We start from the raw sequence: 115343 nt of genomic DNA on the forward strand, positions 1-115343 counted from the left end.
TGGATCCCGGCAATCTCAATGTTATTGGCATCGAGGATAAAGGTGGCTGGTTTCTGTATGACCTCTGGCGTGAAGTCTGTACCTTCCTTCGGTTCAACCCTGATTGTAATATAATTTCTTTCTCCTGGAGTAACGAGAGGCCCTGACGTTCTTCCGTTCTTATCCGTTACTTGTATAGATTTGATAATAAATCCCGGTACGGAAAAAGCATCTCCTGAATATCCATTGATATTGTCAACAAACTTTAGGCGAATCGTCTCGACCTTGCCGTCCTGTGAGCTGACCCCGTCCTTGCCGTCCAGCATGACCGCCTCAACCAGCCTGTCAATGTTTGTTACGATCTCCCGGATGTCAATGGCCTTCGGATTCGAGTACACATTGTCATTTACAAATGCTTTTTGAGGCTTGGCCTTGTTCCCGCTCGCATCTTGCAGGGTGACTCCCGTGTTGCTTATTGTAATATTCATAAATGCCTTGATGCTAGTTGTTGCGCCTAAAGTGACCGTCACCGTATTTCCTAAAATGGCAAACTGGTCATCGCTGTGAAAGGAACTAATAGAACCTCCAATCTTGCCCAAAGTAAAGTTATCCGCAAAGCTCCCGTCGTCCGTATTGCCGATCGGAAGTACGACAGCTTCGGAGAACTGGATGACGATCTGGTCTCCGGCATCCGCGCCATTCTCATCCGCATCCTTGAATTCAGCATCCACAATAACGGGCGCCGCCTGATCCTTGACCGCTTCAACATGAATCCCCACAATCTCCGCGTTGTTGACATCGCGAATGATGGAGCCCGGTTTCTGGATGACCTCAGGCGTGAAGTCCGTTCCTGCCTTCGGCGTTACTCGGATCGTAATATACTTCGCTTCACCTTGGGTATAGAGAGGACCCGTGGTTCTTCCGTTTTTGTCCGTTACCTTGATGGATTCGACTACAAACCCGGGTACCGTAAACGCGTCCTCCGGCAATACATCGATATTGTCCACGAACTTCAGGCGAACCGTCTCTACCTGTCCGTCCTGGGAGCTGACCCCGTCCTTGCCGTCCAGCATGACTGCCTCGACCAGCTTGTCGGTGCCCGTTGCGATCTCACGGATATCGATGGCCTTCGGATTCGAATACACGTTGTCATTCACGAACGCTTTTTGAGGCTTGGCCTTGTTCCCGCTCGCATCTTGCAGGGTGACTCCCGTATTGCTTATCGTAATTTGCATGCCTGCTTTGATGCTTGTTGTGGCGCCTAAGGTGACCGTCACGGTACTTCCCGAGACTACAAACGTGTCATTGGCGCTAAAAGTGCCCGAGCTTGCCGTCGTGCTCAGCGTGAAATCGTCCGCCAAGTCGCCTACACCGCTGCCAATCGGAAGTACGACAGCTTCGGAGAACTTGATGACGATCTGGTCTCCGGCATCCGCGCCATTCTGATCCGTATCCTTGAATTCAGCATCCACAATAACGGGCGCTGCCTGATCCTTGACCGCTTCAACATGAATCCCCACAATCTCCGCGTTGTTGACATCGCGAATGATGGAGCCCGGTTTCTGGATGACCTCAGGCGTGAAGTCCGTTCCTGCCTTCGGCGTTACCCGGATGGTAATATACTTCGCTTCACCTTGGGTATAGAGCGGACCCGAGGTTCTTCCGTTTTTGTCCGTTACCTTGATGGATTCGACTACAAACCCGGGTACCGTAAACGCGTCCTCCGGCAATACATCGATATTGTCCACGAACTTCAGGCGAACCGTCTCTACCTGTCCATCCTGGGAGCTGACCCCGTCCTTGCCGTCCAGCATGACTGCCTCGACCAGCTGGCTGGCTGCCACGGTCACCGTTGTTGCTGCGCTGGCTGGTATATCACCGTTCGGCGCAATACGCACTTCATAGCTGCCGGGTGTCAGTCCCGTAATCGACGTCGACGCAGCAGGTACGTTGATCCAATTCGCTTCCGCAGCCAATTTATACTGATAGACTTTAGCGGAATCCAGACCTGTGATTTTCCCATCGGCCGCAGCGGAAAACGTCGGCGCAACGCCATGTACGTCTGCCGGAGCTGACGGGGCCACAGGAGTTACAGGTTCTACGGTCCCGCCGTCGTTGGACGATGAGATCGTGTCCGGGTACTTGGAGCCGTTAACCAGTTCTACATTTCCTTTAATAGCCTCAAAGTTTACGATGACGTCGTAAGGCTTTGTTCCGGCCGGAAGGATCAGATTCCCTATCCTAGTTCCGGTGCCAAGCGTCACTTTGACGTCTTTATTCGTAATTTGCAAGGTGCCTACTCGCGAGGCGCCGGTCGGATCCGACAAGAAAATAACATCTGCATTCTTATTAATATCCACATTGCCTAATTGGAATTTGCTGAATACGACTCTTCCTCGAACCGATCCTTCATCGGCGGCCGCCAAGAAATAAGGCAAGCCTAAAGCACTCGAGGCAAGCTTTTGATAGGCCAGACCGTTTATATTCATGCTCGGCACGGACTCATCGATCGTTGTCTTTCCTTCTACCTTCGTCGACTCCGAGAAGAAAGACTGCTCAACGCCCTTGCCGACATGGAGGTCGCCGTTAATCGTCATGTTTCTCAAGGTTACGTAATCGCCGTTCACCGTAATATCGGCATCGACGGTTGCGCCATTTCCATCCAGTACCACATGATTGGCATACGGGTTAGCCGGATTTGTGCTGACTGATCCCTTCGCCGTCAATTCGATCCGTTCAATCTGCTCAATCCGATTATCTTTGGCGGATAAGGAGATCTTGGCTCCTTGCAATGCCGGAAGATTGCTTGGATTGATCCATTTCTTTTGTTCGTCCGTCAGGGTATAGGTTCCTTTAGAGGTGACCATGGCATCATTCGTAATCGATGAGATGGTTGCTTCTTGGCCGATTTTTTCTTCGCTGCGGAAGACGAGCGCTGCCATTTGCCCGCGCGTTATGCTTTCGTTCGGAGAGAAGGTAGTCGGAGTGGTGCCGGTCGTAATGTCGTTCTCGGTCAAAGCGCCCACGTATTTCGCAAACCAATCGCCCGGCTTTACGTCGGCGAACGGCAGCTGCTGCGGGTCGGACGGTTGAAGGTTATAGGCCAAGGTAATCATCTTCGCCATTTGCGCGCGGGTAAGCGTATCGTTGGGGTTGAATTTATTGCCGTAGCCTTCAACGATTCCTTGATTGGCCAACGCGCTAATATACGCATAATAGAAATTTCCCTTCGGTACGTCCGTGAAGCCCGGATCTGTGACATTGGCTGTATCCAAGCCTAGCGCAGAGACAATGATCTTGGCGGCTTGCGCGCGGGTCAGCTTGTCGTACGGCCGAAATGTCCCATCCGCGTTCCCTTCGATAACATGGCTGGCTTGCAGGCGAGTGACGGCTTCGTAAAAGTAATCGTTCGACGACACATCCTTGAAGCCTGCTTCCGCAGCGCCCGCATTTGGCGCGAGCACCCATAAGGCGCTTGCTGCAACGGTGGCCGTAGCGGTTGCCATTATTTTATTTCGTTTCTTATTTACTTTTGGCAATGATATTACCTCTTATCTAGGGAGTATTTGCATTAATTCCAATTAAAGTCAAATTGACATTTAATAATTGAAATTTACGCTACATAGAATATCGGTTTTATATCCAAAAGGTTTAGCGCGCGGAGCCAATTCGGTGCCGCGGCTTCTTAAGATTGACCCTTTCGAGTCATAGTTCCCCGTACGTGTCGGTGATAGAATGAAAACGATTTAACCGGAAGGAGAGTCGGGATGTCCAATCGCGTGCGCCAGTATTCTTTTCCGATCGTCCTGAGCGTGATCCTGATTGCCTTAGTCGCCTATATCGGCTACAACCGATGGCACCCGGGCAGCGGGCTTCGCGTGGAGGGCAACGCACCAACGTTCGCGCTGCAGGACCTGGACGGTCAGCCATTCAGCTCCGATCGCTTGAACGGAACGGTGCGACTGATGGAATTCATGTACACAAGCTGTCCGGATATCTGTCCTGCGACGAGCTACAACATGGTGCTGATTCAAAACGAACTGAAAAAACAGGGGTTGTTCGGGGACAAGACGAAGATGCTCGCGATTACGTTCGATCCCCAGCGGGATACGGCCGAAGTCATGCGAAACTACGCCGCGAAGATGGATATGGATCTGTCCGGATGGGTGCTGCTGCGGGGAGAGGAAACAGAAACGGCCCATATTGCAGAGCAATTCGGCGTGACGGTTCAAAATCTGGGTGACGGTCAATTCGTCCATAACGCAACCTCCCTGATCCTGATCGACGGCAAGCAGAGAATTCGGCGCGTCTATCGGATGGGCATGGATATGGACAACCAACAAATCGTAAGAGACATCAAGGCGCTCCTCAAAGAAGGCGCCTAATGGCGAGTCATCTGGGGAAGGATAGGCTCCCCTACAGCGGACAGGCCAATAATGACCTCTGCTGGATTGGGGAGCCTTTTGCACGCGAAGAGATCGGGTGGCATTATATCAGCTTTTTAAATAGGACATCCAGCTTCATTGCTCTTTTCAACGTGTTGTAAATCGGGGAATGGGCAAGCGCAACGCGGCAAAATCCCTCAAACGCCTCGTCCTCGAGATCCATGTATATAAAAACGGTCACCGTCATCTTGGAGATAAACGGTTCTTCATCGTACCCTTTTACGCCAATCATAGATAAAGGGTTCTCCAGAGAGAGGTTTAAGACGCCTTCAATTTCTTCAACGATCGATCTCCTTTTTTTCGACTGCTCCAAAAACGCCAATAGGATGCTGCTTAGCACGGATCCCGCGAAGTATTCAAGACTGCTGATCGGCTTGTTTTCCGCGTCAAAACTGATCTGCTTTTCGATCTGAAAACTGTTTCTATTCGTATAGATCTTCACGGAAGAGAGATCGTTCGACGTCCCTCTAAAGTTCATATCGAAAACTTTGGACTCGTATAGAGAGTTTATTTCATCATTTGCCCGCTTCATGATAGGCGCTCCTTAGGATGGAAGCCGTTTCCGTTAAGGAACGTATTTTGCCCGAAATCGTATCAAGTACGTTGACAGGGCTATTGGAGAAGGTCGCAAAGCCGCAGTCGGGATTCAGCCATAAGCGATCCATTGGAAGATAGGTCATCGCCTCCCGCACGCGGGATACGATAGGGTCCGATGTCTCCACTTCATCCGTACGCGGATTGATCACGCCTAAACCAAGCGCCGTATGCGCCGCTATCCTGGGATCGGCCAACAAGGAGTTCAGCTCCCCTGCCCTTGGCGTCGAGAATTCAAGGGTGAGCAGGTCCGGGTCCACCTTGGCGAATAACTCGATCAACGGTGTATAAGGTCCGGTCAATAACGTGCTTTCATTCTTGCTCCAGTTGCCTCGGCACACGTGCAGAGAAGCGACCGTCCGGGTCCGGTCGATATGCGCCATGATTTGTCCAATCAGGGAACCGGCAAATTCGAGCTCCTCTTTCGGATCCTTTCTCTCGGAGAGCGCCGCGCACATGAATGACCTCGGCTTGCCCTCCGTGAATACGACCTCGGTTAATACCGGTTCATCGAACTGAATCACGTCAACCCCTATGCTTACAAGGTTGTCTATCTCTTCCTTCAAGATCCTGATCACATCCTGCCCAAGCTCTTCCTTGCTCCCATATACCTTGCCGGAGAGATTAGGGAGCCACATCGATCGGGTGAGCAGATATGGACCCGGCAATGTGATCTTAACGGGTTTGTCGGTGAACTTCTTCAGGGTCGAGAGCTCATGGGCGACAATATCCCCCTTGTACTGCAGCTTACCCACGCAGATCGCATTTTTAATGCTTACTGCCGGAACGTCAAGTGCGGTCAACATGTCCTCGAATGCCTTTTTATCATCCATATAATCGAGCATGTCGCTCATGCTCATCATTTGAACGCCGCCGATTTTATCGGAAACGAAGGACACGTAATTATCCCGTCCCAACTCGCCGCTTGTGAGGATATCAATCCCCAAGTCCTCCTGCAGCTCCACGACCTTGCGAGTTTCCGCCTCGATCAGCCGATTAAAGTCGTTTGGTTCAATCTTACCTCTTCTCATCATTCTTAAGGCGCTTAGCACTTCTGTCGATCTGGGCATGCTTCCGATTAAGGAAGTGGGGAATAAAGGAAGCTGTCTTTTCGTGCGTATCATCTCCCAAAGAACCCCAGATAGTCATTGGCTTCACGCAGCTGCTGGAATCCCGTGATTCTGCCTTCGACCCATTCCTTCAAGCCTTCCATATCCATCATTTTCTGATGGGCTTCATTGGTATAGTCCATGCGATGCAACACCTTTTGCCACTCCTCGAACCTTTCCGTTGAAAAGTCGGGATGAGCCGTGAAGATGCAGTGGTCGAACAAATCCGTCGTGTCTATGCATACCAACTGATGCTCATCGATCGTGCCATCCTTCTTCCAGGCTTCCCAATTCAAGTCCAGCGTTACAGCGGCGTCAACCGTTCCCGACTTTAACGCTTGGATGGCATCCAGTTCCCCTCCGACATGATCTCCATGGAGGCCGACGCCGATATCGTACCTTCTTTCCGTATAGTCCGCGTCATACGCCAGTCCATGCTTACGCAAGTGGTTAATCGGAATCAATCTGGCTTGAGGAGAATCGATCGCGCCAAAGCCGATCGTCTTGCCCCTCAGCCCATCGAGGTTGGTTATGCCGGTGTCCTTCCGAACAATGAACAGGGTCCTTCTGTCTCTGTCCGTATCTCTCATCGAACCCATTTGGCACTTGCCATCGGTCCTTAGGTACGTATCCAGCCACGCGAGAGGGGAGTTCCAGGCGATGTCGATCTCCCGGCTCATCAGACCGTCAACCTGTCCCTCATAATCCTTGTAGAAGACACAATCGATCTCCATGCCTTCCTCTTTGAAAAAGTCTGCGATGATCCCCCAGATGACGGTAACCCGAGGGTCATAAATAACCGCCCCGACTTTGATTTGATCTTGACTCAATTGCGCTCGCTCCTTTGCTCTTTATGGAATCATCTGACCCGTTAACGCTTTTCCAAGCCACACGGACAGAACGTCCGCGCTCGGAGCCATAATTTGACCCGCGTAGGCGTCTCTCAACAGCCTTTCGAGCGGAAGCGCCTTGTTGTACGCTTTCCCTCCGCCTACTCTCATCGCCAGCCTTCCGCATTCGATGGCGGCTTCCGAGGCGAATATTCTGGCCGACAAAATCTTGGCTAGCGCGTCAGCTTCTCCGCTCGCGCCTGCTCTGGCCGCTTCCATGGTCAATGCTTTTGCGGCTGATGCCTGTTTGTATATTTCGCCAATATGAATTTGGATGGTTTCAATATGGGACAGCGTACTCCCATCCGGATATCTCCTGTTCGCAGCATGGTCGGCGGCTATGGCGAACATATGCAAGGCGATACCGCTGTAGATCGCTCCCAGCCCTGTAATGAAGAAAGGCGCGACGACAGTGAACACCTGCTCCGAGCCCGAGCCCGGCGCTCCGATACGGTGAGAGGAATCCAGCGTTACATGATCGATGCGCACGGGAGAAGACGAATTGCCTCTCATCCCCAACCCGTTCCATTCCGCCAATTCAAAGGACAGGCCCTTGGATTCCAGCGGGAATACCCAGTTGTCGATCTTTCCTTCTTCGGCAGATGGCGCAAGCACGAGATAGTAGGATGCATAGGATGCGGACGTTACCATGCTCTTCTTGCCGTTAAACGTTGTACGGTCACCATTGACCTCAGCAGTCATTTCCGTAATATAGAAGTGGGTGCCTGTACCGAATTCGCTATAGGCCAAAGCCATGAACGTCCCATTGTCTATAATATCCGTGAAGATCCTTTTTTTCAGCTCGTCGCTGCCGTGAGCGACCAAGCACATGACTGCCACGTTATGCATCATATAGCAGAGAGCCGTGGTGGCGCATGTCTCCGCGAATGCCAGGCAAGCCTGGGCATGCTCTTCGATTCCTTTGCCAAGTCCGCCGTATTCTTCGGGTATGAGGAGTTTTAAAAAGCCTTTCTCCCCGAGCTCCTTAAAGGATTCTTCCGGAAATCTCGATTCCTTGTCCGTCAGCTCTGTGTACGGTTCTATGTAGGACTTTGCAAAATCCTTGCCTTCTTGGTAAATAAGATTCATGAATTCCCCTTCTTTCGCCCGGATTTATTGTAACTAAATATATCATAACCGGATTGCCAAATAATAGATTTTCATGTGCCCCATAACCTGATGGAATGGGAAAGATTGACGTTTAGAATAGGGTTCATCGTATCATCTGCTCATTTGCAGCGTCTTTATCGTTGAAGCGATTCCCTCCTGGAACGGCGTTGCAACGACGGGTCCGATGAAACGTTCGTACTTGTCCCGGCTTAGCGTCAACGGTTCTTCAGTCAAGTAAAGCATCTCGACGACTTCCTTCATGACGGGCAAGCCGATGCCAAGCAGGGAGAGACCCAGCTTCTTTAACGGAATGACCGGTTTGGCACTGCCGCTCGCGGCTTTCGCGATCTTTACGATCTCTTGTCCGGCGATTAACCCGGCCCCCGGAATGTTCCAATTCTGCTCGTAGGCAAAGTCCCTGCCCGCCAGCTCGACGATCATGGCCGCCGCGTCCGGCAGATAGATGAACTCGCGAGGCGTATGCATGTTGCCAATGTAAAACGCCATCTTGCCGGCCGCGATTGCATCCAGCGTAGAGCCCAAATAGGAGGCTTCATTCGCTGTCGGTCCGTAATAATCGGGCAGTCGGGCGATGAGAACCTTAGCCCGGTTCCATCGCTTGCCGAACAACATCCGTTCATATTCCAAGCGGACTTTGCCTTTGCGAGTATGCGGCTGCTTGGGATGCTCCTCGGTCACCGGGTCCGCCTGTCTCCTGCCGTAAGGGTAGATACCGTCGATCGCGACGACCCGGACAGCCATGCGCTCGGCCGCCTCCATCACCGACTCGCCCAGCGGAATCAGCTTGCTCGCCATCTCATGGTAAGGCACGTTCGCGCAGTGGAACCATACGTCCGCGCCTCCTGCTTGAGCGGCTAGATCGTCGGGCCGCATCGCGTCTCCTACGGCAAGCGTCAGATGCGCAGGGTTGCCTAGCCTACCTGCGAACCGCTCTAACTTCTGGCGTGAACGCCCGAATGCAATCGTGTCGATCCCTCGTCTCACCAATTCTTCCGTAATCGCGGCTCCCGTACCGCCGGTTGCTCCAATCACCATGGCCTTCGTCATCGTCATCTTCATTTCATCCCTGTCTCCTTTTTATCTTGTAATGGATGGATCAATTAATTGTTCGTAAAAGTGCCTACGTTATAGGTCGGGAAGATGGCCTGACAACCGCGAGGACCGCTATCGCTCCGATAATCGCGAGCGCGGCAGCGCCAAGGAACACCCAGGAAAATCCTCCAGTCAACGCTTGCGCTTCGGCTACGCCGCGGCCCGACAAGCGATCCATTCGAGCGGACGCCACTGTTGTCAGCAGCGCAAGTCCAATGGCTCCGCCGAGCTGTTGGCTCGTATTGAGCAAGCCGCTCGCAAGCCCCGCTTCCCCGTCTGCAACGCCGTGAACCGCCAGCTCCGTTCCGGAGATGAAGGCGCCCCCCAGTCCGATCCCGATCAAGAGGGACGGCCCCAACAAGTGGGCCGCGAACGTAGCGTCGCTAGGCGATGAAGACAACCAGATCAACCCTGCGGCCAGCACGATCAGCGATGCCGCCAGCGTCTTGCGCAGACCGATTGCCTGGACCGCACCGGGAACGACTCCGGCGATTGCAACCAGCGCCCCGGCCAGCGGCAGCTGAGTGAGTCCCGCTTTTAAAGCATCGTAATGAAGCACTTGCTGCATGTAAACCGAGAGCGCGAAGAACAGTCCCGTCGTCGCTCCCCCGATGAGGAACATCGCCAGATTGCCGCCCGTAACCGACTTGTTGCGGAAGATAACCAGCGGCATAAGCGGATTCGATGCGCGCTTCTCGATGAAGAGGAACGACCCGAGCAGCACTACCGCTAAGCCTGCCAGAGTCAGCGTCTGCGGGGATGTCCAGCCCACCCGCTCCGTGCCTGAGAGTGCGGCCACAAGCGCTACGATGCCGGCCGTTACCGCAGCCGAGCCCGTCATATCCAGAGTTACGCGTTCGCCGAGCGCATCCTTGGCGATGAGGAAGGGAACCGCGGCCAGAACCAACGCTGCTACGGGTACATTTACATAGAACACCGCGGACCATCCAAACGAAGCCGTCAGCACGCCTCCCAACAATACGCCAGCCGCGCTGCCCATACCCGCTACCGCGCCCCAGATACCAAGCGCCCTCGCCCGATCCTGCGGACTCGCGAACAGCTTGGTGACGAGAGCCAGCGCGGCCGGGGCAAGCAGAGCCGCCGATGCGCCTTGAATCGCTCTCGCCGCAAGCAGCCAGACTCCCGAGGTTGCCAGTCCGGCCGCGGCCGAAGCAAGCGCAAATCCGGCGACTCCGGTCATGAACAATCTTCGATGTCCGAAGCGATCCGACAGCCTTCCGCCGAGAAGCAGCAGGCCCCCGAAGGGCAACACATAAGCCGTAATGACCCAGCTCAGCGTATTGGTGCCCAGGTGGAGCTCCGAGCCGAGAGAGGGTAGCGCGATATTGACGATGGATGCATCGAGCACGACCAGGAATTGCGCGAACGCCAGCGCGACCAGCGCCCACCACCGATGCGATATAGCACGAGACTGGGCGATTGCCGGTTGAACCATTGAGCTCATAAGAACCTCCTCTTATTATTGATTGATCAATTACGTTATGTTGTTGTAATTGATCAATCACTATCTTGATGAAATGACTATATCATAGTGTTATTGATTGGTCAATCACAACTTTTGAAAATGATGATCTCCTCATCCTTTCATTAATTCAGGCAAATTAATCGCGACGGCAACGTTGCACAACACTCCGCGCGCAAGGAACAGCATCGTCCGCTCTTCGGGCTTCTCGATCCCGGCTTCACGGAACGCCGTCAGCACCATATCTCGGACTTCCTTAAATCCGTTTCGCATCGTGCCCTGAATCGCTTCTTCCCGCATGGTCTGCGCCTGCATCTGCAGAAGCATTTCGTTCTGGTGCATCTCCTGGATATTCTCGTACTCCTGAATAAGCTTGGCCTCCAGCAATTCCGGCGGAGTCGTCTCCATCAACTTGCGGAACGATTCGATCACACGGGACCAAGATACCTCCAGCGCGGATAGCAGCAGATTTTCCTTGGTCGCGAAGAACCGGAATACGTATGGCTGCGATATTTTCGCCCGTTCCGCCACCTGCGCCGTCGTAGCCCGGTAATATCCGACTTCCGCGAACACTTCGATGGCTGCGGAGATAATCTCCGATTTGCGGTTAACGGACGTTGCTTCGGTTTTAGTCATCCTGGACTCCCCCTCTCGATAGTGATTGATCAATAATGAGTCAGTATACAACGACGGTCCGAACAATGCAACAGGCTGCACCTTCGACCGTCTGTCGCCCCACGCTCGTTATTCGCTCATTAGTTGTTTGCCAACATAAAGTGTCTCTCGCTCGCGGCTCGTGCGAGCTTCCTCCCGCAAGACGGCCGTTCAAGCGTTTAAAAATAGAGAGGGGTGCCCCGCAGGCTGAGCCTATAGCTCTGCCTTCCGGGACACCCTTTTCTTCTTTGCAGTCGTACCGTCGCCCTTGCCGTTGCCGTTCCGCGATCTCAGTCAATAATCGCGCGCGGTATCGAACCAGCGTCGAGCCATCTCTTCCGTTATGGGCTGGCCAATCCGGTGATCGGACTGGCTGAGCTGCCATACCGCTTCGCCAAGGTCCTCACGTTCGATGGTCTCGATGCCTTTGAGCGTATTAAAGCGCACGGTAAACGCGGTAATGACTGCCTCGGCCTCGGCAATGCTGCTGGCCTGTGCTAGATTTGCCTTTGCCACGTCGTAAGCTTCGTTAGCCACCTTGGCCAGACGTTTAGGCCAGGACGAGAACGGGCGTCCGAACTCGGTCGACCACCACTCAGGCTCACGCAGCTGGCTCACTGAGGCATGACCGCTCCACGGGCGGGTTTTGGCGCGTGTCTTCACTTCCTGCTTCAGCCGCTTGCCCGCGGACGCCTCCACATTGTAGGCGATAAAGCCGTCAAGCGACGGCCACGCATGCAAGGACGGAAAATCCCCTAGATCCGGCATGTAGCGAAGCTCTAGATTCGTTAATCGGGGGTGTCGAGCCAACAAATCCAGGTCGCAGAAGTTCCCCCATAAACGCAGCGAGACGAGGTTCGGGAACCGGCTCAGACACGCAACCGAGATCGGCTGTCCCAGCGGCGCGTTCTGCAGCGCCAGGCTCGTCACTTGGTGCAGCTCGCCTAGGTCGGGCATCACGAAGGGGAGATCCTCCTTGCGTCTGCCGGTACGCGGCGCTAGTGTCAGCGAAGACGGCAGATCGCCTGCGGCCGAGAAGCGCAACAGATCGCCGGACACGCTCAGTTGATAAAGCCCCTTGGGGAGCTTGAGGTTTAACCGTCCGCCTGCAGGATCCATATGAATATGCAAGCCATTTAATTGGGACCGGCTCGCATCCACCTCCGTGTCCGCAGACAGGACGGGCGTCCACGTCATCTCTTCAAGGGGACGGCTCTGCGCCCAGTCGAAGAAGCCCGCGTCGCTTCCCGTATAGCGCAGATATCGGGGCCAGGGCGAGCCCGCCGGCGTAGCAAAGGCCTCGAATACGGTCCAATCGATGCGCGCATCAGGCGCGACGTGAAGGTCTGCCTGCTTCCCCAGATGCGAGGGCCCAATCGATAGACTGCCTACGCCTTTCTGCGTTACAAGCGTGTGACTGGCCGTACCTGTCAGATCGATGGGGTAACGCCCCTCTTCGCGAATCGAACCAACGGAAGGACGATCCTGGTTATCCTTCGGCAATTCTATCATCCCTTCGAGATAAAGCTGCTTTCTTTATATCCACGCTTTCAAGGATTGGGTGCGCATGCCCGTCTCTTGCAACTTTAATCATCGCGTTTCCAAGCTGCTCAGAGGTGATCACGCTTCTCGCCTTCATGAGCAGCGGGTAAAAAGGTTTCAATAAATCATATATGGCTTGGTACAGCTTTGTTTTGGATTTTACGCCGTGCGTCGGAATGATGACGCCCGGGCGGAACATATAAGCAGCCTTAAACGGCAGGCGGAGTAAGTCGTTCTCTGTTTTCCCCTTTATCCCGGCCCACATGACGCGACCCTTTTCCGTACTGTCCGTCCCGCTTCCCGACACATAAATGAACGTCATTCGGGGATTTAAGCCGACGAGCGTTTTTGCTGCGGATAACGTTATATCATAAGTTACTTTCTTATATTCGGCTTCGTTCATCCCCACTGCAGAAACGCCTAGACAAAAGAAACACGCGTCAAAACCCGTTATCAAAGGTTCGATCGAAGATAAATCGGACACATCTTCAAGCTCAGCCTCTTGCAGCTTGTCATGCTGCTGACCCGTACGTTGTCTGCCAATGGACAAAACGCTGTGAACTTCATCGCTTATTAAACATTCGCGCAATACGCTTCGGCCCACCATACCGGTAGCCCCAAAGATCATGACGTTCATTGGCTTGCTCCAATCTCCCGATTGCATCGTTTTTTTCGCTCGCTTATGAATTCTATGCCTTCCGAACGGCGGGCGAGTAGAATACGTCGCCATGCATATACTGAATTCTTGCCCAGTTGGCGGGATTGGTCGTATCCGGCGTCCGCTGCTCCAGAATGGTTTGATAGAGAGCCGTTTTTTCTTCCAAATGGGCGACGTGCCGCTTGGCCTCTTCGAGCTTAGCGAGCGCGGCATCTTTATGCGCCGACATGAGCGCGCTGCGCTGCGGAATGGTCGAATCCCCTTCGAGACAAAGATCGACGTACGTTTTAATGTCTTCGATCGGCATCCCGGACTGCTTGAGGCATTTGATGCCATGCAGCCAGTTGATCGATTGCTCGTCGAACATGCGAATGTTGTTTTTATCGCGCTGCACGCTCGGCACCAGACCTTTATCCGTATAAAAGCGCACGGCATGCTCGGTGAGTCCCGTTATGAAGGCGGCTTCTTTGACCGTGTGCATGCTTAATATCCTCCTTGAAAAAAAATAGCGGAGACGGCTTGCCTTCGTGTTACACGAAGGTATTAAGATCATTGTAATGCAAATCGGCCGCGAGCGGAATGCCCGCTAAGGGGCCCCCATTGCCGGTCTCCGCGCCGTTTGCCGTATACATTTTAAACTCCGGGAGGAATTACCATGCAAACCGTAACCTTGAACAACGGCGTGAAGATGCCGATTATCGGCTTCGGCGTCTACCAAGTTCCCGATGCCGAACAATGCGAGAATGCGGTATATGAGGCCCTGATGGCCGGTTACCGCCTGATCGACACCGCCGCCGGTTATCTGAACGAGGAAGCGGTCGGACGCGCGATTAAGCGCAGCGGCGTGCCGCGCGAGGAGCTGTTCGTCACGACCAAGCTGTGGGTTCAGGATGCCGGCTACGAGAGCGCCAAGCTGGCATTTGCCAAGTCTCTAAAGAAGCTGCAGCTCCACTATATCGATCTGTACCTCATTCACCAGCCGTTCGGCGATTACTACGGCGCTTGGCGCGCGATGGAGGACCTGTACCGCGAAGGCAAAATCAAGGCGATCGGCGTCAGCAACTTTCTCCCCGACCGTCTGATGGATCTCATCGTGCATAACGACATCATACCCGCCGTCAACCAGGTGGAGACGCACCCGTTTTACCAGCAGATCGAGGCCGCTGCCTTTATGAAGGAACAAGGCGTGCAGCACCAGTCGTGGGCGCCCTTCGCCGAGGGACTTAACAACATGTTCGGCAACGAAGCGCTGGCCTCGATCGCGGAGAAACACAACAAGTCCGTCGCCCAGGTCGTGCTGCGCTGGCTTGTTCAGCGCGATGTCGTGGTCATTCCCAAGTCGGTGAGGAAAGAGCGGATCATCGAAAATATCGACATCTTCGATTTTGAGTTGAGCGCGGAGGATATCGAGCAAATTACCGCCCTCGACACGCGGGAAACGCTGTTCCTGTCGTACCACGACCCGAAATTCGTCCATATGCTAGGCACGCTGAGAGTCGAATTGTAAACCGCAACCGTCCTCAAGCCGGCCTTCGAAGCCATGTAATACCATCAATCCAAATATAAGCAGCCGCGGACGAAAAGAATCGTATCCGCGGCTGCTGCTGTTTTCCGTATCCATAGATTGGCATTCTCGACTATAATAGAACTATTATGGCATTCGCGTCGCTCTCACTAACAGGAGGTTCATCATGCAAATCGGAGTTGTCAAAGAGCTGAAGGAAAACGAATACAGAGTCGCCATCGTCCCTTCGGGCGTGGTTGAACTTATAAGAAACGGTCATGAGGTCTATATCGAACGTGATGCGGGATTAGGCAGCGGATACTCCGATCATGACTACGCTGAGGCGGGAGCAACCATTGTTGCAAAGGCTGAGGATATATGGGGCAACGTAGACCTGCTTTATAAGGTAAAGGAAGTCTTTCCCGAAGAATTTAAGTATCTGCGGGATGACTTGATTGTTTTCGCCTACCTTCATTCCAATGCCTATAAGGAACAAACGGCGGCTTTAATTGCAAGCGGTTGCACTAGCATTGCTTATGAAGACATCTCCAATGATCAAGGCGAATGGCCACTACTCAGTCCGATGAGCGAATTAGCCGGAAAGGGCGGCTTTCTGGCGGCCCTGCATTTTGCGCAAACCATCAACGGCGGTTCTGGAAAGCTATTGGCGAACGTATGCGGCGTACCCGCGCCAACCATAACTATAATCGGTTGCGGCCATTCGGGCAGGGGCGCTTGCGAATTAGCGGCTGCATTCGGCAACAGAGTGAACATGCTGGACATTAATTACGATGCGATGCTTGCGGCAAAAGAAATCATGCCGAAGAATGTGTCATTCGTGTTCTCCAACAGAGCCAACCTGGTTCAGTGTCTCAAGGAATCGGACGTGATTCTCAACTGTATCCTATGGCCGAAGACCAGGAAAGATCATCTCATCTATAGAGAGGATCTTAAGTTAATGAAGCCCGGAGCCATGATCATCGATGTAGCGTGCGATGACGCCGGGGCAGTAGAAACAAGCAGAAGCACATCTCATCAAGACCCGGTGTACTATGAAGAAGGCATCCTACATTACTGCGTAGATAATATCCCTTCGGCCTTTGCGCAGACCGCTTCGATTACATTATCGAACGCCACGCTGCCGTTTGCATTAGCCATTGCGAATAAAGGCGTGAGACAAGCGCTAAAGGACGATAAGCACTTACGAAGAGGCTTAACCACCTATGGCGGCAAGCTGACGCTGTTAGAAACCGCCGTAAAGCTGGGATTGGAATTCACATCCCCCGACGAGCTTGCTTATGAATTTTAAAAGCACCTCGTGATCCCAAACAGGATCCAGCGTTCTCCTATTTAAACCTCACCCTTCTGCCGCCGCCAGAAGGGTTTTTTGCGCTTCAGGGGGGGCAGTGGAGCATCCGGTAGTTAGGCTATAGCGCATGTTTTTATTTTATGTTGACGGCAACATATTCCGGTGTTATCTTAGGTGTAAGAATTATGTTGACGACCACATAATAGGAAGGTGAAGACATCATTGAAGAACGGCGACAACCATGAAGCGATGGAAAAGGAAATCAGGGCGGTCACCCAATTCCCGGTAAGCTTCTCGATCTTCAGCTTGGCTCGTTCCCACCATCGCGCAGCGGGACAACTGCTTCGGGAGGCCGGCTTATATCCCGGGCAGGAACTCATCCTGATGCAGCTCTGGCACCGGGACGGTCAATCCCAGAACAGTCTCTCGAGATCGCTGCGCCTGGATCACTCGACCATCGCGAAGTCCGTCCGTCGGCTGGAGGATGCGGGGCTTGTGAGCTGCAGTCGCTCTGAAGAAGATAAACGCGTAACCCTCGTATCGCTCACCCAAGCAGGACGCGATATTGAATCCAGAGTCAATCAAGCCTGGAGCAAGATGGAAGAGATTACGATCGAAAATCTGAATGATGAAGAAAAAGCGCTGTTCGTCGCGTTGGCCAAAAAAATTACCGCAGTACTAGAAGATTAAAACCCATGAAAGAGGAGAGATAAACATGTCTAACCAGTCCATGCAAGCGATTCGGGTTCATGAATACGGCGGTCCGGACGTCCTAAAGGCAGAAACGGTCGAGCGTCCCCAACCGGGAGCGGATGAAGCGCTCGTTCGCATCGTATATACCGCGGTCATTCCGCTTGATTTTAAAATTCGTAACGGCTGGCTTCAAAAGGTCTTTCCCGTAACCATGCCGTATATCCCCGGTTTTTACGCTTCGGGCGTTATCGAAGAGGTCGGACCAGACGTGACGGCGTTTACGCCCGGCGATCGCGTTTTCGGTATGATCAGAGGCGCATATGCTGAATATGGCGTGGCTAAAGCCCAAGAGCTGACAAAGATGCCGGAGAACCTGACCTTCGAGGATGCCGCAACGATTAAGGCAGGAGCCGAAACCGCCTGGAAAGCGCTGTTCACGGAAGGCGAACTCCAAGCCGGGCAGACCGTTCTCCTGCATGCTGCGGCGGGCGGCGTCGGACAGTTTGCCGTCCAGCTGGCCAAGTGGAAGGGGGCGACCGTGATCGCCACGGCTTCGACCGCTAACCTGGACTTCGTGAAGTCGCTCGGCGCGGACCAAGTCATCGACTATACGACGACCCGTTTCGAAGACGTCTCCAAGGAAGTCGACCTGGTCGTCGATTCGGTCGGCGGGGAGACGGAGGCAAGGTCCTGGTCCGTGCTGAAGAAGGGTGGCATCCTTGTCTCCCTGACGCAGAATCCCTCCCAAGAGAACGCGCAGAAGCATGGCGTCACCGCTAAATTCAATACCCAACTCCCTACCCGCGAGGACTTGCAGCGCTTAACGGAATTGATCGCCGATGGCACGGTCCAAGCGGAGATCGATTCTATATTCCCGTTAAGCCAAGCGGATCAAGCGCTGGCGAAAAGCGAAGCCAGGCATGGACGGGGAAGAATACTGCTGAAAGCGAACTGACGTCGGCCGGTGACTATGCAGTTGCCGTCTCTGGCACGATCACGTCGATATGACGCGGCAATATATCGAGTTCAAGCGGCAGCTGCGGTCCCTGCTCGCCGTCCACATTCGTGCCGATCGGATGAGGAGAGCTTACGGACACGCGCTTGGCCGTGAAGTAGATGACGTCCTTGTGGTCCTGCAGATGGCCCCGCAATAACGATAGGCCTGCCGTCAGCGTGCGGAAGAAGCTCAAATCTCTGATAATGAAGCCATGGATGAGGCCGTCGTCGACTGCGGCGTCCGGCGCGAGCCGCTCGAAGCCGCCGACCGAGTTCGTCAGCGCGGCGATAAAGAGCGGCGACTCTCCCTCCCAGACCGCATCGTCGTAACGAATGACGAGCGGATGCCCGGAGCGGCCCAGCAGATCCTTGGCACCCTCCTTGAAGTAGGCCAGCGCGCCGAGGCGGGATTTATCCTCCGACGTGACGGCCGACAACGTCTCGGCCAGCGGGCCGGCCGCTACGACATTGGCGAACAGCCGCCCGTTCAACCGGCCGACGTCGACCCGCCGCGTTCGGGACGACGCGAGCGCGGCGACCGCCTCCGCCGGATCGAGCGGGATATGCAGCGCCCGCGCGAAGTCGTTCACCGTGCCCAGCGGGACGATGCCGAGCCGTGGCCGGTGCGCCTGCTTCTCGAACCCGTTAATCGTCTCGTGCAGCGTTCCGTCCCCGCCGATGGATACGACCAGTTCGCTGCGTGCCGCGCACGCCTCCGCGCAGAAGCGGGTTGCGTCCAGCTCCGCGGCCGTCTCTTTTACCAGCACCTCGTAGCCCTGCGCGCGCAGCATCCCGGCCGCGCGTTCCACGTAAGCCGGAGCTTCCTCCTTCCCCGACGAAGGATTCATAATAATGGTAGCCTGCTTCATAGGCTCGTTCTCCCCCTCTTCGAATCGCATCCCGTACCACTGTACTTACCCGAAGGCGGGGTGAACCCTTCAACATAAATAACCCCCAAGGGGGTTCGCCTTTTCCAAGGCGCCCACTTGGGGGTCGTAGTCCATCTCTGCTAGACAGATACGGGCTTACCGTCTCCTGAATGCGCCGCCGCGGGCCAACGCGAAGAAGACCAGCAAGGCGATGATGGAGCCGACGATGGCCGGAAGGATATAGAACCCGCCCACGACCGGTCCTCTCGGTCCCAGCAGTTCAGTGCCCAGCCACGAGCCGATGAAGCCTGCAACTATATTTCCCAACAAGCCGCCCGGAACATCCCTGCCAATCAGATTGCCGCTCAGCCAGCCGATTAAACCGCCGACGATCAATATCCAGATCAGGTCCATGGATTTGTCCCCCTTTTCGGTCGTTGATCTAAGGTATGCTTGGATACACGAGAGGTGAACGCATGCTAAATGTTTTTTCTTGCGAAGCAGGAGGATGCGGACCGATGATATAATGGGGAAAAAGGATGTGACTCTATGGAATCTTTCGATACTTTATTGAACGAACTGCTGCAGCAGGAGCAGGAACTGCAATTCGCGGCGTTTACGAACAATACGGCTTATGAGGTAGGCACGCGCATCATAGCGAAGGCGCTGCGGGAGGGCCAATCGATCGTGGTCGACATCCGACGGGGCGCCGAGCGGCTGTACTATGCGAGAATGAACGGCACGGGCGACGGCAACGATCAATGGGTCGCTTGGAAGAACAATACGGCGCTTCACTTCAAGCATAGCTCGTACTATATGCACGTCTATCTGAAGTCGATCGGCTCCAGCATCGAAGCCCAGTCGCTCGACGCCGACGAATACAAGGCCGAAGGCGGCGCATTCCCGCTGATCGTGAAGGGCGAGAGCATCGTCGGCACCATCACGGTGTCCGGCCTGCCCGGCGATCAGGATCATGCGACGATCGTCGAGGCGCTGCGCGAGTATCTGGGCGAGCAACGATAACGATTGCACCCGCAAAAAAGGGAATCCCGAAGGATTCCCTTGTGGCGCTTATAATCATTTCCATCAGAGGATGGTAATTTAAAGCAGCTTAATCAGCGCTTCCAGCTCATCAACCGATCCTTTTGCCGATTCAAAATCAGCGTCTTTTAAAGCCAATTCGATCTTCATTTCAACGGATTTTTTCTTTTGCTCCGTTTCCAGATAGTCTCGATCAAAATGACTCGCATAAATCATCTGTCTAAACTTTCGCATGCTCATTTTTCTGATCGTCTTATCCTCAATGATTAAAACATAATCCATCCCATTTACAACCGAATAGAAATCATGAGAAATCATGAGAATCGCGCCTTTGTAGCCTTCAATGGCTTTCTCCAGCGCGATTTGCGTATAGGTGTCTAGATGGCTGGTCGGTTCATCCAGAAGCAATACGTTGGCTTTACTGGCGGAAACCTTAGCGATTTGAAGCAAATTTTTCTCTCCGCCGGATAAAGACGCTATCTTTTGATCAAGGATTTCTCCTTCAAAGCCATAGCCGGCCAAATACGACCTAATCTCCTCATAGGTCTTAAACCCGGCCTCGATGAATTCTTCCCATATCGTATTCGAATCCTTTAGCACTTCGCCTTGAATCTGGGATAAATAAGCCACTTTAGCATCGGCATGGATTTCAATGGAATCCTGATTGTTTTTAAAGATATCCCGGAGTAAAGTCGTTTTCCCGGTACCGTTCGAACCGATAATGGCTACTTTATCCGTAGATTTGATCTCAAAGTTAACTTGGTCTAACACCAACTCATCGAAGGCGACCCTATAATCGCTGACCTTTATGACCGTGCCGTCTTCCCATGCATGATCCAGATCGAAACGGATCGTCGGCTGCTTCAACTCAACGAAGGGCGCTTTAATTCTGCGCGCTTCCAATCTCTCCTGGAACCTGACTCTCGCTTTTAACGCTCTACCTCTAGAGGCTTCTGAATTATAAGTGGCAATCACTCTTAGGTTATCGATGACTTTCTCGTTTCTCTCGCTCTCTTCTTGCTCAGCGAATGCGATTTCTTGCAGCTCGATTTTAGTCTGAAGCAATGAGAAGTTATAATCCAAATATCGCCCGTCAAACTCTTGGATCTCCGTGTTTTCAAGGTGCAGGATTTTGTTGAAGCAATGGTTCAGTAGATATCGGTTGTGCGTAACAACCAGGAGCGTTCCTTTGTGAGAATTAATCAGATTCTTGAGCGCATTTAGGTTTTCAAAGTCTAAAAATACATCCGGCTCGTCCATAATCATGACGTCAGGACGACGAAGCATTTCCTTCATCACTTGAATAAGCTTGAATTCCCCGCCGCTCAGGTCGGTTATCCTATGATCTTTTAGCCTCGTGAGGTTTGCTAGACTTAGCTTCTTAAAAATATTGCTCTCAAAATCATCCCCGCCGATGGCATCTAATGCGTCGAGAGCGAGTTGATACTTTTCTAATAACGAATCCAGATCCGAGGAGGATTCCATTTCCGTAAAAATCGATGCGATTTCATTTTGTATCTTAATAAATTCTTCGCCTATATATTCAAAAACGGTGGTTTCTTTCGTTTTATCGAGCTGCGAGAATTGACTGACATGTCCGATTTTGCAAGACGGGTCTATTTCTAACCTACCCTCGAACATATACTTTTCTGGATCCATCAGTATGTCTATCAATGTACTTTTCCCGTTGCCGCTTGTTCCTATAAAAGCGCAATGTTGTCCCTCTTCAAGCGTAAACGAAATGTTCTGATAGAGTTCTTTTTGCGGAAAGGAGAAGGATAGTTTATCGACTTTTATCATCGTATGACCTTTCGTTATATGAAATGGGGAGCATGAGTAGATGCGTTGTTAGCGTAACACTGTTTACCGCCAACTTCAATCGGATCTGTATCCCATCCGCTGGGGGGTCCAAGTTCCATGCGAACTTCTCATGACGCCTTAAAAAGCGCCCGCAAGCAAACCGCCTTGCGCGCGCCCTATTTAACGTACGGTTCATGGGATCATGGAAGAGAAGGCTTAAGCGGAAGCATATAGCCACTCCGCTTAGGAATTGCCTAGCTGCTCGCGCCACCTGTGCTTCGGCTTCCAGCCGAGCAGCTTCATGGCCTTCTCGCTGTTCAACAGCGCTTCGTAGCCTTCCAGAGGCGCGCGGAAGTCCGTCACCTCCGGGTAGCGCGCGGCCATCAGTTCGCGGCTGGGCACATCCATGCTTGTCTCGTCCGAGCCTAGATTTAGCGCGACGGAGCCCAAGCCCTCCGCCTCGATCGCCAGACGGCAAGCTTCAGCGGCGTCGCGGGTATCGATGTAGCTCCACAGAATCCGCTCCCGCTCCTCCGGGTTATGCATCCAAGAGGGGAAGCGCTCGTACCATTCCGGCGGAATAACGTTGCCGAGCCGCAGAGAGACGACCTGAATGCCAGAGCGGCGGTGGAACATGTCCGCAGTCAGCTCACCCACTACTTTGGACAAGCCATAGCTGTCCTGCGGAAGCTGCGGATGCTCCTCATCCATCGGCACATACTGCGGGCCGAAAGGATGAACGGCGAAGCAGATGCCGTACGACGATTCGCTGGAGGCGATGACCGCCTTCTTAATGCCGAGGCCTGAAGCCGCTTCCAACACGTTGTAAGTGGACATCACGTTATTGCGGAACGTGGCCTCGGGAGGCACCATGCCCGCTCTCGGAATGGCGGCCAGATGGACGACCGCGTCCGCGCCGGCCAGTGCGCCGTACGTCTGTCCCAAGTCTTCCAAGTTTACGATCAGAGTCGGACAGACCGGTTCGTCGGGCTGTCTCGTATCGACGTTCAGTACCTCATAGCCTTGCTCGGCGAAGTGCTTGACTACCCAACTTCCCAACATTCCGCTGCCGCCGGTAACGACAATCTTTTTTCCTTGATTCGCCATGGATAGGTTCCCTCCGTATCTCTACATGACTAGATTATCAGACTTTGTTTAACCAGTAAACAATTAAGCGGTCGATGAGGCGATCCGCCCGCCCCCTATTCGTGAAATCACTGCCGTATCCTTGGCGGATTGAATGTTAAGGTTATTACAGCCTCACACATACGCTTGCCTCCAAGCGTCGACCAGCCGCTTCTTCTGCAGCAGATGGTGGCGGTAATGCATCTCGATCAGTTGAAACCACTCCAGTGCATTCAAGCCGCCTAATCGCGGGTGAGCGACCGTATTGTGCGCGAGCTCGTATGCCGTGCCCTTGCCGGGCTCCGATAGGTCTTGGGCATCCCTATCAAAAGCGGCCGCCACCACTGGCTCGATCTCTTTCATCCGATTCACCGTTTCGCGCAGCCCGTCTACGATTTGTTCCTTGCTTTCCGGTTGCGGCGGCGTGTACTGCGGCGAAGGGGGAACTTGAACGCGCTCCGGCGGAAAGCTTCCTTCCTTGAACATTTTCTCCCCTTGTTCGGTCTTCCCCGTAGGAGAACCCCCAAGATCGCTATTCGGCGCGAGGCACAGCGCTGCATTCCGCAATTGCATAAACTGCGCGGAGAGGATCAAATGCATGTGCATCTGGCCAAGCGACCATTCATCCTCTGCAGGCTTCCATAGCAGCTGCTCGAGGCTGAAGCCCTCCAATTCCTGAATATATCCGTTCACGGTGTCCTCGAACTTGCGCAGCGTTTCCTTCGTATTCATTGCCAAAGCCACTCCTTTTACTTGAGATGGCTCCAGCATACAACACGGCTCCTGACACAAGTTTGTCAGTACCTTTTTCGCATGTTCTCGATTTCCGCGCGTATGCGGTCCCGCAGCGATTCAGGCTCCAGCACGCGTACCGCTGCACCCCAGCCGAGCGTCCACTGAAGCAGCTCCTCGACCTGCCGCACGCGGAACGTCGCCAGCCAGCCTTCCTCCCCCGGCTCGAACGTTTCCATATAGAAGTTGTCCGATCCCCGAACCAGGTCCGCGATAGCCGGATCGACCAGCATGCGCACGATCACGTTCCGGTTGTCCGCGGGCCGCCTGCTCTGGAGATTAAAGCCGGGAATGACTTCAAAAGATTCGTCAAGTACGACGAGCTCATTCATGCGAGACAGCCGAAAGTGCCGAACATCGTGCCTCAGACCGCAGAACGCGACAAGCACCCACGCACCTTGGGAAAAAACGAGCCCGTAAGGGTCAGCCGTACGCTCGCTGTGGCGGCTTCCATCCGATCCCGGCAGGTTCTTGGAATAACGGAAACGAATCTTGCGCTTCTGCACGATCGCCCGGCGCACCTGCTCGAACGTTTCCTTCTCCTCCCCGCGCGTGCTCGCCGTTCTATCGTTCAGCAGCCGGATTGCCGACCGCAACCTGGTCGTTTCCTCGCGCACACTCTCCGGTAAAATGGCCTCGATCTTCTCCTGCGAGCTGCGGGCGCTCGAGCCGAACTCCGCGTCCAGCCTCAGCTCGACGAAGTCCGCCCCCACGAGCAGCGCCATCGCTTCCTCCGCGGTGAAGCTTACCGGGGGCAGAAAATAGCCCTCCATGAGGGAGTAGCCTACGCCTGGCGCGCCCGCTACCGGAACGCCCATTTCGCTAAGCGCCTGCATGTCGCGGTAAATCGTGCGGACGCTCGTCTCGAACCGGCCGGCCAAGTCCTCGGCCCGCAGCACCCCTTTTCGCTGCAGTTCGATGACGATGGCCAACATTCGCTCGGTTTTATTCATTGCCGTCCACTTCCTTTGCCACGCGTCTGCTTTTGTATAATATATCGCGATCTGTAGAGGCTTGTCTCCAGTAAACAAAGAAGACCCTCGCGCCAAAAAGACGCGAAGGTCGCTGCGAAGCGCGCTGCTCAGCTGCCTATAGTCACATTTTTCTTTAACAAATGCATCGTACCGTCCCCATTTTGAGGGTCAAAAGCCATAAATCGCTCATAGCCCCTTCGTTCATACATAGGCAGCAGCCATGGATGTTTCTCGGCAGTAGCTAAAGTAACTGCCGGAGCACCCAACTTATCGCGAATAATGTGCTGCTCCACCCAATTGAGCAGCTTGTTGCCGAACCCTTTTCCCTGAGAATCAGGATCCACGGCAAACCATCTCAGGAAAGGCAGATCCGTTATTCCTTTTAGCTCATTGCCTTTAGACAGAGTAACCGTAGCTTTTACTTCGCCATCAACCTCTAAAACGTAGCATTCATGTTCAGCTATATTCGTCTGGATCATGGCCAAATCCGCATGAGCCGCAGGCCAATGAAGCTCAAGCTCGCGAATGGTCACATAAGCCTCATAAATAACGTCACGTATTCTTTCTGCATCCGCTTGCGTTGCCAAACGATATATTTCGCTCATCCTGCAAGACTCCCTGCAAAATAAATTTAAATTCAAGTTATTCACTCGGAATAAACTCAAATACACTCTAACATAAACTTATTGCAGAGCGTTAATCGAGTTTTTCTATTCATTGATCGGTTAGAATCTATCGGCGAACGCAAATGGCGGCCCTGCGGCCGCCAAAAGTTTTAAATCACTGGATTGCCTCCATACTCTCCTTTGATGACGAAGAACGAACCTCGAATCGTCCCGGCCAGCTTGGACTTTTGTCTGGCAAACTTGAACTTCTTCTCTTCCAGCGCCTGAGGGACTTCCATCCCCTCGGATAGCTTAAACCCTACCGCCCGCTTTTCCTCCTACTGATCTCTTTTATTTCTCTACGACCGGAATCCACATTTCGCCATATACGAGACCGTCCCGCTGCCCCATCTCGACCGTTGCGTTGGGCCCGCCGACATAGGCGTATTGATCGGCTGCCGGCAAGGCTTGACCAAAGGCAACGCCGGTGAGCATGCTGCTGAGCTCATCGGCCGACTTCCCCTCGCCTTTAACGACGAGGTATGGTCCCTTGGGGAATTGGATCACTCTGTGTTCTTCCGGCACCGATGAATCCGTCATGACGCCGGCATAATACATCATCTTGTGATTGACCGCTTCGTTGACCGCAAAGATGTACTCGTTCGCTGCAATCGCCTTTAACGTCTCGAGCCTTCCATCCTGCTCCACGGACCGCCAGAAGTTTTCCTTTTCCTTATTCATGCCGGCATAATCCGTGTAATCGCTCTTCAGCTCCGTTCCGATACCAAGCACGATAAAGCTGTCTTTTTCCTCAAAGGTATACGTTGCCATGATCCCAGCTCCCTTTTTTGAATGGATGAATGGATGAGTTTGATCCCTTGATAGATCCCTCGATAGATCTATCATAACCATAAACGGTGTCAAAATCTGTTATTGTTTAAATTCACGATTCACGACCCTTTACAGTCTCCGGCTTTTTGGACGCAGCGCCCAAGACGCAATGGCAAGCGCGGCATAGAAAAGCGGGAGAATCACATGGAATCCGCCATCGCCGTAATCATGGGCGAACGCATGAGACAAGGCTGCACCCGTCATGAGGAAAAAGATACCGCTATAAGCCCATTCCTTCAGCCGGGGGAACCCTGGGATGAGGATCGCAAGGATGCCAAGCAGCTTCCAAGTCCCGAGAATGTTCGTGATATATAACGGGAAACCGATATTGGTAACCAAATCGACGTTGCCGCCATATCGCATCAATTGCCCGATCCCGCTTAGTGCGATAGAGAAGGCGAGAATGATAGTGACGGTCCAATAAGCGGCCGTCCTTCCGATCGGGCGTGATCCAACCTTTGCGATCTTTTCATTACTTGTCATCGTGCTCATGTCCATTCCTCCTCTGGTCTCGTTTATTTCTTCACAACCGGAATCCACATCTCCCCGTAGACAACGCCGTCTCGCTGCCCCATCTCGACCGTTGCATTGGGGCCGCCCACATAGGCGAAGGTATCGGCTGCCGGCAACACTTGGCCAAAGGCAATGCCGGTAAGCGTGCCGCTGAGCTCGTCGGCCGTCTTCCCTTCGCCTTGAATGACCAGGTACTGTCCTTTAGGGAATTGGATCACGCTGTGTTCTTCCGGTACCGATGCATCTGTCATGACGCCGGCATAATACATCCTCCGCGTGCGGTTTACCAGCTCGTTGACAGCAAAGACGTAGCCGTTCGCAGCGACAGCCTTTAATGCATCGAGCCTTCCATCCTGCTCCACGGTCCGCCAGAAGTTTTCCTTCTCCTGGTTCATGCCCGCATAGTCGTTGTACTCGCTCTGCAGTTCCGTTCCGATCCCTACAACGATAAAGCCGTCTTTTTCCTCCAGGGTATAAGTTGCCATCATCCCAGCTCCTTTTTCCAGTTGGTTTGTTTTTCTGCTTGATAGGTTTATAATAACGATTAATCATGTCAAAATATGATACTGTTTAGAGGGCCCCGTGAGAAAAGTTGAACGGATTAACGTCATCATGCGGTACATCAACAACCGCGCCCATTTCACCATTTCGGAGATCATGCACGAGTTCGACATCTCCCGTTCGACGGCGATTCGAGATATCAGGGAAATTGAAGCGATGGGAATGCCGCTAGTCGCGGAAGTCGGGAGGGACGGGGGCTACTTTGTGATGAACAACTCCGTCCTGCCCACAGTTCGTTTTACCGATAATGAGATTAAAGCTCTTTTTATCGCCTTCATGGCCACGCGCAATCTGCAGCTTCCTTATCTCAAGAGTCGCCACTCCTTAGCGGAAAAACTGCTCGGCCTGATCTCCCAAAACCAGCAAGACGATCTGGTTTTGTTAAATCAAGTCCTGCTCTTTGAAGGTACCAATCCCCACAATCCGGACCTGCTTGATCTATCCGATCTGCCCCATCCGATGTTAGAGCAGCTCATCCAGATCCTTCTTAAAGACCGCTACTTAGTGGTCACCGTCGAAGAGGGTAGGAAGTTACAGTCTTATCCCATCTATCTCATGCGCCTCTACCGTGAGAAAAGCGCTTGGCAAATTGAAGGCTTCGACCTAGAGGAGGAGAAGCGGCGGATTATTCCCGTCGACAATCTCGCCGACGTCAAACCCTACCCCGAGAAAAAAAGAATCAGCAAGAAGAAAATCGTAGAACAACTACGCAATCAGGAAGAAGCCGTCAACCTCATCCTCGAGCTTGGTCCCAAGGCGATTGCCCAGTTCAAAAAGTACCATCCTTTAAAAATCACCATCTCCTACACGAATCCTTATCAAACTACGGCTATCTTAAAGACGTTTATTCATGTTCATCATCCGGATGAATTGGCTGAGATCACAAGTTGGCTGCTTTTTTTAGGCGAAGATATCAAGGTCAGGGAGATACCGAAGGAGGTTGTGGAAGGATTGCAGGGAAGAGTGGCAATGTTGGGGAACAAGTAATTGACCCGTACGCGAAGCAAGAAAAAAGCATCCTAGGAGGCTTCCGATTCCCCGAGGATGCTTTGTTTTGCGCAACATGTTCAACTGTACCCATTCTCATTCATCTGCCGTAATCGCAAAACCGTATAAATGAGCTGCCCGCCCTTGATCATTGTATAGACGCACCGTATTCTTGCCCGCTTGCATCCAGATCCGGATCTCACGCTGATCCCTAATATCCCAAGTCGGGAAACCCCAGCCTGCCGTGTTGTGCAAATTGGTTCTGTACGTGTGCGCTCCTCCGTTAAGCTCTACGCTCAGGTCTCTGCTTTCCCCTGCACAGTAGTCAAAGCGCATGAGATAGTAACCATCCTTAGGCAGCATAATAGAGTCGAACTTAAGCTCGCCTCCATGACCAAGACCCGTAACCTTTTCCACGCCCGATGCGTCCAATACAAATTCTGCGCCGCCGCTCAGGCTGCCTTTTCCAACCGGAATATACAATTCCTTCGGCGGATTGTTATCAATAATATGGATTCGCTCCAACGCGGGCACAGCTCCAGCGATACGTTCGATGAACAAAGCGCTCTCGCCGCCAGCGAAGGGAAATACCACATCTTTGGTCAGGAATATTTTATTAGAGCCGCTCTGCGGCATCTCTATGACCACTTTGTTGATTCCGTCACTTACGCGCAGCGTCCAAGGCTCTTTCACTGCATAGAACAGCCTTATCGTCTGAGGCGCGTCCGTTGTTTTCACTGAAAATACAATGCCGCCATTCAGCAGTACGGCTTCCTGTTCATTTTCATAAACGACAGGCTCGCTGCCTTGCAGCGTTCGTGCCGCTTGCGCCAAGTACGCTGTTCTTGCTTCGCTCATGTAACCGGAACAAATCCCTTTGGGCAGCTCCGAGATTTCTTTTGCGATATAAATGCCGGCACCGCCGCTTTTCAGAAGCGGAAGTTCTATGACATCAGCGGAAGTCACTTTGCGGCGCTTCACTTTCATCATTTCGCCGCTGGAGTCATCCTCATAAATTTCGGCCTCAAACTCACCTTCGGGCAGGAAGTCCATTTTCAGACGCAAAATCATCGCTTCATTCGTGATGCAGCCAATCAGCCAGTCTTCTTTCGAGCGGCGTAAAATGGCTGCATGATGGCCTGGAAATCCGGACAGCACCTTTACCTCATCGTAAACGGGCCTCATGCGGCGTAAAAAGTCAGTCCCTCTCCACGCTTCCAAATAATAAATGGAGGCTGCAATGTGCGAAGCGCCGGATTCAAAAACAACTGAAAGCGCCATTTGGTGCCCTAACGTTGTATTACGGTTTTGGTTCGAAAATCCAGTCGGCGTATAATCCATCGGACCGATTACATTGCGCGTAAACGGAACCGTACAATTGTGCTTCGCGTCCGGCAGGCCGCTCCACATATAATGTTCAAGTCCCAATATCCCTTCCGCAGTCAGAAAGTTCGGCCATGTACGTCCTTCGCCCATGCATTTGGTTGCCCCATGGAAATTGATCATCAACCGATGCTCGGTCATCACATCGGCGATCATCTCATATTGACCCATCGTGTGCTGGGAATCGTTCTGGAAAAAATCAACCTTGAGTCCGTCTACCCCGCAGCTTGCCCACAACGCAATTTTTTTCCGTGCCGTTTCAGGCGTATCGATATACTGCATGGCGCTCCACAGCCATACGACAATGCCTTTCGAATGGGCATAATCGCACAACTCCTTCAGCCACGTAATATCCCAGTCCGCATCCACGGTGAGTCCTTCGAATCCGATCCCCGCCGCAAAGTCCACATAACGTTTTTGCTCCGTGTATAGCTGCGCGCTGTTCATATATTCCCACCAACCCCATAAGCAACGCCCAGGCTTGATCCAACTTATATCCTCCATCGCGGAAGGCGGATTCAAGTTGTAATTGATCGTCGTATTCACCATTTCGTTCAAATCGTCCGTCGCCACGATGACGCGCCAAGGAGAGGAGAACGGCAGCTTACAGGAGAGCGGCCTTCCCATTTCTTCCGGGGCGAACTCCAAGGACATGCTGCGGCCTCCGGCTCCGCGCAAGTGACATGAGCAATAGCTGCCGTCCGTGTTATATACCTCTGCTTCCGTAATCATGACCCAACCGCCATTGTCGGCGTGGAACAAGCTTGGCATTCCGTAATCTCTGCCTGCTTTGTCTTCCCATCCGGTGTGGTCATAGGTGGCTTCGTAGCTGTGTGTCCAATGCTGCAGCCACAGATCGTCGTAGGCCTCCGCCAAATTGAAATTCGTTGCTTCGCGCTTGACCTTCATAGGTTTTTCTACGTCGGACAGCACTTGATAGCGAAAAGCGGCACCATCCTCATAAGCGCGCGCGCACAGTACGAACGTATACGCGCCGCACGCAAACGCTAACGTCATCTCGTTCGCATGATTCCCATAAACGGCCTTTTTACCGGCCGGCAACGAATAGGTCTCGTCAATAACAGCACGCGCTTCCTTTATAAAACGAAAGCCTTTCGTGAAGTCTTCCAAATCGCTTTCAAATCCAAGCTTGCTTTGCTCGATTACCGCTTTTCCGTTGCGCTCAACGGCGTATTCTAACTCTTTATCGGCATTTTCATGAACCGTAATGCAAACGGCATGATTAGGCGAATACAGTTTCCACATCGTACAATCCCCTATACACTCGTATTTTTAACTTTCCGGCAGCAAGCGCACCATGCAGCTTGCGTAATCATGATTTAACGAAATAGGGAGACCGCTGTTCATCAAAAACGCACCGGAATATTTTTGCTGCAGCTGCCCTTCGATCTCTACCCGATAGCAGGTTTTCGCATCCAATCCTCTTGGACGAACAGAGAATACCGTACGCCAGCGAGAGGGGTGATCTAAGAATGCAAACAATACGCTTTCTTTCCCATTTTCATACTGCACGGCCTGCACACCGTCCACCGGCAACGAAGCCAAGCGGTGCAATTGCCCAAACTGAATCATCGGACGAATTTCTTTATAGAGCGACACGTACTTTTTCAGAAGCTCCATTTCCTCTTCCGTACGCTCATTTAAGTTGAGACCGATCCCGAGCGCGCCGCACATGGAGCCATGCAAACGGAATAACAGCGGCATAGCGCGTTTTCCGTTACTTCCCGAGTCGGTAACCCAGGCGCGCATATACTTGATGGGGTATAGATAGCTGTAGCCTTCTTGAATAGACAAACGATCCAAAGGATCCGTGTTATCGCTTGGCCAGAATTCGTCGAAATAATGCATCGCGCCATAATCCACGCGGCCGCCACCGCTTGCGCAAGCTTCCCATTCTACCTTTGGATGCAACGCCTTCAAGGATTGGATAATATGATAGAACGCTTTCGTATGCCTGTACCATATACTTTTGGATTCGCTGCGATCCAGCAAAGCCGAAGCAACCTCGCTCATTCCCCGGTTCATGTCCCATTTGATATAGGAGATATCGTTCTCCGTAAGTAACCGATCGATTTCACCAATGAGGTATTGTTGTACATCGCGCCTTGTAAGGTCCAGCATATACTGGTAGCGCCCTTCCATCACCGGACGACTGGCGTAATGGTAAATCCAGTCAGGATGGGCGCGATATAAGTCGCTGTCGCGGTTTACCATTTCCGGTTCAATCCACAGACCGAATTGCATGCCGTAGCTCTGCAGCTTTTGGGTCAGCGGCGCCAGTCCGTTTGGAAACTTTGCTGCGTTTACATGCCAATCTCCCAAGCCGGCATGATCGTTATGGCGCTGACCAAACCATCCATCATCCATGACAAACAGCTCCACGCCAATTTGTGCAGCCTTTTCAATCAGCTGAAGCTGCGCTTGTTCATTCACATCAAAATAAGTTGCCTCCCAGGAGTTATATAAGACGGAAAGAGGCTGATCTGCCATAGGCTGCGGCATCACATATCGTCTTGAAAATTCAGCCATCGCATTCGACATTCTGTCGAATCCATCCGGAGAATACCCTAGATAAAGCGCCGGCGTTTCCAGCGTCGCCCCGGCCGTCAACCGCCATTCAAAGTCCGTATCATTGATGCCGGCCAAAATATTTAAATACGCGTACGGCGTTTGCTCCAATACGATTTTGAAGTTCCCCGACCATGCCAGCGCGCCATAATATACTTCTCCGTATGTTTCTCCCGCGTTTTGATACAGGATAAAGCTCGGATTGGCCACATGACCGGTTGCGCCGCGCAGACTTTCCAGCACCGTTTTTCCGCCCATGATCTTTTGCTCGTAAGCATCGAAGTCGGAATTCCACATGCCGTTAAAATTTTTCAGATTCCAACCCGCTCCGGGCAACGAACACTCGCCCGAATGCAGACGCTCCACTGAAACGACTTCGTTGCCGCAGTTTTTTACCGTGCGGCGTTTCTCAATGATATCCACATCTTCATGCACCTTATAATGCAAGTACATCTGGAGCGGAAACGCCGTATCTTCCAAGAGCACGGTGAGCTCGTCGTTTTCGATGGTGTGCTTCACATAACGATAACGAAAATCTCTCGTACCATCTGCATAAGCGACTTTAAAAGAAGTTTCTTTGAAACGCATGGTTCCAAAAGAGGAGCATTCCTCTCTCTTCACGTCATAGATGGAGTGAAAGCCCTGCTCCCATACAAAGGGCTCATTTTTGAAATCTTCAATCGCATCTATGCGCGAGCCCCAATACAGATGCCGCAGCAGCCCTTCCTGATCTACACAAAAGCTATACGAACCATTTTTTGTATTTAACAAAAAGACATTGTTTTCTCCAATGAGAATAGCCATTTCCCGTCTCCTTGAAAATTGATCTCGTGCTCTCGCCATACACGGGGCAGGTACGCCTTGTCGCATGCTGCCCCGTTATGATAGCGATGACCTGTAGGATTGCTAGATGCTTATTTGTTTTCCGCCGCGTTGTACAATTCCATACGAACCTTATAATTATTCGAGTAAATATCCTCAATTTTCGCTGCGCTGTTTGCATCGATTTCGGCAATCATGTTTTTGTACATCCCATCGATTTCATCGTTTGATTTTGCATACACCATAGCGGAAAAGCTCGTGTCCATAATATCTTTGATTTTTTGCTCGCTCAGTGCGTCAGGCGTGCCTCCCTTTGGACCGAGATCATCGTACAGCGCGGTATCCCAAGTGGAGCCTGCCATGGATTTCAATGCATGCTGATTCACGTTATCTCTGTTGTAACGGAAGGTTAAGTCATAAGGCGTACCGTCTTCGCCCAATCCATTACGAATCATCCACGTCCATTTGCGCGCGCCCGTTGTTTTCGAGAAATTCGCCCAATCTTTACTGATGGCGTCCAGCGCTTCCTGCGTCGGCACATGAACGCCATTTTCCATGTTCCAGTTCATTCCTTCTTTGCCCCACATCAGTAGATATTGGCCTTCTTCGCTCGCCAGGAAGTCCAAAAATTTGATCGTTTCTACCGGATGCTTATTCGCTACCGTAATGCCGACTCCGTCCCAACCCAAAGAACTACGAGGCCCGTAGGTTGTTTTTGCCGGATCGACGCCCGGGGCCGTTACTTTAAACGCGTAGAACAGATGATTGGTATCCGTACCGTATTGAGCGCGAAATGCACTGTTGGCTTCGTTTACGATCCCGCCACCCGTCGCAAAAACACGTCCGCTGGCCGTCTTCTGTTCAAAATTTTGGGCTTTATTGATTCCCCACTCACGGTCGAGCAAGCCTTCTGTATAAAGCGTGTTGATGAATTTGATCATTTCCACGTAACGGGGATCTCTTACTATAAATTCAAGACGGCCATCATGCTCATAGTACGTTTTCATCCCATACATCGCCTTGAATGAACCAATGATGGCAGGCATTTGATCGGCGTTCACTGTCATCGGTATGGAAGGTTTCCCATCCACTTCGGGGTATTTCTCCTTAAATTTTCTCAGGAGATCCAAAAACTCATCCTGCGTAAAGGAATCCCCGGCCTTAGCGCGCTCGCCGTATCCGAACTCCTCCAGGACATCCATGCGCATACTGATGGCCCAGTTTGGATCCGGGTCCAATCCGTACCAGTTGTTCAAATAATAATTTTTGCCATCCTCGTACACGCTTTTGGATAGCACGTCGCCATAGCGCTTTTTAATATTCGGAGCATACTTGTCGATTAGATCGTTCAGCGGAATCAAGGCCCCGCCGGCAATGTATTTGTTCAAGGTAGCCACGCGTCTGTCAATCAGGGCAATATCGGGCAAGTCCCCGCTTACTAGCATCAGATTCAGTTTCTCGTCCGGATTACCGGTCGGTTGCTGAATCTCGATAAAGACACCCGTACGTTCCGTGATTTCCTTTGCTACAGGGTTAGTAAACGGATCGCCCACATTTTTGTCGAACAAAGTTAAGGTGATGGGTTTCTTCGGCGTTTCGTTTGATGCCTCGTTCGATGCTTCGTTGGATGCTTTGTTCGATGCTTCGGCTCCGGATAATTTATTGCTCGAATTGTTGTTTCCTGTATTGCACGCGCTCATAAGCATCATGCTTGCAAGTACCCCTGCCACGATGAGCCTTTTTTTCATAGCGATCCCCTCCTTGAATTAAAAGCCATTATTTAAACCACGTTCCGAGCTGACAAAGCTTCGGAAAGATGGAGAAAATACGTTCTATGGTTCGTATCCCTTAGCCTTTTACCGACCCGATAAGCATTCCTTTGAGGAGGTATTTTTGCAGCAATGGATATAAAAGAATGATCGGCAGCGTTGCTACCATGGTCACAGTCATACGGATCGTCTCGCTGGATACCGGCATTTTGCGCTGTTCATTGGCCAGCTGCTGTGCCTCGTTTAACATATCGTTCGTCTGGTACTGATTCAGAATTTTTACCAAGACGGCTGACAATGTTTTCAAGGATGCATCATAGGTGTAAATGTAGGAGTCGTACCATGCGTTCCAATGGCTAATGGCCGAAAACAAAGCGATGGTAGCAATAACCGGCGTACACACGGGCATAATGACTTTCAGAAAAATCTGAATGTCGTTTGCGCCTTCCATTTGCGCCGCCTCTTCCATTTCTTTGGGCAGACCCTCCATGTAGGTGCGAACTAATATCATCCAAAAAACGCTGATCACCCCGGGGAAAATGAACACCCAAAAGCTGTCGATAAGATTTAAGCCTCGCACTACCATATAGGTGGGAATCAATCCGCCGCCGAAATACATCGTAAATATAAAAAACAAGTTGATGCCGCGCCAACCCAAAAGTTCTCTTTTGCTAAGCGCATAGGCCAGCATCGAAATACAAGCCAGCGTAAGAGGTACGCCAATGACCGTTCGACCGACCGTCACGATGATGGAATTCAGAATTTCCGCATCCTTCAGTACGGTTTTGTAACTGTCCAGGCTGAAATCATTCGGCCACAGCATAAATTGTCCATAAGTAGGGTCGGACGCATCGTTCAGGGATAAGACGAAAATATGCCAGAACGGAAAAAACGTAATGATAAACAAGAGCGTTAAAGATCCATAAATGATCGTATTCCCCGTAATGGTGGCTAGCGTGTAACGCTGTAACCGCTTGCCTATAGCGCTTGACTTGTTAAACCGCGCAACCTGGTTTTCCATTCCCGTACTCCTCTCAGCTGCATATAGAGCTTAGAACAGGCGCGTATCGCTCATTTTCTTAGATAATTGATTAACCGTTACCACCAAAACGAACGCGACGACCGATTTGAACATACTTACGGCAGTTGCATACGAGAACATGCCATTCTGAATGCCATAACGGAACGCATAGGTATCCACCACATCGGAATACGACCTGTTCAGAGAATTACCAAGCAAAAAGTATTGATCAAAGCCGGTATTCAGCAAGTTACCAATGTTTAAAATCAGAAGAATAATAATCGTAGGCCGCAGCATCGGCAGCAAAACGTGATAGATTTGCTTCATACGACCGGCACCGTCCACTTTTGCCGCTTCAAACAGTTCCGTCGGAATGGCCGCGATGGCAGCCAAATACATGATGGAGTTATATCCCATTTCCTTCCACGCATTCGACAAGGCCACGATGATCCAGAACAGCTTTCCTTCCTGCATAAACAATACACCTTGTTCTACAACGCCGAATTTAATCAACAATTGATTGACAGGTCCATCAGCCGACAAAAATGTAATGACAATACTTGCAGCGACCACCCATGAAATAAAAAACGGTAAATAGGATGCGGTTTGTACCGTCCGTTTAAACCAAGTGATTCTGGCTTCGTTTAACGCTATGGCAATTAAAATGGGAACAATAAACCCTATGGACAGCGTTAACACGCTCGACACCAACGTATTGCGCATCACTTGCAAAAAATCTTGACCCGAAAAAAAGTATTCGAACCACTGAAATCCCACAAAATCCGCTTTAAAAAGAGATCCCCAGAAATCCCCTAAGGTCGGTTTGTAATCGATAAATGCCATGTACAAACCAGCCATAGGCGCATAAGCAAACAACACGGCCCAAACGACGCCCGGAACCAAAAGCAAAAATAAATATCGCTGCCGCAGCAGTCTTTTTATTGTGGGATATTTCAGCAACGGTACTTTTTCGTTGCTTCCGAGTTCCATTTTCCCGACTCCTCATACTCGAATTTTGATTATGAGTTCATCTTAGGGGATCCCGTTTTCTTTCGCTATCTCTCGATATTCCGATATCTATCCGAAAAACACGAACTTTTGCCATATGCAACGGTTCACGTGCGGCGAGCCTAATCCTTTGTTGCTGAGCTCATTGACAGTACCTACATACAAACTTATACTCTGTGCTATATATGGGAGCCATCAAAAAGGATATTCGCGGAGGGTCTATGTACACGATTATTTTAGTAGATGACGAACGGCTTACCTTAGACACCCTTGCCAATTATACCGATTGGGAACGAATGTCCTGCCGCGTCATCGCCACTGCGAACAACGGACGAGATGCATTAAAAAAGATCGAGGCCATGCAGCCGGATATCCTCATTACCGACGTCAAAATGCCTGTCATGGACGGCATTGAGCTCTGCAAACAAGTACATGCTCGCTTCCCCCATATTCAAATCGTTTTTTTAAGCGGATACAATGAGTTTGAATATGCTTGCGCAGCACTGCAGCATGGCGCCTGCGGCTATTTGCTGAAGCCGATCGACAACGAAGAACTGGCTGCCACCATGAAGATGGTCCGTCAACGTTGCGAAGAGCAGAAAAACCGTCTCCATTCCACCGTGTTAACGGCTGGAGAATATCTGCGCGAACTACTCCAGATCGGCGGCAATCTGCTCTCCGGCTTAGCGGATGAAGTCACCTCGATATACAACCGCTATTTGCATCTTCCTGCCGAGAACAAAACGTTTTATTTTGTATTTATCAGCATGGACGAATATATGCTGTTGGCAGATAAACCGCTTGCGATCGACGCGCCTCCCGGCGACTTTTCCACCGCGGAGAGATTGGAATTTTTCATCGCCGGATTGCCCAGTTTCTTCCCGGGCGTGCTGACCAAGCTGCGCGATGGCCAATGGATCTTCGTCACGCAGCAATCGGACAGTAACGCGTTTACGGAATGGCGGAATCAATCTGCGCATGCTCAACGTTGGATATCCCTATTCCTGACGAACGACCCGCAAACCCTGCTTTCCTTTACAAAAAATTGGCCGCAGATGCTGAAGGTACGCAATCATCTGGTTGCAACTCACGGCACAGGGCTTATTAGCGACAGCTGGGAAAACATGAACTCCACATGGCGCAAGGAACCCTTTCCCCCAACCAAGCGCTTGATTGCCGCCGTACAACAAAACCGCAGAGACCAAGTTGAAGAATGGCTCAATGACTTTTACGACGGCGGCCTGCCCCCCGGGAATATCAGCCAAGTTTTCGTAGATACCATTTCAGCGTTCGATTCTGTGTTGTCCGCCATCGGGGCTAACAACCGCCATTTGCAAGAAATAATCGAAAAGGATTCCAAGTTTTTCGGACGCCTTTCCCTTATGGAAAGCATGCCGTCTATGAAAACGCATATGCGGCAAATCCTGAGCATTATGATGGACGAGCTGGAAGCATCTCCCGCCGACCGGCATATCGAGATCGTCCAGGAATTATGCAGTATCATACAAAAAAATTATGGACAGGTGATTTCGATCGATGCGCTGGCGGAACTTGTCTTTCTTTCACCCAACTATCTCCGCACTATTTTTAAGGATATTACCGGGAAAACATTGCTGGAATATGTAACTCAGGTCCGTATGGATCACGCTTGCATCATGCTTCAGGAAACGAATATTAGGATTCATGAGATTGCAAAACGAGTCGGCTTTGAAAGCCCCTCCTATTTTGGCTCGATCTTTTTCAAACGCACGGGTCTCACGCCTAACCAATACCGTACGCACGCGAAAAAAAGACAACCCACATGAATACGCTGAAAAGGCTTTTCAAAAATTTGTCTTTGTTACAGAAGCTGCTTCTCATGTTTCTTACCGTAACGATTACCCCTCTTTTATTCATTACGGTTTTCTTCTATGATCGCACCGAGCAACGGCTGTTGGAGTTGACCTACGAGAATATGTCCAGCAGCAACCAACAAATCAACAGCAATGTAAATGCGCAATTGGATGGTCTCCGCCAAATTTCGTCTCTGATTTATACGGATGAAACTTTACAAACTTATCTTACGCAAACGTACACAAGCGACTATTCGTTCGTCGAAGCGTACCGATATATCGATGGTCTCTTATACAGCTTGCTGACCGCAAACAACAACATTGCTAGCATCAACCTTTATGTACACAACAAAACACTCCCTGAGGATGGTCTGTTTCTCAAACATATCACCCCTGAAAATCTGCCGATCGAGTATCTCATTCAATTACAACAAACATACGGCAACAATATATTCAGCAACGTGATTCAGGACAAAACCGGGAAAAACGTGATTTACCTGGGGCGTATTCTCAACTTTAACACCCAAAACCAACATTACGGGATGGCTACAATCGGTCTCTATGAAGAACTACTCTACCGGTTAATTGAAAAAGAAGAGCAAAATAAAAGCGTCTATTTGCTCAATGAAAAGAATCAGATTATCTCCGCAGCCGACAAATCGCTTTTAAACCTGCCGTTCAGCGAAGCCATCGGCCCCGACCTGTCTATCAATCAAGAAGTGGTCACCATAAACGGACATCGCCATCTGCTGGTGTATAACACCATGTATCATGGTTGGAAAACAGTCTCTCTCACCCCCATTGACGAAATCATGCGTTCATCTCGTAAGACAGCCATGCAAATCGTTGTCATTGCGCTTTTTAGTCTCGTCCTCTCTCTATTAATGATCATTGTCATGGCCAACTATTTTTCACGCCGTCTGCGTAAGTTAAACCGTCAGGCTTCGAAAGTAGAGCAGGGAAATTTCACCCTCTTGCCCGATGATTCAAGCAGGGATGAAATCGGTCAATTAGGCACGGCTTTCAACAAGATGAGCGCACGCCTCAAAGAGTTGATCGATACGCTGTATGTCAAGGAAATTGCCAAGCGCGATGCGGAACTTTATGCCCTGCAAAGTCAGATCAATCCGCATTTTCTTTATAATACGCTCTCGGGCATTTCCTCTCTGGCCATCCAAAACAGCGATCTGGAAGTAAGCAAACTCGTCAACCATCTCGCAAGATTCTATCAAACCTCGCTGAATATGGGGCATCAATATATTACGTTGGAAAAAGAACTTGCCCTTACAAAGCACTATCTTGCCATCCAGCATATGCGCTTCGAAGATAGCTTTATGGAACACTGGGAAATAGACGAAAGCCTGTTATCCTATGAAACGTTAAAATTGTTGCTGCAACCTTTTGTGGAAAACGCCATTAATCACGCCATAGACGATGACCATCATTGCCTGAAAATTGCCATTCGGGTTTACCCATCCGTGCACGTTGGCGTTCCAGCGCTCGTATTGGAAGTAGAAGACGATGGATGCGGAATGTCTTCCGATCAAGTAGCAGCCCTGTTATCTTCGGAATCGAAAGCAGGGTATGGAATTAAAAACGTTCATGAACGCGTGCAGCTTGCTTATGGGAAGGACTACGGCGTAACCATTCACAGTCAAGTTGGATGCGGCACCAAAATTATGATCATGCTGCCTTTGCAGCAGCAGCTGAACAATCGTTGACTGCCCCACGGGACTCCGGGTCTGCAGGCGAGATCGTTCGTTTCCGATAGGATTCAGAGGATATTAGGATGGATTAACTCTTTCCGTTCCCCCGATAATAGGGGCAGGTGATCGGTCCAGTATCACCGATTAATGGAGGAGGGAAAATCATGTCGTTTAAGAAAGCAGTAAGTTTCGTAATGGTATTCATTATTATGCTTACGTCTGTTCCTTCGGCTTTTGCGATTGATCCCGGAACGCAGTACGCTACATCCTCGCCTAATGGCTCGCTCACGGCGACTATGTACTTGGAAGGCGGCGAATTATTCTACACCATTACCAAAAACGGCGCGACAATCGTCGAGAAATCGCGGATGGGCCTGAAGACCACCGGTACGGATTTCTACTCGGGAATGTCATTCGTATCGACCAGCACAACCTCGTGGAACAATACCTATTCTATACCGGGCGGCAAAAAAAGCGTAAACCAAGATAACGCGGTACAAAGGGAATATGTCGTGTCGAAGGGCTCCGCTCAGCTTAAAATATTCATGACGGTATATAATGATGGATTCGGTTTCAGATACTATCTTCCCGGGATGGGAGAGACCTTTATCGAAAAGGAATATACCGAATACAATTTCCCTAACGGAACGGGCGGATGGGGATACCCGCCGGTTAACACTTACGAGGGAACCTGGCAATATTACGGTTCCACAGCATTAGACACCACCACGGTTACCATGCCTTTTTTAGCCTCGATTAACAACAACGCTTATTGGGCTTTATTTTCTGAAGCGAATGTATATAACGCGGATGGGACTTATTGTCCATCGGTTCTCACCGGGAGCGCGGGACAGAACATGAAGTTTTCCTGCGCCGCTGACCAAGCTCAGTATGGAACGCAGATTCAAGCCGCTTTGCCTTTCCAGACGCCTTACCGGGCCGTGATCGTCACTGACAATCTTAACGATTTGGTTAATTCAACCCTGGTGCAGAACCTGAACCCGCCGTCCAAAATCGCTGACACCAGTTGGATCAAGCCGGGTGTCGCCGCATGGTCCTGGTGGTCCGAGGACTATTACGGCGATCCGGGCGTTCCTGAAGGCTATCGTGAAGTGCCTTATACTTACGCGCGCCAAAAGGATTATGTGGACTTCGCAGCTTCAATGGGGTGGAAATATGTCACCGTTGACGCCGGATGGGTGAAATGGACCGACGGTACCGTCGCGGATCTCGTCCAATACGCCGCCACCAAGAACGTGGGCATATTCATATGGGCAAGTCCGTATGTCCATACCCCATATGGCGCGAGCCGGATGAATTTGCGTAAATGGGCGAGCTGGGGCATTAAAGGAGTAAAGGTGGACATGACGGCAAACGACTCGCAGGTTGGGATGAACTTTCTGGAGTCGGTAGCCGACTATTGCGCCGAGCTTAAGCTTATGGTCTATTTCCACAACTCCACGAAACCGGGCGGAGAAGAGCGTACTTGGCCTAATATTATAGGTTCCGAAGGGGTGCTGGGCTCCGAACGCTATAAACTGTATTGGCCGCCGGCTCCAACCGCCGTTCACAATACGACGCTGCCGTTCACGAGAAACGTGCTGGGCTCCATGGATTACACCTCCGTCGCGCTTAGCAACACGAACAAAAACACGACGCAGGGCCACCAGTTGGCGATGTCCATTGTCTTCGAGTCCAAAATTTCCAACTATGCCGATTCCATAGACATATACGGAAACTGGAAGGGCACCGAGCTTCTGCGGGTTGTGCCGGCCTCATGGGACGAGACGAAGCTCCTGGACGGGTTCCCGGGGAGTCACGTAGTTATGGCAAGGCGAAGCGGTTCGGATTGGTATATCGGGGCGATGACCGACGGCGCGAGGACAGTCACGATTCCCCTTTCAAGCCTGAACCTTGGTTCCGGCAACTACACCGCTTATGTCTATAAGGACGGAGCTACGGCAGAATCCATAAGTAAAGTAACCAGTACGGTGACAGCCTCTTCTACGCTGACGATTCCTCTTTTACAGACCGGAGGCGCCGCGGTTTTGATTTCAAAGACTACCGTACCCAGCATGCCCAATGATCCATATACTTATTATGAAGCGGAAAGCGCTACGCTTGCCGGTGCCGCTTCCGTCATAAGCTGCGTCAACTGCTCTAACGGCAATAAAGTCGGCAACCTGGGCAGTAATTCAGGCACCGTGCAATTCAATGTGACCGTACCGGCCGCGGGTACTTACAAAGTTAAGCTGAATTATCTGGCAGCCGACGAGAGATGGCCCAGCTACAGTCTGAATGGCGGCCCCAATACATTGCTTAAAATAAGGCTGGATTCAGGAAGCTGGAATGTGGTGCGGAGCTATGTTACAACCATGAACTTGAACGCCGGCAGCAATACGATCAAGTTCTCCTATACCAATTGGGGATCTGAAATCGACAAGATCGGAATTCTGGCAACGTAGAAATCTCGAAAATTTTTAGCGCCCATGCTCGACGCACTGCAACAAAGGCTGCCGATTGGCAGCCTTTGTTTGTTTGGGATGTGCGTTTCATTCACTTACTTGCTCTCTTTTAGTGCATCGCATGCGCGACTTCGCGCTTGACGATAACGCGACGAATAAAGAAGCTTACGACCAAGCCGACCAATGCAATGGCCATGGTGAACAAGAATACGTGCTGCGAGCCGGCCGTCATGGCGAGTGCGATTTCACTTGGTTTGGTCGGAGCAGCGGAACTGTGCAGATAGCTTTCTGTACCGCTCGTTAAGAAGCTGATGGCGACGGCAGTCCCGATGGCACCGATGACCTGCTGAAAGGTATTCATGACCGCTGTGCCATGCGGATACAGTTCCGGCGGCAGCTGGTTGAGCCCGTTCGTCTGGGCAGGCATCCAGATCAGGGCAATCCCGACCATGAGCCCGATATGCAGAGCTACGATAAAGGCAACCGAAGAATCGGGAGTTATCGTGCTGAATAGCCAGAGCATCGTGGCAACGATCGCGAGGCCCGGAATAACGATCCATTTCGGTCCGTGCTTATCGAATAATCGCCCGACGCGCGGCGACAGGATACCGTTCAGCGCGCTGCCCGGCAAGAGCATAAGTCCGGCAGTAAACACGGAGAGCCCTGCACCCTTCTGCAAGAACATCGGCAGGATAATCATGCTCGACATAATGATCAACATACATGACAGCACAAGCAGCAGCCCTACGATGTACATCGGATATTTGAAGACACCCAGGTTCAGCATGGGATCGTGCATCAAGTTCTGCCGCAGGATAAACAACGCCAGCGCGATAACCCCCACGACGATGGATGCGATCACGACCGGACTTCCCCAGCCTTCGACGCCTTCGCCTGCCTTGCTAAAGCCGAACACGATGCCGCCGAAGCCGATCGTCGATAATACGACGGACAGCAGGTCGATCCGAGGCTTCTTGACCTCGGTGACATTATCTAGATACTTCAAACCCACCAACATGCCGGCGATCAGAAAGACGAGCGAGAACCAGAAGATATAATGCCAGGATAAATACTCGATTAATAACCCGCCTACGGTGGGTCCTGTCGCAGGCGCGAACATGATGACCAGTCCGACGAACCCCATCGCGGCACCACGCTTCTCAGGGGGGAAAATGACAAGGATGGTATTGAACATAAGGGGCAGCAATAAGCCCATGCCGACCGCCTGCAAGACGCGAGCAACCATCAACATTTCAAAATTGAGCGCAAGCGCGGCAATCAATGTCCCTACGATCAGAAAGATAGTCGACGCCGTGAACATCTGCCTCGTCGTAAACATCTGAAGCAGCAATCCGCTCATCGGCATTAGAATACCTAGCGTAAGCAGAAACCCCGTCGTTAACCACTGTGCGGTAGCGGCCGTAATTTCGAACACATCCATTAAATTCGTCATGGCTATGTTTAATGCGGTCTCGCTAAACATACCGACAAAACCGCAGATGAGCAGCGATGCCAAGATCGCTCGCGTATTGTATACTTTGTTCATCATCATACTCCTTATTCATTCATTCAAGACCATTTGTGCAGCCAGCTACATCTTTAGCAAGCTAAATATGTGATGGAAGAAAACCCTCAACATAAGTTGCTCTCCATTTGCTTTAAAAGACGTCTCAACAACAGGCGCTCTTCCGGCAAGACCGATTCGAGCAGCTTTTCTTGTTGCTGCTTCCATTTCGCAGCGACTGGTTCCTCTAGCGCTTTGCCTTCTTCCGTTAAAAAAATTCGCATAACCCTTGCATCATGCTCGTCACGCATGCGGTAAATAAATTGATTTTGCTCCAGGCATTTCACCATGTTCGTAACCGTTGGCGGCTCGCACTTTAGATGCTCGCAAAGCTGCATCTGCGTGATTCCGTCGCCTGACCATAAACGGGCAAGCAAGTTATCCTGGCCGACATAAAGATTAATCTCCCGAAGCGATTCGCTGTAATCTCGGCGCATGCGGGAGGAAATCCGATCTAACGACTGACGAATGTCGCAATCCACCGAATCTGCCATAAGTATTAATCCCCTTAGCCACCGCTTATATTTAGCCGACTAAATATATCATCCGGAATAGGTTGTGTCAATGTGGTTTATTGGCTGACTTTTCGACTTTGCTTGCGATACGGTTCGGCGTATCCTCTCTGAGGCGAAATTTAAGGGCACCGATTGAGTGCCCTTACTATTTTATTTAGCGGAGCCAATTTGTTGTAGACGCGCCGGCAGCCGATCACAGGGGATCAAGAAGGTTGTCATTCCTCGGATCTCGATTCGACAATCGAGGCAGGAGGCCCGTCGGAAGGATCTCCCGGCAAAGTCGCCCTTCCGGTCGAATCTACGCGCGCCGTTGTCGCTTACTTCCTTACTTGGAAGCTGCAAGCTTCTCTAATTCCTTCACCGTATTTTCGATCGCGTCCATCGATTGGAACTCCTTGGACAAGCGCGTTACGTTCCTCTTGTATTGGGGTTCGTTAAGCACTTGCTTTATTGCATGCAAGATTTTCTCTTTCGTCGGACGGTCGGTCTTTAAATTGATCCCTACGCCCGACCATTCGACTCGCGCGGACACCTCCGGCTTATCCTCGGTTTTACCGGCGGTGACGATCGGAACGCCATAATAGATCGCCTGCTGTACGCCTCCGTAACCTCCGTTCGTCACAATCGTGTCTACATGCGGCAACAATTCATGATGAGGAACGAAGCTCTCCAATCGAACATTATCCGGCAATGGAATATCCATGTCCGATAGAGGCCTCCCCCCCGTCGTAGCCACAACCAGGACGTCTTCTCCGGCTAGGGCTTGTATGGTAGGAATAAGCAACTGACCGAAATCCTGATTCGCGATCGTTCCCTGCGTGACGTGTACTACCTTACGACCCTTCATCTCGTCCCACCATGGGGGAGGGACGAATTCGGTTGGCTTAGCGGGCAAGTACGGACCGACGAACCGAACAATGCCCGGCATATCGCTCCGAGGATATTCGAAGGAAGGACTCGTCCCCTGCAGAACCAGATCAGTTGTCAGTGCGGGGGCTGACAGTGCGAAGTAAGGCAGCTTCGGCACGTTTATTTCGGACAATAATTTGTTCGCATGTTTTTGCACATCCGCGAACATGACTTTTTCAACCAATACGTTCAACAATTTGTTGCGAAGTCGACCGATTGCGCTTGCGTTAGGCTGAATCCCCAGACCGAAGGGAGCCGTATCGCGACTGCTTAAAGTCAAAGGAAAGACCCCATAAGCCGCTATCTTAGGAGCGTTGCCCGTCAGCTTCAACGGCAGCATCCCGGTAAATGCGGCATCTATGACAACTACATCCGCGGGAAACTCCTGTAGTAACTTGGAGATATCCGCGGCATAGGCGGGCATTTCTCCGAAGAAAATATGCTTTAAATCGAATTTCATTTGTTGTACTCCCTGAAACCCGCTTCTTTCGGGAAACCAATCTTCATACCGGCTATCGTCCAAATCTTTAGCCGACCGCACTTTCGCAAATCGCGCGCCTGTCGCTTCGATTTTTACTCTATATTTAGAAGTACTGTACCACATCACCTCATGTCCGGCATCAACCAAGCGCTTCGCGATCGGGAGACCCGGACTGATATGCCCTTGAATAGGCATAACCGCGAATAAAAATTTAGACATTGTTCCACTCCTGACTGCAATTTATTATTTACGATTTTCATAATATCAACTTACCGTTATCGCATTGTAAAACCTGCAGCGGCAAAACCTGGATACCATTGTCGGTTAAAATATCTCTCAGACAAGGCAAGTATTAAAGCTGGCAGTTAAATAAAAGGGCATAAAAAGGCGGCATCCACCAGAAATACGGAGCAGATGTCGCCTTTTTGAACAATATCATTTTTACCACCACTTATGGTGCGGTTCAGCCCCGTTCTATTCGAGGATGTATCTTTCGCCGTCTAAGCTCTTTTAATTAGACCGATACCTACACGCATATTTTCAAAATCATGCCCGGCAAGGAACTCCACATAATAACATTCCCTTACTTATGATACGGTTCCCCCCGATTAATCTTAAACGCCCGATACACCTGCTCCAGCAGCAGCACGCGCATGAGCTGGTGCGGATAGGTCATCCGCCCGAAGCTCAGCTTCTTGTCGGCGCGAGCCAAGACGGCGGGCGAGAGGCCAAGCGAGCCGCCGATGATGAAGGCGACGGCGCCGCCACCGTAGACAGCTTGGCGGTCCAGGTGCGCGGCGAGCTGCTCGCTGGACCAGGCGTCGCCGTCGATCGCGAGCGCGACGACGTGCGCGTCGGGCTTCAGCGCAGCGAGGATGCGCTCGCCTTCGCGGACGCGGACCTGCTCTTCTTCGGCCGGGCTCATGGCGTCCGGCGTCTTCTCGTCCGGCAGCTCGCGGATGTCGAGCCTGGCGTAGGCGCCCAGCCTTTTCGAATATTCGGCCACGCCATCCGACCAATACTTCTCCTTAAGCTTGCCCACGCATACGATCTGAATTTGCATCATGATGATTCAACCGTCCTTCCGACCTCGTTCTGTCACCTGTAGCTTGTCCCAACGGCCGGAACGCCGTACAAACGCACTGCGTCAGCTTACGGGCGCCAATACCGCCGTAGCCACGGCCAGCACATCCCGCGTCATCGCCTCGGACGTACGTTGTCCGGGATGGCGGCTCCACTGCATGGCCGATCCGAATATCCCCCAGCTGATCACTTCCGCTGTCGTCTTGATCATCCCCTCCGCGACAGGCCCCTCTCTATCGCGCAGCCATCGGAGCAGCAGATCCTCGATCTCCTTCTGAATCGCGATCTCGAACATCGGCTCGAACTGGACGTCGCCCGGCGATGTATATTGACGCAGCCGCGCCATGAATTCGAACGTGACATGAATCAACGTCTGCAGGTCGTCCATTCCCGTCAGCGCATAAGCAGGCAGGCGCATCTCCGCCACCTTGCGGAACTTGTCGCTCATCCAGCATGCCAGAAAGGCGTATTTATCTTCGAAGTGGGCGTAAAAAGTGGCGCGATTGACCGTCGCGTGGGCCGCAATGTCTCGTACCGATATGGAGTAAATATTTTTCTTCTGCTCCAGCAGATCCATAAAGGATTGCAGCATCAGCTGACGCGTCCGCTTCACGCGGGGATCGTCCAGGTTAACTGGCATATTCGACTCCGTCCCTTCCGGCGTTCCAAACCGACATATCGACCACCATGTCGGCTACGCAACGTACTCGGCCGAATGCTGGTTGTTCGGGTACCGCGTTACGTTTACCTTTACACTGTACAGTCTAGCATAACGATAAAGAAAGGTGATTCAACATGATTATCGTAACCGGAGCAACCGGCCAACTCGGAAGCATGACGGTGGAAAGACTCCTGGCGCGTATCCCGGCTGAGCAGCTCGGCGTCAGCGTGCGAGATCCGCAGAAGGCGCAGAATCTTCAAGCGAAGGGCGTACGCGTCCGAAAGGGTGACTTTAACGACGCCGGCAGTCTCGCCTATGCGTTTGAAGGCGCGACACAAGTGCTGATCGTCTCCTCGGATCGCTTCGGCGAAGCTAGCGTTCAGCTTCACCGTACGGCGATCGACGCGGCCAAGAAGGCCGGCGCGAGCCGAATTCTGTATACGAGCCACATGGGCTCGTCCCCGTCCTCGCATTTTGCGCCGATGATCGATCACGCCGCTACCGAAGAGGCGCTTCAGGCATCCGGCGTCGCCTACACCTCGCTGCGCAATGGCTTCTACACTGCATCGGCGCTGATGCTGCTCGGCAACGCCCTCTCGACCGGCGAGCTGGCTGCCCCCGAGGATGGCCCGGTCTCCTGGACCGCGCACCCGGATCTCGCCGAGGCAGCAGCCATCGCCTTGACCGAGCAGCGGCTCGACGGCCTGTCGCCGGGCCTTACCGCGACCGAAGCGATCGACCTCGCCGGTATTGCCGCGATCGCTTCAGAATTAACCGGCCGCCCCATTCGGCGCGTGGTCGTATCCGACGATGCGTATCGAGACACGCTCGTTTCGCACGGCGTTCCCGGAGCGCAAGCCCATATGCTGCTCGGCATCTTCCGTGCCAGCAGGGAAGGCGAATTCGCAGGCATCGATCCGACGCTCAGCCAACTGCTTCGCCGTTCGCCGCTTTCCGTGCGCGATGTCCTGAAGGCGTCGATCGACGCCGCGAAGTGATCCGGAGAGATTTGCCGGGTCTATCGGTCAACAAATGGCGGCCTTACGGCCGCCATCTTCGTTGTGCGGGATAAGCAACGGACGCTCTTTTTAGCTGTCAAGCCCAAACCGAATTTGCTTTAGTAGGGTAGATTTTGATTTTCGGTGCTCATAGGATGGAGACGTTCCGATCCTACCTGGGCGGGTCGGTGCCGGAGCGGATCGAAGCGGGGCGTTTCCTTCCGTATACGCCGTATCCTGTCTTCAAGATCCCGGAGAGTACCGAAGGCGGGACGTACGCGCGCAATCGGTTCGTTATGGACACGCGCCTGTACGACCTGGCGCAGGACGAAGCGCAGGATCATCCGATCCGCGACGAGGCGCTCGAGGCTCGGATGATCGGCTTGCTGAAGGACGCGATGCGGCGCGCCGGGGCGCCGCAGGAGCAATATGCTAGGTTAGGATTGAACGCCAAGTAGCAGGTCCGGAAAGAAAAGGAGGCCATCCTTAGCTGGATAGCCGCCTTTTATATTCCGATCCGGCGGCAAATCCGATGTCAAAGGCAAGCCTTGGAGACACCCCGGGAGTCGCAAGACGAAATATGACAAAAAGAGATTTAGAATCAACGATTCTAAATCTCTTTTTTGCCGCCTTTATTCTTTTGTTTCTATTAGTCTTGCAATGATCGTTGCAAACTCCGCTCTGGTAATTTCTTGCGCAGGCTTGAACGTATTGTCCGTGTAGCCTGTGATAATTTGATTGGACGCGAGTGCATCAATGTATCCGTACGACCATGCATTTTCTTTAACATCTGTGAACGACGTTTGTCCAGTGCCCGTTAACTTAAAGGCTCTAGCAATGAGTGCAGCTAACTCACTACGACTCATTTTCTCATCCGGATGGAATGTTCCATCGCTGTATCCTGTCATTAAGCCCGCTTCGGCAGTCGCGCCGATAAACTTATTCGCCCAATGCGTTGAAGATACGTCTGCAAAGCTGCTTTCTTTTCCTTCAAGTCCCATGTAAGTGGCAATGACCTTAATCGCTTCGGCACGAGTCAATCCCGTGTTCGGACGGAATGTTCCATCGGAATAACCCGCTAGTAATCCCTTAGCAATAAGAACGTCAATGCTGGCCCTAGCCCAATGATTCGTTGTATCCGTGAAATGAACGACGACTTCCGGCTGTTCAGGAGGTGTCGTTGTTTCTGGAGGCGTCACAGGCTCTTCTTTAACCGGTGGAGGCGTTGGTCCATTATCGATAATTGGACCCGGATTGCTTGAAACGTATGGAAGTGCCGGTACAAACGATGAGAGCAATCTAGCTTTCGTTTGTTGCTCAAGCGCATAGCCCATGCCCAGAACCTTTGCATCATCCCACGCTCTGCCTACAAGCTGCATAGAGATCGAATATCCGCTATCGTTCGTCCCTACGGGAACCACTACCGTAGGCAGACCGACATTAGACGTTAATACGCCCGTGCCGCGGTCGGAACTTAATTGGGAGGCGGCTGCGTCATTGTTATATACGTCGCTAATAAAACCTGCGTAAACGACGGCGTCGACGCCGTTCGCGTCCATCCAGCCTTTAATCACTTCCTTATAGTCCGTTCGATATTTAATGTAATCTTGTACAGCCTGTTCCGTCATACGGGTAGGTGCCCTATAGTCACTTTTATTATAGATAAGCACCTTATCCGAAGCTAATACGCTTGCGCCATCGATGTAAGGGAACTCCTTATGAAGCTCGATATAACGTGCCCAACCCTCCGTAGATCCGTTAATACCCGAAGGACGGGCAGGGGCTGCCGGTAATGCCGACATCTCAACCATGGTCGCGCCGGCTGCTTGAAGCTGCGAGAACTTATCCATGACGGCTTGCCCGGTATCATCGTCCGCATAGGTAGATACGAAGGATGCTGGAATGTATCCGATTTTCTTTCCTTGCAAGGCATTAACGTCTAGCGATTCCTTCCAGTCCGCTGGACGTTTGTGGTCTGCATCGGCGGTCACCGTGAAAATATCCTTTGGATCCGTGCCCGTCGTCGCATTCAACATAATCGCCAGATCCGTTACCGTTTTAGCTATCGGACCTGCATAATCTTGTCCCCATGTGAGCGGAATCACGCCCGTCGTGCTTGCCATTCCATCCGTACCTCGGAAGCTCTTCAGACTAGCGCCAGTTGTTGGCGCGTAGAGAGATACCCCTGTTTGCGATCCCATTGCCGCCGCTGCAAAATCAGCCGCAACCGATACTGCGGATCCGCCGCTTGAGCCGAAGGAGGTTTTGGACGGATATAGGGCGTTCCATGTTTGCTGCCAGCCGCTCTCGCTAAAGCTGCCGCTATTCGCAAACTCGGAAGTGTTTGCCTTACCGATAATGACGGCTCCGGCTTCTCGCAGCTTATTGACTTGGAAGGCATCGGATTCTGGTTGCCAGCCCTCGAGCGCTTTGCTGCCGCCTGTCGTCGGCATATCCTTCGTATCATAAATATCTTTGATCGCAATTGGAATCCCTAGCAGATCGCCTTTAGCACCTTGTGCGCGAGCAATGTCAGCCGCTTGTGCCTGGTTAAGTGCGGTCTCCGATACATGCAGGAAAGCATGAAATCCTAATTGACCCCTATCGTATGCCTTAATTCGATCCAGATAGGCTTGCGTAATTTGTACGGAAGTGGTTCTGCCATTCATCATATCCTGCTGCATTTCCGCAATCGATTTATTGGTCACATCATAGGGGGATGAAGTTACGAATGGATTGGCTGCAGGCGCACTTGGAATAACTAGCTGATCCCCCGTATCAAGTCCCTCTATGGCGGATATATCCCAGTTGCTAATGGAACGAATTTGCGCGTTGCTTAATCCGGTTACATCCAGCTGACCGTTAAGCCCATCCAGCGTAGCGACCAGATTATTTAATCCTTCTTCACCAGCTTCTCCGACTTGTACATAATTGACGAGAGACTTCGACTCGCCCGGCTCCATATGTAAGGTATGAATGAATCCATAGAAATTCGCTTCGTTTCCGGATTCGGCTAACGGCGTCGTGAATGGATCCTTTTGCTGGTCGCCTAATCCGGTTAATCCATTATCGAATGGATCCGGAGATCCGACTGCAACACCTAGCGGCTTATTGTTTTTAGCGCTGCTGTCTACAACAACCCATGAATCATCCGTCGTGACCTGGAGATCGTGCGAAGAGGTTGCCTTTACGACTGCGGCATTCGTTGTAGTACCGTAGCCTAACGAGCCACCGAAAGAAACATCGACCTTTACGGCCACGTTATTCATATTCGTGAAAGTATCAAAGAATCTCGTTCTGTTATTTTTGGTATCAACGTAAACCTCGCGTGTGATCAATATATTTCCCAGATTTACAGATTGAGTGGAAACAAATTTATTGACGCCGTCATACGACAAGTTAAACCCGCGCATCATCTGACCGTTCATCAGCGAAGCTGAGGGCGACGACACTTTAACAAAGATATTACCGAAGCCTTGTACCTGCGTAGTACCGACCGTACGTAAACTTCCCGTGTCTAAGCTAGGGGCAAAAGCATCGTGAATCTCCCATACCGTGCCGCTCTCCGAGGTAACTCGCGTTAAGGCATCTGCCGATTGAAACGGAAACACGCCCGTTGCGATAACGGATAACGCAATTGAAGCAGCTATAAGTTGCTTTTTACCTTTACGCAGATGTTTCTTTTTGTTCATTATGTAATATTCCCCTCCCTTATATGTAAGGGAATATAACCTTATAATCTTTGATAGTCAATGAAGATTCTTAATATTTGTAACTTTCATCAATATTAAATTAAAAAAACGGATTTTTTTGTTATATTTCATAACATGATATTCGCTTCGGGACGGGCGCCCTTGCCCTTGGCTGCGGTAGGCGCTCGCCCCATTTTCGGTTAAATCGTTTTAATCCTATTTCCATCAATCACATAATCCGCTCCGGTAATCATTGAAGCTCGGCAATCAATGACAGTTTCCGCTGGCCAAAAGGGTGGAGCAAGATCCGCTTGGTCGCTCTTTGCGGGCCGTTTTTCCAGATGGTGCCTATCCTATATGCTGCGCCCCATGTCGTTGGATAACGTTTTCCCCATATGCTATAATTCATTCGTGAACGCGCGTTCACGCACCTTTCAAGACAACTTTTTCAGAAGGAATACGCCCCAGACTACCGAAGACGAGAGGATGACCTAGATATGATAGACGTTCGCGGCAAATGGGCCCTGATTACGGGAGCAAGCCGAGGCGTGGGTTACCAGACCGCGCTCTTTATGGCACAACAGGGCTGCAATCTGATTCTTCACAGCCGTAACCTTGAACACACGAAGAAGGTGGAAGAAGAAGCGAGGGCGCTGGGGGTCGAGACGTACAGCGTTCAAGCGGAGCTCGCCAATCACGCGGAAGTTATCGCTATGCTGGATGCCATCGAGGCCAGAGGCACGCAGGTCGACATCGTATTCAACAACGCAGCCGTCCAGATCGCTTACCGCTCCGACTATTGGAACACACCGGTCGAAGACTTTGACATGAGCTTCCGCATTAACTTCATCGCTGCCGCAACGATCTGCAACCGGCTGATACCGCCTATGATCGAACGCGGCTTCGGTCGCGTCATCAACACGACGAGCGGCATCAAGAACGAGCCAGAGCAGGCCGGCTATGCCGCCAGCAAAGCGGCGCTCGACAAATTCACGAAGGATCTGTCGTCCCGACTGGATGGCACGGACGTTATTCTAAGCTTGACCGACCCGGGTTGGTGCCGCACGGATCTCGGTGGGCCGCAAGCGCCGAGCCCGGTAGAGAGCGTGATTCCCGGCATTGCCGTAGGAGCCTTCGTCAGCGAGAAGAAGAGCGGCCGATTCCTGCACGCCCAGCTATTCGTCGGCATGACGCTTGAGGAAGCGGTGGCCAAAGCGGAGACGATGGAAGCCGCCCCGTACACCATTTAATAGCTGCAAGTCAGACGGCCCGCTTATTGGCGGGCCGTTATTTATATAAGCGGTTCTGTTATCCTAGCTAGCTAATCCCAGCCGACGCGACGGTAGCCAAAAGATCCGATCCCCGCTCGCCGCTCTATTTCTTTCTACCCGGAACCTTGAGATAGAGGAAAATTAGATTCCATAAAATACATCCAAGCAGAATGTGGATTCCACTTTCCTGAACATGTATGCCATTTCCGCTAAGTAACACGCCAGTAAAGAAGCCTAACGCATTGGCTACTACCAGCTCTAATAGCTTCATTATCATCGGACAATCCCCCATCTTAAGGAGTGCGAAAGGAACGTGGGATGAATCAACGACGGGATGGGTTCAAGCAAAGATATGAATCGATCTGGTGCAAGCATGCACGGTCTCTATCTTATTGGTGCGCACCCGCACGTACTTGTTCAATCAACTTCTTGTAAGCTTCGTATTCCTTCTCCCATGCCGCCTTGCGCGATTCCACGGTCCGGCCGTCCAACAGGGCGACGATGACGTCGAGGCACACATGCCAGCCGGCGAGGTCGCGCGGCGTGTGATCCGTGACGCGCGCGATGCGCTCGATCAGCGTGAGCCGGCAGCCCTCCGGCGTCTCGGCGAGCTCGAAGCGGACGCGGTCCTCTGCCCATGTGTACGCGAGCACGGCGAGCGGCTCGAGCGCGAGAATCTCCATCGTCTCCTCCTCGCCGCCGCCCATGTCGAACTTCAAAGCGCCGCCCACGCGCAGGTCGTCTACGCGGAGCTCGGGGAACCATTTCGCAAGCTCTCCATTGTCGGTCAGCATCGCCCAGACGGACGCGACCGAATGGTCCAGCACGCGTTCGAACCGCGCCTCATAGGCACTGCCGTCGTCGATCGATCGGATGACTGCCAGCATCATTAAATACCCCTCTCATGGTTAAAGTAGTGCGCAGATGCATTCCATCAAGCGAGCAAGGGTCGAATCGCAGCGGCTAAGACATCGGCGGCGAGCCGGTGCCCCCGCTTGCCAGGATGGTTCCGCGCGCCTACGGTCTCTTCCGTCTTGTCCGGCAGCAGCACGACCGTCACCTTCGGATCGCCGGCCTGCTCCCGGTATTCGCCCACCGCCCGCTCGATCGCGGGCAGCATCGTCGTACCGAGCATGCCGTACGCCCACACGATGTGCGCCTCCGGATTGCATCGCCGGATCGTCGCCAGGAACGCCCGCGCCGCCCGCTCGAAAGCCGCCACATCCTCCGCGTTCATCGTGCCGTCCGCATTTAACCGCTGCTTGTGCGTCTCGCCCGTCTCCGGGTCCCGCCAAGCCGGCGTGTTGAAGGCTGCACCGTCGTTGGTCCCCAGGTTGACGACCACGACGTCCGGCTGCCAGGCGGCGAAGTCGTTCGCCTCCAATGCGCCGAGCTCCCGGTTCCGCTCGCCCTTGAGCAATCCGCATACCTGCTCGTAATACGCCGGCAGGTTCGCCCGCGGATTGTTGTCCCAGCTCGTCAGCAAGCCCCAGCCGCTCTGCGACAAGATTCGGTGCTCCGCGCCCAGCGCCTCGGCGGTCATCGCGGCGTAGTTGTCGACCGCGCTGGACCACATCGGGAGCCAGTCCTGCTCGATCTTCGACCCGATCGCGCCTTCGCCCGACGTGATGCTGTCGCCGACGAACTCGAGCTTATAAGGCTTGTCCGCCACGGGCTGGAATGTCCCGTCGAACCGGACCGCACGAATCTGCATACGACAGCCCGAATCGCCGCTCATCGCCTGCGTGTCCTTGACGATCCGCACGTTTTTAACGACGTCCGTATTCATGCCTCTGAACACGCATGCCCAGTGCCGTCCTGCGGTGATCATCTGCCTGCTCACCGCCGCGTCGTTGATCAAGACGCTGAGCCAGGTCTCATATGCATTGTAGTCCACCTCGACCTCGATCCACAGCTCGCCGCCCTGCGCATTCCACTCGAGGCCGCTCCCCGTCCAGAACAAGGTCAGCGGATCAAGTCTGCCCGTCGTGCGGCCGTGCACCTTCATATGCGCGATCTCGGACAAAGCGTAATTCCGCAGCTTATCGTTATCGTTTGATGTCATCCCGTTCGTGCCTCCCATATCTACTGCTTCGTTGACTCAGATTTTATCGCTTCCGGCGATCGCCATCAACTTGGAATGCAGACCGAGGAAATTGCGCAAAAATCCAAATAGATCGGCACTAAAAAGATTACCATAAATAAACAAAAACGCCCAACTTTGATTTTGAATAATTCAACGACATAATTAGACAACAAACGCCGTCGAAAAAGGAAAGTGCGATCTGTAGTCTACATCGCCTACTGGAGCTTTACCCCAAACCTTATTCTTCGCAAGAACGCGCACACGCTTCATTTGAGGCTCATTTCCCCCTTTCTGTTTCGGAACAACTACCTTATCCACCCCCCTGCCTGACGCTTGAAATTCCACACCTCTTGCAGTCATTCGTGGCTTTAAGAGCGGTTCGACTTGGCATATCGTTAACCTCGTCATTGCAGCTATTTTCCTCCCTATAACGCATGAATAACGACAGTCAGTCTCACTATATGTAAATTTATGTAATCTAATAAATTCCATAAATGATTAAGTGATCCTTTTACCTCCTCCGTAATTGTCGTCAATCGTTTGGAGTAATACTACGATGACGGTTACCCTCATAGGGGCCTTCGGGAGAGGGAGGAAGCGTCGGCGGCAGGGAAAAAGGAAGGAAAATCACGATGATCGAGCCGATCGGGGTTTATATCGAGCGTGGGAGCCGGGGTGGGCGGTGTCGGAAATTGCGGAAGAGCAGCGTATGGCGGTGTGGTGATGGAGGGGCAAGTCGTATTCGATACCGAGCAAGGGCGGTTTAAACTGAGCCAGGGGGTTAGGCTGTCTATGCCGAAGAACCACGAGCGCAGCGCGTAAAGCTCGTCCAAGGAATCTCATGAGAGGTATGTCGCGTATTTTGATGGCATGGGAGAAGGAGAGAGAGAGAGAGGGTGAAGGATGGCCCCTGCTGATGTCGGAGCGGGTACGCGTCGCGAGGCTGCCGAATTACGAGTATGCGCGCGGCCGCTTCGCTATGCTCATCCAGCACAGCTGCGGCCATCCGCCTACAAGTCCGAGCGATGTCACGCTTCGCTCATGGAGCTGCTGGCGCTGCTGGCAAGGTGTTCAAAAAAATAACCGGCTCCTCCCGTCCGCATACGTGCGGCGCAAAGGGGAACCGGTCGGATAGGCGGAAGAATACTAGGCGCGGTGCCTTGCCAAGAGCCTGAGAACCCGCGACCAAAGGCAGAACCCCTCGATGATCAATCATCGAGGGGCTCTGCTCAGACATCGTATTTAGTTGACCCTTCGCAGGCCCTTATTTTTCGCAGGCTTTACTTTCTCGTTCAACCGAACCGTTTGACCACGTTTTTGACGCGGGGAGTCTTTAGCAGCACTTTTCCTTAATACGGATAATACTTTCATGACTACCGCCACCTTTTATTGGTCTTTAATAGATTCTAGCATAATTTTTAACAATTTGTCCAACGATCCTAGTATGTAGAAGTTAGAAGTCGCAAACTCGAATTCTCTCAACGTTCGCTTGTTCACAACGTCTTCTTTTTCGATAAAAATAATGAACGCAAGATTAAATCTCTCGTCTCTTACAAAAAAATAACTCTTTACGCTGTAGTGCGGATAGCGATGGGGATCGATCGTATCTTGATAATTCTGCAAAGTGTTATCATTTAAAGCTTTTCTGATGATTTGGGTGTCAGGCCCCGACAGATCGGGTACATCGATATCCCTTACCGCGATATATTCGTCGTTATTCATTCCCTGGCTTCCAATCAGCCAATAAGCACGATACGTTCGCTTTTCCAATGAAAAAATGCGAGCGATTCCATTTACGTACTCATCCATCCAACGCTTAACGCGAACCAGCTCGTTCCCCGTAATCCGGGGTCGATCGAATTGGATATGGTTCAGAGCGGAGGCGAGCTCATCATTAGCGATTAACGATGGGTACCTGTCTCTTTCTCTTATCCATCCGATCTTTCCTAGTATGAATTGGATGGCGAATCCACATCCGAAAAGCCATAATCCGATCAATAATAAAGATAGCGTAATGAAAAATAGATACTGGATATCCTCAGGGCTTTTGTCGGATTTAGGGTGCAGAGATGCCCAATAGTGCGCGGGCCCGCCAAAAAACCAGGCCAGATGCTTATAAACGCTTCCATTAATAGCATTCACGAATAGGCTCTCGATTAGAGTGAATACCCATATAACCAGTGGCAGGATCCATATAAAGCGCTTTGCCCTATCTTTACCCACTCTTCAACTCTCCCAGGCTATCCATTATGAACCAATTAATTCTACTTTTAAATAGAAAAAATGACAATCTCTTATAGATTGTCATTTCGCCTTAAACCTTTATTTTTAGCTTTGCCTACGGTACCGTTCCATACCTTTGTTATTTTCAATTTCTCGCCGGAGGGTAATCGGACATCGCGGCGTTCGATTATTTTTGGCAGTTCGGCTGAGCTTTTCTTCTTAAACAATCTCATATCGATGCCTCCTATCTATTAACCAGTATGGGCATCATTCATAGATTCATTCACTATTAAAAGGCGGCCTCCTTGAAAGAGGACCGCCCATCTTCATTTGTGCCGTGTCGTCCTTTATTGCTGGACCGTTCCTGCGCTGCCGCGATCCCCTCTGCCGCCTCGGCCGCCGCCTCCCATGCCGCCGGGGAAGCCCATGCCCCCGCCACCGGTCGTGATGCCGGACTCGTTCACGTAGGTGGTCTTGTCGCCGAGCGCGAACGTCACGACCTTCGTCGTGCCTGCCGTGCCGCCGCCTGTATAGAGACCATCCTTCGGCGTGCCGCCGGACGTGCCCCCCGTCGAGATCGTGTAGCTCTCGCCGGCCTTGAGAGCGGTGGACGAGTAGACGAAGGTCTGGAACGTCTTGGTCGGCGCGAAGGTCGCGATCGCAGCCCCCGTGCTGTCCGTCAGCGTGATTAGCGTGCCCGCTTGGAGCGTGCTCGGGAAGGTCATGAGCACCGATAGCTGCGGCGAGTCCTCGGACGGCGCCTGCGCCATGCCGGCCGCTCCGACTGCGATCAGCGTGCCGCCGGATTGTTCGAACGTGCCGTCGTAGTCGAGCGGTCCGTTGCCGCTGTTGGTCGGGCCGTTGACGATGGCCGTGCCGCCGGTCATGACGGCCGAGCCGTTGGAGTCGAGGCCGTCGCCGCCTGCATCCACGTAGATGTAGCCGCCGGCGATCGTGAGCAGCGCTTCCCCGGTGCCCGCGGATGCGTTGACGCCGTCGTCGCTGGTCGCGACATGCGTCTCGCCGCCCGCGATCGTGATGCTCGCGCTCTCGATGCCTTCATAGCTCTTCTTAATATCGATGGTCCCGCCGGAAATGGTCAACGTCGTGTCGCCATGGATGCCGTCGTCGCCGCTCTGCAGGCTGAACGTGCCGCCCAAGATTCCGACGTTCGCATTGCTGTGGATCGCGTCATCCGCAGCGTCGACTTCGAACGTGCCGCTTTCGATCGCGAGGTCGCCGCCTGCCTTCAGCCCCTTGGCGCTCGTCGATTCCGTCTCCTCAGCCGCCGTCAGCTCATCCGCGTCGTTCCCGCTCGCGTCGTTCGAAGCCACGCCCGTATCGCCGGGAGTCGCCGCCGTGCCGTCGCCCGAAGTCGCTGCGCCTGCGGCCGTCTGACCCTGCGCCGCCGAGTCCGTCGCGCCGCTCGAGCCAGGCCCTTGGCCGTCCGCTGGCGGCGCCGGCGGCTGCGGCCTCTCGCCATCCGCACCCGTCCAACCACCACGTCCGCCGCCAAATCCGCTGCCGCCCGTGCCGCCCGGCCCGTTCTCGGCATGCACGATGGTCGACGCCGCGGCCCCGCCGCCCGTCACGATGTCGAACATGCCGTCCGCCACCAAGAGCGCCGTCTCCGCCTGGATACCGTCATTCGCGGCGGTGATCTTGAACGTGCCGTTCGCGATCGCCACGAACCCCTTGTCCGCCTCCGAGTCGTTGGTGGCCTTAATGCCGTCTCCGCCCGCATCGATAGTGACCGTGCCGGCCTGGACCGCCACGACGTCCTTGCCGATTACGCCGTCGTCCGCCGACTTCACCGCGATCGTGCCACTGACGACCTTCAGATCGTCGTTGGACTTGATGCCGTCGTTGAAGCTGCCGGTCACGGTCAGCTTGCCCGTACCGTTGAATGTCAGATCGTCCTTGCTGTATATAGCGGCGGTCGGCGCCTCCTCGGAGGTGTCCGCGTAGGTCGCGCCGTCAGTCACGCTGTTCTCCGCTCCCTCGGCGAGCGTCACGACCGTCTTGTCGGCGGACTTCACATAGATCGCCGTGCCGTTCTTGTTCGTAATGTCCGCGCCGTTCAGCACCAGCCGCACGACGTCCGCGTCGCCCGCCTCGACGACGATCTGCCCGTCGTCCAGCGTGCCGCTCAGCACGTACGTGCCCGCCGCCGTGATCTTCACCGCACCACCCTGCGCCGTCGCGCCAGATCCGGTCACGGTCGCCGCCCCGACGTCCAGCGCGATCGTCGTCGCGCCTTCGGACGTCCAGGCCGCCGTCGTATCCGCCTCGTCGAACGTCACCTTGTCGTCCAGGTTCACGCTGGCCAGCGTCACCGCCGTGCCCGAAGCTCCAGCCGACGCTGCCGACTGGACAGCGCTGGCCGACGCGGCGCCTGCCGCGTCCCCGGACTTGGCGCTGCAGCCCGCCGCCAGCATGGCGGCGAGGAGCGCGATCGCCGTGGCTTTTGCCTGATGTGAATGTTTCATACGGGTTTCCCTCTTTTCGATGTAGTTGAGCTTGCCGATCCTCGCCTTGTACCAGCCATGTCAGTGGCAATTAGCTGTATAAGTGCAGTTATCTGCCCGTCCTTGATCCAAATCCATGTCGTTACCTGCAGAAATGCAGCTAACTCGACGCAGCATCGCCGGAAATTGCGTGCGGAGGACAATTAAATGTAATTTTGCATCTATCCCCATCGGAAGCGGTAACTTGTACCGGGATAACGGCATATTTGCAGTTATCTCCCTCTCCCTCTCCCTCTCCCTCTCCTTGCCGCCCGCCTGCGCCCCGATCCGATCAATACTCCTGCATCACCGGGTTCATCGTCAGCGTGATGTCCAGATTGCCGTTGCGCGTCCGTACCGCGTCGAGCAGCTCCTTCTGGCTCGTCTGCGGCCCGATATTCACCGCGTACACCAGCTCGTACAGGCTGCCGAGCTCCGTCGTGCGTACCTTCTTCAGCTCATAGCCGACGCCGAACTTTTTGAACACCTCGTCGAACGCTTCTTCATAGCCCAGGTTCTCGGGAATCGTGACTTTCAGCAGCTTGGTCTGCGCCTTGTTCGCGCCGAAGCCCACCGCCTTGAGCACGAACATCAGGAGGCACAGGCACACCGTGAACAGCGCCGCGTACCCATACGCGCCGACGCCGCAGGCCAGGCCCGCCGCCATCGAGAACAGCACGTACGAGATATCCTTGGCGTCGCCCGGCGCGCTGCGAAACCGGATGATCGAGAAGGCGCCCGCCAGGCTGAACGCCCGCGCGATATTGCTGCCGATCAGGAGAATGATGATGGCGACGATCGTCGGCAGGACCATCATGGTGAGGGTGAAGCTCGGAGAGTAAGCGACCTGCGTTTTCATATAAGTAAAGCTGATCACGGCCCCCAGCAGGATGGCGATCCCGAAGGTGAGCAGCGCATGCGTCAAGGTCAGCTCCGTGTCTGCGGCGACCGTCGTGAATATCGACTCGATCATAGAATGATTCTCTCCCTTTCCGTATGCTGCCGTTCGGCCCGCTCTATCGCTGCCTCTTCCGCAGCCGCTATATCCGCATCCGCATCCGCATCCACATCCACATCCACATCCGCATTCGTATTCGTATTCGCATTCGCATCCATATCCGCAGCCGCCGCGCATTCGTACAGCTCCGGCACCCGCCCCGCATAGCGGACCGACTTCTTATACTCGTTGCCGTATTTACTGAAGCTCGTCCGGTACATCGACAGCTCCGACAGCAGCCGCGACAGCCACACCGGCACCGTCTTCTCGGCCTTCACTTCCATCAGCCACTGGCCCTTGTCCATCAGCTGCTCGCCGTAATCGCCGGCCTCGAGCGACAGATCGTACCGCCGCGACCGGATGTTCGTGTCGAACGTGATCCGCAGGTCCCGCCCGTCCTTCGCGAACATCGCGATCCGGTCGTACGCCAGATACGTCATCGGCACGAGCGCGTACCGCGACAGGAAATACTCGATCTCCGCGATCACCTGCTTGTTCATCCCGTCCCGGTACGCCGGCGGCCGGCCCGTCCGGACGAAATCATACGCTTCGCCGAGCCTCAGCGCCGTACGCCGCTTGTTCACGATTCCGAACACCTTCTTTTTCAGCTCCAGATACACCTTCGCGTCCGGCGCCGGCACGCCGTATGCCCGTATGCGCAGCTTTTCCCGATACTTGGGCTTGGAGAGACTGCTGCGGATGAGCGTGTGCTGCTCGGTATCGTAGTAAAGGTTGCTGATCGCGTAGAACTTGTCGTCCTTGTTGTAGGCGTCGAGATTCATGTATGCCGTCAGGCGGTTGTAGATGCCGTAGAAGGCCTTCGTGTCCATCAGGTACTTGTTCTCGTAGCGGTTGAAGACTTCGATCGCCATGTTCAGCGCTCCTTTCCGTCGTCGGCGATGCCTCGCCCTTCTATGACTCCAGCTTAGTGCGGTAACCTTTAACGAATCTTAAATGGTTAACGCAGTGTAAAAAGTTGGGGCGGCGGGCGCCCGGATGGTACGATTAAGGTTGATTAAAGGTTCTCTCCCTACAATAGAGGGCAAGACGTTCGATAAGGGGATCAGACAACCATGCGGATACTCATCGTAGAAGACGAGGTGCATCTGGCGGAGGCGCTCGCGCAGATTCTGCGCAAGCATCATTACTCCGTGGACGCCGTTCACGACGGGCAGTCGGGGCTGGACAACGCGCTGAGCGGCATCTACGACCTGCTGCTGCTCGATATCATGCTGCCGGAGATGGACGGGATCCAGATCCTGCGCCAGCTCCGCGAGCAGGGCGTGCGGACGCCCGTCATCATGCTCACCGCCAAGGGCGACACCGACGACAAGATCGCGGGGCTCGACTACGGCGCGGACGATTATATCGCGAAGCCGTTCGTCACGGGCGAACTGCTGGCGCGGATCCGGGCCGCGCTGCGGCGCAAGGGGGATGCGGTCGTGCCGGAGGACGGACTGCGGTTCGCGGATCTCGAGCTCAACATGTCGACGCTCAAGCTGTCCTGCAAGGGCAAGGAGCTCAAGCTCATCCTCAAGGAGAGCGAGCTGCTGGAGCTCCTGATCTCGCGCCGGCAGGCGGTGACGAGCAAGGAGCAGATCATCGAGAAGCTATGGGGCTTCGACTCGGACGCGGAGCACAACAACGTGGAGGTCTACATCTCCTTTTTGCGGAAAAAACTGACCTTCCTGAACGCGGGGGCGCGCATAAGCACGATACGGGGCGTCGGGTACGTACTGGAGGCGGCGGAGTGATGTTCAACCGGCTGCGCAATCGGTTCCTCCTCATGAACATGGTCATCATCACGATCATCATGCTCGTCGCGTTCGCGTCCATCTACGTTATCACGTACCAGAATACCAAGCGGGACATCGACATGGAGCTGCACCGCGTGGCGGACTTCTACCACAAAGGCGGCGACGGCGCGAACGGCGGCAGACAGCGGCTCGGACTAGACGGCGGCAAGCCCCCACAGCAGATGAACGACGGCGGGCCGGGACCGTTCGCCGAGCGCTCGGTGTCCTTCGCGCTGCGGACGGACGACGAATGGAACCTGGTCTCCACCGATTCGCGCTACGACATGGACGACGAATTCTACGCCGCGGCGCTGAAGAAGGCGAAGACCGACCCCGTCGACAGCGGCCGCTTCACCCAGGACGACACGCGATGGGCGTACAGCGTAGAGCCCGGTCCGACGGGATACACCGTCTCCTATATGGACGTGACCGCCCAGCAGAAGATCCTCACGAACCTCGTGTACACCTTCTCCGCGGTCGCGCTCGTCATGCTGGCGGTCATCTATGCGACGAGCCGCTACTTCGCGGGACGCTCCATCGCGCCCGTCCGCGACGCCTTCGACAAGCAGAAGCGCTTCATAGCGGACGCCTCGCACGAGCTGAAGACGCCGCTCGCCGTCATCAATACCAACGCCGACGTCCTGCTTGCCAACGAGGGCGACACGATCGCGACGCAGGCCAAGTGGCTGCATCATATCAAGTCGGAGACCGAGCGCATGAAGACGCTGACCGACGATCTGTTGTATCTGACCGAGATGGATGACGCGCGGGCGCGGACGATCTACGTTCCGTTCGACGTCAGCAACGCGGTGGAGGGGGTCATCCTCACGATGGAGGCCGTCATCTTCGAGCAGGATCTCGCGCTGGACTACGAGATCGAGCCCGGCCTCTCCGCCGTCGGCAGCGCCGAGCAGATCAAGCAGGTCGTCATGATCCTGCTGGACAACGCGGCCAAGTACAACGAGCCCCGGGGATCCATCTCGCTGACGCTGAAGCGCCAGCATCATCACATCCAGCTCGCGGTCGCCAACACGGGCGCCGGCATTCCCGCCGAACACGTCGACCGCATCTTCGACCGCTTCTACCGCGCCGACGCCTCGCGCTCGCGCCGGCAGGGCGGCTACGGCCTCGGCCTTGCCATCGCCAAGTCGATCGTCGAGCAGCACCGGGGGCGCATCTCCGCGAGGAGCGTGCCGGGCGAGCGGACGACGTTCACCGTGACGCTGCCCTTGGAAGGAAAAAAATAAGCCCGCCGCGAGGAGATCCGGGTGGCTTTGTCGAATTTTGCACGTTATGAAACGAAAATCGCTGACTACAAGCCAATATATCGCCGTCGCCGCGCTGTTCTTCGCCGTTCTCTTCGGCCTCAGATGGTCCTGGACCCACCTGTTCTTCCCGGTCTCGCATCCCGTTATCGAGGACGGCGTGCTCGACCTGCGCGGCGTCGATCTGGAAGCATCGCCGCCGTTCGCGCTGGACGGCGAGTGGCGCTTCTATCCTTCCCGCTTCCTGTCCGAGGAAGAAGCCAGGGCGGAGACCTACGCGTCCCGCCCTATTCAAGTGCCCGGAGACTGGCGCGACGCGCTGGACCCCGGCGGCGGCGCACCGTCCTACGGCTACGGCACCTATCGGCTGCGCATTCTGACCGATCCGCTGGACAAGCCCGTCACCGCCTGGCTGAACCGCATCCAGTCCGCTTCCGTCGTGTCGATGAACGGCTTCTCGGAGGGCACGATCGGGCGCGTCGCCGCGACCGGAGATCGCTACGAGCCTTCGAGTATCTCCTACACGTCCACATACGGCGGAGACGGCGCGACGGAGATCGACCTCCTCGTGCAGGTGTCCAACTTCGACCAGCCGCTCCAGGGCGGCATCACCCGCTCCGTGCAGTTCGGCGCCCAGTCGTCGGTCGACTTCGCCAGGTGGTATTCGATCGGGTTTCAACTGATCGCCTTCGTCGTGCTGCTGCTCCATGGCTTCTACGCCCTCACGCTGTACTTGCTCAACCGGCGCGACCGGACGTTCCTGCTCTTCAGCCTGCTCACGATGGCAGCCGCGCTGACCGTAACCACGGACCACGACAACCTGCTCCTGCTCTGGCTGCCGATCGAGTTTGCCTGGGGACTCAAGCTTAGGCTGCTCTCTTATATGTGGCTGTCCTACTTGATCCTCGTGCTCTACAAACGATTCATACCGACGCCGCCCTGGAAGAAGGGAACTCGCATATACTTCGCCGCGCTGTGCGCCTACTCGGCCTTCGTCGCGATCGCGCCGGCTTCGTGGGTATACGTCTCGCGCCATTATCTCGTATTCAGCGTGTTCTATCTGGTGCCGTTCGTACGGATGGCCTGGCTCGTCGTCCGGATGTATGCCAAGCGGCGCAGCGACGAAGGCTCCGTGTTCCTGCTGCTCGCCGGGTCGGCCGTGCTGTCGAGCGTCGCCGGGGGCGTATTGAACGCGGAGTTCGACATTACGCCCGTGTACTATCCGGTCGACGTCATCGCGGCGATCATCGGCTTCTCGTCCTACTGGTTCCAGGTCTACTTCCGCAATGCCCGGGAGAACGCCCAGCTCAACGAGCGGCTCCGGGCCGCCGACAAGCTGAAGGACGAGTTCCTCGCCAATACGTCGCACGAGCTGCGCACGCCGCTGCACGGCATCATGAACATCGCGGAAAACGTGATGGCCAAGGAGCGCGGCCGTCTCAGCGACGGCGCCCTGAAGGACATGGACCTGCTCGTCGGCGTCAGCCGTCGCATGTCCCATCTGCTGAACGACCTGCTCGACGTCGCCCGGCTGCAGGACGGCGGCATCGCGCTGCGGATCGCGCCCATGCGCATTCAGGCGGTCGTCCCCGGCGTGCTGGACATGCTCGGCTTCCTCGCCGACAACAAGCCCGTGCGACTGCGCTCGGACGTCCCGGACACGCTGCCGCCCGTCCTCGCCGACGAGCAGCGCGTCGTCCAGATCCTGTACAATCTGCTGCACAACGCCATCAAGTACACCGAGGAGGGCGTCATCTCCGTCTCCGCCGAGCTCGCGGACGGGCGGGTGGCCGTCTCGGTGTCCGACACCGGCATCGGCATGGACGAGGAGACGCAGTCCCGGGTATTCCGGCGCTACGAGCATGAGACGGGCGGCGACGGCATCGGTCTCGGCCTCAACATCTCCCATCAGCTGGCCGAGCTGCACGGCGGCACGCTGACGGTGCGCTCCGCGCCGGGCGCCGGTTCGGTCTTCCGGTTCGATCTGCCTTTGGCGGGCGCCGGCGCGGCACCGACGGAGGAGGCGCGGACAGCGGGTGTGTCGGCGGGCGCGTCGGATGATGGCCCGTCGGATGGGCCGGTCGACGGGCGAACTCATGGCGCGTCGGTGGGGCCAGTTGACGTGCTGGCTCATGGTGCGTCGGCCGCCGAAGCGCCGGCTGGCGCGGATGGCGTACCGGCTAGCACGGGGGGCGCACCCGCGAGCACGGATCGCGCGCGGGGGGAGGCCTCGCCTGTTTTACCAGTATCGCCCGTGTCGCCGGGATCGCAGCCGTTCGCCGATGCTCGCCGCGACCCGGATCTCGCTTCCCTCCAATCCAGCGAAGCGGATGCGGAGACCGCCGCGACGCTGTACCTGCCGCCCTCGGGCCGCGCGCGCATCCTCGCCGTCGACGACGACCCGGTGAACCTGAACGTCCTTGCCGGCATCCTCTCGAGCGAGCCGTACGATATCTCGTATGTCCGTTCGGCTCAGGATGCGATCGCCATGCTGGGCGACCGGCGGTGGGACCTGCTCATCGCGGATGTCATGATGCCGCGCATGTCCGGCTACGAGCTGACGCGCCGCGCGAGAGAACGCTACTCCGCCTCGGAGCTGCCGATCCTCCTCTTGACGGCGCGCAGCCAGCCGGCCGATATCTACGCAGGGTTCAAGGCCGGCGCGAGCGACTACGTCGCCAAGCCGGTGGACGCGCCCGAGCTGCGATACCGCATCCGCGCGCTCATCGCGCTCAAGCGATCCGCCAGCGAACGCCTGCGGATGGAGGCCGCGTACCTCCAGGCCCAGATTCAGCCCCATTTCGTCGTCAATACGCTGAACGCCATGATCGCGCTCGGCGAGACCGAACCGGACCGCATGCGGGAGCTCGGGCATGCCTTCGCTTCGTTTCTGCGGCACAGCTTCGACTCGATCAATGCCGAGGAGTTGGTCCTGCTCTCGCACGAGATCGGGCTGACCGAGGCCTACCTGTTCATCGAACGCGCGCGATTCGGCGACAGGCTGCGCGTCGTGTGGGAGACCGACGCCAGCCTTGGCCTCGAACCTCAGGTCCCGCCGCTGTCGATCCAGCCGCTCGTCGAGAATGCGGTCAAGCACGGCGTGCTGCGGCAGAGCGTCGGCGGCACGGTGCGCATCCGCATCCTGCGCGTCGACGGCCGCATACGGATCGAGGTCGGCGACGACGGCGTCGGCATGACCACGGAGCAGGCGCGCCAGGCGCTGACCCAGTCCGCGGGCGCCGCCGGCCGCGGCGTCGGCCTGTACAACACGAACCGCCGGCTCAAGCGCCTGTACGGCCAAGGCCTGCGCATCCAGAGCCAGCCGGGCGAAGGGACGGTCGTCTCCTTCGAGGTGCCCGACCGCGCGGCCCGCGGATAGCGCCGCCCTCCGCACGCCCCGGCTTGCGGTCCATGCTCGCTGCCTAGGGCCAGCATTGCTGCCTGCCGTCCCCGCCATCGCCATCGCCTCATTGCCCCGTCGCCGTCGCCGCATCGACCCCGTCGCCGCAAAAAAATAACTGCAAAAATACATCTATTTCACGCGAATCCTCCACTTTATCCCAAATAAGTGCAAAAGTGCAGTTAATCGCGTCCCGGAAGCCGCCATCGTGCGTTACGGACCGAATTAGCTGCACTTTTACAATTATCGCCTCCTCCACCCCACCCCCCAAAAAATTAACTGTACTTTAGCACTTATCGCATACTTCCAACGGGATTCCATCACACGCAGCGTCCGCCCAACCAACACTCTAATTACTCGCCAACCGCCATGTGCTTCCCACCGAAAGGACTTTCCGCCGCCGCACTCCCGCCTACCGCTATGTGCTTCCCACCGACAGCACTTTCCGCCGCCGTTCTCCCGGCATCCGCTCCCGCCCAAATTAAAAAGCCCGCGCCGTCCGGCACGAGCTTCTCCGATATCCTAAAGCCTTTTAGTCCCTGCTCCGCAGCTTCGCCAGCAGCCGGACGATCTCGAGGTACAGCCACACCAGCGTGACCAGCAGGCCGAACGCGCCGTACCACTCCATGTACTTCGGCGCGCCTTGACGGGCGCCGTTCTCGATGAAGTCGAAGTCCAGCACGAGATTCAGCGCCGCGATGACGACGATGAAGGCGGAGATGGCGATGCCGATCCCGCTGCTGTCATGCAGATAAGGTATCGTCACGCCGAACATGCCCAGCACCCAGCTCAGCAGGTACAGGATCGCGATGCCGGCCGTCGCCGCGAACACGCCGAGCTTGAAGTTCTCGGTCGCCTTGATCAACCGGGTCTTGTAAGCGAGCAGCAGCGCGATGAAGATCCCCATCGTGAGCAGCGCCGCCTGGAGCGTGATACCCGAGTAGTAGGACTCGTAGTTGGCCGAGATCGCGCCGAGGAAGACGCCCTCCGCGACCGCGTAGACCGGCGCGAGATAGGGTGCTGTCTTCGGCGCAAAGCTGATGATGAGCGCGAGCACGAATCCGAGGATGGCCCCGCCGATCGCGAACGGAATGATATTGCCGCCGTCGAAGTAATTGTTCCAGGAGACGAACGCGCCCGCCATCAGCAGGACGAGCATGATGAACGCCTTGTTCACCGTGCCGTCGATCGTCATGCTCTCTCCGCCGTAGGCCTGGCCTTGCCGCTCGAATGCCTTGTCGCTTAAAGTTGGGTTGCCGCTGCGCATCAAGTGCGATCCCTCCGCTTCTATTTGCGAAGATTATAGCATGACCAGCCTTGCTCCACCAATATATTCCATCGTCACAGGCATTCGCGCTGCGCGCATTTGCCAGCCATGTCAGCCTTCGTCAAACTTCGCCCGCTTCGTCAGCCTCGCCCGCGTCAATCCCGGCCACCCGCACGGCATCCCGCCCGTCGCTCTTGGCCGCGTACAGCGCCATGTCCGCCTGCTTCAGCAGCCGCTTCAGCCTCAGGTCCGCAGACTCCGCCTCTGCGCTCGCCGCGACCTCTGCCCATGCGCCTGCCATCGCTTCAGCTTCAGCGTTTGCACTTCTCGACGCTTCAGCCTTCGCACTTCTCGGCGCTTCGACCTCTACACTTCTCGGCGCTTCGACCTCTGCACTTCCCGCCGCCGAATCTGCACTTTTCGCCCCATCCGCTTCCGCCTGCGCGCTTCTCGCCTTCTCCCCGAGCCGCGCCGACGTCGTCGCGATGCCGAAGCTCGCCGTCATCCGCAGCTGGCCGCCCGGCACTTCCAGGGGCTGCGCTGACAGCTCCCTCCGGATGCGATGCGCCGCGGACTCGGCTCTCGCCGGGCTCAGGCCGGGCATCGCGATCGCGAACTCCTCGCCGCCGTAGCGGGCGAACAGGTCGTCCCGCCGCAGCGCGCGGCGGCAGATGTCCGCGATATGGATCAGCGCCTGGTCGCCGACGTCGTGTCCATAGGTATCGTTGATCCGCTTGAAGTGGTCGATGTCGAACAGGACGACCGCCAGCGGCTCTCCGGCTTCGTCCGTCTCCTCCAGCAGCGCAGCGCCCAGGTTCATGAAGCGCGCACGGTTGTAGACGCCGGTCAGGCCGTCGTAGTAGGCCATCTGCCGCAGCTGCTCTTGCAGCTGCACCCGCTGCGTAATATCGATCAGGACGATGAGCCTGCCGGCCACCAGCCCCCCCGGATCGCGCACGACCGACGTACGCACCTGATAATGATACGCGCGGTCCTCCACCGTCCACGGGATTTCCTGAATGTCCGCTCCGTCCGGCGTCTTCGCTTTTCCGTCGTCTTCCCCGTCGCGAGAGAGCGGCCCCGCATTCGTGTGCAGCATCCAGAGACGATCCAGCCGGCTCCCGATCTCGGTGGCGGTCAGCTCGGGGATGATCGTCGCGGCGGCCGCATTGTAGTCGACCAGCCGGTTCTCCGTGTCGAGCACGAGGACGCCGTCGCGCATGCTCTCGAACAGGTTGTCCCGGGCGATCGGCACGACGTGGAACAAGCCCCGCGACGCTAGCGCCCACATGTAGAGCGCGGACGTGACCGTCATGATGACGGGAATCGGATCGATGCCTTCCGGCGTCACGCCGCCCAGATAGAAGAAGTCGCCCACGATGGGAAGGAGCAGTCCGATCAGCAGCGTCACGAGCTGGAACCGGTAAGCCCGCTTGCGCCGCCATTGGACGATCAGCAGCGCTACGCCGCCGATCATGCAGCCGAAGGTATAGGCGCCGGCGATGAGATACCACGGGCCCGCGACGAGATCCGCCTTGGGCGTAAGCGTGTCCGGACGCAGCACGATATCGCGATAATATAAATGATGCACCTCGTTCGTCAGAACGAGCGTCAGGGTGATGACGGGAATCACGAAGAGGCCGGTGCGCAGCGCGCGCTTCAGATACTTTTCCATGCCCAGGAAGTACATGACCATGAGCAGGTTGAGCGGCGGCAGGAACGGCATGCCGAGATACTGAACCTTGATCCAGAGGATGATCTCTTCGAGCGATCCGGCGGACAGCTCAAGCGCGGAACCGAACGTATAGATGGCCGACAGCAGGCTGAAGCCGACGAACGTTTTGACCATCGATACCTTGGAGCGGCCGGACAGCGCATAGATGCCCATGAGCAAATTAATGACGCCTGCCGTGATGATTAGCGTTAAGACGGCTGAATAGGGGGTTCCCATAGATGATTGACTCCGTTAGCTCATGTTCGCCTGCCCTGCTAGGACAATCGCGTTGCGCGTGAATGGCTATATTGATCGTATCATAAATACGTCGAATCTTGCGATGAAGTTCGATACATTGGTGGGCATCGCCCCTCTTTTTTGATACAATAGACCAAACATTCACACGGATAAGGGGATCGAGATGGAATATATCAGCACCCGGGGCCAGGTGGCTCCCCTCGGCTTTATCGATGCGATTCTGATGGGACTGGCGGACGACGGCGGTCTGCTCGTGCCTAAGACGGTACCGCAAGTGGACGCGCAGACGCTGCAGGCCTGGGGCAAGCTCACCTACGCGGAGCTGGCGCTCGAGATCTTCACGCTGTATATCGGCGACGAGATTCCCCGCGACGAGCTGAGCCGGCTGATCGAAGACAGCTACGGCACGTTCCGCGACCCCGACGTGACGCCGCTGCGGCGCCTCAACAACGGTCTTTACGTGCTCGAGCTGTTCCACGGCCCGACCTTCGCCTTCAAGGACATCGCGCTGCAGTTCCTCGGCAATCTGTACGCCTACGTGTCCAAGCAGACGAACTCGATCATCCACATCCTCGGCGCGACCTCCGGCGATACGGGCGCATCGGCGATCGAGGGCGTGCGTGGCAAAGAGGGCATCCGCATCTGCATCCTGCATCCGTCCGGCAAAGTAAGCAAGGTGCAGGAGCTGCAGATGACGACCGTGGACGACGCGAACGTGCTGAACCTGGCCGTGGACGGCACGTTCGACGATTGCCAGCGCATCATCAAGGAGCTGTTCGCGGACGTCGCGTTCAAGCACAAGTACCACCTGCGCGCCATCAACTCGATCAACATCGCGCGCATCCTGGCGCAGACCGTCTATTACTTCTACGCTTACCTCCAACTCGCACAGCAGGGACAGTCCGAGCGCATGAACTTCAGCGTGCCGACGGGCAACTTCGGCGACATCTTCGCAGGCTACCTGGCCAAGCGCATGGGTCTGCCGATCGGCAAGCTCATCCTCGCGACCAACGAGAACAACATTCTCGAGCGCTTCGTGAACGAGGGCATGTACGAGCCGGGCGAATTCCGCGGGACGCACAGCCCGTCCATGGATATTCAGGTGGCGAGCAACTTCGAGCGCTATCTCTACTATCTGTGCGGAGAGGACGCCGGCGAGGTCTCCCGCCTCATGGGGCAGTTCACGACCGAGGGCAGCATCGTCATCCCGTCCGAGCGGATGAATCAGGTGCAGGCGGACTTCGCCGCCTACGGCGTCAAGAACGAGGAGTGCCTGGACACGATCGGCGACTACTTCGCCAAGTACGACTATCTCCTCGATCCTCATACCGCCTGCGGCGTCGCGGCGAGCGACCGCTTGACGGAGGACGGCGAGGTGACGGTCGCCTTGTCTACGGCCCACCCGGCCAAGTTCGACGAGTCGATCCGCCTGCGCGGCATCGAGCAGACCTATCCGGAGCAGATCGGCGCGCTGTTCGGCAAGCCGCAGCATCAGAAGCAGGTCGGCGGCGCCAGAGAAGCGATCAAGGCCGAGCTCGAGCAGTTTTTCTAAAAGTATAAAGACCCATGGGTGGACCCCTGCGGCGCTTCGGCGCGGCGGCGAGGTCCGCCTCTTTTTTTATATTCTCAGGAAGCGCTCAGCGAGGGTTCACGGGAAATTCAGCCAGGCGGGCTAAGATGTGTACATGAACGACAAACTTAAGCCCACTTAGGAGGCAGCATACATGACCCATCCGAAAAAGCACAAGAAGCTCGCCGTCACCTCTCTTGCCCTCGCAATTGCCGTCTTCGGCAGCGCCATCTCCGTAGGCAGCGCGTTCGCCGCCACGACCGGCGCAGCGGCATCGACTGCGACGGCATCGCCGGCCGCGGCCGGCTCGTCGGCAACCCCATCCGCATCGGCCGAGGACAAAGCCGGGGGGCATCACAGAGGCGGCGGCTTCAGAGCCGGCTGGGACAGCGCGGAGCTGGCCAAGCTGCTCGGCTTAACCGAGGATGAGCTGAAGACGCAGCTGAAAGCCGGCAAGACGCTGGCGGATATCGCTTCCGCGCAGGGCGTAGAGGCGCAGAAGGTCCAGGCTCTGATCCAGTCGGCGCTGACCGAGCAACTGGACAGCCGCCTCGCGGACGGCAAGATTACGCAGGCGCAGTACGATGCGCAGAAGGCGACGCTGGCCGATCGAGCCGCGGACGCGATGACAGGCGCCTACTCCGGCAAGGGCGGCGGTAAAGGCGGCCACGGCGGCGGATTCGGGGGAGGCGGACGGGGAGGATTCGGCATCGACCTGAAGGACAACGCCGACATCGCTACCCTGTTCGGCCTGACGACCGACGAGTTGTCCACGCAGCTCCGGGCCGGCAAGTCGCTCTCCGCGCTAGCCGAAGCCAAGGGCGTATCGGTCGATACCGTCACGGCCAAGGTCGTCACGCTGCTCACCGCGGCGCTCGACCAGCGCCTCGCGGACGGCAGGATCACGCAGGCGCAGTACGACGCGCAAAAGGCCAAGCTGGCCGATCAGGCCGATCACATCGTGAGCCGTACATTCACGGGGCACGACGGCGCGCGCGGCAAGGGCGGCAAGGCGAAGGCCGACGAAGGCAACGACGCCGACGCCTCCACCGATTCCTCCGCCTCCGCTTCCGCATCGACAGCCGATTAATTCCGCAGCACCAAGAAGCCGCCCTCCGACCTCGTCGGAGAGCGGCTTCTGTCGCATGGAGCGGTGGCCTTGATAGAGGCTCGCGCTTATGCGATGGGGATCAGTATCGTGAACTCCGGATGCGGATCGTGCGCATCCTGCGCCATCGGATACAGCTCGATATGCTTGAACTCCCCTTCTGCCGCCCGGTAGCCCTGCTTCTCGATCCAGGCATACAGGTTGCTGTACGACAGGCCGATCGACTGCCCCTTCTTGTGCTCGAACTTGGCGCAGGTGAGCGCGGGCACTCGTATCCGAACCATATCGCCAGGCACGACGGCGCCTTCCGGCACCTCCACGGCCGCATAATGCAGGAAGCCCTCCCGCACCACATGAGACGATAGGCCGAGCAGCGTCTCCGGCTGCGTCAGCTTCGGAATCTCGCTTAGCCGCGCCTTCAGCTCGTTCTGCAGATCGCGGATCTCGCCTGCCTGAGCGCCCGCGAACGTACCCTCCCACTTGAGCCCTACGGCTTCGAAGCCGGGCATCTCGTAAATTAAGATATCCCCGGCGGTGGCCTGTGGGCCTGCGGTCGTACCTTGATTCTCCACATTCAGGTTCATATCCATCTGCTCGTGCTGCGCCATGGGATTCAGCTCCTTTGCGTCCAGATCGTTTGTCTAATCCCTTACCTGCAAATCAGGGATTTGAACCCTCCGCAACCCCTGCGTCATGGTCGCCACGCCCTACTTGGCCTCCACGAAGAAGTCGGCCCATTGCGTAGATGAGAGTCCGCTCTCCGGAAACGGAATGTACGCGGGGCTGTTGATCGCAATCCAGTACGAACCCGCATCCTTGAGCGTGATCGTCCCGCTGAAGGCGCCGTCCTTGATTGCCATTTCCTGCTTGCCCGCCGTCTCGTAGACCTGATGCGCGAAGCCCGAGCCTTGCGGCGCGTACTTTTGAATAACGACCGTCAACTTATCGAAGCCGCGGTTATGGGGGTCGCTTACCTTGCCGGCTATGGCTATCGGCGTCCCCGCCTTCGTCTCCACAAAGCCCGCGGCTGGCGCCTCGACCTTCAGGTAAGTCCGCGCTTCCTCCGTGAGGTTGACCGGTACCGCGCTCGGATCGCCGACATGACGGACGACCTTGAACTCCGCGCCGCTCGACCCGACAGGCGCCGCCTGCAGGATGTTGATGCCCGGATGCAGCTTCGCGGTGAACCGGATGCGGTTGTACAGGTTGCCGTCCATCTCAATATCCTTCGCGACGATCTGGCTGCCGTCCGTGCCGCCGGCCCAGGAGCCGGCCCCGAGCGAGGCGAGCAGCTGCGGCGCATACAATTCCTTGCGGTACAGCACGGTGAACGTCGTCTCCGATTCGTTCGTCTCCCAGGATGCCCGCAGCACCTGCCCTACTTTCTCGCTCCACTTCCATACCACTTGGCCGTCCGCCGTAGCCGCCGACAGTCCGAGCCACGTCAACGCCTTGACAGGAACATAGGCGACGCCGTTCGCGAGGAAAGGCTTGGGCGCCGTATAGAAGAGTTCCGGCAGCATATTCCCGTCGGCGTCGTACACCCGCTCCGAGCCGATGCGGAAGTTCAGCTCCGTCAGCCCCGGATTAATCTTGGCGTTCGCCGCGACGCGCACCTGCTTCAGCTTCGGGTCCCAGGCGATCGCCGATACCGCGCCGGACTGACTCAGGGTGCGCAGAGCCACGTAGACTCGCCCTTCCTTCAGGATCGGCTTGGCCGTCGCGATCGTCTTGCCGTCGAGCGTCGCGCCCGAGCCGTCCAGCTTGATCTTCATCTCGTGCCGGATCAGGTCCAGCCTCGCGACGTCAGGCGCGGGATCCGTGATGAGGACCGGCGTGTCGGGGTCCGCGGCCTGACCGCCAGCGGCCGCTGCGGCCGCCGTTGCGGACGGCGAGAGCGCACTAGCGGAGAGCGCCACCAATGCCGCCGCTAACGCGAGCCAGCTTCTCTTTGCGAAAATAGACATGAATATTCCTCCTCCTCTGGTAGTCTTCCTCCTGCACGAGCGCATGTTCCAACGACTGCAGCTCGTTCGGCGCGCCGATCAGCAGCACCAACGCAGCATATTCGACCTGCTATCAACTATTAGGACGCGGCGCTTCGGCCAAAGTTGCAGATGCCGTCCCTGTAATGGAAGGACGCGGCGGCAGCGCATCTGCACCTTCCTCCCTCAAAAAACAGGACCGCCAGCTCCAACTTCAGTGGGCTGTACGGTCCTGCTCTCTGCGACGGCAGGCCACCCGCTAGGGCGGCCTGCTGTTCATTGTTTTAACGGTATTCCGCGTCGCGCTCGACGATCTTACTCTCCATCGCCGATGACCGCTTGCACCCGTCCGACTTGGCCGTCCTGCAGCCGTACCTTGATGCCGTGCGGATGCGTAGCCGAGTTCGTCAGCAGGTCCTTCACGACGCCTCGGGTCAGCTTGCCAGTGCGCTGGTCCTGTTTGAGCACGATATCTACGGTCAATCCTGGTTTTATGTCGCTTCGGTTCCTTCCGTTGCCGGCCATTCGTTTTCATTCCTTCCTGCCTGGCTTGCTTCCTTGCTTCCTTGCTGCCTCGCTGCCTCGCTGCCTTCATCATACCAATACTTCCAGGCGGTTGCACCTTCTCCGACGTGTTCAGACGCTAGCGTGGAGGCTCGATGAGATGATACAATATGTATCTAAAGGAGGCGATCGGGATGATGCTTGCGGCCGGCAACCGCGTTTGGAACCGGTATTTGCTCTTGGTTCTGTCCGTGTTCGATGCGCTGGCGACGGATACGGGCATCCGTCTGCAACTGATCGGGGAGGCGAATCCGATCGCTAGGGCGTTGTATGAGACCAACGTCGTCCTATTCTACGCGTACAAGACGCTCCTCCCGCTGCTTCTTCTCTTTCTGCTCCGTCATGCGCCCGAGCGCCGGATCGTTCACCTGGGGACCTCGCTCGCTACCGCGTTATACGGTGCCGTCGCTCTATACCACGCAGCGTGGATCCTGTATGCCGCCTCGGTCTCATGGCCGTGATCCGCGCACGCTCGCCTCTCTCGCCGCCGCGCCTCTCCGCAGGCTTCCCCCTGCTCCCGCCGGAACGCTCTTGCGGCCCTGACCTCCAAGCGATACATTGTAGAGACGGGAGGCGATATCGCGATGCAGGAGCCATCACTTAAGATATACAATACTGCGGTCGAAGCGACGCTCGAAGTCATCGGCGGCAAGTGGAAGCCGGTCATTTTGTTCTACCTGACCTTCGGCAAGCGGCGCAACGGCGAGTTCATGCGCCTCATCCCGTCCATTACGCAAAAGGTGCTGACGCAGCAGCTATCGGAGCTGGCGGCGGACGGCATCGTCTCTCGGATCGCTTACAACCAAGTCCCGCCGAAGGTCGAGTATGAGCTGACCCCTTACGGCCGGAGCTTGACGGATATCCTCCATCTCATGTGCAAATGGGGCGACATGCATATCGAACGAACGTACGGCGACCGGGGGCGCGTCCTGTTCGAACCGCCGCAGGCCATCGATTGAACGAAAAAGCCGGCCCCGCCATGGTTGACGAGTGCCGGCTTCTTCGCGCGTTCGGGCTTTAAGGGATGACCTTCCGACGTCGCAGGTCCTCGAATATTCCCATAAACATCTCTTCCGTATCGATAAACGCATGGAAGCCGAAACGGCGCGCCTTGGTGCCGTCCGCAAAAAAGTCGTAGTCCCACGAGAAGACGAAGTCCCCAAACTTCCAGGAAGAGACATCCCGGTAGCTGTTCGGCGCAAGGCCGTATTTCTCGACCATCGCGTTCCACAGCGGCTCTTTGTCCGCCATCACGGTATCAAGAGACATCTGCAGCGGTGGCGCGGTCTCAAGCCCGAAGCTCGCCGCGATCTTCGGCCACAGCTCGTTCCAGCGGAAGAGATCGCCGTTCGCGATGTTAAATGCCTGATTGGCGCAGCGCGGATCGGTCGCCGCCCATACCGTCGCGCGGGCCAGCAGCCCGGCGTCGGTCATCTCCAGCAGGCTGTCGTATGCGCCAGGCTTGCCGGGGAAGCGAAGCGGCAGGCCGAGTTCCTTGGACATGGCGGCATAGATCGCGATCACCATCGCCAGATTCATCGGGTTGCCCGTAGCGTACCCGGCCACGACGGAGGGTCGCAGCGCAGACCATGTCCATGTACTTCCGGGCTGCCTGCGCTCAAGAAACCGCTGCTGGTCGATATTGAACTCCGGCGGCATGTGCCCCGCGTCCGTCTCGCGCGCGGGCGTCTTGAACGGACCGAGATGCGCGCCGTACACCTTGTAGCCCTGCATCAGGCTGATGTGCCGGAGGCCTGGCGCGATCGGTTCGACGGCATTAACCGTATTCTCGAGCATGGCCAGATTCGGTCCGACGAGCTCGGCCCACGTCGGCCGGTCCTGGTAGGCTGCATAGAAAATATGCGTAATTCCGGTCAGACTCCCGAGCTTGTCGCGGGCATCCGCCTCATCCAGCAGATCCGCCGCCACGTACCGGATACGTCCGGCATCCTCGCCCCCGCGCCTGGACACGCCTACAATATCCCAATCCGGCAGCGTCGCCAGATAATCGATCAGGTTCCTTCCGATTACGCCGTTGGCGCCGACCACCAGAGCCGTCTTGACGGGTAGCGCTTCGTGTTCGATCAATTTCGTCGCGTTCATGTTCTTCGTCCTCCTCGTCGTGCGGTTAATGCCATTGTGCAGGAAAAGAGGAGGACGGAACAGTACGCACTTTGAGGTCATATAGTTACTTCAAGGTGATGATGGCGTTCCTATGCGTGATTCCTTACTCGGCGGCGCCGACGTCGTGCTGTCCGAGGATGAGCTTCACGGGCTCCAGATAGGCGCGCACCGTGCGCGTCTCGCTGGTCGTATCGATCTCGATATCGACGACTTTGCTGCTGACCTTCCTTGCCTCGCGGCGGTCGTACACCACCTCGAACTCCCGCAGGCCGAGCGGGTACGTGACGACCGACCAGCCGATCGCCAGAGAACCCGCCAGGTCCGCTGCATGAGAGAAGTCCACGCGCGCGATGATTTCCTCGTCCATATCCACGATTGTCACTTGCTGCAGAATCTCAGTCTTCATATCATAGCTGCCCCTTTTGCGTTTATTTGGAAAAAGTATATCATATCTACCTGCGCTGAAAAGAGATAATTGGCGATTCCTTGCGTTTTATGTCGAAAATCGACAACGGCGAGCGCACGCGAAAAAGACCGCCTCGGAGAGAAGCGGTCTTCTGATGCGATTATTTACTTCTTGCGGCCGCCGCGCGACGGGCCGGAAGGACCCTTGGCGCGCCCGGCGCCGCCGCCCGGCCCGCCAAAGCCGCCGCGTCCGCCGGAAGACGGCTTGCCGCCGCCGCTCCGCGAACCGCCGGCTTGCGGCCTGCCGCCGCTGCGGCCTCCCGATGCGCGCTCGCTGCTGCGCGCGTAACCGCCGCCGCCCGTGCCCGCACTCGCGCCGCCAAAGCTGCGCTCGCCGCGCCCTGCAGGCGCGCGGTCGCCGCCGCGCTTCGGCCGTTCGGCCGGCGCGCCTGGCCTGGCGCCGCGCTCGGCCCGGCCGCCCAGCGCGGATGCGCCGGCGTAGCGGCTCTCGCCCGAGGCGCTGCCGCCGCTGCGCGGCCCGCGGCCCGGCGTCGCCTGCGGCCTGCCGGCGCCGGCTTCGCGGCGGCCGTTGCCCGGGCCGCCCGCACCTGGCCTGCGGCGTTGCGCCTGCGGCTCCGCCGCGCGCTCTTCGGGAGCCGGGACGAAGTACTCGCCCTGCTCCCACCACTTGGCGGCGCGCTCCTCGCCTGCGCCGCCGCTGCCGCCTTCGCCGCGTCCTCCGCGCGCCGGCAAGTCCTTGCCGCGACCCGCGCCCGCACTCGCCGCGCTGCCGCGCAAGCCCCGCTCGGCCCCCCGCGCTGCGCCGCCGGCGCTATCGCCCCGCGCGCCGCGCACGACGCCGCCGCGTACCGCGCCGCGGCCTTCGCCCCGCGCGCCGCGCTCGTCGCTGCGGCCCTCGCCGCGCCTGACGCCCGCGGCTCCGCGCGTCGCGCCGCCGCGCGCGCCGGCGCCAGCCGTGCCCGCGCGCTTGCCGAACGCGCCCGGCGTCCGCGTCCGTACCGGCGCCTGACCGCCTTCGGCCGCTACGCTGCCGCCGGATTCGCCGATCTTGCGCCGCTCGATGAACATGCCGATCCCGTCCTCGATCACGCCGAGATCGCCACGATCCTTAGGCGCGACGAAGGTAATCGCCATGCCCGTCTCGCCCGCACGGCCTGTCCGGCCGATGCGGTGGATATAGCCCTCCGCATCCTGCGGCACGTCGTAGTTGTACACGTGCGTCACGCCCTCGACGTCTAGCCCGCGCGCCGCGATGTCCGTCGCCACGAGCAGCTGCAGCTTCGCCTCTCGGAACTTGCGCATGACCTGCTCCCGCTTCGACTGCGACAGGTCGCCGTGCAGCTCGTCGCAGCTGTAGCCCATCGCCTGCAGCGCCTCGTTCAGCGTGCTCGCGCGGCGCTTGGTGCGGCAGAAGATCATGCCGAGATACGGCTGCGTCTCCTCGATCATCGCCACCAGCGCGTCTTGCTTCGCCCGATCCGTCGTCTCGATGACGAGCTGCGCCGTGTCCTTGACCGTCACTTGCTTGGCCTTGACCGTCACTTCCTGCGGATCGCGCAGATAGCGGCCGGCCAGATTGCGGATCTTGTCGGGCATCGTCGCCGAGAACAGCATGGTCTGCCTGTCCTTGGGCGTCTTGGACATGATCTCCTCGACCTCGCCGAGGAAGCCCATGTGCAGCATCTGGTCGGCTTCGTCGAGCACCATCATGCGCACGTTGGACAGCCTGACCGTCTCGCGCCGCATATGATCGAGCAGCCGTCCCGGCGTCGCTACGATCATGTGCATATGCCCTTCCAGCTTGTGCAGCTGCGCCTCGACGTCCTGCCCGCCGTAGACCGCCAGCACGCGCACGCCTTCATAGACCGGCAGCAGCTTCTTGATCTCCGCCGTGATCTGGATCGCGAGCTCGCGCGTCGGCGTCACGATCAGCCCCTGCAGGTACGGCACCTCCGGCTTGATCCGCTCCAGCATCGGCAGCACGAACGCCAGCGTTTTCCCCGTGCCCGTCTGCGCCTGGCTGATGACGTCCTTGCCCGTCAGCGCGATGGGAATCGTCTGCGCCTGCACCGGCGTAGGCTGCTTGATCCCCAAGCTATGCAATAATTCGGATGCGCGCACCGACACACCCAATGGTCCAAACTCTGTCACAAATAGCACCCCGTTTATTCTCGCGGACCTCGCCGCGCATTCGTACTCCTATCCTACCACATTACGTGTCGATTTCCGCATTTCGGCACCGCCTTAATTTTAGTGGCGACTCGTCCTTATTTTACCCATTTGTGCGGTATCCCTTTCGATCAGGATGCGCTTGGCGCGATCAACTTCCAACCGTCCCGCCGGCGCCCATCGCCTTCACTACAAGAGGCGATCCGCCTCCAGCCACCCCGCCAGCGCCCATCGCCTTCACTACAAGAGGCGATCCGCCTCCAGCCATCCCGCGAGCGTCCCTGCCCCTGTCCCTGGTCTTTTCCCCGCGCCCGCCGTCCCGCCGACTCCCCGCACGCAAAAAGAACGGCCGATCCGGGCCCAACGCCCGGACAGCCGTTCTTTTCCAATCCATAAACCTTGATCCACCCCGATTACAGCCAGATCACGAGCGCCAGCACGACGGCCAGCACGATCCGGTAGATGGCGAACGGCACCAGCTTGATCCGGTTGATCAGGTTGAGGAAGAAGCGGATGGCGACCAGCGCGACCAGGAACGCGGCGACGAAGCCCGCGATATAGAAGCCCAGCATGTCGGCCGTGATGTACTGGTAGTTTTTCAGCAGCGTTATGAGGCTCGCGCCGGCCATAATCGGCACGGCCATGATGAACGTGAAGTCGGCTGCCGCGCGGTGGCTGAGCCCGAGCAGCACGCCGCCCGAGATCGTGGAGCCGGACCGCGAGAAGCCTGGCCACAGCGAGAAGCACTGGATCAGTCCGATCAGGAGCGCCTGCTGATAGGTGATCTGGTCCACCGTGTTTGTCTTCGGACGCTTCGGCGCCAGCCGGTCCGCGCCGATCATGAGGATCGCGCCGAGCACGAGGCCCACGAGCACCGTCTCTGTGGAGAAGAGATGCTCCTCGATCGTGTCGTCGAACAGGAAGCCCAGGATGCCCGCCGGGATGAGCCCGACGATGACCTGCATGAGCTTCAGCCGTCCGGTGCCGGAACCGCTCCACTCGCCCGTGCCTTCGTGCTCCGCTTCGATGCGAGCGTCCTTGCCCTTCAATTTCCGCAGACCGAGCAGGTCCATGAACCGCCGCCAGAACAGCACGACGACCGCCAGGATCGAGCCAAGCTGGATGACGACCTTGAACGCGACCGCCGCGTCCGAGCCGAGGAAGTCCTCGGTCTTGAGCCACAGGTCGTCGACGATGATCATATGACCGGTAGAAGAGACGGGCGCGAACTCCGTGATGCCTTCGACGATGCCGATGATGATGCCTTTTAGAATTTCCAGGAATGACATATGTACGCTCTACTCCCTCTCCCGATTTCCGATTTCCTATGGTCTAGTTTATAAGGAACGAAGGGTCCTTGTCTAATGGACTGGGGCCCAGTCTTCCGATCCTATATACCCGTCGGGGGAGGGATTCGAGCGGACGAGCGTTCGATCAGGCAAAAAACGTCTGAGGATACTTCAGCTCTCCGTACTTCTCCTTGCGCGCGGCGGCCAGGCGGTCCAGCTCGCCCTCGGCAAGCTCGAGCACCATGAATACGTCGTCCGGGACGTCGAACTGCATGAGCACGAGTCCGCCCTTCACCGCCGGCTTGAAGCCGAACCGGGGATAGTAGGACGGATGCCCGATGAGGAAAATCAGCTTGTAGCCGAGCTGCTCCGCACGGCGGATGCCCTCCCGGATCAGCGCGCCGCCGATGCCGCGTCCCTGCGCCTCCGGACGCACGCCGATCGGCGCCAGCACGAGCGTCTCCTGCGCATCCTGCCCATCGACGAGCTCCGCCTTGCTGATCAGCATATGGCCCTCGATCCGGCCGTCCGACTCCGCCACGAGCGACAGCTCCGGCACGAAGCCGACGGACTCGCGTATCCGGTCCGCGAGCCGGCTCTCGTCCTCTTTCCCGCCGAAGGCGGCCAGGTGAACCTCCCTGACCGCGTCGATATCGGCTTTCGTTTCCGTCCTGATCTGCACCATCGATTTTCTCTCCTCGCTTTAATTCGCAGCTGCTTGTGCAGGTACGCCGCCGGCCTCGGCCGGAGCGCCGCCCTGGAGCTGGTACATCGCATAGTATTTACCCTTGAGCTGCATCAGACGCTCATGATCGCCGCGCTCGACGATGACGCCGTGGTCCAGCACGAGGATCTGGTCGGCCTGACGGATCGTGGACAGCCGGTGCGCGATGACGAACGTCGTGCGCCCCTTCTTGAGCACGTCCAGCGCCGCCTGGATGATGGCCTCGGTCTCGGTGTCGATGCTCGCCGTCGCCTCGTCGAGGATCAGGATCGCCGGATCATAGGCCAGCGCTCTGGCGAAGGAGATCAGCTGGCGCTGTCCCGCGGACAGCGTCGCGCCCTTCTCGATGACCGGCTCGTCGAGCCCGCCGGGCAGGCTCATGAACATATCGTAGGCGCCGACGTCGCGCAGCGCCTGCTCGACCCGCTCCCGGGTGATCGCCGGGTTGCCCAGGCTCACGTTCGACGCGATCGTCCCCGTGAACAGGAACGGATCCTGCAGCACGATCCCCATATGCGCGCGCAGCTGCTGCTTCGGAATATCCCGGACGTCCATGCCGTCCACGAGGATCGCGCCCTCTTCGATATCGTAGAAGCGGAACAGCAGGTTCAGGATCGAGCTTTTGCCGGAGCCCGTGTGGCCCACGAGCGCGACCGTCTCGCCTTGGCGGGCGTGGAAGTTCACGTCCTTCAGCACGTTCTCGCCCTTCTTGTAGGCGAAGGTCACGTGTTCGAATCGCACGTCGCCGCCGCTCCGCGGCGCCTTGCCGTCCTCGACCGGGATGCCCGGCTGGTCCAGCAGCTCGAACACGCGGGAGGCGGATACGCGCGCCGTCTCCAGGTTGGACAGCTGGTTGACGATGCCGACGATCGGCTGGAACATGCGGTTCATGTAGTCGATGAACGCGTACAGCACCCCGACCGTGACGGCGCCGCTCAGCGAACCGCCCCAGAACAGCCAGAGGACGGCCAGGAAGATCAGGTTGCGCACGACGTTTACGAGGTTGTGCGAGGTGATCGAATTCAGGCTGACCAGCTTGGTCTGATGGTTGAAGTACTCCTCGTTCAGCTCGTCGAACTCCTTGGCCATCTTCTTCTGCCGGCCGAACGCCTGGATGATGGTCATCCCTTGAATCGACTCGTTGATCATGCCGTTGATGTCGCTCAGCTTGGAGCGGATCACGTTGTTCAGCTTGCCGGCGTACTTGCGGTACAGCACGATCCAGACGACCAGCATCGGGATCAGCGGCAGGGCGATGAGCGCCAGGCTGAGATCGAGGAAGAACAGCGCGCCCAGGATCGCGGTCATGTAGACGACGCCGGAGAAAAAGTTCGCCAACACCGCCACGAACAGCTCGCGGACGGCCTCCGTGTCGTTGGTGATGCGCGAGACGACCTTGCCCGCGGGCAGGTTGTCGAAGTACTGCACCGGCAGCCGGTGCGTATGCGCGAATACGTCCTCGCGCATGCGCTGCACGATGCGGTTCGCCGACGTCTGCAGCAGCAGCTTCTGGCCGTAGGTGAACGCCGCCGCGAGCAGCAGCAGCCCGAAGTAGGCGGCCGCCAGCTGCAGCAGCATCGGAATCTCCGGCTTGTAGAAGTCGTACAGCTCGGCCTTGGTTAACTTGGCGGCCGGATATGACGCCATGCGCCCGTCCTTGGCCGTCACGGTCATCGTGCCGTCCGCGACGGCGCGGGCGCCGTCGAACGCGAGATCGCTGCCGACCCAGTAGTAGCTGCGCTGCTCCTGCAGCACGCGCCTCGCCAGCCCCGGATCGCGGCTCGCGCCGGCGGGCAGGTGGTCGTCTCTGACGTACCAGCTGCCCTGATACTGGACCGCGTCGCGTTGCTTAGCGGGTACCTGGTACCACGTCTTCTCGATGCCGAGGATGTTCTGGTCGATCATCCGCTTCGCCAGCATCGGTCCGAGCAGCTCCGCGCAGACGGCCAGCGCGAGCAGCACCAGCGCCCAGATGATCGTCTTTTTATAGATCATGGCGTATTTGAATAATCGCTTGCCTGTCATGGTTTGTCACCTTCGTTTCTTTCTGTTCGTTAAAAAGGACGTTCATGCCGATGCGGCGGATGCGGACGCCGCGGCTACGGCCCCACATAGCCGGCCGTCCCGCGTCAACCCTCGACGATCGCCTCGAGCTGCTGCCGCTCGTACTGCGCCTTGTACCAGCCGCCGCTGGCCAGCAGCTCCTCGTGGGTGCCGCGCTCGACGATATAGCCTTCGTCCAGAACCAGAATGAGGTCCGCGTGCTGGACCGCCGACAGCCGGTGCGTCGCGATCAGCGTCGTCTTGCCGGCCCGCTCCGTGCGGATGCCCTCGACGATCTCGGCCTCCGTCCGCGCGTCGACGGCGGACAGCGCGTCGTCCAGCATGAGGATGTCCGGATCGGCGATCATCGCGCGGGCGATGCTCACGCGCTGCTTCTGGCCGCCGGAGAGCGCCACGCCCTTCTCGCCCACCAGCGTCTCCAGCCCTTCGGGCAGGAAGGCGATGTCCTTGGCGAACGAGGCGCGCACGAGCGCGTGCTGCAGCTGCTCGGGCGTCGCGTCCGCGAGTCCGAACAGGATGTTCTCGCGGATCGTGCGGGAGAACAGGATCGGGTTCTGCGGCACGTAGCCGACCCACGAGAGCAGCTTGTCGATGCCGATGTCCTCGATCGGCACGCCCGAGATCGAGACCTCGCCGCTGCCGGGCGGATACTCGCGCAGCAGCTGCCTCAGCAGCGTCGTCTTGCCGCTGCCCGTGCGCCCGACGATGCCGAGCGTCTGGCCGCGCTTCAGCTCGAAGCTGACGTCGATCAGATTGTCTACCGCGGACGACGGATACCGGAAGGTCAGCGACTTGAACGCCAGCGTATCCGGCGCGATGACCTCCGCGAGCCGCTGCGGGTCCTGTACGTCCGGCGCGTAGCCGAGCGTCTCGTTCACGCGGTCCAGCGAGGCGTTGCCGCGCTGCATGATGTTGATCAGCTCGCCGATGGCAAACATCGGCCAGATCAGCATCCCGAGGAAGATGTTGAAGGAGATCAATTCCCCGAGCGTAATCTCGCTGCGGAAGACCAGATAACCGCCATAGCAGACGCCGATGATATAACTCAGCCCGATCAGCACCTTGTTCGTCGGCTCGAATAGCGCGTCGATCCGGGCGACCGCGATATTGCGCTCCAGCACCTCGTTCGTCTTCGCATGGAACCGCGCCTCGTCCGCCCTCTCCTGCACGTAGGCGCGGACGACGCGGACGCCGGTCACCGACTCGAGCACCTGGTCGTTCAGCTCGCCGAACGAATCCTGCGCCTTCGTGAACCGCTCGTGAATCTTGCCGCCGAAGTGCTTCATCGCCAGCGCGATGAGCGGCAGCGGCAGCATCGCCGCCAGCGTGAGCTTCCAGCTGATCAGCCCCGCCATCATGATCAGGAGCGTCACCATGAAGATGGACGAGTCGATCAGCGTCAGAATCCCGAAGCCCGCCGTGTTCGAGATCGCCCACAGATCGTTGGTGGCGCGCGCCATCAGGTCTCCCGTACGGTTGCGCTCGTAGAACGTCGGCGTCATCCGGAGGAGATGTCGGATCAGCTTGGTCCGCAGCATGCGCTCGAGCAGCATCGAGCCGCCGAACAGCTGATACATCCATACGTAGTTGATGCAGTAACCGAAGATCGTCAGACCCAGCCACAGCGCGATGATGCCGTAGAAGTCTCCCTGCGTCATCGTCCCCTGCTGGATCCCGTCGATCGTGTTGCCGAGCAGCCTCGGCGGCACGATATCGACGATGCCGGCGATGGCGAGCAGGACAACGGCGATCGTGTACCTTTTCCAATGCTGCCTGAAAAACCATTTTAATTTTACGAGTACGCTAAGCATTTTCTTCCCTCTCTTCTTCTCCCGATTGCATCCAAGCATACAAAAAGGCGCACCGCCCGTAAGCGATACGCCTATTCTATGCATCCGGCGCCGTGTCTCGAACATTCGTTCGATTAGGGCCGAATAAGAAAGGGCGCACGATTACGTTAAACGTAACCGTACGCCCTCGAAGTCCGAATCGGATTAATCGGGCACTGACGGATTACGTCCGCTAGCAAAGGCATGAGCGACGGCGGCTGGAACAATCATGAGTGTACGCATGGAACGCAATCCTCCCTTCAAATGTGAAATGTATTTGACACTTTGCCAATGTACCATCGGTGGCTGGAAGCTGTCAATGGGGTATCCGGGAAAATAATGGATGTCCCGCATCGCTTGCGGCGCTTGAAACGGCCCGTCTGCAGGGTATAACTAATGTATATACCCCGCACACGCGGATATGAACAGAACGGAAGGCGGCGCCCTTATGGGGTTTATATTCGTCTACATCCTGATCGTCTTTCTCGTCGTCGAGATCTCCGCGATTCTCATGCGGTCGACCGGACTGGAACACGGCATCGCGCGCTTCCAGGTCATCTCGCTCCTGACGGGCACCGGCTTCACGACCAAGGAGTCCGAGTTGATCCTGGGACACCCGATTCGCAGGCGGATCGGCATCTTTCTGATTTTATTCGGTGCCTTCTCGCTCGCCGTCATGATATCCTGCATCAGCGCGATCCTGGCTCCCGAGTTTCATCTGTACCCGCTCGCGCTCGCTTCCGGCGCGCTGTTTATCATATACGTCGCGCTGCGCATTCCCGCGGTCGGCCGGCTTCTGGAAAAGAGATTGACCGGCGTATTCCGTCAAACCTTCTCGATACACGAGCTAACGATTCAAGAGGTGCTATACTTGGAGAAGGAAGATGCCTTCATCGACATTCCGATCGGCGAAACGTCGGCGGCGATCGGCCGTACGATCAAGGAGATGTCCGAGCGTCTCCCTGACGTGAACATTCTCTTGATCAAGCGCGGGACCGTCGCGATCCGCGATCGCCGCATGGAGACCCCGCTGGAGGCGGGAGACGTTCTGTACGTATACGGGAGCATGAGGCAGATCAAGCGCACGTTCGGCGCCGAGCTTGAAGCGAAGAAGGAAAAGGAAAGCGACGAAAGGCAGGCGGTCTCCCCTTTATGAATAACGAGAGCATGAACGTGGCACATCCATTTAATCGCGGGGATCCGGCGGATCAACGCATCCGAGAGGCCAATTTTCAATTTTTGTTCCCTTTCTCTCTGACGAACGATTGTCACAGCGACGTGAAGCGAACGTTGGAGGCGGAGGGCTTCGTTCCCTTCCGGCTGAACGCGCTGGAACTGGAAGATGCGTTCTACGGACCCAAGCATCGCGTCTCGCACCGGGATATGGAACGCTACTATCTGCCGTTTACCAACCATGTGCTGTTTCCCCCCGAGGACAACGAGGAGAGCTTCCAGCGCATGAGCAAGGCGCTCGGCACGACCGGCGTGCTGCGCACGCGGTACTTCGATGCGCCGTTCGCCCTCCATGCCGTAGACGTCGTTCTCTGCCCGTTCGACACGGGGTTCATCACGCTGCGCGTGCAGCTGCTCAAGGAAGACGCAACGCTGACCGAAGCCGTCGAGTTCGCCGATCGCCTCCGCGCGCTCCAGGATGCCCATAGCGAGGACCGCTCGTCCAGCATTTTCTATGAGGGAGAGACCTATCAGGAAGTTCAGGACTTTATATTCCAAGCGATCGTGCCGCATATGGTCGAGCACCTCGACCGCACGCCCATGGACGGCGCCTACTTCGAGGAGCTGCCCTACCTGATCGACGAGCGTATGTACGTCATGGCGAGCTATGCGTACCCCGAGGAGACCCGGATCTCGCTCCTCGACCGCTACCGCGCCACCCGGCTGGACGGTCTCGACGACAACGGCGACCCTTATATCAGTGCCTACTACATACCCTATATCGAGGAATACTGCCGGGGCACCAGTCTCGAACGCTGGGCGCCTTATGCCTACTATCATACCGACGAGAGCTGCTTCTGTTGTCTGAGCAGCCTTAACGAACACAAAGCCGACGCCATCGTCAACAGGATGTACGGCGAGTATTATTACGGCCTGCTGCTGAATCTTTTCCACCGCATCGTGCTCCTGAAGCTGTCGAACGCATACTCCCGCGTCCGGATGGAACGCGATACCGACAAGACCGAGCTGCTCATTCGCGATATTACGACCTTCTCCGCCAAGTACAATTTTCTCGAGGTCGTTTCTCAGTCCCAGGGGCGGGAGATCTTTCTCCAGATGCGCAGAATGTACGGCAACGAAGAGCTGTTCGAGGACGTCAAGCAGACCCTGACCGACTTGTTCAAGTACCAGGACAACGCCAACTCGCGACGCTCGAGCTATTTGCTGACCGTCCTCACGATCTATACCGTCATCAGCGGTATTTACGGCATGAACCAGGTCATCGACGATCTCGAGAGTCCGATCAAATGGGGCGAAATGCCCGGATACTCCTTTTTCCAATGGATCGCGCTGGCCGTTACCTTCAGCGGCCTGCTCGTCGCGTTCCTCCTGTCCGGCAATATTTTGTGGAAGTGGGGCCGTGATCTGTTGAAGAGATTCAGAAGGTAAGGCGAGGCGAGACGAGGAAAGGCCGCTTCCAGGGAAAAAGAGACCGCGGGCGGCAATCTCCCCTGCGGTCTTCGATGTCGAACGATGGCGTCTTCCGCAGCGCGCAGCGCGCGCCGGCAGACGTCTCAGACGATCAGAAATAGTACGGGCTCGCGGCAAAACTCGCAGCACGCCGGCGGCTCCCACGCGGCGAACTTCGTCTCCTTGAGGTTGACGAGATCGGGCGCGTCCTCGTATTCGTCGACAAAGGTGTCGATCGCGAGCTCCACGTGTTCTTTACAGACGCAATACATGGTAATGTCCTTCCTCTTGCCGAAGATCGGCGCTCATGGGTTAGCCATCGTTCTCGGTCTTCTCGACGAGCTTCACGCGCAGCTCGCCCTTCTTGCCGTCCCGATAGTAGGTAATACTAAGCGTATCCCCAATCTTGGTGTGCGTATACAGATACTTGCGCAAATCGAGGGTGCTGTCGATCGGCTGGCCGTCCAGCGATACGATGATGTCGTTGAACGCGAGACCCGCAGCCTTGGCGGGGCCGACGGCCTCGAGGACCACGACGCCGTCGGTCACGCCGTCGGGCACGACGAGTTCCTCGCCTGCCGGGACATCGTCGTCGTCCCCGTTCGGGCTCGGCGTGGACTCCGCGTCGTCGGACGGCTCCTCGTCTTCGGAGGCCGCGCTATTGTCCAGGTAGATGGCCAGATCCATCGAGTAGACCCCGAGATACGGGCGCATCACCTTGCCGTGCTCCATAAGCTGGTCGACCACGGGCATGGCGTCGTCGATCGGGATCGAAAAGCCGATGCCTTCGACGCTCGTATCCGCGACCTTCATGCTGTTGATGCCGACGACCTGCCCGCTCAGATTGACGAGCGCGCCGCCGCTGTTGCCGGGATTGATCGGGGCGGAGATCTGGATGACCTCCTCCTCCCAATCGTAGATGCCGTCCTGATTGAGCGAGATCGGCACCGTCGTCTTCAGGTTGGATACGATCCCGTTGGACAGCGAGTCGCTGAATCCGAGCGGATTGCCGACCGCGATCACGGTCTCGCCCTTGCGCAGCTTCGCGGAATCCCCGATGTCCGCGACTTGGTTGATGCCCTTGTCGTCGGTCACGAGCACGGCCAGATCGGTGATCGTGTCCTGCCCTACTACGGTCGCGGTCTTCTGGGTGCCATTCGACAGCACGATCTGCAGCTTGACGGTATCCGCGACGACGTGCGCGTTGGTAATCATGTAGGCTTTTCCTTTTTCCTTGAGGAAAATGACGCCCGAGCCCAGGCTGGTCCCCTCGCCCATCGACGCCTCGCTCCCCGCGGCGCCTTCCTTCGTCTGATTGATGACGCTGACGACGACGGGCCCGACCTTGGCGGCCGCCGAGATGATCCGCTCGTTGGTGTCGAGTCCGCCCGATACCCCCGTAGACAGGACCGGCAGACTGGCCGATTGGTGCTTGGGGCGGTCAACGGTCAGGTAGAAAAGGGAAGCGACCAGCACGGAGCTAGCCAGCGACGAGACGAGCGCTATCTTTAAAGCGGAGCCCTGTCGGCCCCAACGGCTGGGCCGCTGCCAGGAACCGGACGGCTCCCGGCTCCCCCGCTTCACTTTGGTAGAGTAAAAATCGTCTTTAAAAAAGCCCATGGGACGCCTCCCTCGCTGACCGATTAAAAGAATAGAAATATGGAATGTACGGCGAGCGATTTGACTAAAATAGTAATAGATTTACAGAACCCTGGCAACCATCCTACGACAAATCCAAATGGTCATGCAAGGAGGACACCCTATGAAGCCCACGTCTCCCCACTGGTCGTTCGTAGACTTCGCGGCGCAGCTCGCCGACCTGAAGGACGACCGCTACCGCCAGCTGCTGGCGCTCACCACCCTGATCGAGGTGCTGGTCGACAAAGGCATCGTCACGGCGGAGGAGCTCCGTCTTAAATCGGAGGAAATGGAAGAAGAGCTCGACCGCCATCTGCTCTGACGCGCACCCTGCGCTACGCCTTCACGAGATCCCAAGGCGTCGGCCGATCCGCGTACGTATCGCACAGGGAGAACTCGTGCTTCTGGTAGAAGACGCCGTTATCCTCTAATACGGTATTCACCGTAAGCTTCGCCAAATCCATCAAATTGTGCTCCTGGCTCAGATGGGCAAGATACACCCGCTTCGTGCGGCCCTCGGATACGAGCCGGCAGAGCGTATCGCCCGCCGCCTCGTTGGACAGATGGCCCATGTCGCCGAGGATACGCCGCTTGATGTTCCAGGGGTACCGGCCCATGCGGAGCATGTTGATATCGTGGTTCGACTCGAGCACGAGCACGTCGGACTCCAGCAGCTGGCTCATGACCTTGTCGCTGACATATCCGAGATCGGTGGCCAGCGTCAGCTTCACGCCGTCGGAGCGGAAGCAGTAGCCTACGGGCTCCTCCGCGTCGTGCGAGATCGCGTACGACTCGATCCGCAGGTCGAACAGCTCCATGACGCCGCCGGTCGGCAGCACCTTGCGCTGTTCGTCGGGCAGTTCCCCGACGTGCTTGTGCATGGCGCCCCAGGTCTTCTCGTTGGCGTAGACGGGCAGGTTGTACTTGCGCGCGAACGCGCCCAAGCCCTTAATATGATCAGAATGCTCGTGCGTCACGAAGATGGCGTCGAGCTCGCTGCCCGACACTTCGCGCTCCTGCATGAGCGATTCGATTTTTTTGCCGCTAAGGCCGGCGTCGATCAATACCGTCGCCGCGCTCGAGGATACGACGGTCGCATTGCCCGTCGATCCGCTGGACAGCACTGTGAAGCGAAGTCCCATAAGCTTTGTTTCCCTTCTCTCTTCTCTCCGGCAAGGCTATATGTCTCTAGGGATTTTATAGTCGCGCTTTATATTTTATTCTAGCAGATTAACGCCCGCTAGCGTTAATTACTTCATATCCGATCCGTATCGGTCAGGGCTCCGCCAGCGGCTCGAGCGAGGATTCCTTGTCCGTCGACACTTCGCCGCTGGCGGCGTTGACGTAGAACGCGCCCCCGTCCTCGAGCAGGACGCGCCAGGAAGGCGCGGCCACCTGCGTATCCGAGTTGAAAATGCCTTGTCCATGATAGCCGAGCTGCACGTCCTTCACCGCCGCGCCTGCCGGCAAGTACTTCTTCACGATCAGGCTCGTGAGCGCCTGCGTCGCGGGCAGCACCTTCTGGTCAGGCCCGCCCTCGGAAGGCAGCGTCTCGATGAGATCCTGGCGATAGCCCTGGATCTTCTGCTCGCTGAAGTATAAGATCAGCTTCGCGTCGAAGAGAGGCAGGCCCTCTACGATGCGGTTGAAGGCGTATTGGTCCTCCAGGCCGCTGCCGTAATAGTCGAATTCGTAGCGCGCCAGTTCCGGAATGACGTCTCCGAGCGCTTGCTGCAGCTCTTTGTTGTTGAACACGATCCGCGTCTCCCGCGGCGGCTCGATCGCGATACGCGCTTCGCCTCCGGTACCGGACGGAACCTGCTGCTTGTACGTAATGTCGCGCAGGCTCGGCGTATCCGTCGGAATCTTGGCCTCGATGCGGATATTTTTCTCCTGCATGAGCTGCCTCGCCTCCGCCGGCAGGGAGGTCCAGTCGACCGTGGAGTCGATTCTCTCCCGCCATTCCAGCCACAGCTGGTAACCGAGCACGATGTTCAGCGCGAAAAAAGCGAAAATGAGCACCGTCTTCGCTCTTCCCCAGTCCACTGGCGCTCCCCCTTCCTTTGGTTATTCGCTGCCGCTTAAAACGCGTCAGCCCGCGAAGCGAATCTCGCCATTCGCCAGGCGTACCGCCCATACCGGCTCGAGGACCAGCTTGTCCCGGTTCAATGTCGTGCGGTAGGCGGGGAAAAGCGATTCGACCTGCAGGCCTTCGGCCGCCAGGCGGATATTGGACAGCAGCTGGTTGCCCGAAATCAGGCTGTAGGGCTGCGCCGTGCCCACCTTGTCCCCGAGTACGAGCAGGGATCGCTCATAGGAGCTGACGACGCCCTGCTGCACCGTGAGCTGCATGTATCCGAACCGGAATTCGCCGGCCGAAACGAGCGGCACGTCGGCGTAATATTGCTGGAACCGGACCGACGGGTCGGCGTCGTCTCCCGCGGCCAGACCCGGCGCCTGCGTCAAGCGGAACTCGCCGTTCCACCCGCCGTGCTGATTGACGAACTGGACGGCCGACGTGATGTTCTCGGCGGGATCGTCCCGTCCCTCGGCCCGCGCGACCGGGTCCTTGTACGACAGCCAGCCGCCGCCTTGCTCGACCTTAAGACCTCGCTTGGTATCGGTATAGATCTGCGCGCCGTCCTGGCTGTCCTGGATCATTTTCGTCGTCGTCGGATCGATGAACAGGTTGCGCTGCATCTGGTCGGCCGTGTACTTGGTGAAGCTCAGCTCGACGCGGCTCAGCGCGAGCGCCTGGTCCGGCACGTAGACGCCGTTGGCCCAGTAGCTGAACGGCTTCCAGTATTGGCCGAAGCCGACGCTCTGTTCGACGTCCTGCGCGGTCAGATCGACCTGGGCGGCCTCGTAGACCTCGGTGCCGTCCGCGTTCAGGAAGAAGCTGCGCACCTCGCCGCTGTCGGGCCGCGCGAAGATCCAGATCCGGTCCGCCGCTCCGGCGGACAGCAGGGGCTCCCCGTCGATGCCCTTGAACGCCCGCTGCAGCATGGAGAAGGGAATGTCGCGTCCGAAGCGGATCTCGATGCCCTCGTCCTGCCGGCGCACCTGTTCCCAGTCGATGACGCTCTCCTCCGCCCGCTGGAAGCCCTTGAACTCGCGGCTGGACAGCTTATCGAGGACCATCCTGTAGAAAGTGTCGTGCGGGTAGAACACGGTGTGCTTGTCCTGCCCCATATGAATGACGAGCGCTTCGGGGAACAGCAGGTTCTCGACCTTCTCCTCCGGGCCGAGCTCCTCGGTCTTGACGTAATCCTGCTCGGTCTTCACCTGCGTCTCCAGGTTCGGCATGCTGTAGGCCAGGAAGTAGCTCTGGACGAGACTGACGGCGACGAGCAGCGCGAGCGCGATGGATTTGACTTTATCGATCACGCGTACTCACTTCCTTCCTGCACCAACGGCAGCGTGACCGTTACGGTCGTGCCCGTCCCCGGCTCGGAATCGAGGAGGATGCCGCCTCCGTTGGCGCGGACGATTTCCCGGGCAATCGACAGGCCTAGGCCAGTTCCGCCCATATTGCGCGAGCGAGCCTTGTCCACCCGATAGAAGCGGTCGAAAATATGCGCCAGATCCTTCTTGGGAATGCCGATGCCCGTGTCGCGCACGGAGATGGAGAGCTGGCCCGACTCGTTCGGCCCCGCGGTCAGGCGTACCGAGCCGCCGTCTAAAGTGTACTTGATCGCGTTGGAAACGATATTATCGAGCACCTGGTCGATGCCGTCGCGGTCAAGCCATACCTTGGCGAGGCTCGGATCGACCTGGACCTTGACCGTGATCGCCTTCTGACGCAGCTGCAGCGAGAAGCGGTCGACGACGTCCTCCATCATCTCGCCGACATCGGTCATCTGGCGCCGCAGCTGCGCCTGCTTGGAATCGAAGCGCGACAGATGCAGAAGGTCGTTGACGAGACGGATCATGCGCTCCGTCTCGCTGCGGATGACGCCGACGAAGCGCTCCGCGAGCGGCGGCTCGGCCAGCGCGCCGTCGTCGAGCGCCTCGGTGTAGCTCTTGATCGTCGTGAGCGGCGTGCGCAGCTCGTGCGAGACGTTCGCGACGAATTCGCGCCGCGAATTGTCGAGCTTCTCGGCCTCGGTGACGTCGTGCAGCACGGCGATCACGCCCACGACGCCCTTGTCCCGGCGGCGGATCGGCGTGAGCGACGCGCGGAAGACGAGCTCCTCCTCGTCCGCGCCCTGCATGCGCGAGATCAGGCGCGTCGACACCTTGCCCTCGAGCGTGCCTGCGATGGCGGCCTTGTCGATGGCCAGACACTCGGACAGGGTCATCCCCTCGACGGTCTCCTGCCCGAGCATCGCCCGGGCGCGGCGGTTGGCGACGATGACCCGCCCGATCTCGTCGGTGGCGAGCACGCCGTCGTTCATGTTCGAGAGGATGGACGAGAGCTTCTCGTTCTCCTCCTCGTTGATGGAGAGCGCCTCGCTGAGCCGCTCGGTCATCTCGTTGAACGCCGCGCTGAGCTGCCCGATCTCGTCGTTGCCCAGGATCGGCACGCGCTCGTCGAAGCGCCCCTCGGCCACGGCCGTCACCTGCAGCGTGAGCGCCTTGATCGGAGACGTGATCGTCCCCGACAGCAGAATGCCGAGCACCGCCGTCAGACCCAGCGCGAGCAGCATGCCCGAGACGAATATCCGGTTGATCCGCTCCACCGTACCGTACAGCTCGGACATGGAAGCGACGACGTAGACGGCGCCGATGACCTTGTCCCCGCTCAAGATGGGCTTGGCGATGACCTTCTTTCGGACGCGATCTTCGTCGATCAGCTCGCCGGTATTGTCGCTGATGCCCTGGAGCGCGCGGCTGACCAGGAGCGATGTATTCTTGCGGCCGATGTAGTTCTGATGCGACTCGTCGGACGTCGAGAGCACGCGCCCGCTGGCATCGAGCACCTGCGTCTCCATGCCGTTCTGGCTGAAAAGGTTGCCGACCAGCTGCTTGAGCGACTCGATCGCTTCTTCGGACCGGTTGCCCTCGCCGTCCTGCTTGGCGAATTCGCCGGATCCGAGCATCACGGTCAGCAGCTGCGCCTGCGAGTTGATGTTGGACGTGAAGTTGTCGATGAGCGACTTCTTCATCGTGCTGATAAAGTAGACGCCGATGAGCTGCACCGCGATGAGGATAAGGAGCAGCACCATCACGATCAGCTTGGCCTGAATCGTGCGCAGCGGCGCGAACAGCTTCATCCCCCGTACCCGCCCGCCATCTTGGGACTGCGCATCAGGTAACCGAGACCCCTCCGGGTCATGATCAGCTCAGGCTTGCTCGGATCGTCCTCAAGCTTCTCCCGCAGCCGGCGGATCGTCACGTCCACCGTCCGCACGTCGCCGAAGTACTCGAAGCCCCACACCGCCTGGAGCAGATGCTCCCGCGTCATGACCTTGCCGCTGTTGCGCGCCAGGTAGTGCACGAGCTCGAACTCGCGATGCGTGAGGTCCAGCGGCTGGCCGTTCTTGTAGACGACGTACATATCCGTATCGATGAACAGATTGAACAGCTTCAGGCCCTGCCGTTCCGGCTCGGCCTCCTGCTCGCCGCCCGACGCACCCGCGCGGGGCTCGTCCAGCTTGCGTTGGCGGCGCAGATGGGCCTTGACCCGCGCGAGCAACTCGCGCGTGCCGAACGGCTTGGTAACGTAGTCATCCGCGCCGAGCTCGAGACCCAGCACCTTGTCCAGCTCGGTATCCTTGGCCGTCAGCATGATGATCGGCGTGGACAGCCGGCTGCGCACCTCGCGGCATACGTCCATTCCGTCCTTGACCGGCAGCATCAGGTCGAGGAGGATGAGGTCCGGATCGTGCTCGAACGCAAGCTCTACGGCCTCTCCGCCGTCGAAGGCGCAGATGACCTCGTAGCCCTCTTTCTCCAGGTTGAACTTCAATATATCGGCGATCGGCCGCTCGTCGTCCACGACCAGAATTTTGCCCGGCATGCGCTGGCCCCCCGTATTCCTGTCCCGCCGCCCCGGATCTCTCCGTTCACGCGGCTCTAGTAGCCTTATTTTAACATACCCGAGGTTGCAGCCCAACAAAGAACACCCTCCGAAACCGCGTTTCAGAGGGTGTAGGCATGGGTAAATGTTTACAAATAATCCGCGGGATTCTTAAGCTTGCCGTTTAAGTAGATCTCGAAATGAAGATGAGTGCCGAAGGAATGGCCGGTGTTGCCCATGACGCCGATGGCTTCGCCCTGCTCGATGACCTGCCCGACCTTCACGTCGATCTTGCTGAGATGGCCGTAGAGCGTCTTGTAGCCGTTGTTATGATTGATGACGATGGCGTTGCCGTAACCGCTCATGCTGTCGTCCGCAAGCTCGACGACGCCGTTGTCCGCGGCCTTGACGCTGCTGCTGCCGACCATGTCGAAGCCCTTGTGCAGGCGGCCCCAGCGCTTGCCGTAGTAGCTGGTGATTCTGTGGCCGGATACCGGCCATATGAATCGGCCCGATCCCTCGCTCGGCGTCACCTTGGTGCCCTTCAGCACGACCGTCGAGAGTGCCGGCGTCACGACCTTCGCGGACACCCGCTCCTCCTCGACGATAAGCCCGTTGCGGCGGAGCAGCTTGTAGGTGACGATCCGCTTGCCGTCGGCGCCGGGTCTGACGATCTTGGACTTGCCCGCCTTGAGCTCGTCCGTCTTGCGGATCTCGAGCGTCGCTTCGATCGTCTCCGTCTGCGTCACCGTCTCCTCGGAGCGGACGTTCAGGAGCGGCTCCTGGACGGTCAGGTTCAACTGATCGCCGATCTTGATCTTATCGTCCTTGATCCAGGGATTGTTCTGGTAAATAACGTCCTCGGACACCTGCTGCGCGTCCGCGATGCAGCCGATGCAGTCGCCCGCCTTCACCGTGTAGATACGCTGCACGGTATGTCCTGCGATCAGCCGCTTGACGAGGGCTGCGTCGTCTTCAATCTGGCCGGCCTCGACCGCTGTCGGCGCCGCGATCGACACCGCCTCCTCGAAGGTCGCGCTGTCGTCGGCTGCTGGAGCCGCCTGCGTCTTGTCTGCGCCGGTGGCCGAGGCCGCTTGTGTTCCGAAGGAGAGCGACCGCACTTCCTTGGCCGTCGTCTTCTTCGCCGCTGCCTTGACCGGCGCGTAGTGCGCCTTCACCTGCTGCAGCACCCGCTCCGCCGTCTCTGGGTCCCGCACGACCGCGATAGCCTTGCCGTCGACCACGAGCCGTACGCCGGTCGGATGCGTCTTCAGCATGCCGCCCACCTGGGCCGCGACCGCCGCATCGTCCAGCTTCTTGCCGTACGCCTCCGCGTCCTTGTACGTCACTTGACCTTCGTCCAGCTCGTACAGCACCTCGCTGCCCGCTTGCGCCAGCGCGGCTGCCTTCGCGGCGACGCTCGTCTCCACGACGCTGCGGTCGCTGACATCCCCGACATGCCGTCCGCCGATCCATACTTCCGTATAGGACAACGTATGGGCTTCGATATGCTGCTTGACCAGTACCGTGCCTCCGCCCGCCGCGACGACGGCCGCGCATACGGCGATGGCCGTCTTGCGGCCCGCCCGTTGCCTGATCCAGACCGCCGCCCCTTTGACGGCTGCTGCGATTCGGTTGCTCCTATTGCCGTTATTCATAAATGACTCCTTGGATCGCTATGTAATAGGATTAAAGATTGCCGCTGCGTAAACGACATCTTAAACACTGTAGCATAGCGTCTGTCGGGCTATCAATGTAACGGCGCTTAGAATTCTCTCATATACGGCTTACTGCGGCGACGGAACGCCCAGCGCCTCCATCATCGTCGCATACTCCTCGTCGCTTAGAACAGGCCGCAGCAGCGACTCCATCTGCGGCACCTTGACGTCCGTCAAGCCGTTGCGAATCAGGTCGGTCAGCTGGCTCAGCTGCTCGCTCGACAGCTTGCTCACGACGACGGAGTAGATCTGCTGCTTCTCCTCGTCCGTTAAACCCGAGGCGCCCGGGGCGCCCTCTTCGCCGTTCCATACGGGCGCAGAGCCATCGTCGGACGGGATCCCGCCGCTCGTATCATCGGGCGAGACCGCAGCTTGTCCTTCCGTCTCCGAACCCGTCGGCGCAGGCGCAGGCTCGGGGGACGGCGCGCTCTCCGCGTCCCCGCCCGACGGAGGGGACGGCGCTTCGCCGCCGGCTCCTGTCGCCGTATCCGGCGTGGCCGTCGGTTCGGGGGACGCCGCGGGTTGATCCGCTGCGTCTGCATCTTCCTCGTCTGCCGCGGACTCCGACTCCTTGTCGGCGGCGGTATTCGCTCCGTCCGCGCCCCACATTTTCCCCCATACCCCGCTCATCGCGAACGGCTGCTCGTCCAGCGTGATGCCATAACCCTTCAGTGCCGTCTGCACGTAGCTCGTCACGATGTACCCCGTCGTCCAGATGCTCAGGAAGCTCACCAGCAGCGCCATCGCGACCAGCTGGGCCGCCCACCCGATCCATTTCCACATGATGCGCCCTCCAACTCTATGAAGATTCATAGCATCAGTATGGGCAACCGGGAGGAGCGGCATTCGGCGGCGTATAAATATTTAATAGGCTTGCGAGGCATACGGGCGATGTTTCCCCTTCGAGCAGGAGCCGGCTAATCTGCACGTGCGACGCTGCCCGCGGCCGGAGATAAGTACATATGGGCACTATCGCACACGCGCGACTCTGCCTTTGGCCGGAGTAAAGTGCATACGGGCACTTCGTGCCCGCGCGACGCTGCCTTCGGCCGGAGTTAAGCGCATATGGGCACTATCGTGCCCGCGCGACGCTGCCCGCGGCCGGAGTTAAGTGCATACGGGCACTATCGTGCCCGCGCGACGCTGCCTGCGGCCGGAGTTAAGCGCATATGGGCACTATCTCGCCCACGCGACGCTGCCTGCACTGGAGTTAAGCGCATATGGGCACTAACTCGTCCGAGCGCCAAGCGCATTGCATACGATCCTCATCTACTTGCAACATCCTGCCGCTAATACTTGAAGCGCAGGCGGAGCAGCTTGCGAATGCCTAGCGCGCTCAGCACGCAGCCGATTACGAAGCCGATGTCGTAGCCGACCTGCTCGCCCCCGCTCAGCCTGAGGAGCTCGGTGCCGAGCAGCCCCGCCACCATGGAAGCGCACAGGACGAAGCCGTAACGCAGCACCGTCTCGCCGCGCTTGAAGACCATCAGCTTGCCGTTGTTCTCCGTCGGATTGCGGCTGTAGGCGAGCAGCCCCAGGGCTAGACTCGCGATCAGGAGGGCTAGCAGAGCAAGCGCCTTGGCCCAAGAGATCGCCAGGTACTCCGCGGACGCATAGCCGAAAAAGTTCAACCAATCCTGTATCCGGTCCCCCCATAGGACATGCGTATAGGAATCGTATAATTCCCCGTGCCGCTCGAGGTAAATGCCGTGGGCGCGCAGCGAATAATCCAGCAGCTCGACGAACACGATCGGTAGCGCGACCAGCACCCAGGTCAGCACGGTCTGCGACGCTACGCTGCCCGTGAACGATCCCACGAGGAGCGCGCAGGAATAACCGGCCAGCACTACGAGCAGCGAGTATCCGAATTGTACGGCGAAGTAATCTGCGCGGAAATAATCCGAGGCGGGCGAGGCCGCCAGCACGATGGCGTCGACAAGCGTGTTCGCCAGCAGCGAGCCCGTGAAGAGCAGCGCGCCGAGCAGCCACTTGCTAAAATAGATCCGGTTGCGCGAGTAAGGCATTGAGAATAGCAGCTCCTGCGAGCCGTTGCGCCGCTCGACGCCGATCTGGACGAGCGCGAGCACGAAGGCCGCCAGCAGCAGCCAGAATCGGCCGACGACCTCGTGCGAGCCCGAATCATACACGTACCTGTACAGATCGCCGTGCGAGAACGCATGATCCTCCAGCCTGTTCTGGAGATTCGTGTCCAGGTCGCTCCAGAACCATTGGTTCATCCGAGTCATGCCCAGCGTCAGGAAGTGCACGATCGGCACTGCGAAAACGAACAGCCGAGCCTGCGCATATTCTCGGCCGAGGAGCGGACGCATTCCTTTAAACCATGCATTACCCTTCATGCGGTTCACCTCCCAGCTTCCACACGTACAGATCCTCCAGCCGGACCGGCAATGGCTCCATCAGCATGGGCTGCATGGCGACTAACTCGCCGGCGGCGGCACTGCCCGGAGCTGCGTTCAGCAGCAGCGTGTACACGCGGCCGATATGATCGAGCACGCGCACGTCGGGGGAGCGCAGCCACGCTTCGGGCGCCTCTCCCGCGAAGACGACCTGCAGCTTCGTCACGATGCCGTCGGCGACGCCCTCCGACGCATGCGTCTCCACGCCGCCCGATCGCATGAGGAGGATCGCGTCGGTCATCCGCTCCAGCTCCTCCAGCAGATGCGACGAGATAATGAGCGACATGCCGTCCGCGGCGGCTTCCATGAGCAGGGTCAGCACCTGTTTTTTGGCAATGGGGTCGATCCCGTTGGTCGGCTCGTCCAGCAGCACGAGCTTCGCGCGCGTGGACAGGCCCAGCGCCGTGCTGAACATCATCCGCATGCCCTTGGAGAACTGACGGATGTTGCGGTCGAGCGGTAGACCGAACCGGTTCATCGTATCCCTGAAATAGACGGGATTGAAGCGCGGATAGATCTGGCCGAACATGTAGGCCGCCCCCCAGCCCGTGTACCCATACCAGGCCTCGGGCGTGTCCGGGATGAATACCAGCTCCCGCTTAACCTCAGGCTCCCAATGAATAGATCGGCCTTCGAACAACACCTCGCCGCCGTCCGGGTCGAGAATGCCGGACATCACCTTGAGCAGCGTCGTTTTGCCCGCGCCGTTGCGTCCGATCAAGCCGGCTACCCGGCCCTCTCCGAGCTCGAAGCTGACGTCCGCCAGCACCGCCTTGCCGTCAATCTTCTTGCTTAGATGGCGCACCGCCAGCATGCCGATCCCTCCCATATTCCCGCATGTCTTCCAGCAGCCATGCTTGCAGCCGGTCGCTATCGATGCCCAGATGATGCGCCTCGACCGCGATGCGGCGCAGCTCGGCGCGCAGCCGCAGCAGCCGCTCCCGCTCCATGCCCCGCTCCTCCGCGGCCCTCGCTACGAATGCTCCCTTGCCTCGCTGCGATACGATCACGCCTTGTCGCTCGAGCTCCTGATAGGACTTGGCTACGGTGTTGTGATTCACGAGCAGCGTCGCGGACAGCTCCCGGACCGAGGGGATGCGGTCCCCCTCCGTGAGCGCGCCCTTGGCGATCAGCTCCTTGAAGCGCTGCACGATCTGCTCGTAGATCGGCGTCGGACTCCTCTCATCGATGCGTATCATGGGACAAGCGGGTCAACTCCTTAGGTGTACCACTCGGTGTCTTCACATCATGTGTACCACTTTAACTAGTACACATTATACAATTGGCATAAGCTTCCTGCAATCACCCGGCGATAAAAAAAGCTCCCCGCCGACCCGAAGGACGGCAAGAGAGCTTATGAGCCGGGCAGGCTATCGCCTGCCTGCTACCCATATGATCGAAGCGTTAGGTTAGGCGTAAATCTCGGCAACCTGGTTCGTCTGCTCGCGGTTGCGGCCGACGGAGAAGATCGCGATCGGGATGCCGGTCAGCTCGGATACGCGCTCCACGTAGCGGCGCGTGTTCTCCGGCAGATCCGCCAGCGTCTTGGCGCCGGTGATGTCTTCGCTCCAGCCCGGCAGCTCCTCGTAGACGGCTTCGCACTCGGCGAGCATCTTGAGGTTGGCCGGGTAATGCTCGATGAGCTGGCCGCGGTAGTTGTAGGCGGTACAGATCTTGATGGTCTCCAGGCCGCTCAGTACGTCGAGCGAGTTGAGCGACAGGCCGGTGATGCCGCTCACGCGGCGGGCGTGTCTGACGACGACGCTGTCGAACCAGCCGACGCGGCGCGGACGGCCCGTGACGGTGCCGTACTCGTGGCCTTTGTCGCGGATCCACTGGCCGAGATCGTCATGCAGCTCGGTCGGGAACGGACCGTCGCCGACGCGGGTCGTGTACGCCTTGGCGACGCCGATGACCTGCTGGATCTTGGAAGGACCGACGCCGGAGCCGATGCAGACGCCGCCCGCGGACGGATTGGAGCTCGTCACGAACGGATACGTGCCTTGGTCGAGGTCGAGCATGACGCCCTGCGCGCCCTCGAACAGCACCTTCTGACCGGCGTCGATCGCGTCGTTCAGCACGACGGACGTGTCGGTCACATGCGGGCGAAGAATCTCGGCGAGCCTCAGATAGTCGGCGATGATCTGTTCGGCATCCAGCTTCTCCCCGCCGTACATCTGCGCGATGACCTGGTTCTTCTCCTCCACGAGGCGGCGCGTCTTGGCCGTGAACTCCTCGGGATCCATCAGATCGGCGATGCGGATACCGTTGCGCGCGGCCTTGTCCATGTAGCACGGGCCGATGCCCTTGCGCGTCGTGCCGATCTTGTTGTCGGCCTTGCGGTCTTCTTCGAGTCCGTCGAGGATGAGGTGGTACGGCATGATGACGTGCGCGCGGTCGCTGATGCGCAGGTTGTCCGTGCGGAACCCGTTATCGCGGATATATTGGAGCTCTTCCACCAGCGCGGCCGGGTTGATGACCATGCCGTTGCCGATGACGCATACCTTATTTTCGTTGAAAATGCCCGAAGGAATCATGGTCAGCTTATACTTTTTGTTTTGAATGAGGATCGTATGTCCGGCATTGTTGCCCCCCTGGTAGCGGGCGACGACGTCTGCCTTTTCCGCCAGGAAGTCCGTGATCTTGCCTTTGCCTTCGTCTCCCCACTGCGTTCCTACAACGACTACTGTAGACATTGCAATCCCTCCATCCGGCCTCTTGGCGCCTGGGCCAGCCGGCATGATTAATGCCGCCCGCACGAATGCGAGAATGTCGGGAACGCTAATCCTAAGCGCACGCGACAACGCACCGGGAAGAGTCCTCTCCCCCGATGGACGGCAAATGGCCGCTATCGCGGCATTGTCTAGTTTAGCAAGCTAAAGCGTTCAAGTCAAATAAAAAAACCGAACGATCCGGATGGGGTGTCCGCGATCGTTCGGAAATGTTCGGATTTTTGCCATTAGGAAGCGCTGCCGACCATCGCTTCCCCGTGAGCCCGGTCCAGACTGACGAACTTGTTAAAGTTCTTCAGGAAGACGAGCTCGACGGTACCGACGGGTCCGTTACGCTGTTTGGCGATGATGATCTCGATGATGTTCTTTTTCTCGGTATCGTGATTGTAGTAATCGTCCCGGTACAGGAACGCGACGATGTCGGCGTCCTGCTCGATCGAGCCCGACTCCCGAAGGTCGGACATCATCGGCCGCTTGTCCTGCCGCTGCTCGACGCCGCGCGACAGCTGCGACAGCGCGATGACCGGCACCTCGAGCTCGCGCGCGATCTGCTTGAGCGTACGCGAGATCTCGGAGACCTCCTGCTGCCGGTTTTCCCCGGCCTTGCCGCGGCCCTGGATCAGCTGCAGGTAGTCGATCAGGATCATGCCGAGTCCCTTTTCCTTCTTGAGACGGCGGCACTTGGCCCGCAGCTCCGCTACAGTAATGCCCGGCGTATCGTCGATGTATACCTGTGCCTCGGACAGCGAGCCGATCGCCATCGAGAGCTTTTCCCAGTCGTCGCCTTCGAGGAAGCCGGTCCGCATGCGCCCTGCGTCTACGTTGGATTCCGCGCAGATCATACGCTGGACGAGCTGCGCGGCCGACATCTCGAGACTGAAGATCGCGACCGTCTCCTGCGCGCGTACCGCCACGTTCTGGGCGATATTAAGCGCGAAGGCGGTCTTGCCGACCGAAGGACGGGCGGCCACGATGATGAGGTCGTTGCGCTGGAAGCCCGACGTCATCTTGTCCAAGTCGATGAACCCGCTCGGGATGCCCGTGGTGCCGCCCTTGTGGTTGAACAGGAACTCGACCCGCTCGAACACGTCCATGAGCACGTCGCGGATGCTGATGAAGCCATGCGCCGCGCGCCGGTTGGACAGCTCCATGATGCGCGCTTCGGCGTCGTTGAGCAGCGCGCCGACATCCTCCTCGGAGGCGTAGCCGCTGGACACGATCTGCGTCGCCGTGCGGATCAGCCGGCGCAGCATCGCCTTTTCCTCGACGATCTGCGCATAGTAATCGACGTTCGCCGCCGTCGGCACGGCGCTAGCGAGCTTGGCGAGGTAGGATACGCTGCCGACCTCCTCGAGCTGGCCCCGGTCGCGCAGCATCGAGGTCAACGTAATGAGGTCCATCGGCTGATTGTCTTCGTTCAGGTCGACCATCGCCTCGAAGATCCGCTGATGGGCGACGCTGTAGAAGTCCTCGGTATGCAGCCGCTCCATCGCCGTGATGAGCGCTTCGGACTCCAGCAGGATCGCGCCGAGCACCGCCTGCTCCGCTTCGAGATTCTGGGGCGGTACGCGATCGAACGTCAGTTGATCGCCCCGTTCGCTCATGCCGTCACTCCTCCGTGACCTGCACGTTCAGCATACCCTTGACGTCCGGATACAGCTTGAGCGGCACCTGGGTGACGCCGAGCGTGCGGATCGGATCGTCGAGCTCGATCTTGCGCTTGTCGATCGTGATCTTCTGCTTCTCCAGCGCTTCGGCGATCTGCTTGCTCGTGATGGCGCCGAACAAGCGGCCGCCCTCGCCGGCCTTCGCCTTGATGACGACGGTCATCTCGCCCAGTTTAGCAGCGAGCGCCTTTGCGTCTTCCTTCTCCTGCACCTTCTTCTTGTCCACGGACGCCTGGATCTGATCGAGCGTCTTCTTGGCGCCGTCGGTCGCGATCTGCACATATCCCTTGGGCAGCAGGAAGTTGCGCGCGTACCCTTCCGATACTTCCTTGACCTGCCCCTTCTTGCCTTGACCCTTGACGTCTTGCAGGAATATTACTTTCATTCGAACAGCCCCTCTTCCCCGTTAATATCGTCTAATACTTGCTTGAGTCTCGCGGCTACCTCCTGAACGGTACCCTGCAACTGACAGGCCGCGTTCGTCAGATGGCCGCCGCCGCCGAGCCGCTCCATGACGACCTGTACGTTCATTTGCCCGAGCGAGCGGGCGCTGATGCCGATCGAGCCGTCCGGGCGTTGGCCGATGACGAACGACGCCTTGATGCCCGTCATATTAAGCAGCGTATCCGCAGACTGCGCGATGAGCAGCTGCTGCACCGGCTTCGCAGGGTCGGCGACCGCGATCGCGATGTAGTCCAGATACGTCTCCGCGTTGCGGATGATCTCCGCCTTCTTGATATATTCCTCCAGGTCTTCCTTGAGCATCTTCTGGATCAGCGCGGGATCCGCGCCGTTGCGCCGGAGGAACGAGGCCGCCTCGAACGTCCGCGAGCCGGTCCGCATCGCGAAGCTCTTGGTATCGACGGTAATGCCCGCGAGCAGCGCCGTCGCTTCGCGCACGTCCAGCGCGATCCGCTCGTGAATGTACTGCAGCAGCTCCGTCACGAGCTCGCAGGTCGAGGATGCGTACGGCTCCATATAGACGAGCACCGCATCCTCGATAAATTCCTCGCTGCGCCTGTGGTGATCGATGATGACTATCCGGTCCGTCTGCTGGAGCAGCTTGGGCTCGGCGACCATCGAGGCCCGGTGGGTATCGACGACGACCGCCAGCGACCGCTTGCCGGTCAGCTGGGACGCCTGGTCGGGCGTGATAAAGCGGCGGATCAGCTTCTCGTCTTCCTTGAGCATATGCATCATCCGCTGTATCGCGGGATTCACGCCTTCGAGCACGATGAAGGCTTCCTTGCCGATCTGCTGCGCCGCCTTGAGCACCCCGATGGCCGCGCCGATCGAGTCCATATCGGGCATCCGATGGCCCATGATGATGATATGGTCGCTCTCCTTCATCAGATCGCGCAGCGCATGCGCGATGACGCGCGCGCGTACGCGGGTGCGCTTCTCCACGGCGTTGCTCTTGCCGCCGTAGAAGCTCTGCCGCTGGCCGAACTTGACCACGGCCTGGTCGCCGCCCCGTCCGAGCGCGATATCGAGGCTGCCCTGCGCCAGCTGGCCGAGCTCCGCGATATTCTCCGCGCCGGAGGCGAAGCCGATGGACAGCGTCATCGGCAGCTTGAGGTTCATCGTGATCTCGCGCACCTCGTCCAGCAGCTCGAAGCGGGATTGCTCCAGCAGCTTGAGCGACGCTTGGTTCGCGATGACCATATATTTGTCCGAAGACAGGCGCCGCAGGAACAAGCCGTACTTCTGCGCCCACTCGTTGATCTCGCCCGTCACCTTGGAGAGCATCAGCGCCCGCTGCTGCTCGTCCATGCCTTGGGCGACTTCCTCGAGATTGTCCATCATAACGATGCCGATGGCGAGCTTCTCGTCCTCGTACCGCTTCGCCAGGGTCCAGTGCTCGGTTACGTCCGTGACGAACAGCATGCGCTCCGTCGGGCGGAACATCAGCTCGTACACTCGCCCGTTCAGCGTCGTCTCCCAGCGGCCCAGCGTCTTATCCCTCTCCTTAGCCTGCTGGATGCCGGGGAACAGCTCCTGCAGCGGCACGCCAACCGCGGATGTCCGCTCCATGATCTTGGAGATGAAGCCGTTGTGCCACTCCACCTCGCGGTCTTCATTGTACAGAATAATGCCGAAGGGCAGGCCGCCCACGACCTCCGTGCCGACGCCCCGGATGCGGGAGGACAGCGTGAGCACGTAATCGTTCCATTCCTTGCGGAAAGCCCGCTCCGCGAGCAGGGAAAAAACGCCGACGGCCCCGCCCGCCGCCAGGGCGACGATACCGAGCGGCCAATAGAACCAAGTCAGCGCGGCCGTGAGCAGGAAGATGAGAGCGAGCGCCCAGACATTGTGCATGCCGTGCCACCGCTGAACGAGAAACTTGGGCATTCTGCTTCGCTCCCCTACTTCTTCTCAAAATAACGGCGCAGCGGAAACGCCGTATCCAGTAGTCCGATCAAAAACAAGGGCGTGATGAGAAACAGCGGTATCGCAATCAGAATCGGTATGATATTGGGCCACTTTTTCAGATGCGCCAGGTAAAAGAAGAAGGCGAGCGCCTGGATGCGGAACAGAAAATCCAGCACGGGCACGGCATTGTCGGAAGCCACCGCCCAGAAGTTGGGGCTGCCGGCCGGCATGGAGAACTGGATGATCCACACGATTACGTACAGCAGCACCGTGCTCTTGGGCAGCATCCAGCCCCGCATCGGCGCAAGCCCGGGTACGACGATGCCTGACCAGGCCAGCACCTTGCGGGAAATGCCATGCGTGACGATCGCCAGCAGGAACGAGCAGAGCATGAGCAGCATCGGCAGGACGCGCACGACGGCCTCCCCCATGGCTTGGGCGGTCCCCGTCCAGTCCCCGGTCAGCATCTGGCTGGCCTGCAGCTCCTGGATGCGCTGGTCCAGAAAGGAAGCGAGCTGCGCGGTGAAGTCGATGTCGTACTGAATGGAGAACAGCGTGAGCTCCGTCACCAGCTGCGCAAGCAAAATGACGAAGGCCACCGTGACGATCGTCTTGGCGGCGAACCGCTTCTTGTATAAATGCCCCATGACGATCGAGGGCACGAGAAAGAAAAATCCGAATGTCAGCGCAAGCGCGCCCGAACTGCCAAGAATCAGAAAAGCCAACGCGGCAATCACGACGATATGGATGGCAAACGAAACCGGACGCAGTATCGTATAGAGCACGACCATCGGCGTCATCAACAAGAATATCGTAATCACGCTCAGCGGGGTTGCGACGCTGAGCAGCATCAGCAACGCCACGGCACTCCAGGCCAGCGACTTCAAGGCCGTGTTCAACGGGTATTCACCTCTTGCGAATGTGTTCTTCCAGCGCCGAGAGGTCCCGGTACTGATCCTCCAGCTGATGCCCTTCCTGCTTCAGCCGGCTTAGCTTGTCTTCCACGGCCTTGTCGAGATCGCGGTAGGAGACGCCAAGCCGGCGGCCCAGAATATAGGCGCTCGCGATGAGTCCGGACAGACTGTCCGTGATGCTTGCGGTACTGCCTTCCCACATGGCCTTGAAGAGACGGGATACCTGGTCCAGCACTTCGCTCTTAAGCCATTCGATAGACCGGGCTCTCCCGGCGACATCCAGATTCTGATCGATTGAAGACAAATCGTGTCCCTCCTCCGAAAAAATCCTTGTCAGACGGCTGCCGCAAGCATGATCTCGCGCTAAAGCTGTATCCACCATTATAGCACATAACCTCGCCGCTCCCGCAATGGCATTTGCTAGTCTAGCACGCATGCGGCGCCGCTGGAGCGCATGGCATAACAGAAGAAGGCTGCCCCGATCCCGCCGGCAGCAGCCTTGCATCTCACCCTATCGGCAGCAGCGATTAAACAGGCGCAGCGACGGTCCATTCGTGCGGCCCGCTCGCCTGCACGTCCCAGCCCATTCGCCTCAGCGCCGATAGCGGTACGTACTCTACGCTGCCGATCGACAGCAGCTCTGCCTGACCGCCGGGCCATGCCAGCCGATGTCCGCGCTCCAGCATGAGATCGCCCGGACGCGGCGCCGCTAGTGCAAGGGTACCGGCGTCCGCAGACGCCGCGCGAGCACCCGCAGCGGCTGCCTGAGGGCCGTCCGCGGGCCTCCCACCCGCTGCAGCCACAGACTCGGCGACCAGCGTATGCGAGCGGCCGTCCCAGCTCAGCGCGTAGCCGAGCGCCTCCAGCACGCGTGCGTCGGCGTACCCTTCGCCGCGGTAGGACACCGCCGGCAGCGACCGCCCCGCCTGCGTTCTAATCCCGTCCCGGGCCTCCGCCAGCTTCAGCTTCAGCGTCCCCGCGCCGTCTGCGGGGACCCGGACGAACGCGCTGCGGATCGGCTCTCCGGCGCGGATGTTTTTGTGCAGCCCCTGGCCGTCCAGCGCCACCTTGCCGCCGACGAGCACGTACCGGATGCCGGCCGAGGGCAGCTCGGGCCGTTCGACCGTCGACCGGTCTCCGATCTTCGCGTAGTCGAAGATCACGATGTCCGCGTCCATGCCGCGCGCGATGCGTCCCTTCTTCCGCAAGGCTGGCGCTTGCCGCTCCAAGCGCCGGGCGGGCATCAGCGACATCTTCGCCACGGCGTCCATGAGCGAGATCACATGATGCTCGCGAACGTACAAGCCGACGGTCCGGGCGAAGGTGCCCGACGCGCGCGGATGATTGTTGTTGCCCGGCTCGAGGATCGCGTCGCTGCCGATCATGACGAAGGGCGCGGCCAGCGAATCCTCGATGTCCTGCTCCGGGATGGCGTAGGCGACGGCGAGCTTGCCCTCCTTTTTGAACGTACCGAAGGTCGTCTCCGTCAACCGCTCCGAAGTGCCGGCGATCTGCAGGTCCTTGTAGGTGATCTTGAACCGTTCCTGCCAGCCCTCGTCGAACCGCGCGGAGTTCAGATAGGTTCCCCAGTAGTCGTATGGGTAGGTGCAAGCGGTGATGTCCAGCCCCTCCGCGCGCGCCTGTGCCAGCATATCCAGCGACTGCTTCATGGAGAACGTGCCGCCCGTGCTGTTGATATGGTCCACGTGGACGGAGGCGCCCGTCTCCCTGGCATAGCCGATAATCTCGTTCATGGCGTCGATGTTCGTGCCCGGCTCGGTCATGTCGGAGTATCTGGCGTGGAAATAGACGGGCACATTGTATTGGTAGGCCAGCCGCATGAGCGGCAGAACCTCGGAGGCTCCGATGCCCGGCACGTACTCGAGGCTGAACGAGATGCCGAGCACGCCGTCCTGGAGCGCTTGCTCCGCTTCGTGCTCCAGCCGCTTCGTCTGCGCGGCATCGGCGGACGTATAGAGCCCGATTCCTTGCTTGTTGCGCGCCTTGGTGTAGAAGAAGGAGGCGCCGTAATGCAGCGGCGTCTCGGCGCGCTCGTAGTAAGGGTACCACTTGCGCGGCACGTCCGTGCCGCCGTGCATGGCGATATTCGACGTGACGCCGTCCGCGATCTTATTCCAGACGCCCCGCGGGTTGGGATCGTAGGACAGGTTGTCGATGAAGCCCGGCGCGACCACCAGGCCGGCGGCATCGATCGTCCGGCGCCCCTTGACCGCCTGGTCCGTTACGAGCGCGATATGCCCGTCCTGGACCGCGACATTGACGCCTCTACGGTCCAATCCCGTCTCGGGATTAATCACCCTGCCGCCGACAATGACGATGTCGTAGACACGGGCGAGCTCTGCTGCGGTCGGCGTATCGAGCAGGGATGCCCGCTCCGCCTGCTGCGGCGCCGCGGCCCCGGCTTCATGCCATTCAGGGTCCGCTTTTTCGGACCAATTCAAAGAAGCGGCGTTCCGTGCCGGATACCCGAACGGACTGCCGCTTCCCGCTAGTGCTGCTGCCGCGACCGATGCCGCCGCGATCACCGCGACCGCGCGCCATGATTTCTTCTTATCCATGCGGATGCCTCCAAGGTAGCTTCGGCCGACACCCCGTGAATGAGATGCCAACCTTTTCCACCTCTTAAGCTTTCCGTTTTATCTTCTTTTCATCCGCTCCATGATCGAACAGCGAGCCGGCGCAATAGTCGATGATGTCGCTGCGCCTCACGATGCCGATGAACGTCTGCGTATCGTCCACGACGGGGACGAAGTTCTGGCCCTTGGCGAGCGAGACCAGGTCCTCCATGTTGGCGTCGATCTGGACCGGCTTGTTCGTCGTTTGCAGGGGCACTTCGGATAAAGGAATACGAGCGGTCTGCTCGAATGATAGCGCTTCTCGATTCTTGAGATACCACAACAGGTCGCCTTCCGTAACGGTCCCGACGTACTTCCCGTCCTCGCTTAGCACCGGCACTGCCGTATAACGGTGGCGCTCCATCCGCTCCAGCGTCTGACGCAGCGTGGCGTTCGAAGGCAGGCATACAACCTCCTGCTTCGGCAGGAGGAAAAACGCGATATTCATTTGTTCCTCTCCTCTAGCGCGATTCTAATCGAATCCGAATCCATTATAACACGGGGCTCGAAGAGGCACCAAGGCGAATAGAGAGAGCGCTGCCTCTTGCTTCCACCCTACAATACAGAGACTTATCCCGCTACCCGCAGAAAAGAACCCCCTTGTTCCGACAAGCGGAGCAAAGGGGTTCGGATGTGAACGCCGACTCAGTCGGTCGTGTAAGGCAGCAGCGCCATCTGGCGGGAGCGCTTGATCGCGACCGTCAGCAGACGTTGGTACTTCGCCTTCGTGCCGGTCACGCGGCGAGGCAGAATCTTGCCGCGCTCGGAGATGAACTTGCGGAGCAGGTCCAGATCCTTGTAGTCGACGTGCGTAATCTTGTTAACCGTGAAGTAGCAAACTTTGCGGCGCTTGTTGCGTCCGCGACGGAACTTGCGGGGCTCGCGTTGTTCGCGGTCGCCGCCTCCGCCGCCGGGTCCGCGGTTCTCGCGGGGCGTATAGGTGCGCTCTTCACGAGCGGCTGGTGCTTGTTGTTCGCTCATTTATAGTACCGTCCTTCCCTGTCTTAGAATGGCAGATCATCGTCCGATATGTCGATCGGCTTGCCGTCGTCGGCGAATGGATCCGATGAATTGTTTCCGCCCTTTGATCCGGAACTGCGACCGCCGCCGGAGTTGCCTCCGCCGTAGCTGCCGCCGCCGCCTCCATATCCTCCGCCGCTGTTGCCTCCGCCGCCTCCGCCGAATTCGTCGCGTCCTTGCGATCCGCCGCCCTCGCGGTTCGGCGATTCAAGGAAGCGTACATTGTCGGCGATGACTTCGGTGACGTAGACGCGGCGACCTTCGTTGTTCTCGTAGTTGCGCACCTGGATGCGCCCCTCGACGGCGGCCAGACGGCCCTTCCGAAGGTAGTTCGCGCACGTCTCGGCCAGCTGGCGCCAAGTCACGACCGGAATGAAGTCCGCCTCGCGTTCGCGTTCGCCCCCGCCGGAATCGCGGGAGAACGGGCGGTCTACAGCCAGCGTGAATTGGGCCACGGCCACGCCCGCAGGCGTGTAGCGAAGCTCGGGATCTTTGGTTAAGCGTCCGATCAGAATAACACGGTTCAACATCTTCGGTCCCCTCCTGCGAGTGACGACTTGAACGGCGTTAACCGCCGGGTATTGCGTGCTGTGCTGACTTAAGCGACTGCCTTAAGCGACATCGCGTACGACGATGTGACGAATGACTTCGTCCGTAATCTTGAGTACGCGTTCCAGTTCGGTGACCACAGCCGGCTCGGCCGTGAAGTGAACCAGCACATACGTCCCGTCGCGGTGCTTGTTGATCTCATAAGCGAGGCGCTTCTTGCCTTGTACCTCGTGCTTCGTGAGTTCGCCGCCGTTCGCGATGATGCCCTGGAATTTCTCCGTGACAGCTTGAACGGACTCTTGGTCCACGTCCGGACGAATGATGTACATCAACTCGTAGTTGCGCATCTTCGTTACCTCCTTTTGGTCTTTGGCCCCCCACTTCGATACCGCGGAACCTGTCCACGGCTGAGGAGCAAGGAGTATGCCTTTTTAACGCATACCTGAATAATTTATCACATTCGGCCGCATACCGCAAGGTTTTTCCCGTCACACTAAGCACCGGAGGTGATCACGATGGGCGAAAGAACCGAATTCAATCCGGGCGACAAGGCGCCGAACAACGGCGAGTACATGGAAGTCGGCGAGGACTCTTTTCACATGAACATCGAAAACCCGCAGCACGTAACCCTGGAGAAGGGCGAGAAGTTCCCGCAGACGACGAACGAGGACCGCAAGTGGAAAAAAGTAAAACAGTTCTGAACGGGCGCGTATAGACCTCCCGGAAGCAGGACATTCTATTTACCGGCGACGAACAGAGAGGTGTGGTTCCGTTGAACCTTTGCAGGCAACAACCCGCAGGAGGAACGTCGAAGACGGAGTAGGAAGCGAGGGGTTGTGTCGCAGACATGGTCTTGCAATACACGTTATCGCGTTAGCGAGCCTTCAAGTGCCGAAGCGCCGGGATGAACCGGCAACGTCAAGTACGACATGGAAGTCCAGCTTCGATTAACGTCGCCCGGAGGACCCCGCAAGGGGTCTTTCGTCATGTCTGTCTCGGGGCAACAAAAAAAGCGGCTCCGCGAGGAACCGCTTGATGGCTTATGTATGGCGGAGAGGGTGGGATTCGAACCCACGCACGCCTTGCGACGCCTAGATGATTTCGAGTCAACCCCCTTGGACCACTTGGGTACCTCTCCGCAGCAAGGAATATCGTATCACAATTCTGGACAAGTTGCAAGCCTGTTTTCACCGGAATTTTGAGGTTATTCGGCTCTTTCTTCGGACGACCCGGATTCCTCTCTAGGCGCGGCCTGCAGCATCTTTTTCATGCTTTTTTCGAACTTCGCGCGGGGCAGCAGGATGCTGTGCTTGCATTTGACGCACTTGATCCGGATGTCCATCCCCATCCGGATGATCTCCATCTCGTTGGCGCCGCAGGGATGCGGCTTCTTCATCTGCACGATATCCCCGAGTCCGAATTCCTTCCTCTCCATCCTAACTCCCCGCCCTCTCCATGGCCTCCATCGAATAATAACGCGGATTGCCCGCGGCCTCGAACGCCTTTTTGACCTCCGCGTTCAGATGTCTGGACACGACCGCCTGCGTGTTGGGCCGGCTGAGTACCGCCAGACGCAGGATGACGTCGCTCGCGTTCATCGACTGTATGCCGAGATATTCCGCCTTCCCCACGATGTTCGTATCTTCGAACTTCGCGGCTACGCCCTTGACCACTTCGACCATATGATCCAGGTTCTCCGTGGC

The 115343-nt window shown here is 57.1% G+C and carries 99 protein-coding genes, 1 tRNA gene and 2 pseudogenes (2 of these 102 running past the window's edge); 24 read left to right on the forward strand and 78 right to left on the reverse strand.

Features of this window, described 5'->3' with window-relative positions; all coding sequences use genetic code 11:
• Window positions 1-3518, reverse strand: the 5' portion of a protein-coding gene (locus tag PQG80_RS09560; RefSeq protein WP_271751066.1) for an S-layer homology domain-containing protein. It extends 412 nt beyond the left edge of the window; only the first 3518 of its 3930 coding nucleotides appear in the window; the start codon lies at window positions 3516-3518; the stop codon falls past the left edge of the window.
• A 228-nt stretch (window positions 3519-3746) separates the two neighbouring features.
• Between PQG80_RS09560 and PQG80_RS09565 the strand changes: the two genes are divergently transcribed.
• Entirely contained in the window at window positions 3747-4364 is a 618-nt protein-coding gene (locus PQG80_RS09565; protein WP_271751067.1) for an SCO family protein, read from the forward strand.
• Window positions 4365-4467: 103 nt separating this feature from the next.
• Here the strand turns inward: PQG80_RS09565 and PQG80_RS09570 are convergent, their stop codons facing one another.
• The 10 genes from PQG80_RS09570 to PQG80_RS09615 all read right to left on the reverse strand — a co-directional run bounded on the left by PQG80_RS09570 (window position 4468) and on the right by PQG80_RS09615 (window position 14058).
• Window positions 4468-4956 (reverse strand): OsmC family protein, encoded by a 489-nt coding sequence (locus tag PQG80_RS09570; protein WP_271751069.1) that lies wholly within the window; start codon window positions 4954-4956, stop codon window positions 4468-4470.
• On the reverse strand, window positions 4940-6142 hold the full coding sequence (locus PQG80_RS09575) for a cobalamin-independent methionine synthase II family protein (protein WP_271751071.1): 1203 nt from the start codon (window positions 6140-6142) through the stop codon (window positions 4940-4942). Before PQG80_RS09575 ends, PQG80_RS09570 begins: the two co-directional genes overlap by 17 nt.
• Window positions 6139-6957, reverse strand: a complete 819-nt coding sequence (locus PQG80_RS09580; RefSeq protein ID WP_271751072.1) for a phosphate/phosphite/phosphonate ABC transporter substrate-binding protein — start codon at window positions 6955-6957, stop codon at window positions 6139-6141. The genes PQG80_RS09575 and PQG80_RS09580 overlap by 4 nt, the downstream gene beginning before the upstream one ends.
• Window positions 6958-6978: 21 nt before the next feature.
• Window positions 6979-8106, reverse strand: coding sequence for an acyl-CoA dehydrogenase family protein (locus PQG80_RS09585; protein WP_271751073.1), 1128 nt, complete (start codon window positions 8104-8106; stop codon window positions 6979-6981).
• 132 nt (window positions 8107-8238) lie between these two features.
• The gene (locus PQG80_RS09590) at window positions 8239-9201 is read right to left on the reverse strand and encodes an NAD(P)H-binding protein (protein ID WP_432432742.1); all 963 of its coding nucleotides are present in this window, start codon (window positions 9199-9201) and stop codon (window positions 8239-8241) included.
• Window positions 9202-9268: 67 nt separating this feature from the next.
• Window positions 9269-10705: a DHA2 family efflux MFS transporter permease subunit gene (locus tag PQG80_RS09595; RefSeq protein WP_271751075.1), complete on the reverse strand. Its 1437-nt coding sequence runs from the start codon at window positions 10703-10705 to the stop codon at window positions 9269-9271.
• Window positions 10706-10837: 132 nt separating this feature from the next.
• Window positions 10838-11359: a TetR/AcrR family transcriptional regulator gene (locus tag PQG80_RS09600; protein ID WP_271751076.1), complete on the reverse strand. Its 522-nt coding sequence runs from the start codon at window positions 11357-11359 to the stop codon at window positions 10838-10840.
• A gap of 312 nt (window positions 11360-11671) precedes the next feature.
• On the reverse strand, window positions 11672-12889 hold the full coding sequence (locus PQG80_RS09605) for a hypothetical protein (protein WP_271751077.1): 1218 nt from the start codon (window positions 12887-12889) through the stop codon (window positions 11672-11674).
• Window positions 12867-13556 (reverse strand): NAD-dependent epimerase/dehydratase family protein, encoded by a 690-nt coding sequence (locus tag PQG80_RS09610; RefSeq protein WP_271751078.1) that lies wholly within the window; start codon window positions 13554-13556, stop codon window positions 12867-12869. Before PQG80_RS09610 ends, PQG80_RS09605 begins: the two co-directional genes overlap by 23 nt.
• 52 nt (window positions 13557-13608) lie before the next feature.
• Entirely contained in the window at window positions 13609-14058 is a 450-nt protein-coding gene (locus PQG80_RS09615; RefSeq protein ID WP_271751079.1) for a MerR family transcriptional regulator, read from the reverse strand.
• Window positions 14059-14232: 174 nt separating this feature from the next.
• Here PQG80_RS09615 and PQG80_RS09620 point away from each other — a divergent pair, with 174 nt between their 5' ends.
• The 4 genes from PQG80_RS09620 to PQG80_RS09635 all read left to right on the forward strand — a co-directional run bounded on the left by PQG80_RS09620 (window position 14233) and on the right by PQG80_RS09635 (window position 18038).
• Entirely contained in the window at window positions 14233-15084 is an 852-nt protein-coding gene (locus tag PQG80_RS09620; RefSeq protein WP_271751080.1) for an aldo/keto reductase, read from the forward strand.
• 184 nt (window positions 15085-15268) lie between these two features.
• Window positions 15269-16390 (forward strand): alanine dehydrogenase, encoded by a 1122-nt coding sequence (locus PQG80_RS09625; RefSeq protein ID WP_271751081.1) that lies wholly within the window; start codon window positions 15269-15271, stop codon window positions 16388-16390.
• A 222-nt stretch (window positions 16391-16612) separates the two neighbouring features.
• Window positions 16613-17080 (forward strand): MarR family winged helix-turn-helix transcriptional regulator, encoded by a 468-nt coding sequence (locus PQG80_RS09630; RefSeq protein WP_271751082.1) that lies wholly within the window; start codon window positions 16613-16615, stop codon window positions 17078-17080.
• 25 nt (window positions 17081-17105) lie between these two features.
• Window positions 17106-18038: an NADP-dependent oxidoreductase gene (locus tag PQG80_RS09635; protein ID WP_271751084.1), complete on the forward strand. Its 933-nt coding sequence runs from the start codon at window positions 17106-17108 to the stop codon at window positions 18036-18038.
• 13 nt (window positions 18039-18051) lie between these two features.
• Here PQG80_RS09635 and PQG80_RS09640 read toward each other — a convergent pair whose 3' ends face one another.
• Together PQG80_RS09640 and PQG80_RS09645 are read right to left on the reverse strand one after the other, a co-directional pair.
• A complete protein-coding gene (locus PQG80_RS09640; protein ID WP_271751085.1) occupies window positions 18052-18948 on the reverse strand; it encodes a diacylglycerol/lipid kinase family protein in 897 nt (298 codons plus the stop codon).
• Window positions 18949-19104: 156 nt separating this feature from the next.
• A complete protein-coding gene (locus PQG80_RS09645; RefSeq protein WP_271751086.1) occupies window positions 19105-19362 on the reverse strand; it encodes a GlsB/YeaQ/YmgE family stress response membrane protein in 258 nt (85 codons plus the stop codon).
• A gap of 135 nt (window positions 19363-19497) precedes the next feature.
• Here PQG80_RS09645 and PQG80_RS09650 point away from each other — a divergent pair, with 135 nt between their 5' ends.
• Entirely contained in the window at window positions 19498-19971 is a 474-nt protein-coding gene (locus PQG80_RS09650; protein WP_271751087.1) for a heme-degrading domain-containing protein, read from the forward strand.
• A 78-nt stretch (window positions 19972-20049) separates the two neighbouring features.
• Here the strand turns inward: PQG80_RS09650 and PQG80_RS09655 are convergent, their stop codons facing one another.
• The 9 genes and pseudogenes from PQG80_RS09655 to PQG80_RS09695 all read right to left on the reverse strand — a co-directional run bounded on the left by PQG80_RS09655 (window position 20050) and on the right by PQG80_RS09695 (window position 27174).
• The gene (locus tag PQG80_RS09655) at window positions 20050-21789 is read right to left on the reverse strand and encodes an ABC-F family ATP-binding cassette domain-containing protein (protein WP_271751088.1); all 1740 of its coding nucleotides are present in this window, start codon (window positions 21787-21789) and stop codon (window positions 20050-20052) included.
• Window positions 21790-22032: 243 nt separating this feature from the next.
• Window positions 22033-22896, reverse strand: a complete 864-nt coding sequence (locus PQG80_RS09660) for an NAD-dependent epimerase/dehydratase family protein (RefSeq protein WP_271751089.1) — start codon at window positions 22894-22896, stop codon at window positions 22033-22035.
• A 153-nt stretch (window positions 22897-23049) separates the two neighbouring features.
• Window positions 23050-23646, reverse strand: a complete 597-nt coding sequence (locus PQG80_RS09665; RefSeq protein WP_271751193.1) for a DinB family protein — start codon at window positions 23644-23646, stop codon at window positions 23050-23052.
• A 65-nt stretch (window positions 23647-23711) separates the two neighbouring features.
• Complete coding sequence (locus PQG80_RS09670) at window positions 23712-24659, reverse strand: helix-turn-helix transcriptional regulator (protein WP_271751090.1); 948 nt, start codon at window positions 24657-24659, stop codon at window positions 23712-23714.
• Window positions 24660-24787: 128 nt separating this feature from the next.
• Window positions 24788-25285: a GNAT family N-acetyltransferase gene (locus PQG80_RS09675; RefSeq protein WP_271751091.1), complete on the reverse strand. Its 498-nt coding sequence runs from the start codon at window positions 25283-25285 to the stop codon at window positions 24788-24790.
• 170 nt (window positions 25286-25455) lie between these two features.
• A pseudogene (locus PQG80_RS09680) lies at window positions 25456-25620 on the reverse strand (DUF8821 family protein); the annotation flags it as partial.
• A 16-nt stretch (window positions 25621-25636) separates the two neighbouring features.
• Complete coding sequence (locus PQG80_RS09685; protein ID WP_271751092.1) at window positions 25637-26116, reverse strand: GyrI-like domain-containing protein; 480 nt, start codon at window positions 26114-26116, stop codon at window positions 25637-25639.
• Between the two features lie 129 nt (window positions 26117-26245).
• On the reverse strand, window positions 26246-26668 hold the full coding sequence (locus tag PQG80_RS09690; RefSeq protein ID WP_432432739.1) for a DoxX family protein: 423 nt from the start codon (window positions 26666-26668) through the stop codon (window positions 26246-26248).
• A 23-nt stretch (window positions 26669-26691) separates the two neighbouring features.
• Window positions 26692-27174 (reverse strand): GyrI-like domain-containing protein, encoded by a 483-nt coding sequence (locus PQG80_RS09695; protein WP_271751093.1) that lies wholly within the window; start codon window positions 27172-27174, stop codon window positions 26692-26694.
• 97 nt (window positions 27175-27271) lie between these two features.
• Here PQG80_RS09695 and PQG80_RS09700 point away from each other — a divergent pair, with 97 nt between their 5' ends.
• Window positions 27272-28237 carry a helix-turn-helix transcriptional regulator gene (locus tag PQG80_RS09700; protein ID WP_271751094.1) on the forward strand — a complete coding sequence of 322 codons (966 nt, stop codon included), beginning with the start codon at window positions 27272-27274 and terminating at the stop codon, window positions 28235-28237.
• 96 nt (window positions 28238-28333) lie between these two features.
• Here the strand turns inward: PQG80_RS09700 and PQG80_RS09705 are convergent, their stop codons facing one another.
• The 5 genes from PQG80_RS09705 to PQG80_RS09725 form a co-directional block, all read right to left on the reverse strand.
• On the reverse strand, window positions 28334-30886 hold the full coding sequence (locus PQG80_RS09705) for a glycoside hydrolase family 97 N-terminal domain-containing protein (RefSeq protein WP_271751095.1): 2553 nt from the start codon (window positions 30884-30886) through the stop codon (window positions 28334-28336).
• Between the two features lie 27 nt (window positions 30887-30913).
• Window positions 30914-33013: an alpha-galactosidase gene (locus PQG80_RS09710; RefSeq protein WP_271751096.1), complete on the reverse strand. Its 2100-nt coding sequence runs from the start codon at window positions 33011-33013 to the stop codon at window positions 30914-30916.
• Between the two features lie 110 nt (window positions 33014-33123).
• Window positions 33124-34779: an extracellular solute-binding protein gene (locus PQG80_RS09715; RefSeq protein ID WP_271751097.1), complete on the reverse strand. Its 1656-nt coding sequence runs from the start codon at window positions 34777-34779 to the stop codon at window positions 33124-33126.
• A gap of 100 nt (window positions 34780-34879) precedes the next feature.
• Window positions 34880-35821, reverse strand: a complete 942-nt coding sequence (locus PQG80_RS09720; RefSeq protein WP_271751098.1) for a carbohydrate ABC transporter permease — start codon at window positions 35819-35821, stop codon at window positions 34880-34882.
• A gap of 30 nt (window positions 35822-35851) precedes the next feature.
• Entirely contained in the window at window positions 35852-36811 is a 960-nt protein-coding gene (locus tag PQG80_RS09725; RefSeq protein ID WP_271751100.1) for an ABC transporter permease, read from the reverse strand.
• A 239-nt stretch (window positions 36812-37050) separates the two neighbouring features.
• Between PQG80_RS09725 and PQG80_RS09730 the strand changes: the two genes are divergently transcribed.
• The 3 genes from PQG80_RS09730 (at window position 37051) to PQG80_RS09740 (ending at window position 42832) form a co-directional block, all read left to right on the forward strand.
• The gene (locus PQG80_RS09730) at window positions 37051-38634 is read left to right on the forward strand and encodes a response regulator transcription factor (RefSeq protein ID WP_271751101.1); all 1584 of its coding nucleotides are present in this window, start codon (window positions 37051-37053) and stop codon (window positions 38632-38634) included.
• Complete coding sequence (locus PQG80_RS09735; RefSeq protein WP_271751102.1) at window positions 38631-40382, forward strand: sensor histidine kinase; 1752 nt, start codon at window positions 38631-38633, stop codon at window positions 40380-40382. The genes PQG80_RS09730 and PQG80_RS09735 overlap by 4 nt, the downstream gene beginning before the upstream one ends.
• A gap of 149 nt (window positions 40383-40531) precedes the next feature.
• Complete coding sequence (locus PQG80_RS09740) at window positions 40532-42832, forward strand: glycoside hydrolase family 97 N-terminal domain-containing protein (RefSeq protein WP_271751103.1); 2301 nt, start codon at window positions 40532-40534, stop codon at window positions 42830-42832.
• Window positions 42833-42941: 109 nt separating this feature from the next.
• Here PQG80_RS09740 and PQG80_RS09745 read toward each other — a convergent pair whose 3' ends face one another.
• The 5 genes from PQG80_RS09745 to PQG80_RS09765 form a co-directional block, all read right to left on the reverse strand.
• Window positions 42942-44384 (reverse strand): DHA2 family efflux MFS transporter permease subunit, encoded by a 1443-nt coding sequence (locus tag PQG80_RS09745; protein ID WP_432432740.1) that lies wholly within the window; start codon window positions 44382-44384, stop codon window positions 42942-42944.
• 80 nt (window positions 44385-44464) lie between these two features.
• Window positions 44465-44890, reverse strand: a complete 426-nt coding sequence (locus PQG80_RS09750) for a MarR family winged helix-turn-helix transcriptional regulator (RefSeq protein ID WP_271751105.1) — start codon at window positions 44888-44890, stop codon at window positions 44465-44467.
• A gap of 346 nt (window positions 44891-45236) precedes the next feature.
• Window positions 45237-46520 (reverse strand): nucleotide disphospho-sugar-binding domain-containing protein, encoded by a 1284-nt coding sequence (locus PQG80_RS09755; RefSeq protein WP_271751106.1) that lies wholly within the window; start codon window positions 46518-46520, stop codon window positions 45237-45239.
• Between the two features lie 364 nt (window positions 46521-46884).
• Window positions 46885-47364: a 23S rRNA (pseudouridine(1915)-N(3))-methyltransferase RlmH gene (gene rlmH, locus PQG80_RS09760; protein WP_271751195.1), complete on the reverse strand. Its 480-nt coding sequence runs from the start codon at window positions 47362-47364 to the stop codon at window positions 46885-46887.
• Between the two features lie 84 nt (window positions 47365-47448).
• Window positions 47449-48024 carry a TetR/AcrR family transcriptional regulator gene (locus PQG80_RS09765; RefSeq protein ID WP_271751107.1) on the reverse strand — a complete coding sequence of 192 codons (576 nt, stop codon included), beginning with the start codon at window positions 48022-48024 and terminating at the stop codon, window positions 47449-47451.
• Window positions 48025-48179: 155 nt separating this feature from the next.
• Between PQG80_RS09765 and PQG80_RS09770 the strand changes: the two genes are divergently transcribed.
• Window positions 48180-49043 (forward strand): SDR family oxidoreductase, encoded by an 864-nt coding sequence (locus PQG80_RS09770; RefSeq protein WP_271751108.1) that lies wholly within the window; start codon window positions 48180-48182, stop codon window positions 49041-49043.
• A 155-nt stretch (window positions 49044-49198) separates the two neighbouring features.
• The gene (locus PQG80_RS09775) at window positions 49199-49501 is read left to right on the forward strand and encodes a hypothetical protein (protein ID WP_271751109.1); all 303 of its coding nucleotides are present in this window, start codon (window positions 49199-49201) and stop codon (window positions 49499-49501) included.
• Between the two features lie 174 nt (window positions 49502-49675).
• On the opposite strand, the gene PQG80_RS09780 is transcribed toward PQG80_RS09775, so the two are convergent.
• On the reverse strand, window positions 49676-52735 hold the full coding sequence (locus PQG80_RS09780) for an amidase family protein (RefSeq protein ID WP_271751110.1): 3060 nt from the start codon (window positions 52733-52735) through the stop codon (window positions 49676-49678).
• A gap of 497 nt (window positions 52736-53232) precedes the next feature.
• On the opposite strand from PQG80_RS09780, the gene PQG80_RS09785 reads away from it, so the two are divergent.
• On the forward strand, window positions 53233-53985 hold the full coding sequence (locus tag PQG80_RS09785; RefSeq protein WP_271751111.1) for an SDR family NAD(P)-dependent oxidoreductase: 753 nt from the start codon (window positions 53233-53235) through the stop codon (window positions 53983-53985).
• 410 nt (window positions 53986-54395) lie between these two features.
• Here PQG80_RS09785 and PQG80_RS09790 read toward each other — a convergent pair whose 3' ends face one another.
• From PQG80_RS09790 to PQG80_RS09820, 7 genes and pseudogenes are all read right to left on the reverse strand, one after another.
• Window positions 54396-54896, reverse strand: a complete 501-nt coding sequence (locus PQG80_RS09790) for an SRPBCC family protein (protein WP_334219815.1) — start codon at window positions 54894-54896, stop codon at window positions 54396-54398.
• A gap of 44 nt (window positions 54897-54940) precedes the next feature.
• A complete protein-coding gene (locus PQG80_RS09795; RefSeq protein WP_271751113.1) occupies window positions 54941-56071 on the reverse strand; it encodes an SGNH/GDSL hydrolase family protein in 1131 nt (376 codons plus the stop codon).
• 1407 nt (window positions 56072-57478) lie between these two features.
• Window positions 57479-58315, reverse strand: coding sequence for a hypothetical protein (locus PQG80_RS09800; RefSeq protein WP_271751114.1), 837 nt, complete (start codon window positions 58313-58315; stop codon window positions 57479-57481).
• A 71-nt stretch (window positions 58316-58386) separates the two neighbouring features.
• A complete protein-coding gene (locus PQG80_RS09805) occupies window positions 58387-58548 on the reverse strand; it encodes a hypothetical protein (RefSeq protein ID WP_271751115.1) in 162 nt (53 codons plus the stop codon).
• 114 nt (window positions 58549-58662) lie between these two features.
• Window positions 58663-60804, reverse strand: a complete 2142-nt coding sequence (locus tag PQG80_RS09810; RefSeq protein WP_271751116.1) for a carbohydrate-binding domain-containing protein — start codon at window positions 60802-60804, stop codon at window positions 58663-58665.
• Between the two features lie 310 nt (window positions 60805-61114).
• Window positions 61115-61795 (reverse strand): DUF4956 domain-containing protein, encoded by a 681-nt coding sequence (locus tag PQG80_RS09815; protein ID WP_271751117.1) that lies wholly within the window; start codon window positions 61793-61795, stop codon window positions 61115-61117.
• A 191-nt stretch (window positions 61796-61986) separates the two neighbouring features.
• A pseudogene (locus tag PQG80_RS09820) lies at window positions 61987-62691 on the reverse strand (polyphosphate polymerase domain-containing protein); the annotation flags it as partial.
• 201 nt (window positions 62692-62892) lie between these two features.
• Here PQG80_RS09820 and PQG80_RS09825 point away from each other — a divergent pair.
• From PQG80_RS09825 to PQG80_RS09835, 3 genes are read left to right on the forward strand one after another with little or no spacing between them, the layout of a single operon-like run.
• On the forward strand, window positions 62893-63573 hold the full coding sequence (locus tag PQG80_RS09825) for a response regulator transcription factor (protein ID WP_271751118.1): 681 nt from the start codon (window positions 62893-62895) through the stop codon (window positions 63571-63573).
• Window positions 63573-64862: a sensor histidine kinase gene (locus tag PQG80_RS09830; protein WP_271751119.1), complete on the forward strand. Its 1290-nt coding sequence runs from the start codon at window positions 63573-63575 to the stop codon at window positions 64860-64862. Before PQG80_RS09825 ends, PQG80_RS09830 begins: the two co-directional genes overlap by 1 nt.
• A gap of 46 nt (window positions 64863-64908) precedes the next feature.
• Window positions 64909-68259 (forward strand): hybrid sensor histidine kinase/response regulator, encoded by a 3351-nt coding sequence (locus PQG80_RS09835; protein ID WP_271751120.1) that lies wholly within the window; start codon window positions 64909-64911, stop codon window positions 68257-68259.
• Between the two features lie 553 nt (window positions 68260-68812).
• On the opposite strand, the gene PQG80_RS09840 is transcribed toward PQG80_RS09835, so the two are convergent.
• Together PQG80_RS09840 and PQG80_RS09845 are read right to left on the reverse strand one after the other, a co-directional pair.
• Complete coding sequence (locus PQG80_RS09840) at window positions 68813-69547, reverse strand: Bax inhibitor-1/YccA family protein (RefSeq protein WP_271751121.1); 735 nt, start codon at window positions 69545-69547, stop codon at window positions 68813-68815.
• Between the two features lie 121 nt (window positions 69548-69668).
• Entirely contained in the window at window positions 69669-71498 is a 1830-nt protein-coding gene (locus tag PQG80_RS09845) for a histidine kinase N-terminal 7TM domain-containing diguanylate cyclase (protein ID WP_271751122.1), read from the reverse strand.
• 184 nt (window positions 71499-71682) lie between these two features.
• Between PQG80_RS09845 and thrC the strand changes: the two genes are divergently transcribed.
• A complete protein-coding gene (thrC, locus tag PQG80_RS09850) occupies window positions 71683-73071 on the forward strand; it encodes a threonine synthase (RefSeq protein WP_271751123.1) in 1389 nt (462 codons plus the stop codon).
• Between the two features lie 172 nt (window positions 73072-73243).
• Window positions 73244-74179, forward strand: coding sequence for an SHOCT domain-containing protein (locus PQG80_RS09855; RefSeq protein WP_271751124.1), 936 nt, complete (start codon window positions 73244-73246; stop codon window positions 74177-74179).
• An 86-nt stretch (window positions 74180-74265) separates the two neighbouring features.
• Here the strand turns inward: PQG80_RS09855 and PQG80_RS09860 are convergent, their stop codons facing one another.
• The 3 genes from PQG80_RS09860 to PQG80_RS09870 form a co-directional block, all read right to left on the reverse strand.
• Window positions 74266-74805: a GyrI-like domain-containing protein gene (locus PQG80_RS09860; protein WP_271751126.1), complete on the reverse strand. Its 540-nt coding sequence runs from the start codon at window positions 74803-74805 to the stop codon at window positions 74266-74268.
• Window positions 74806-74904: 99 nt separating this feature from the next.
• The gene (locus PQG80_RS09865; RefSeq protein ID WP_271751127.1) at window positions 74905-76164 is read right to left on the reverse strand and encodes a stalk domain-containing protein; all 1260 of its coding nucleotides are present in this window, start codon (window positions 76162-76164) and stop codon (window positions 74905-74907) included.
• Between the two features lie 333 nt (window positions 76165-76497).
• A complete protein-coding gene (locus tag PQG80_RS09870; RefSeq protein ID WP_271751128.1) occupies window positions 76498-76707 on the reverse strand; it encodes a YwbE family protein in 210 nt (69 codons plus the stop codon).
• 173 nt (window positions 76708-76880) lie between these two features.
• Between PQG80_RS09870 and PQG80_RS09875 the strand changes: the two genes are divergently transcribed.
• The gene (locus PQG80_RS09875) at window positions 76881-77207 is read left to right on the forward strand and encodes a DUF5658 family protein (RefSeq protein WP_271751129.1); all 327 of its coding nucleotides are present in this window, start codon (window positions 76881-76883) and stop codon (window positions 77205-77207) included.
• A gap of 123 nt (window positions 77208-77330) precedes the next feature.
• Window positions 77331-77705, forward strand: a complete 375-nt coding sequence (locus PQG80_RS09880) for a winged helix-turn-helix transcriptional regulator (RefSeq protein WP_271751130.1) — start codon at window positions 77331-77333, stop codon at window positions 77703-77705.
• A gap of 58 nt (window positions 77706-77763) precedes the next feature.
• On the opposite strand, the gene PQG80_RS09885 is transcribed toward PQG80_RS09880, so the two are convergent.
• From PQG80_RS09885 to PQG80_RS09915, 7 genes are all read right to left on the reverse strand, one after another.
• Complete coding sequence (locus tag PQG80_RS09885; protein WP_271751131.1) at window positions 77764-78849, reverse strand: SDR family oxidoreductase; 1086 nt, start codon at window positions 78847-78849, stop codon at window positions 77764-77766.
• A 124-nt stretch (window positions 78850-78973) separates the two neighbouring features.
• Window positions 78974-79276, reverse strand: a complete 303-nt coding sequence (locus PQG80_RS09890; protein ID WP_271751132.1) for a hypothetical protein — start codon at window positions 79274-79276, stop codon at window positions 78974-78976.
• Between the two features lie 164 nt (window positions 79277-79440).
• Window positions 79441-81390, reverse strand: a complete 1950-nt coding sequence (locus PQG80_RS09895; RefSeq protein WP_271751133.1) for a DEAD/DEAH box helicase — start codon at window positions 81388-81390, stop codon at window positions 79441-79443.
• Between the two features lie 488 nt (window positions 81391-81878).
• Window positions 81879-82754, reverse strand: coding sequence for an undecaprenyl-diphosphate phosphatase (locus PQG80_RS09900; protein WP_271751134.1), 876 nt, complete (start codon window positions 82752-82754; stop codon window positions 81879-81881).
• Between the two features lie 145 nt (window positions 82755-82899).
• Window positions 82900-83439 carry a GNAT family N-acetyltransferase gene (locus PQG80_RS09905; protein WP_271751135.1) on the reverse strand — a complete coding sequence of 180 codons (540 nt, stop codon included), beginning with the start codon at window positions 83437-83439 and terminating at the stop codon, window positions 82900-82902.
• 18 nt (window positions 83440-83457) lie between these two features.
• A complete protein-coding gene (locus tag PQG80_RS09910; protein WP_271751136.1) occupies window positions 83458-85503 on the reverse strand; it encodes an ABC transporter ATP-binding protein in 2046 nt (681 codons plus the stop codon).
• A 104-nt stretch (window positions 85504-85607) separates the two neighbouring features.
• Window positions 85608-87353 (reverse strand): ABC transporter ATP-binding protein, encoded by a 1746-nt coding sequence (locus PQG80_RS09915; RefSeq protein ID WP_271751137.1) that lies wholly within the window; start codon window positions 87351-87353, stop codon window positions 85608-85610.
• Window positions 87354-87819: 466 nt separating this feature from the next.
• Between PQG80_RS09915 and PQG80_RS09920 the strand changes: the two genes are divergently transcribed.
• The gene (locus PQG80_RS09920; protein WP_271751138.1) at window positions 87820-88527 is read left to right on the forward strand and encodes a TrkA C-terminal domain-containing protein; all 708 of its coding nucleotides are present in this window, start codon (window positions 87820-87822) and stop codon (window positions 88525-88527) included.
• Window positions 88524-89993, forward strand: a complete 1470-nt coding sequence (locus PQG80_RS09925) for a magnesium transporter CorA family protein (protein WP_271751139.1) — start codon at window positions 88524-88526, stop codon at window positions 89991-89993. Before PQG80_RS09920 ends, PQG80_RS09925 begins: the two co-directional genes overlap by 4 nt.
• Window positions 89994-90118: 125 nt before the next feature.
• Here the strand turns inward: PQG80_RS09925 and PQG80_RS09930 are convergent, their stop codons facing one another.
• Window positions 90119-90286: a CxxH/CxxC protein gene (locus PQG80_RS09930; protein ID WP_271751140.1), complete on the reverse strand. Its 168-nt coding sequence runs from the start codon at window positions 90284-90286 to the stop codon at window positions 90119-90121.
• Window positions 90287-90326: 40 nt separating this feature from the next.
• A complete protein-coding gene (locus PQG80_RS09935) occupies window positions 90327-91634 on the reverse strand; it encodes a S1C family serine protease (protein WP_271751141.1) in 1308 nt (435 codons plus the stop codon).
• A gap of 142 nt (window positions 91635-91776) precedes the next feature.
• Here PQG80_RS09935 and PQG80_RS09940 point away from each other — a divergent pair, with 142 nt between their 5' ends.
• On the forward strand, window positions 91777-91974 hold the full coding sequence (locus PQG80_RS09940; protein WP_271751142.1) for a hypothetical protein: 198 nt from the start codon (window positions 91777-91779) through the stop codon (window positions 91972-91974).
• Window positions 91975-91987: 13 nt separating this feature from the next.
• On the opposite strand, the gene PQG80_RS09945 is transcribed toward PQG80_RS09940, so the two are convergent.
• From PQG80_RS09945 to rpsF, 21 genes are all read right to left on the reverse strand, one after another.
• Window positions 91988-92794, reverse strand: a complete 807-nt coding sequence (locus PQG80_RS09945) for an MBL fold metallo-hydrolase (protein WP_271751143.1) — start codon at window positions 92792-92794, stop codon at window positions 91988-91990.
• Window positions 92795-92927: 133 nt separating this feature from the next.
• Entirely contained in the window at window positions 92928-93698 is a 771-nt protein-coding gene (yycI, locus tag PQG80_RS09950; RefSeq protein ID WP_271751144.1) for a two-component system regulatory protein YycI, read from the reverse strand.
• Between the two features lie 45 nt (window positions 93699-93743).
• On the reverse strand, window positions 93744-95039 hold the full coding sequence (locus PQG80_RS09955; RefSeq protein WP_271751145.1) for a YycH family regulatory protein: 1296 nt from the start codon (window positions 95037-95039) through the stop codon (window positions 93744-93746).
• A complete protein-coding gene (walK, locus tag PQG80_RS09960) occupies window positions 95036-96868 on the reverse strand; it encodes a cell wall metabolism sensor histidine kinase WalK (protein WP_271751146.1) in 1833 nt (610 codons plus the stop codon). The genes PQG80_RS09955 and walK overlap by 4 nt, the downstream gene beginning before the upstream one ends.
• On the reverse strand, window positions 96865-97614 hold the full coding sequence (yycF, locus tag PQG80_RS09965; protein ID WP_271751147.1) for a response regulator YycF: 750 nt from the start codon (window positions 97612-97614) through the stop codon (window positions 96865-96867). Before yycF ends, walK begins: the two co-directional genes overlap by 4 nt.
• A 149-nt stretch (window positions 97615-97763) precedes the next feature.
• Window positions 97764-99272 (reverse strand): M23 family metallopeptidase, encoded by a 1509-nt coding sequence (locus PQG80_RS09970; RefSeq protein ID WP_271751148.1) that lies wholly within the window; start codon window positions 99270-99272, stop codon window positions 97764-97766.
• A gap of 129 nt (window positions 99273-99401) precedes the next feature.
• Entirely contained in the window at window positions 99402-100115 is a 714-nt protein-coding gene (locus PQG80_RS09975; protein ID WP_271751149.1) for a hypothetical protein, read from the reverse strand.
• A gap of 506 nt (window positions 100116-100621) precedes the next feature.
• Window positions 100622-101689, reverse strand: coding sequence for an ABC transporter permease subunit (locus PQG80_RS09980; protein WP_271751150.1), 1068 nt, complete (start codon window positions 101687-101689; stop codon window positions 100622-100624).
• Entirely contained in the window at window positions 101679-102563 is an 885-nt protein-coding gene (locus PQG80_RS09985; protein ID WP_271751151.1) for an ABC transporter ATP-binding protein, read from the reverse strand. Before PQG80_RS09985 ends, PQG80_RS09980 begins: the two co-directional genes overlap by 11 nt.
• Window positions 102529-102948 carry a GntR family transcriptional regulator gene (locus PQG80_RS09990; protein WP_271751152.1) on the reverse strand — a complete coding sequence of 140 codons (420 nt, stop codon included), beginning with the start codon at window positions 102946-102948 and terminating at the stop codon, window positions 102529-102531. The genes PQG80_RS09985 and PQG80_RS09990 overlap by 35 nt, the downstream gene beginning before the upstream one ends.
• 210 nt (window positions 102949-103158) lie before the next feature.
• Window positions 103159-104445, reverse strand: a complete 1287-nt coding sequence (locus PQG80_RS09995) for an adenylosuccinate synthase (RefSeq protein ID WP_271751153.1) — start codon at window positions 104443-104445, stop codon at window positions 103159-103161.
• A gap of 263 nt (window positions 104446-104708) precedes the next feature.
• Complete coding sequence (gene dnaB, locus PQG80_RS10000) at window positions 104709-106085, reverse strand: replicative DNA helicase (protein WP_271751154.1); 1377 nt, start codon at window positions 106083-106085, stop codon at window positions 104709-104711.
• A gap of 4 nt (window positions 106086-106089) precedes the next feature.
• Complete coding sequence (gene rplI / locus PQG80_RS10005) at window positions 106090-106533, reverse strand: 50S ribosomal protein L9 (RefSeq protein WP_271751155.1); 444 nt, start codon at window positions 106531-106533, stop codon at window positions 106090-106092.
• A complete protein-coding gene (locus PQG80_RS10010) occupies window positions 106530-108500 on the reverse strand; it encodes a DHH family phosphoesterase (RefSeq protein WP_271751156.1) in 1971 nt (656 codons plus the stop codon). Before PQG80_RS10010 ends, rplI begins: the two co-directional genes overlap by 4 nt.
• A 14-nt stretch (window positions 108501-108514) precedes the next feature.
• The gene (locus tag PQG80_RS10015; protein ID WP_271751157.1) at window positions 108515-109420 is read right to left on the reverse strand and encodes a DUF2232 domain-containing protein; all 906 of its coding nucleotides are present in this window, start codon (window positions 109418-109420) and stop codon (window positions 108515-108517) included.
• Window positions 109421-109427: 7 nt separating this feature from the next.
• Window positions 109428-109730: a MazG-like family protein gene (locus PQG80_RS10020; RefSeq protein WP_271751197.1), complete on the reverse strand. Its 303-nt coding sequence runs from the start codon at window positions 109728-109730 to the stop codon at window positions 109428-109430.
• A 232-nt stretch (window positions 109731-109962) separates the two neighbouring features.
• The gene (locus PQG80_RS10025) at window positions 109963-112014 is read right to left on the reverse strand and encodes an amidohydrolase family protein (protein WP_271751158.1); all 2052 of its coding nucleotides are present in this window, start codon (window positions 112012-112014) and stop codon (window positions 109963-109965) included.
• Window positions 112015-112078: 64 nt separating this feature from the next.
• The gene (locus tag PQG80_RS10030) at window positions 112079-112519 is read right to left on the reverse strand and encodes a CBS domain-containing protein (protein ID WP_271751159.1); all 441 of its coding nucleotides are present in this window, start codon (window positions 112517-112519) and stop codon (window positions 112079-112081) included.
• Between the two features lie 197 nt (window positions 112520-112716).
• On the reverse strand, window positions 112717-113052 hold the full coding sequence (gene rpsR, locus PQG80_RS10035) for a 30S ribosomal protein S18 (protein ID WP_271751160.1): 336 nt from the start codon (window positions 113050-113052) through the stop codon (window positions 112717-112719).
• A 23-nt stretch (window positions 113053-113075) separates the two neighbouring features.
• A complete protein-coding gene (gene ssb, locus PQG80_RS10040; RefSeq protein WP_271751161.1) occupies window positions 113076-113621 on the reverse strand; it encodes a single-stranded DNA-binding protein in 546 nt (181 codons plus the stop codon).
• 81 nt (window positions 113622-113702) lie between these two features.
• Window positions 113703-113987 carry a 30S ribosomal protein S6 gene (gene rpsF / locus PQG80_RS10045; RefSeq protein ID WP_271751162.1) on the reverse strand — a complete coding sequence of 95 codons (285 nt, stop codon included), beginning with the start codon at window positions 113985-113987 and terminating at the stop codon, window positions 113703-113705.
• 168 nt (window positions 113988-114155) lie between these two features.
• Here rpsF and PQG80_RS10050 point away from each other — a divergent pair, with 168 nt between their 5' ends.
• Entirely contained in the window at window positions 114156-114341 is a 186-nt protein-coding gene (locus tag PQG80_RS10050; RefSeq protein WP_271751163.1) for a YjzC family protein, read from the forward strand.
• A 346-nt stretch (window positions 114342-114687) separates the two neighbouring features.
• On the opposite strand, the gene PQG80_RS10055 is transcribed toward PQG80_RS10050, so the two are convergent.
• The 3 genes from PQG80_RS10055 to PQG80_RS10065 all read right to left on the reverse strand — a co-directional run.
• Window positions 114688-114778: transfer RNA gene (locus PQG80_RS10055), tRNA-Ser, on the reverse strand.
• Between the two features lie 66 nt (window positions 114779-114844).
• Window positions 114845-115075, reverse strand: a complete 231-nt coding sequence (locus PQG80_RS10060) for a DUF951 domain-containing protein (protein ID WP_271751164.1) — start codon at window positions 115073-115075, stop codon at window positions 114845-114847.
• Between the two features lies 1 nt (window position 115076).
• Window positions 115077-115343 carry the end of a mechanosensitive ion channel family protein gene (locus PQG80_RS10065; protein WP_271751165.1) on the reverse strand. The gene runs 651 nt beyond the window's last position, so 267 of the gene's 918 nt are visible here — the last part of the coding sequence; its start codon lies off the right edge, out of view — the gene reads right to left on this strand; it ends in the stop codon at window positions 115077-115079.

It is taken from the genome of Cohnella rhizoplanae (assembly GCF_948329515.1).
GTDB classification, from domain to species: Bacteria; Bacillota; Bacilli; order Paenibacillales; family Paenibacillaceae; genus Cohnella; species Cohnella rhizoplanae.

Excerpts from the sequence above, each read along its gene's own strand:
- thrC (WP_271751123.1), top strand. The coding sequence starts at position 71,683 with ATGGAATATATCAGCACCCGGGGCCAGGTGGCTCCCCTCGGCTTTATC.
- PQG80_RS09615 (WP_271751079.1), bottom strand. The coding sequence starts at position 14,058 with ATGCACACGGTCAAAGAAGCCGCCTTCATAACGGGACTCACCGAGCAT.
- PQG80_RS09725 (WP_271751100.1), bottom strand. The coding sequence starts at position 36,811 with ATGGAACTCGGAAGCAACGAAAAAGTACCGTTGCTGAAATATCCCACA.
- PQG80_RS09610 (WP_271751078.1), bottom strand. The coding sequence starts at position 13,556 with ATGAACGTCATGATCTTTGGGGCTACCGGTATGGTGGGCCGAAGCGTA.
- PQG80_RS09885 (WP_271751131.1), bottom strand. The coding sequence starts at position 78,849 with ATGAACGCGACGAAATTGATCGAACACGAAGCGCTACCCGTCAAGACG.
- PQG80_RS09565 (WP_271751067.1), top strand. The coding sequence starts at position 3,747 with ATGTCCAATCGCGTGCGCCAGTATTCTTTTCCGATCGTCCTGAGCGTG.
- PQG80_RS09755 (WP_271751106.1), bottom strand. The coding sequence starts at position 46,520 with ATGTCTAAATTTTTATTCGCGGTTATGCCTATTCAAGGGCATATCAGT.
- PQG80_RS09785 (WP_271751111.1), top strand. The coding sequence starts at position 53,233 with ATGATAGACGTTCGCGGCAAATGGGCCCTGATTACGGGAGCAAGCCGA.
- PQG80_RS09740 (WP_271751103.1), top strand. The coding sequence starts at position 40,532 with ATGTCGTTTAAGAAAGCAGTAAGTTTCGTAATGGTATTCATTATTATG.
- PQG80_RS09650 (WP_271751087.1), top strand. The coding sequence starts at position 19,498 with ATGGAATCTTTCGATACTTTATTGAACGAACTGCTGCAGCAGGAGCAG.
- PQG80_RS10010 (WP_271751156.1), bottom strand. The coding sequence starts at position 108,500 with ATGCCCAAGTTTCTCGTTCAGCGGTGGCACGGCATGCACAATGTCTGG.
- PQG80_RS09750 (WP_271751105.1), bottom strand. The coding sequence starts at position 44,890 with ATGGCAGATTCGGTGGATTGCGACATTCGTCAGTCGTTAGATCGGATT.
- PQG80_RS09655 (WP_271751088.1), bottom strand. The coding sequence starts at position 21,789 with ATGATAAAAGTCGATAAACTATCCTTCTCCTTTCCGCAAAAAGAACTC.
- rpsR (WP_271751160.1), bottom strand. The coding sequence starts at position 113,052 with ATGAGCGAACAACAAGCACCAGCCGCTCGTGAAGAGCGCACCTATACG.
- yycF (WP_271751147.1), bottom strand. The coding sequence starts at position 97,614 with ATGCCGGGCAAAATTCTGGTCGTGGACGACGAGCGGCCGATCGCCGAT.
- PQG80_RS09810 (WP_271751116.1), bottom strand. The coding sequence starts at position 60,804 with ATGAAACATTCACATCAGGCAAAAGCCACGGCGATCGCGCTCCTCGCC.
- PQG80_RS09975 (WP_271751149.1), bottom strand. The coding sequence starts at position 100,115 with ATGTGGAAATGGATCGGGTGGGCGGCCCAGCTGGTCGCGATGGCGCTG.
- PQG80_RS09875 (WP_271751129.1), top strand. The coding sequence starts at position 76,881 with ATGATGCTTGCGGCCGGCAACCGCGTTTGGAACCGGTATTTGCTCTTG.
- PQG80_RS09905 (WP_271751135.1), bottom strand. The coding sequence starts at position 83,439 with ATGGTGCAGATCAGGACGGAAACGAAAGCCGATATCGACGCGGTCAGG.
- PQG80_RS09880 (WP_271751130.1), top strand. The coding sequence starts at position 77,331 with ATGCAGGAGCCATCACTTAAGATATACAATACTGCGGTCGAAGCGACG.
- PQG80_RS09585 (WP_271751073.1), bottom strand. The coding sequence starts at position 8,106 with ATGAATCTTATTTACCAAGAAGGCAAGGATTTTGCAAAGTCCTACATA.
- PQG80_RS09765 (WP_271751107.1), bottom strand. The coding sequence starts at position 48,024 with ATGCCAGTTAACCTGGACGATCCCCGCGTGAAGCGGACGCGTCAGCTG.
- PQG80_RS09870 (WP_271751128.1), bottom strand. The coding sequence starts at position 76,707 with ATGGCCGGCAACGGAAGGAACCGAAGCGACATAAAACCAGGATTGACC.
- PQG80_RS09660 (WP_271751089.1), bottom strand. The coding sequence starts at position 22,896 with ATGGCGAATCAAGGAAAAAAGATTGTCGTTACCGGCGGCAGCGGAATG.
- PQG80_RS09945 (WP_271751143.1), bottom strand. The coding sequence starts at position 92,794 with ATGGGACTTCGCTTCACAGTGCTGTCCAGCGGATCGACGGGCAATGCG.
- PQG80_RS09780 (WP_271751110.1), bottom strand. The coding sequence starts at position 52,735 with ATGAACAAAAAGAAACATCTGCGTAAAGGTAAAAAGCAACTTATAGCT.
- PQG80_RS09940 (WP_271751142.1), top strand. The coding sequence starts at position 91,777 with ATGAAGCCCACGTCTCCCCACTGGTCGTTCGTAGACTTCGCGGCGCAG.
- PQG80_RS09745 (WP_432432740.1), bottom strand. The coding sequence starts at position 44,384 with ATGATGATGAACAAAGTATACAATACGCGAGCGATCTTGGCATCGCTG.
- PQG80_RS09635 (WP_271751084.1), top strand. The coding sequence starts at position 17,106 with ATGTCTAACCAGTCCATGCAAGCGATTCGGGTTCATGAATACGGCGGT.
- PQG80_RS09645 (WP_271751086.1), bottom strand. The coding sequence starts at position 19,362 with ATGGACCTGATCTGGATATTGATCGTCGGCGGTTTAATCGGCTGGCTG.
- PQG80_RS09770 (WP_271751108.1), top strand. The coding sequence starts at position 48,180 with ATGATTATCGTAACCGGAGCAACCGGCCAACTCGGAAGCATGACGGTG.
- PQG80_RS09980 (WP_271751150.1), bottom strand. The coding sequence starts at position 101,689 with ATGAAGGGTAATGCATGGTTTAAAGGAATGCGTCCGCTCCTCGGCCGA.
- PQG80_RS09990 (WP_271751152.1), bottom strand. The coding sequence starts at position 102,948 with ATGATACGCATCGATGAGAGGAGTCCGACGCCGATCTACGAGCAGATC.
- PQG80_RS09640 (WP_271751085.1), bottom strand. The coding sequence starts at position 18,948 with ATGAAGCAGGCTACCATTATTATGAATCCTTCGTCGGGGAAGGAGGAA.
- PQG80_RS09730 (WP_271751101.1), top strand. The coding sequence starts at position 37,051 with ATGTACACGATTATTTTAGTAGATGACGAACGGCTTACCTTAGACACC.
- PQG80_RS09865 (WP_271751127.1), bottom strand. The coding sequence starts at position 76,164 with ATGTCTATTTTCGCAAAGAGAAGCTGGCTCGCGTTAGCGGCGGCATTG.
- PQG80_RS10060 (WP_271751164.1), bottom strand. The coding sequence starts at position 115,075 with ATGGAGAGGAAGGAATTCGGACTCGGGGATATCGTGCAGATGAAGAAG.
- PQG80_RS09795 (WP_271751113.1), bottom strand. The coding sequence starts at position 56,071 with ATGACATCAAACGATAACGATAAGCTGCGGAATTACGCTTTGTCCGAG.
- PQG80_RS10030 (WP_271751159.1), bottom strand. The coding sequence starts at position 112,519 with ATGAATATCGCGTTTTTCCTCCTGCCGAAGCAGGAGGTTGTATGCCTG.
- PQG80_RS09900 (WP_271751134.1), bottom strand. The coding sequence starts at position 82,754 with ATGTCATTCCTGGAAATTCTAAAAGGCATCATCATCGGCATCGTCGAA.
- PQG80_RS09605 (WP_271751077.1), bottom strand. The coding sequence starts at position 12,889 with ATGATAGAATTGCCGAAGGATAACCAGGATCGTCCTTCCGTTGGTTCG.
- PQG80_RS09830 (WP_271751119.1), top strand. The coding sequence starts at position 63,573 with ATGTTCAACCGGCTGCGCAATCGGTTCCTCCTCATGAACATGGTCATC.
- rlmH (WP_271751195.1), bottom strand. The coding sequence starts at position 47,364 with ATGCAAATTCAGATCGTATGCGTGGGCAAGCTTAAGGAGAAGTATTGG.
- PQG80_RS09665 (WP_271751193.1), bottom strand. The coding sequence starts at position 23,646 with ATGAATACGAAGGAAACGCTGCGCAAGTTCGAGGACACCGTGAACGGA.
- PQG80_RS09590 (WP_432432742.1), bottom strand. The coding sequence starts at position 9,201 with ATGACGATGACGAAGGCCATGGTGATTGGAGCAACCGGCGGTACGGGA.
- PQG80_RS09720 (WP_271751098.1), bottom strand. The coding sequence starts at position 35,821 with ATGGAAAACCAGGTTGCGCGGTTTAACAAGTCAAGCGCTATAGGCAAG.
- PQG80_RS09815 (WP_271751117.1), bottom strand. The coding sequence starts at position 61,795 with ATGATCGAGTCGATATTCACGACGGTCGCCGCAGACACGGAGCTGACC.
- PQG80_RS09705 (WP_271751095.1), bottom strand. The coding sequence starts at position 30,886 with ATGTGGAAACTGTATTCGCCTAATCATGCCGTTTGCATTACGGTTCAT.
- PQG80_RS09825 (WP_271751118.1), top strand. The coding sequence starts at position 62,893 with ATGCGGATACTCATCGTAGAAGACGAGGTGCATCTGGCGGAGGCGCTC.
- PQG80_RS09995 (WP_271751153.1), bottom strand. The coding sequence starts at position 104,445 with ATGTCTACAGTAGTCGTTGTAGGAACGCAGTGGGGAGACGAAGGCAAA.
- PQG80_RS09930 (WP_271751140.1), bottom strand. The coding sequence starts at position 90,286 with ATGTATTGCGTCTGTAAAGAACACGTGGAGCTCGCGATCGACACCTTT.
- PQG80_RS09625 (WP_271751081.1), top strand. The coding sequence starts at position 15,269 with ATGCAAATCGGAGTTGTCAAAGAGCTGAAGGAAAACGAATACAGAGTC.
- PQG80_RS09920 (WP_271751138.1), top strand. The coding sequence starts at position 87,820 with ATGGGGTTTATATTCGTCTACATCCTGATCGTCTTTCTCGTCGTCGAG.
- PQG80_RS09805 (WP_271751115.1), bottom strand. The coding sequence starts at position 58,548 with ATGAGATTGTTTAAGAAGAAAAGCTCAGCCGAACTGCCAAAAATAATC.
- walK (WP_271751146.1), bottom strand. The coding sequence starts at position 96,868 with ATGAAGCTGTTCGCGCCGCTGCGCACGATTCAGGCCAAGCTGATCGTG.
- PQG80_RS10025 (WP_271751158.1), bottom strand. The coding sequence starts at position 112,014 with ATGGATAAGAAGAAATCATGGCGCGCGGTCGCGGTGATCGCGGCGGCA.
- PQG80_RS09845 (WP_271751122.1), bottom strand. The coding sequence starts at position 71,498 with ATGGGAACCCCCTATTCAGCCGTCTTAACGCTAATCATCACGGCAGGC.
- PQG80_RS09735 (WP_271751102.1), top strand. The coding sequence starts at position 38,631 with ATGAATACGCTGAAAAGGCTTTTCAAAAATTTGTCTTTGTTACAGAAG.
- PQG80_RS09910 (WP_271751136.1), bottom strand. The coding sequence starts at position 85,503 with ATGACAGGCAAGCGATTATTCAAATACGCCATGATCTATAAAAAGACG.
- PQG80_RS09575 (WP_271751071.1), bottom strand. The coding sequence starts at position 6,142 with ATGATACGCACGAAAAGACAGCTTCCTTTATTCCCCACTTCCTTAATC.
- PQG80_RS09670 (WP_271751090.1), bottom strand. The coding sequence starts at position 24,659 with ATGAATAAAACCGAGCGAATGTTGGCCATCGTCATCGAACTGCAGCGA.
- PQG80_RS09855 (WP_271751124.1), top strand. The coding sequence starts at position 73,244 with ATGACCCATCCGAAAAAGCACAAGAAGCTCGCCGTCACCTCTCTTGCC.
- PQG80_RS09935 (WP_271751141.1), bottom strand. The coding sequence starts at position 91,634 with ATGGGCTTTTTTAAAGACGATTTTTACTCTACCAAAGTGAAGCGGGGG.
- PQG80_RS09620 (WP_271751080.1), top strand. The coding sequence starts at position 14,233 with ATGCAAACCGTAACCTTGAACAACGGCGTGAAGATGCCGATTATCGGC.
- PQG80_RS09695 (WP_271751093.1), bottom strand. The coding sequence starts at position 27,174 with ATGGCAACTTATACCCTGGAGGAAAAAGACGGCTTTATCGTTGTAGGG.
- PQG80_RS09690 (WP_432432739.1), bottom strand. The coding sequence starts at position 26,668 with ATGAGCACGATGACAAGTAATGAAAAGATCGCAAAGGTTGGATCACGC.
- ssb (WP_271751161.1), bottom strand. The coding sequence starts at position 113,621 with ATGTTGAACCGTGTTATTCTGATCGGACGCTTAACCAAAGATCCCGAG.
- PQG80_RS09985 (WP_271751151.1), bottom strand. The coding sequence starts at position 102,563 with ATGCTGGCGGTGCGCCATCTAAGCAAGAAGATTGACGGCAAGGCGGTG.
- rplI (WP_271751155.1), bottom strand. The coding sequence starts at position 106,533 with ATGAAAGTAATATTCCTGCAAGACGTCAAGGGTCAAGGCAAGAAGGGG.
- PQG80_RS09835 (WP_271751120.1), top strand. The coding sequence starts at position 64,909 with ATGAAACGAAAATCGCTGACTACAAGCCAATATATCGCCGTCGCCGCG.
- PQG80_RS09790 (WP_334219815.1), bottom strand. The coding sequence starts at position 54,896 with ATGATGCTGGCAGTCATCCGATCGATCGACGACGGCAGTGCCTATGAG.
- PQG80_RS09925 (WP_271751139.1), top strand. The coding sequence starts at position 88,524 with ATGAATAACGAGAGCATGAACGTGGCACATCCATTTAATCGCGGGGAT.
- PQG80_RS09595 (WP_271751075.1), bottom strand. The coding sequence starts at position 10,705 with ATGAGCTCAATGGTTCAACCGGCAATCGCCCAGTCTCGTGCTATATCG.
- PQG80_RS09890 (WP_271751132.1), bottom strand. The coding sequence starts at position 79,276 with ATGAAGACTGAGATTCTGCAGCAAGTGACAATCGTGGATATGGACGAG.
- PQG80_RS10050 (WP_271751163.1), top strand. The coding sequence starts at position 114,156 with ATGGGCGAAAGAACCGAATTCAATCCGGGCGACAAGGCGCCGAACAAC.
- dnaB (WP_271751154.1), bottom strand. The coding sequence starts at position 106,085 with ATGAGCGAACGGGGCGATCAACTGACGTTCGATCGCGTACCGCCCCAG.
- PQG80_RS09675 (WP_271751091.1), bottom strand. The coding sequence starts at position 25,285 with ATGAGCGAAATATATCGTTTGGCAACGCAAGCGGATGCAGAAAGAATA.
- PQG80_RS09600 (WP_271751076.1), bottom strand. The coding sequence starts at position 11,359 with ATGACTAAAACCGAAGCAACGTCCGTTAACCGCAAATCGGAGATTATC.
- PQG80_RS09715 (WP_271751097.1), bottom strand. The coding sequence starts at position 34,779 with ATGAAAAAAAGGCTCATCGTGGCAGGGGTACTTGCAAGCATGATGCTT.
- PQG80_RS09860 (WP_271751126.1), bottom strand. The coding sequence starts at position 74,805 with ATGGCGCAGCACGAGCAGATGGATATGAACCTGAATGTGGAGAATCAA.
- PQG80_RS09710 (WP_271751096.1), bottom strand. The coding sequence starts at position 33,013 with ATGGCTATTCTCATTGGAGAAAACAATGTCTTTTTGTTAAATACAAAA.
- PQG80_RS09685 (WP_271751092.1), bottom strand. The coding sequence starts at position 26,116 with ATGGCAACGTATACCTTTGAGGAAAAAGACAGCTTTATCGTGCTTGGT.
- rpsF (WP_271751162.1), bottom strand. The coding sequence starts at position 113,987 with ATGCGCAACTACGAGTTGATGTACATCATTCGTCCGGACGTGGACCAA.
- PQG80_RS09775 (WP_271751109.1), top strand. The coding sequence starts at position 49,199 with ATGGAGACGTTCCGATCCTACCTGGGCGGGTCGGTGCCGGAGCGGATC.
- PQG80_RS09840 (WP_271751121.1), bottom strand. The coding sequence starts at position 69,547 with ATGCGCAGCGGCAACCCAACTTTAAGCGACAAGGCATTCGAGCGGCAA.
- PQG80_RS09970 (WP_271751148.1), bottom strand. The coding sequence starts at position 99,272 with ATGAATAACGGCAATAGGAGCAACCGAATCGCAGCAGCCGTCAAAGGG.
- PQG80_RS09570 (WP_271751069.1), bottom strand. The coding sequence starts at position 4,956 with ATGAAGCGGGCAAATGATGAAATAAACTCTCTATACGAGTCCAAAGTT.
- PQG80_RS09915 (WP_271751137.1), bottom strand. The coding sequence starts at position 87,353 with ATGCTTAGCGTACTCGTAAAATTAAAATGGTTTTTCAGGCAGCATTGG.